The sequence below is a fragment of the Enterobacter cloacae complex sp. I2 genome, assembly GCF_014896205.1.
Lineage (GTDB): Bacteria > Pseudomonadota > Gammaproteobacteria > Enterobacterales > Enterobacteriaceae > Enterobacter > Enterobacter quasihormaechei.
The window spans coordinates 1-103882 of sequence record NZ_JADBRA010000021.1; the positions used below are offsets into that span (position 1 = coordinate 1).

Annotated in this window: 106 protein-coding genes, 3 pseudogenes and 1 other annotated feature; of the genes and pseudogenes, 49 read left to right on the forward strand and 60 right to left on the reverse strand. The window is 55.4% G+C overall.

The window, feature by feature from the left end; translation table 11 throughout:
- Together IM300_RS17590 and IM300_RS17595 are read left to right on the forward strand one after the other, a co-directional pair.
- Positions 1-575 (forward strand): annotated as a pseudogene (locus tag IM300_RS17590) (SIR2 family protein); the annotation flags it as partial.
- Positions 575-1603: a DUF262 domain-containing protein gene (locus IM300_RS17595; RefSeq protein ID WP_193037605.1), complete on the forward strand. Its 1029-nt coding sequence runs from the start codon at positions 575-577 to the stop codon at positions 1601-1603. The pseudogene IM300_RS17590 and the gene IM300_RS17595, both read left to right, overlap by 1 nt.
- Position 1604: 1 nt before the next feature.
- On the opposite strand, the gene IM300_RS17600 is transcribed toward IM300_RS17595, so the two are convergent.
- Positions 1605-1796, reverse strand: coding sequence for a toxin-antitoxin system HicB family antitoxin (locus IM300_RS17600; protein ID WP_064489764.1), 192 nt, complete (start codon positions 1794-1796; stop codon positions 1605-1607).
- Between the two features lie 125 nt (positions 1797-1921).
- Here IM300_RS17600 and IM300_RS17605 point away from each other — a divergent pair, with 125 nt between their 5' ends.
- Positions 1922-2263, forward strand: coding sequence for a SymE family type I addiction module toxin (locus IM300_RS17605; RefSeq protein ID WP_193037607.1), 342 nt, complete (start codon positions 1922-1924; stop codon positions 2261-2263).
- Between the two features lie 58 nt (positions 2264-2321).
- Positions 2322-3350: a virulence RhuM family protein gene (locus IM300_RS17610; protein ID WP_193037609.1), complete on the forward strand. Its 1029-nt coding sequence runs from the start codon at positions 2322-2324 to the stop codon at positions 3348-3350.
- Here the strand turns inward: IM300_RS17610 and IM300_RS17615 are convergent.
- From IM300_RS17615 to IM300_RS17630, 4 genes are all read right to left on the reverse strand, one after another.
- Entirely contained in the window at positions 3340-3795 is a 456-nt protein-coding gene (locus tag IM300_RS17615) for a GNAT family N-acetyltransferase (RefSeq protein WP_193037611.1), read from the reverse strand. The genes IM300_RS17610 and IM300_RS17615 overlap by 11 nt on opposite strands.
- A 48-nt stretch (positions 3796-3843) precedes the next feature.
- Positions 3844-4614, reverse strand: a complete 771-nt coding sequence (locus IM300_RS17620; protein WP_226842352.1) for a GlxA family transcriptional regulator — start codon at positions 4612-4614, stop codon at positions 3844-3846.
- Between the two features lie 353 nt (positions 4615-4967).
- Positions 4968-5447: a hypothetical protein gene (locus IM300_RS17625; RefSeq protein WP_064910040.1), complete on the reverse strand. Its 480-nt coding sequence runs from the start codon at positions 5445-5447 to the stop codon at positions 4968-4970.
- Between the two features lies 1 nt (position 5448).
- Positions 5449-6237 (reverse strand): winged helix-turn-helix domain-containing protein, encoded by a 789-nt coding sequence (locus tag IM300_RS17630; protein ID WP_107534385.1) that lies wholly within the window; start codon positions 6235-6237, stop codon positions 5449-5451.
- An 835-nt stretch (positions 6238-7072) separates the two neighbouring features.
- Between IM300_RS17630 and IM300_RS17635 the strand changes: the two genes are divergently transcribed.
- Genes IM300_RS17635 through IM300_RS17660 form a run of 6 tightly spaced genes read left to right on the forward strand, consistent with a single transcriptional unit; the run spans position 7073 to position 13109 of the window.
- On the forward strand, positions 7073-7675 hold the full coding sequence (locus IM300_RS17635) for a LuxR C-terminal-related transcriptional regulator (RefSeq protein ID WP_063868730.1): 603 nt from the start codon (positions 7073-7075) through the stop codon (positions 7673-7675).
- 54 nt (positions 7676-7729) lie between these two features.
- Positions 7730-8314, forward strand: coding sequence for a fimbrial protein (locus IM300_RS17640; protein ID WP_112792086.1), 585 nt, complete (start codon positions 7730-7732; stop codon positions 8312-8314).
- A gap of 52 nt (positions 8315-8366) precedes the next feature.
- Positions 8367-9047: a molecular chaperone gene (locus IM300_RS17645; RefSeq protein WP_063868727.1), complete on the forward strand. Its 681-nt coding sequence runs from the start codon at positions 8367-8369 to the stop codon at positions 9045-9047.
- 20 nt (positions 9048-9067) lie between these two features.
- Complete coding sequence (locus tag IM300_RS17650) at positions 9068-11593, forward strand: fimbria/pilus outer membrane usher protein (RefSeq protein ID WP_193037613.1); 2526 nt, start codon at positions 9068-9070, stop codon at positions 11591-11593.
- On the forward strand, positions 11584-12102 hold the full coding sequence (locus IM300_RS17655; RefSeq protein WP_193037615.1) for a fimbrial protein: 519 nt from the start codon (positions 11584-11586) through the stop codon (positions 12100-12102). Before IM300_RS17650 ends, IM300_RS17655 begins: the two co-directional genes overlap by 10 nt.
- Positions 12102-13109: a fimbrial protein gene (locus IM300_RS17660; protein ID WP_193033083.1), complete on the forward strand. Its 1008-nt coding sequence runs from the start codon at positions 12102-12104 to the stop codon at positions 13107-13109. Before IM300_RS17655 ends, IM300_RS17660 begins: the two co-directional genes overlap by 1 nt.
- Before the next feature lies 1 nt (position 13110).
- Here the strand turns inward: IM300_RS17660 and IM300_RS17665 are convergent, their stop codons facing one another.
- The gene (locus IM300_RS17665; RefSeq protein WP_063452111.1) at positions 13111-13635 is read right to left on the reverse strand and encodes a lipocalin family protein; all 525 of its coding nucleotides are present in this window, start codon (positions 13633-13635) and stop codon (positions 13111-13113) included.
- Between the two features lie 117 nt (positions 13636-13752).
- On the opposite strand from IM300_RS17665, the gene IM300_RS17670 reads away from it, so the two are divergent.
- The 7 genes from IM300_RS17670 (at position 13753) to IM300_RS17700 (ending at position 18807) form a co-directional block, all read left to right on the forward strand.
- Positions 13753-14478, forward strand: coding sequence for a MerR family transcriptional regulator (locus IM300_RS17670; protein ID WP_063868720.1), 726 nt, complete (start codon positions 13753-13755; stop codon positions 14476-14478).
- Positions 14479-14577: 99 nt separating this feature from the next.
- Positions 14578-14988 (forward strand): hydroxyisourate hydrolase, encoded by a 411-nt coding sequence (gene uraH / locus IM300_RS17675; RefSeq protein WP_193037617.1) that lies wholly within the window; start codon positions 14578-14580, stop codon positions 14986-14988.
- A 102-nt stretch (positions 14989-15090) separates the two neighbouring features.
- Positions 15091-16050, forward strand: a complete 960-nt coding sequence (locus IM300_RS17680) for a DUF523 and DUF1722 domain-containing protein (protein WP_063452108.1) — start codon at positions 15091-15093, stop codon at positions 16048-16050.
- A gap of 147 nt (positions 16051-16197) precedes the next feature.
- Positions 16198-17286: an AAA family ATPase gene (locus tag IM300_RS17685; protein WP_193037619.1), complete on the forward strand. Its 1089-nt coding sequence runs from the start codon at positions 16198-16200 to the stop codon at positions 17284-17286.
- A 259-nt stretch (positions 17287-17545) separates the two neighbouring features.
- A complete protein-coding gene (locus IM300_RS17690) occupies positions 17546-18067 on the forward strand; it encodes a DUF2778 domain-containing protein (protein ID WP_193037621.1) in 522 nt (173 codons plus the stop codon).
- Positions 18042-18314 (forward strand): hypothetical protein, encoded by a 273-nt coding sequence (locus tag IM300_RS17695; RefSeq protein ID WP_193037623.1) that lies wholly within the window; start codon positions 18042-18044, stop codon positions 18312-18314. Before IM300_RS17690 ends, IM300_RS17695 begins: the two co-directional genes overlap by 26 nt.
- Position 18315: 1 nt before the next feature.
- Positions 18316-18807 carry a type VI secretion system tube protein TssD gene (locus IM300_RS17700; protein ID WP_193037624.1) on the forward strand — a complete coding sequence of 164 codons (492 nt, stop codon included), beginning with the start codon at positions 18316-18318 and terminating at the stop codon, positions 18805-18807.
- Positions 18808-18809: 2 nt separating this feature from the next.
- Here the strand turns inward: IM300_RS17700 and IM300_RS17705 are convergent.
- The 13 genes and pseudogenes from IM300_RS17705 to IM300_RS17765 all read right to left on the reverse strand — a co-directional run.
- Positions 18810-18942: pseudogene (locus IM300_RS17705) on the reverse strand (Txe/YoeB family addiction module toxin); the annotation flags it as partial.
- An 81-nt stretch (positions 18943-19023) separates the two neighbouring features.
- Positions 19024-20274: an HlyD family secretion protein gene (locus IM300_RS22865; RefSeq protein WP_023298992.1), complete on the reverse strand. Its 1251-nt coding sequence runs from the start codon at positions 20272-20274 to the stop codon at positions 19024-19026.
- Between the two features lie 6 nt (positions 20275-20280).
- The gene (locus IM300_RS17715) at positions 20281-21030 is read right to left on the reverse strand and encodes a hypothetical protein (RefSeq protein ID WP_063868711.1); all 750 of its coding nucleotides are present in this window, start codon (positions 21028-21030) and stop codon (positions 20281-20283) included.
- Positions 21027-23123: a peptidase domain-containing ABC transporter gene (locus IM300_RS17720; protein ID WP_063452105.1), complete on the reverse strand. Its 2097-nt coding sequence runs from the start codon at positions 23121-23123 to the stop codon at positions 21027-21029. The genes IM300_RS17715 and IM300_RS17720 overlap by 4 nt, the downstream gene beginning before the upstream one ends.
- A gap of 67 nt (positions 23124-23190) precedes the next feature.
- Entirely contained in the window at positions 23191-23376 is a 186-nt protein-coding gene (locus IM300_RS17725) for a hypothetical protein (protein WP_001196016.1), read from the reverse strand.
- Between the two features lie 22 nt (positions 23377-23398).
- Entirely contained in the window at positions 23399-23593 is a 195-nt protein-coding gene (locus tag IM300_RS17730) for a hypothetical protein (RefSeq protein ID WP_022646586.1), read from the reverse strand.
- A gap of 73 nt (positions 23594-23666) precedes the next feature.
- Positions 23667-24320: a hypothetical protein gene (locus tag IM300_RS17735; RefSeq protein WP_131637346.1), complete on the reverse strand. Its 654-nt coding sequence runs from the start codon at positions 24318-24320 to the stop codon at positions 23667-23669.
- 6 nt (positions 24321-24326) lie between these two features.
- Entirely contained in the window at positions 24327-25925 is a 1599-nt protein-coding gene (locus IM300_RS17740; protein WP_193037626.1) for a receptor, read from the reverse strand.
- The gene (locus tag IM300_RS17745) at positions 25903-28497 is read right to left on the reverse strand and encodes a CS1-pili formation C-terminal domain-containing protein (RefSeq protein WP_107534371.1); all 2595 of its coding nucleotides are present in this window, start codon (positions 28495-28497) and stop codon (positions 25903-25905) included. Before IM300_RS17745 ends, IM300_RS17740 begins: the two co-directional genes overlap by 23 nt.
- A 6-nt stretch (positions 28498-28503) precedes the next feature.
- Entirely contained in the window at positions 28504-29181 is a 678-nt protein-coding gene (locus tag IM300_RS17750; protein ID WP_063452099.1) for a fimbria/pilus periplasmic chaperone, read from the reverse strand.
- Between the two features lie 45 nt (positions 29182-29226).
- On the reverse strand, positions 29227-29850 hold the full coding sequence (locus IM300_RS17755) for a common pilus major fimbrillin subunit EcpA (protein WP_063452098.1): 624 nt from the start codon (positions 29848-29850) through the stop codon (positions 29227-29229).
- A gap of 227 nt (positions 29851-30077) precedes the next feature.
- Positions 30078-30548, reverse strand: a complete 471-nt coding sequence (locus IM300_RS17760; protein WP_063868698.1) for a hypothetical protein — start codon at positions 30546-30548, stop codon at positions 30078-30080.
- Between the two features lie 18 nt (positions 30549-30566).
- Positions 30567-31379, reverse strand: coding sequence for a winged helix-turn-helix domain-containing protein (locus IM300_RS17765; RefSeq protein WP_063868696.1), 813 nt, complete (start codon positions 31377-31379; stop codon positions 30567-30569).
- Positions 31380-31753: 374 nt separating this feature from the next.
- On the opposite strand from IM300_RS17765, the gene IM300_RS17770 reads away from it, so the two are divergent.
- From IM300_RS17770 to IM300_RS17785, 4 genes are read left to right on the forward strand one after another with little or no spacing between them, the layout of a single operon-like run.
- A complete protein-coding gene (locus tag IM300_RS17770) occupies positions 31754-32338 on the forward strand; it encodes a fimbrial protein (protein WP_063868693.1) in 585 nt (194 codons plus the stop codon).
- Positions 32339-32390: 52 nt separating this feature from the next.
- Positions 32391-33083 (forward strand): molecular chaperone, encoded by a 693-nt coding sequence (locus IM300_RS17775; RefSeq protein ID WP_107534367.1) that lies wholly within the window; start codon positions 32391-32393, stop codon positions 33081-33083.
- 15 nt (positions 33084-33098) lie between these two features.
- Complete coding sequence (locus IM300_RS17780; protein ID WP_193037628.1) at positions 33099-35591, forward strand: fimbria/pilus outer membrane usher protein; 2493 nt, start codon at positions 33099-33101, stop codon at positions 35589-35591.
- Positions 35592-35606: 15 nt separating this feature from the next.
- Positions 35607-36671 (forward strand): fimbrial protein, encoded by a 1065-nt coding sequence (locus IM300_RS17785; protein ID WP_193037630.1) that lies wholly within the window; start codon positions 35607-35609, stop codon positions 36669-36671.
- Positions 36672-36677: 6 nt separating this feature from the next.
- On the opposite strand, the gene IM300_RS17790 is transcribed toward IM300_RS17785, so the two are convergent.
- Positions 36678-37313, reverse strand: coding sequence for a LuxR C-terminal-related transcriptional regulator (locus IM300_RS17790; protein ID WP_193037689.1), 636 nt, complete (start codon positions 37311-37313; stop codon positions 36678-36680).
- A gap of 575 nt (positions 37314-37888) precedes the next feature.
- On the opposite strand from IM300_RS17790, the gene IM300_RS17795 reads away from it, so the two are divergent.
- On the forward strand, positions 37889-38509 hold the full coding sequence (locus IM300_RS17795) for a LuxR C-terminal-related transcriptional regulator (RefSeq protein ID WP_193037632.1): 621 nt from the start codon (positions 37889-37891) through the stop codon (positions 38507-38509).
- A 75-nt stretch (positions 38510-38584) separates the two neighbouring features.
- Positions 38585-39265, forward strand: coding sequence for an EAL domain-containing protein (locus IM300_RS17800; RefSeq protein WP_193037634.1), 681 nt, complete (start codon positions 38585-38587; stop codon positions 39263-39265).
- Between the two features lie 18 nt (positions 39266-39283).
- Here the strand turns inward: IM300_RS17800 and nlpA are convergent, their stop codons facing one another.
- The 4 genes from nlpA to IM300_RS17820 all read right to left on the reverse strand — a co-directional run bounded on the left by nlpA (position 39284) and on the right by IM300_RS17820 (position 42553).
- On the reverse strand, positions 39284-40084 hold the full coding sequence (gene nlpA / locus IM300_RS17805; protein ID WP_193037636.1) for a lipoprotein NlpA: 801 nt from the start codon (positions 40082-40084) through the stop codon (positions 39284-39286).
- A gap of 189 nt (positions 40085-40273) precedes the next feature.
- Complete coding sequence (locus IM300_RS17810) at positions 40274-40672, reverse strand: type II toxin-antitoxin system VapC family toxin (RefSeq protein ID WP_107534356.1); 399 nt, start codon at positions 40670-40672, stop codon at positions 40274-40276.
- 3 nt (positions 40673-40675) lie between these two features.
- Positions 40676-40936, reverse strand: coding sequence for an antitoxin (locus IM300_RS17815; RefSeq protein WP_193033077.1), 261 nt, complete (start codon positions 40934-40936; stop codon positions 40676-40678).
- A gap of 117 nt (positions 40937-41053) precedes the next feature.
- Positions 41054-42553, reverse strand: a complete 1500-nt coding sequence (locus tag IM300_RS17820) for an MDR family MFS transporter (protein WP_063868676.1) — start codon at positions 42551-42553, stop codon at positions 41054-41056.
- Positions 42554-42632: 79 nt separating this feature from the next.
- On the opposite strand from IM300_RS17820, the gene IM300_RS17825 reads away from it, so the two are divergent.
- Positions 42633-43280 (forward strand): TetR/AcrR family transcriptional regulator, encoded by a 648-nt coding sequence (locus tag IM300_RS17825; protein ID WP_063868675.1) that lies wholly within the window; start codon positions 42633-42635, stop codon positions 43278-43280.
- Here the strand turns inward: IM300_RS17825 and IM300_RS17830 are convergent.
- Positions 43277-43696, reverse strand: coding sequence for a GNAT family N-acetyltransferase (locus IM300_RS17830; protein ID WP_063868674.1), 420 nt, complete (start codon positions 43694-43696; stop codon positions 43277-43279). The genes IM300_RS17825 and IM300_RS17830 overlap by 4 nt on opposite strands.
- 185 nt (positions 43697-43881) lie before the next feature.
- Here IM300_RS17830 and IM300_RS17835 point away from each other — a divergent pair, with 185 nt between their 5' ends.
- The 4 genes from IM300_RS17835 to IM300_RS17850 all read left to right on the forward strand — a co-directional run bounded on the left by IM300_RS17835 (position 43882) and on the right by IM300_RS17850 (position 50194).
- Entirely contained in the window at positions 43882-44451 is a 570-nt protein-coding gene (locus IM300_RS17835; protein WP_022646570.1) for a TetR/AcrR family transcriptional regulator, read from the forward strand.
- Between the two features lie 147 nt (positions 44452-44598).
- Complete coding sequence (locus tag IM300_RS17840; protein ID WP_193037638.1) at positions 44599-45720, forward strand: efflux RND transporter periplasmic adaptor subunit; 1122 nt, start codon at positions 44599-44601, stop codon at positions 45718-45720.
- Complete coding sequence (locus IM300_RS17845; protein WP_193037640.1) at positions 45720-48830, forward strand: efflux RND transporter permease subunit; 3111 nt, start codon at positions 45720-45722, stop codon at positions 48828-48830. The genes IM300_RS17840 and IM300_RS17845 overlap by 1 nt, the downstream gene beginning before the upstream one ends.
- Positions 48830-50194 carry an efflux transporter outer membrane subunit gene (locus IM300_RS17850; RefSeq protein WP_193037642.1) on the forward strand — a complete coding sequence of 455 codons (1365 nt, stop codon included), beginning with the start codon at positions 48830-48832 and terminating at the stop codon, positions 50192-50194. The genes IM300_RS17845 and IM300_RS17850 overlap by 1 nt, the downstream gene beginning before the upstream one ends.
- Before the next feature lie 99 nt (positions 50195-50293).
- Here IM300_RS17850 and IM300_RS17855 read toward each other — a convergent pair whose 3' ends face one another.
- Positions 50294-51244 carry a LacI family DNA-binding transcriptional regulator gene (locus tag IM300_RS17855; RefSeq protein WP_063452081.1) on the reverse strand — a complete coding sequence of 317 codons (951 nt, stop codon included), beginning with the start codon at positions 51242-51244 and terminating at the stop codon, positions 50294-50296.
- A 293-nt stretch (positions 51245-51537) separates the two neighbouring features.
- On the opposite strand from IM300_RS17855, the gene IM300_RS17860 reads away from it, so the two are divergent.
- The 6 genes from IM300_RS17860 to IM300_RS17885 all read left to right on the forward strand — a co-directional run bounded on the left by IM300_RS17860 (position 51538) and on the right by IM300_RS17885 (position 57450).
- Positions 51538-51852, forward strand: coding sequence for a PTS sugar transporter subunit IIB (locus IM300_RS17860; protein ID WP_045336018.1), 315 nt, complete (start codon positions 51538-51540; stop codon positions 51850-51852).
- An 11-nt stretch (positions 51853-51863) separates the two neighbouring features.
- Positions 51864-53192 carry a PTS sugar transporter subunit IIC gene (locus tag IM300_RS17865; protein WP_193037643.1) on the forward strand — a complete coding sequence of 443 codons (1329 nt, stop codon included), beginning with the start codon at positions 51864-51866 and terminating at the stop codon, positions 53190-53192.
- A 17-nt stretch (positions 53193-53209) separates the two neighbouring features.
- Positions 53210-54586, forward strand: coding sequence for a glycoside hydrolase family 1 protein (locus tag IM300_RS17870; RefSeq protein WP_193037645.1), 1377 nt, complete (start codon positions 53210-53212; stop codon positions 54584-54586).
- 5 nt (positions 54587-54591) lie between these two features.
- Complete coding sequence (locus tag IM300_RS17875; RefSeq protein WP_014168006.1) at positions 54592-54894, forward strand: PTS lactose/cellobiose transporter subunit IIA; 303 nt, start codon at positions 54592-54594, stop codon at positions 54892-54894.
- Positions 54895-55030: 136 nt separating this feature from the next.
- Positions 55031-56410, forward strand: a complete 1380-nt coding sequence (locus tag IM300_RS17880) for a carbohydrate porin (protein ID WP_193037647.1) — start codon at positions 55031-55033, stop codon at positions 56408-56410.
- 134 nt (positions 56411-56544) lie between these two features.
- A complete protein-coding gene (locus tag IM300_RS17885; protein WP_063452078.1) occupies positions 56545-57450 on the forward strand; it encodes an EamA family transporter in 906 nt (301 codons plus the stop codon).
- Between the two features lies 1 nt (position 57451).
- On the opposite strand, the gene IM300_RS17890 is transcribed toward IM300_RS17885, so the two are convergent.
- From IM300_RS17890 to IM300_RS17910, 5 genes are all read right to left on the reverse strand, one after another.
- Positions 57452-57718, reverse strand: a complete 267-nt coding sequence (locus IM300_RS17890; RefSeq protein ID WP_041911701.1) for a Txe/YoeB family addiction module toxin — start codon at positions 57716-57718, stop codon at positions 57452-57454.
- The gene (locus IM300_RS17895; RefSeq protein WP_080329782.1) at positions 57693-57965 is read right to left on the reverse strand and encodes a type II toxin-antitoxin system Phd/YefM family antitoxin; all 273 of its coding nucleotides are present in this window, start codon (positions 57963-57965) and stop codon (positions 57693-57695) included. Before IM300_RS17895 ends, IM300_RS17890 begins: the two co-directional genes overlap by 26 nt.
- A 56-nt stretch (positions 57966-58021) precedes the next feature.
- Positions 58022-59212 (reverse strand): purine ribonucleoside efflux pump NepI, encoded by a 1191-nt coding sequence (gene nepI / locus IM300_RS17900; protein WP_193037649.1) that lies wholly within the window; start codon positions 59210-59212, stop codon positions 58022-58024.
- Positions 59213-59277: 65 nt separating this feature from the next.
- The gene (locus IM300_RS17905; protein WP_193037651.1) at positions 59278-59805 is read right to left on the reverse strand and encodes an SRPBCC domain-containing protein; all 528 of its coding nucleotides are present in this window, start codon (positions 59803-59805) and stop codon (positions 59278-59280) included.
- A gap of 97 nt (positions 59806-59902) precedes the next feature.
- Positions 59903-60355, reverse strand: a complete 453-nt coding sequence (locus tag IM300_RS17910) for a DUF1198 domain-containing protein (protein WP_131637326.1) — start codon at positions 60353-60355, stop codon at positions 59903-59905.
- Positions 60356-60454: 99 nt separating this feature from the next.
- On the opposite strand from IM300_RS17910, the gene IM300_RS17915 reads away from it, so the two are divergent.
- Positions 60455-61357, forward strand: coding sequence for a LysR family transcriptional regulator (locus tag IM300_RS17915; protein WP_193037653.1), 903 nt, complete (start codon positions 60455-60457; stop codon positions 61355-61357).
- Here IM300_RS17915 and IM300_RS17920 read toward each other — a convergent pair.
- The 10 genes from IM300_RS17920 to IM300_RS17965 form a co-directional block, all read right to left on the reverse strand.
- A complete protein-coding gene (locus IM300_RS17920; protein WP_193037655.1) occupies positions 61345-62349 on the reverse strand; it encodes an alpha/beta fold hydrolase in 1005 nt (334 codons plus the stop codon). The genes IM300_RS17915 and IM300_RS17920 overlap by 13 nt on opposite strands.
- A gap of 163 nt (positions 62350-62512) precedes the next feature.
- Positions 62513-63904, reverse strand: coding sequence for a hexose-6-phosphate:phosphate antiporter (uhpT, locus tag IM300_RS17925; protein WP_107534337.1), 1392 nt, complete (start codon positions 63902-63904; stop codon positions 62513-62515).
- A 132-nt stretch (positions 63905-64036) separates the two neighbouring features.
- Complete coding sequence (locus tag IM300_RS17930; RefSeq protein ID WP_112792466.1) at positions 64037-65347, reverse strand: MFS transporter; 1311 nt, start codon at positions 65345-65347, stop codon at positions 64037-64039.
- Positions 65340-66845, reverse strand: coding sequence for a signal transduction histidine-protein kinase/phosphatase UhpB (gene uhpB / locus IM300_RS17935; RefSeq protein WP_193037657.1), 1506 nt, complete (start codon positions 66843-66845; stop codon positions 65340-65342). The genes IM300_RS17930 and uhpB overlap by 8 nt, the downstream gene beginning before the upstream one ends.
- Positions 66842-67435, reverse strand: coding sequence for a transcriptional regulator UhpA (uhpA, locus tag IM300_RS17940; RefSeq protein ID WP_003861054.1), 594 nt, complete (start codon positions 67433-67435; stop codon positions 66842-66844). Before uhpA ends, uhpB begins: the two co-directional genes overlap by 4 nt.
- Before the next feature lie 123 nt (positions 67436-67558).
- Complete coding sequence (gene ilvN, locus IM300_RS17945) at positions 67559-67846, reverse strand: acetolactate synthase small subunit (RefSeq protein WP_010426528.1); 288 nt, start codon at positions 67844-67846, stop codon at positions 67559-67561.
- 3 nt (positions 67847-67849) lie between these two features.
- Positions 67850-69538: an acetolactate synthase large subunit gene (ilvB, locus tag IM300_RS17950; RefSeq protein ID WP_193037659.1), complete on the reverse strand. Its 1689-nt coding sequence runs from the start codon at positions 69536-69538 to the stop codon at positions 67850-67852.
- Between the two features lie 106 nt (positions 69539-69644).
- On the reverse strand, positions 69645-69743 hold the full coding sequence (gene ivbL / locus IM300_RS17955; RefSeq protein WP_057979964.1) for an ilvB operon leader peptide IvbL: 99 nt from the start codon (positions 69741-69743) through the stop codon (positions 69645-69647).
- 146 nt (positions 69744-69889) lie between these two features.
- The gene (locus IM300_RS17960; protein ID WP_305047257.1) at positions 69890-70306 is read right to left on the reverse strand and encodes a type II toxin-antitoxin system HigA family antitoxin; all 417 of its coding nucleotides are present in this window, start codon (positions 70304-70306) and stop codon (positions 69890-69892) included.
- Entirely contained in the window at positions 70306-70620 is a 315-nt protein-coding gene (locus tag IM300_RS17965) for a type II toxin-antitoxin system HigB family toxin (RefSeq protein ID WP_193037663.1), read from the reverse strand. The genes IM300_RS17960 and IM300_RS17965 overlap by 1 nt, the downstream gene beginning before the upstream one ends.
- Positions 70621-71106: 486 nt before the next feature.
- Between IM300_RS17965 and tisB the strand changes: the two genes are divergently transcribed.
- The 4 genes from tisB (at position 71107) to emrD (ending at position 73963) form a co-directional block, all read left to right on the forward strand.
- A complete protein-coding gene (gene tisB, locus IM300_RS17970; protein ID WP_017383683.1) occupies positions 71107-71196 on the forward strand; it encodes a type I toxin-antitoxin system toxin TisB in 90 nt (29 codons plus the stop codon).
- Positions 71197-71260: 64 nt separating this feature from the next.
- On the forward strand, positions 71261-71707 hold the full coding sequence (locus tag IM300_RS17975; RefSeq protein WP_063868644.1) for a GNAT family N-acetyltransferase: 447 nt from the start codon (positions 71261-71263) through the stop codon (positions 71705-71707).
- A 62-nt stretch (positions 71708-71769) separates the two neighbouring features.
- Positions 71770-72603 carry a DMT family transporter gene (locus tag IM300_RS17980; RefSeq protein WP_063868642.1) on the forward strand — a complete coding sequence of 278 codons (834 nt, stop codon included), beginning with the start codon at positions 71770-71772 and terminating at the stop codon, positions 72601-72603.
- A 175-nt stretch (positions 72604-72778) separates the two neighbouring features.
- Positions 72779-73963, forward strand: a complete 1185-nt coding sequence (emrD, locus tag IM300_RS17985; protein WP_193037665.1) for a multidrug efflux MFS transporter EmrD — start codon at positions 72779-72781, stop codon at positions 73961-73963.
- On the opposite strand, the gene IM300_RS17990 is transcribed toward emrD, so the two are convergent.
- Both IM300_RS17990 and dsdC read right to left on the reverse strand, forming a co-directional pair.
- Complete coding sequence (locus IM300_RS17990; RefSeq protein WP_193037667.1) at positions 73866-74954, reverse strand: cellulase family glycosylhydrolase; 1089 nt, start codon at positions 74952-74954, stop codon at positions 73866-73868. The genes emrD and IM300_RS17990 overlap by 98 nt on opposite strands.
- 84 nt (positions 74955-75038) lie before the next feature.
- Positions 75039-75953 carry a DNA-binding transcriptional regulator DsdC gene (dsdC, locus tag IM300_RS17995; protein WP_226842354.1) on the reverse strand — a complete coding sequence of 305 codons (915 nt, stop codon included), beginning with the start codon at positions 75951-75953 and terminating at the stop codon, positions 75039-75041.
- Between the two features lie 121 nt (positions 75954-76074).
- On the opposite strand from dsdC, the gene dsdA reads away from it, so the two are divergent.
- Positions 76075-77361 carry a D-serine ammonia-lyase gene (gene dsdA, locus IM300_RS18000; RefSeq protein ID WP_193037671.1) on the forward strand — a complete coding sequence of 429 codons (1287 nt, stop codon included), beginning with the start codon at positions 76075-76077 and terminating at the stop codon, positions 77359-77361.
- Between the two features lie 29 nt (positions 77362-77390).
- On the opposite strand, the gene IM300_RS18005 is transcribed toward dsdA, so the two are convergent.
- From IM300_RS18005 to ibpA, 5 genes are all read right to left on the reverse strand, one after another.
- Positions 77391-77738 (reverse strand): DUF202 domain-containing protein, encoded by a 348-nt coding sequence (locus IM300_RS18005; RefSeq protein WP_112792460.1) that lies wholly within the window; start codon positions 77736-77738, stop codon positions 77391-77393.
- On the reverse strand, positions 77728-78075 hold the full coding sequence (locus tag IM300_RS18010; protein WP_063452060.1) for a YidH family protein: 348 nt from the start codon (positions 78073-78075) through the stop codon (positions 77728-77730). Before IM300_RS18010 ends, IM300_RS18005 begins: the two co-directional genes overlap by 11 nt.
- A 92-nt stretch (positions 78076-78167) precedes the next feature.
- Positions 78168-79829, reverse strand: coding sequence for a putative transporter (locus IM300_RS18015; protein ID WP_193037673.1), 1662 nt, complete (start codon positions 79827-79829; stop codon positions 78168-78170).
- 200 nt (positions 79830-80029) lie between these two features.
- Positions 80030-80458, reverse strand: a complete 429-nt coding sequence (gene ibpB, locus IM300_RS18020; RefSeq protein ID WP_006808781.1) for a small heat shock chaperone IbpB — start codon at positions 80456-80458, stop codon at positions 80030-80032.
- A gap of 136 nt (positions 80459-80594) precedes the next feature.
- Positions 80595-81005 carry a small heat shock chaperone IbpA gene (gene ibpA / locus IM300_RS18025; RefSeq protein ID WP_003861094.1) on the reverse strand — a complete coding sequence of 137 codons (411 nt, stop codon included), beginning with the start codon at positions 81003-81005 and terminating at the stop codon, positions 80595-80597.
- Positions 80999-81072 (reverse strand) — a sequence feature (ROSE (Repression Of Heat Shock gene Expression) occurs in the 5'-region of heat shock genes and acts as an RNA thermometer to modulate expression.). It overlaps the preceding gene by 7 nt.
- Positions 81073-81320: 248 nt before the next feature.
- Between ibpA and IM300_RS18030 the strand changes: the two genes are divergently transcribed.
- Positions 81321-81653 carry a YceK/YidQ family lipoprotein gene (locus IM300_RS18030; RefSeq protein ID WP_193037675.1) on the forward strand — a complete coding sequence of 111 codons (333 nt, stop codon included), beginning with the start codon at positions 81321-81323 and terminating at the stop codon, positions 81651-81653.
- On the opposite strand, the gene IM300_RS18035 is transcribed toward IM300_RS18030, so the two are convergent.
- The 8 genes from IM300_RS18035 to IM300_RS18070 all read right to left on the reverse strand — a co-directional run bounded on the left by IM300_RS18035 (position 81650) and on the right by IM300_RS18070 (position 89869).
- Positions 81650-82879 carry a DUF3748 domain-containing protein gene (locus IM300_RS18035; protein WP_193037677.1) on the reverse strand — a complete coding sequence of 410 codons (1230 nt, stop codon included), beginning with the start codon at positions 82877-82879 and terminating at the stop codon, positions 81650-81652. The genes IM300_RS18030 and IM300_RS18035 overlap by 4 nt on opposite strands.
- A 51-nt stretch (positions 82880-82930) precedes the next feature.
- Positions 82931-84268, reverse strand: a complete 1338-nt coding sequence (locus IM300_RS18040; RefSeq protein WP_112792457.1) for an MFS transporter — start codon at positions 84266-84268, stop codon at positions 82931-82933.
- A 113-nt stretch (positions 84269-84381) separates the two neighbouring features.
- Positions 84382-85530, reverse strand: coding sequence for a galactonate dehydratase (gene dgoD / locus IM300_RS18045; RefSeq protein WP_063868621.1), 1149 nt, complete (start codon positions 85528-85530; stop codon positions 84382-84384).
- Complete coding sequence (locus IM300_RS18050) at positions 85527-86144, reverse strand: 2-dehydro-3-deoxy-6-phosphogalactonate aldolase (protein ID WP_107534319.1); 618 nt, start codon at positions 86142-86144, stop codon at positions 85527-85529. The genes dgoD and IM300_RS18050 overlap by 4 nt, the downstream gene beginning before the upstream one ends.
- On the reverse strand, positions 86128-87006 hold the full coding sequence (locus IM300_RS18055) for a 2-dehydro-3-deoxygalactonokinase (protein WP_193037679.1): 879 nt from the start codon (positions 87004-87006) through the stop codon (positions 86128-86130). The genes IM300_RS18050 and IM300_RS18055 overlap by 17 nt, the downstream gene beginning before the upstream one ends.
- The gene (gene dgoR, locus IM300_RS18060; protein WP_003861109.1) at positions 87003-87692 is read right to left on the reverse strand and encodes a D-galactonate utilization transcriptional regulator DgoR; all 690 of its coding nucleotides are present in this window, start codon (positions 87690-87692) and stop codon (positions 87003-87005) included. The genes IM300_RS18055 and dgoR overlap by 4 nt, the downstream gene beginning before the upstream one ends.
- A gap of 225 nt (positions 87693-87917) precedes the next feature.
- Positions 87918-88730, reverse strand: coding sequence for a sugar-phosphatase (gene yidA, locus IM300_RS18065; protein ID WP_045308263.1), 813 nt, complete (start codon positions 88728-88730; stop codon positions 87918-87920).
- Between the two features lie 113 nt (positions 88731-88843).
- On the reverse strand, positions 88844-89869 hold the full coding sequence (locus tag IM300_RS18070) for an NAD(P)-dependent alcohol dehydrogenase (protein WP_193037681.1): 1026 nt from the start codon (positions 89867-89869) through the stop codon (positions 88844-88846).
- Positions 89870-89982: 113 nt separating this feature from the next.
- Here IM300_RS18070 and IM300_RS18075 point away from each other — a divergent pair, with 113 nt between their 5' ends.
- Positions 89983-90918, forward strand: coding sequence for a LysR family transcriptional regulator (locus IM300_RS18075; RefSeq protein ID WP_193037683.1), 936 nt, complete (start codon positions 89983-89985; stop codon positions 90916-90918).
- 33 nt (positions 90919-90951) lie between these two features.
- On the opposite strand, the gene gyrB is transcribed toward IM300_RS18075, so the two are convergent.
- Genes gyrB through dnaA form a run of 4 tightly spaced genes read right to left on the reverse strand, consistent with a single transcriptional unit; the run spans position 90952 to position 96964 of the window.
- Positions 90952-93363, reverse strand: coding sequence for a DNA topoisomerase (ATP-hydrolyzing) subunit B (gene gyrB, locus IM300_RS18080; protein ID WP_063452049.1), 2412 nt, complete (start codon positions 93361-93363; stop codon positions 90952-90954).
- A 28-nt stretch (positions 93364-93391) separates the two neighbouring features.
- Complete coding sequence (recF, locus tag IM300_RS18085; RefSeq protein WP_059294145.1) at positions 93392-94465, reverse strand: DNA replication/repair protein RecF; 1074 nt, start codon at positions 94463-94465, stop codon at positions 93392-93394.
- Positions 94465-95565 (reverse strand): DNA polymerase III subunit beta, encoded by a 1101-nt coding sequence (dnaN, locus tag IM300_RS18090; RefSeq protein WP_003861122.1) that lies wholly within the window; start codon positions 95563-95565, stop codon positions 94465-94467. The genes recF and dnaN overlap by 1 nt, the downstream gene beginning before the upstream one ends.
- A 4-nt stretch (positions 95566-95569) precedes the next feature.
- A complete protein-coding gene (gene dnaA / locus IM300_RS18095) occupies positions 95570-96964 on the reverse strand; it encodes a chromosomal replication initiator protein DnaA (protein WP_003861124.1) in 1395 nt (464 codons plus the stop codon).
- Positions 96965-97601: 637 nt separating this feature from the next.
- On the opposite strand from dnaA, the gene rpmH reads away from it, so the two are divergent.
- From rpmH to IM300_RS18130, 7 genes and pseudogenes are all read left to right on the forward strand, one after another.
- Positions 97602-97742 carry a 50S ribosomal protein L34 gene (gene rpmH / locus IM300_RS18100; protein WP_000831330.1) on the forward strand — a complete coding sequence of 47 codons (141 nt, stop codon included), beginning with the start codon at positions 97602-97604 and terminating at the stop codon, positions 97740-97742.
- A gap of 16 nt (positions 97743-97758) precedes the next feature.
- Entirely contained in the window at positions 97759-98118 is a 360-nt protein-coding gene (gene rnpA / locus IM300_RS18105) for a ribonuclease P protein component (protein ID WP_006808764.1), read from the forward strand.
- Positions 98082-98339: a membrane protein insertion efficiency factor YidD gene (gene yidD / locus IM300_RS18110; protein ID WP_001307474.1), complete on the forward strand. Its 258-nt coding sequence runs from the start codon at positions 98082-98084 to the stop codon at positions 98337-98339. Before rnpA ends, yidD begins: the two co-directional genes overlap by 37 nt.
- Positions 98340-98341: 2 nt before the next feature.
- Entirely contained in the window at positions 98342-99985 is a 1644-nt protein-coding gene (yidC, locus tag IM300_RS18115; RefSeq protein ID WP_003861138.1) for a membrane protein insertase YidC, read from the forward strand.
- Positions 99986-100057: 72 nt separating this feature from the next.
- On the forward strand, positions 100058-101422 hold the full coding sequence (gene mnmE / locus IM300_RS18120; RefSeq protein ID WP_193037685.1) for a tRNA uridine-5-carboxymethylaminomethyl(34) synthesis GTPase MnmE: 1365 nt from the start codon (positions 100058-100060) through the stop codon (positions 101420-101422).
- 255 nt (positions 101423-101677) lie between these two features.
- Positions 101678-102899, forward strand: a pseudogene (locus IM300_RS18125) (tyrosine-type recombinase/integrase).
- Between the two features lie 325 nt (positions 102900-103224).
- On the forward strand, positions 103225-103882 hold a 658-nt coding region (locus IM300_RS18130; RefSeq protein WP_193037687.1), incomplete at its 3' end, for a retron St85 family effector protein.

Below are 103882 nucleotides of genomic sequence, written 5' to 3' on the forward strand. Positions count from 1 at the left end.
CCATAGAATCAGTCGAGATCATAACTTATAATTATGATATTTTTCTCGAAAGAATTTTAGATCAACTTAACATCCGATTCTCAATACCTGGAATTCAAGAAAATGATGCGAAGTTTAAAATTTATAAACCACATGGTTCAATTAGCTTTATCTATGAAGGCTACATGCCTAAAGATAACTATAATATTCAGACAGAACTTTCATTGAACAACGGTGATATATCAAAGTTTCAAATTAAATATGATAACTTAAGCTTATACATGCCTCTAATCCCGATAATACCCCCAGCAGGTGAAGCCCATCGATATGCTCAAAACTGGGCTAACTCAATAAAATCCCACTTAAAAGGCTCCATAAGCAAATTTAAAGAAAAAGATGATTTCTTCATATGCGGGATATCATACTGGCATGTTGATCGGGCTGAAATTGATGAAATAATCCGAGAGTTAAATAGCGATGTAAATGTAAGAATGATTAACCCGGGTAATGTTGAAGGGTTAAGCGCTATTTTAGGTATGGTTTTTAATAGTTATATACATCACTCATCCTCCGATATTTTGAAGGAGTTAGTCTAATGGATATTTTGAAGCGAGATTCCAATAGCATAAATATTGCCTCTTTCTGGGAAGGTTATTCTCTTAATAAATTCAACTTTGACCCTCCATATCAAAGAGATAGCGTTTGGGATGAAGAGAAACAATCTTTCTTCATTGATTCAATTCTTAGAAATTATCCTATACCACCCATATTTTTGCATCAGAAAATTGATGATGATACTGGAAGAATAACATTCGAAGTTGTAGATGGTAAACAGCGTTTAACTGCAATTGTTAACTTTATCAAAGGAATTATTATTTCTGCAAGTGAGGAAAATGATGATGAGTTAACTGGAGTATCATTTGAAGATCTTGGCAATGAGAAATATGCTGAAATCAAGAAACTATTTTGGCGCTATCAAATGCCGATAGAATATATTGATACTGAAGATGAAAAAATAATTGACAGCATTTTTGATCGTTTAAATCGAAATGGAGAACGTTTAAATGGTCAAGAGCTTAGAAACGCCAAATATCACCAAACAAATTTCTATCAAAGCGTTGTCGAATTGTCTCAAATACCTTTTTGGCAGAAAACATTAAACCATGTAGATAAAAAAAGGATGGAAGATAAAGAATTTATCTCTGAACTTGTTTTTACCCTTCTTGAAAACCAGGTATTTGGAGCAACACAAGATATCATAGATGAACTATATGAGAAATATTGCCCTCAGGATCAGGATTTATATATTCCGGCCTTACAGGAATTTATAAATGTTACTTCCTATTTGCAAGAAATGAATATCGACTTCAAGGCTTATAAAGCTAATGGCGTAAGCCATCTTTATGGGTTCTTTAATTACGTAATTCACTGTCATCAAAATGGTATACCTGTTGAATACGCTTCAGATGTTCTTAAAAGATTTCTTGATAGTCTGTGGGACAAAGGTAATAATGATAATGAAGAATTGCGAAAAGAATACCGCAAAACAATGAGTTCAAGTACAAAAAGCAAATCACAAAGGAACAAACGAATAGAGGTGCTAATCAGTCTTTTAGATAATTAGTTTACCCCTGAGGTTCAATGTTTTTTGCTCTTAACGCCTCCCTCGCCAGTTCCTTCAACCAACTGGCGAGGCTCACCCCTTCTTCAGCCGCCACAGCATCCAACTGCTCCTTCAGTGCCGGATCAATACGCATCTTAAACTGCGGAGACTGCCCGCCGCCTTTTGGTTTTTTTTCGCGCGATATGATTGACATGAGGCCACCTATCCATCTACTCTGACACACATAGGAGGCCACCTAATCCTCCTGTATTAGCAACGCTCCGAAGTGCGGGAACACAACCGGAGCGTCTAACCACACCAACTATCAAGGAGTTGATTATGGCTGATTCGCATTCTACCCCAGACACCGACCAATCCGGAACCGAGCGTTCGTTAATTGTGGGATACCGCCCGAATGTTTACGACAAATCTACGCCAAAAATCATCCTTTCCGGAAAGTGGCTGCGCGCGGCGGGGTTTGATACCGGACAGCAGGTTACGGTAAAGGTCATGAAAGGGTGCATCGTTCTGGTGGCGTATAATGAGCAGGAGCAGAGGTTGCAGGATGATTATAAACGGACGAAGGTAAAGCTCACTGAGATAGAGGACGCACTTGCAGCGATTCAAACGCAGCTTCCTGGAAAGCACCTCGCAAAATCAAATACAAACCACCTGGCGTAGCGGCTGTTTCTGGCATACTACGAGCTTACAGGCATCAACCTTATGACGCGGAGGCAGCATGACATATGAAGAATTAATTAATTCACCAGCCGGTGAGTTTGTCATGTTTGCCAGCAAGGATGGAAAAGTTCGCATTGAATGCCGCTTCGAAAGCGATACGTTGTGGCTCTCACAGGCCACGATCTGTGAGTTATACGGCAAAGCCAAAGCTACGATCAGCGGGCATATCAAGAATATTTTTGATGAGGGTGAGCTGGTCGAAAATTCAGTTGTTCGGTTTTACCGAACAACTGCCAGCGATGGTAAAGTATATAACGTTCAATACTTTAGCCTGCCCGTCATTCTCGCCATCGGCTATCGAGTCCGGTCCACGCGAGGCACACAGTTCCGCCAGTGGGCCACCCAAACGCTCCAGGAATACCTGGTTAAAGGCTTCGTTATGGACGACGAGCGCCTGAAAAATCCACCTGTGGGATCTTCCGCAGTCCCTGACTATTTCGATGAAATGCTGGAACGCATTCGCGATATACGAGCCAGCGAACGCCGGGTCTATCTTCGCGTGAGGGAGATTTTCGCATTAGCCGCGGATTATCAGCCGTCACTCAAAGAAACCACGCAATTCTTTCAGACCATCCAGAATAAACTGCATTTTGCCTGCACGGGACTCACCGCTGCTGAGTTGATTCACAAACGTGCGGACGCCACTCAACCGCATATGGGGCTGACCAGCTATAAAGGCGAAGAGGTCCGTAAAAGCGATGTCACCACCGCAAAAAATTATCTGTCTCAGGATGAGGTGAGCGAACTCAATCGCGTCGTTAATATGTGGCTCGATTTTGCTGAAGATCAGGCCAAACGCCGCAAGCAGGTATTTTTACGGGACTGGCAAACCAAGCTCGATCAGTTCCTGCAATTTAATGACCGGGACGTTTTAGAGGGCGCAGGAAAAATCAGCAAGAAAGCGGCTGATGAAAAGGCGTGCTCAGAATACATTGAGTTTGAAAAAAAGCAGCGCCTGCTGAAAGAAGCCGAAGGTGAGAAAGATATCGTCGGCTTATTAAAATGGGATAAACAGGCTAAGCGCTAATCCCGGTATCTCTGCTCAACTTCATATGCAGCAGCGGAAACGGATTTCCCTGTCCGTCCCGTTCCGAACGCCCGACCTGCTCAAACCCCATATGTCTATAAAACGCGACGCCCTGCGGATTCTGCTCGTTCACATCCACTTCATTTACGCCAAATTCTGCGATGGCATATTGCAGCAGCATTTTCCCGACGCCCTTCCCCCGGCTTGCATCATCCACAAACAGCATTTCAATACGATTTTCATCTACGCCTAAAAAGCCGTGAATAACACCAACTTCATCACGTGCAACCACAACCGTGAGATTAGGCAAATAGGCATTAAGCAATAGCGGACGCAGCGCCGCGATATCGCTTTCCAGCAAAAAGAGATGCGTGGCGCGAACGGACGACTCCCAGACGGCGACGAGGCGTTCAAATTGTGCGGGGTGTGCAGCTTCTATTTTCATGTTCAAATTCCGGTTGAGTAGAGTTTCGGAGCGGCAACGTAATAAAAATCAGCTCTGCGACGTGCGCCACACGCCAGGCGTACAGCCATACTCCATCTGAAAATGACGAATAAAATGCGCGCAGTCGCTGAACCCCATCCGCTGCGCAATATCCGTCACGCTTTGCTGTGAGTTCTTCAGCAGCCAGCAAGCATAGCGCAGCCTGGCGCTGCGGATAAACTCGCGGGCCGTTTTGCCAAACTCGGCGGTGAACAGCCGGTTAAGCTGGCGTTCACTTAGTGCCACTTCTCGCGCAAGCCCGGCGGTTGTGAGCGGCCGGGTCAGGAACTGTTCTATCAGCATGACGGCGCGACGCAGCCGGCAGTCGGGGATCAGCGCCAGATTCGCCGGGCGGGGGGTGGCAATTTCATGCGGGACGAGCGACAAACGCTGGCAGGTGGTGCTGGCGATATCATCCCCGGCATGGGCGCGGATAAGCTCAGTTGCCAGCGTCAGGGTGGAAATGCCGCCCGGGCAGGTCAGCACATCGCCATCATCAATAAAGTCATACCCTTGCTCAGCGTAGACCAGCGGGAATGCCTGTCGAAACGCGTCCAGGTGGAAAGGATGTATAGAGGCTCTTCGTTCATTCAGCAATCCTTCCTGCGCGAGGACAAAACTGCCGGTGCCAATGCCAATAAGCGGAACGCCGACATGGTGGGCATACGCCAGATATGCTTTATCTCCCCGATACCCTAAATCCAGATACTGCAATTCGCCGCCGATAACCGCAAGGTAGTTAAAACTTTCCGGCGGGGCATGGGGGGAATCCGGTCTCATGATTATTCCCGCATTGCTGATAATCGGGATATCAGGAAACTCACTTATCAGGCTGATTTTAAATGCTAATTTATCCTGCGCTTTCGCTGCATAACGCAGCGCTTCCAGCAATCCAGATACCGCCAGAAGTGAATAACGGGGCCATAATAACAACCCAATATGCAGACACTTTGCCGGTACTGATTTCCCCCCATCGGGAGAGTCAAATACAGTTTTCATTTACTTGCCAAATTTAAAATTAATTACATTATCGCAACATGAGATGTCGCACTTTATATTTCTAAGGTAATCCTGATATTTTAAATCAAGCATAAATGAGACGGGAGGAAAATATACTGTTTTTCTCGTTTATATCATTCTTTTTTTGTTCCCCGGCACACATATGTCGGTAATGTTCCTAACGTAAAGATATAGTTACCATTATGTTGTTCATTGATACGCATATAAATACTTTTTCCTGGATACACAAAAAATTGTGGTTCGTATTTTTCCAGCCAGCGGTCTTCGACATTATCGTCCGGGAAGGTCATGTTTTTTTCTGACGTCAGCAAATACAGGTGATCCTTTCGCTCCACCCGGAAGGAAATTTTTCTGTCGATGGTTTTACCCGGATCGCTCTGCGCGCGGGCATTCATGCTCAGGGTGCCGAATTTCCCGTCAAAGTTATAATTCAGCCAGACCGTCAGCGTCTCATCCGGATGGTGCTGTACCAGATTAGCCTGGCATGAGAAAGGCTGAACATAGGAACGGTGCCACAGGTAATAGCCCATCAGCACGCCTGCCGTGACGAGGCACGTCGCAATGAGGTACAGCATCTGCCGAAAACGAGTCATGCTAGCTATCCTTCAGGAAATAATCAGATATACAGCGGTTCGGTTCTTTCATCGGCCGATCGCAGCGAATAACCGACGCACGGGGCAGCAGAGCGTACCAGCTGATGTAAACCCAGGGGTATTGCGCGCATTCAGCCTTGAATTGCTCCACATAGGTCAGCGCGGAGGCACGTTCAGCGTGGGTCTGGATGTCGTTCGCAAGATAAACGCGACAGGCGCCGATGGATGCCGCGAAGCGGTAGTCCTCAACAAAACGATTTTCCCTGGCGTTCAGATACGCCGTCACGCCTGCCACCGCCAGCACGAGCAATAACCCTATGACCACAGCCATCCAGCGCGTGTGCTTTTTAGCAACAGGGGCTGCTGGCGCGGGAGTTATTGACGCCTCCTCGAACGCCGGTGCCTCCACGCACTGTTCATCAACGGGTTGAGCCGCGGCAGGCGAAGGCTCTCTGACGGTTATTTGCGTATCGCTTGCCAGCGTCAATCCAATGCGAGGAATGGTAACGATAGGATCAGTTTCAAAACCAATCTTTTTGAGCCCTTTACGCAGGATTGAGATGTTCTGGTAATAGGTATTGGAGGAGACAAGCATGCCACGGCTTTGCCAGACAATATCCAGGAACTCTTGCTGAGTGACAATCGACCCTGCTCTGTCGATTAATAGCAACAGGCATCGGCCTGCTGGCGAATTTAACACAACCACGCGGTCAGGATTGTTGATATCACGTAACGTGCTGGCCGCAGGATGAAATTCGACGATATTATTTATTATGTAATGCTTATGCATAGGGGCAGTATGAATTCTCCGGTTAACATATGTTGAACCTGAGTCACCGCATGTATGTGATGACAGTCGCGTCGGGATCAATGTGACTGATTAACGGCACGCTGTATATCTCAGCAATTGGCGAAAAATCCTATTTTATATTGCTTCTCTTAAGCTTCACTGAACCTGCATAAGTACTCAACCCTTGCAGAATGCGGCTTGCAGAGCCGCCGCATCAGCATCCTCTCCCGTTATGATCTTTTATGAAGTGAATTTTCGCTCACGAGAATTATCTGACTACCGGCAGCATCTCAATATTCAGAACCTCGCCTTTTGGTGCACGGCTCGCCTCTTGACATTGACGAATCCCTACATAAAAAAAGATTGTACGCCACGGACATCTGTGTCCGAAATATTCAGCACCCTGAAGGCTTAACTTTTCTTAACCTGTGTGATATCAATAACTTTCAACCTTTTCGTATACTATCCAACCACCTTTTCATCAGTTTTTATCGATGATAACACTCGTAAATTGTTATTCCCCGTCAGCAACTTCACACCCGCACTGACACCAGAAGACAAACTCCTTACAAAACATTTATCAAAGCTAAATTTTCATGAAAAATTGCGGTTATCATAATTTACAGAAAGCGAAGCGGAATAAGACCAATCAGAGGGAAACGTCGTAACCGGTCTCGATCTTAGTAATTAATACAATTTTAGATTAATTCAGATTACCTCTTTATTGGCCGACGTATAGTAGGCCTACACTATGCAATACGTCATTGCTTCGAGAATACTGGCGATAACGCTGTATATAATTCGCCTGATTACTATTATAAATCGAGGGGATAACATGACGCACACTACCCAAATAACACAGCATATTACAGTTGCACTGATGGGCGGCGATCATTATGCAAGAAATGGCATTAAAACGTTATTAAGCAGCATTCGCGATGACCTTCAGATCAATATCGTAGAAGGAGGTTATCACGAACTGGATAAGGTACTGTCGTCGATTCGTATCGATATCTTATTTATATCAGGCGCAGAGAAATATCATACAGGGTATGACTCCCTGAAATATTTAAAAAAAATCAAGGCCGCACATCCCGAGGTGATTATCTGCCTGTACTCCACCTCTGCCCATTGTCTGTTATGGGTCCGGGAAAATATTGATGCCTATATCTCGCTACAGAACACGGTTTATCAGTGGCGGATGAAGCTAGCAAAAATGGTTGATAGCCATTATCGGCCCCAAAAGCAGCCAGCGGCGTTATCGCTGACGCCAGGAGAAAGGAGGGTATTAAAGGAACTCAGGAACGGACTGGATATACGTTACATCGCAGAACTGGAGAAACTTTCTTATCGCCGCGTGAGCGCCTTAAAAAGCTCAGCAATAAGAAAACTCGGGCTCAGGAATAAGACAGATTTGCTGGTCTTTTTAACCAGTTAGACCTGCCGCTTTCAGAGCAAATCTCGTAATAAAAAAAAACCAAGGAACTATGAAATGAAAGCACGCCTTACTTGCCATTCTCTGCTGGCATTAAGCATTGCCGCCCTGCTGCCAGCGGGCTCAGCACTGGCCGCCACCACCAGCGGCGGCACGGTCAACTTCAGCGGTAAAGTGGTGACCTCCGCCTGCGCCATCAGCGCCGGCAGCGCCAATATTGACGTCGACATGGGTGAAGTGCGTACCGCAACGCTTGCCGCCGCAGGCAGTGAAGCCAGTACCGCAAAAACCTTCGCCATCACGCTGGAGGATTGCGAAATCGCCGATACCTCCGCTTCCACGGAACAGAACCCCATTGCCGCAACGACCGTGGCTATCACCTTCACCGGTACGCCGGACAGCACCGATGTGAATAGCCTGGCCGCGGGCGTAAACGGCGGTGCCGGCTCGGCGCAGCATGTCGCTATCCGTCTTTATGACGAACAGGGCAACGTCGTTAGGCTGGGTGAACCGGCAGCAGCCATCCCTCTGCGTAAAGGGGAAAACACCCTCAACTTCAGCGCGAAATATTACTCACCGCAGGGCAATGCCACGGCGGGTGATGCCAGCGCGGTCGCTACCTACACCGTGACCTATTCGTGATCTTCAGGCCCGGCCTGTTGGTCGGGTCTGACTCAGCTTCAGGAGATGCACAATGCGCGTAAACACATGGATTTGTCTGGCTGGCACGTTATGTTCATCCGCCGTGTATGCAGGCGGCGTGGGGTTGGGCGCAACGCGGCTGGTCTACGCAGGCGCGACGACGCAGACGATGATGCAGGTAAGAAATACCCATCCTGATGCCACTTTCCTGATCCAGTCCTGGATGGAAGACGAGAAAGGGAGCCGTACGCACGACTTCGTCATCACGCCGCCGCTGTACGTTATGAAGCCCGCCAGCGAAAGCGCGGTGAAAATCATGTTCAGCGGCAAAACCCTGCCAGACGATCGCGAAACGCTGTACTGGATGACGGTCAAAGCCATCCCACAGCAGGTTAAAAACGGTTCCGGCAATTCACTGCAATTTGCCTCAGCCAACCGCATCAAGGTCTTTTATCGCCCTGAGTCGCTCCGGGAAGGCGCAGGAGAGGCATGGAAAAACCTTGCTGGCGCATACCGCGCGGGGAAAGTCACGCTGACCAACCCAACGCCGTATTACCTCACCACCATTAACCTGAAAATTGATGGCAGGCCGGTGTCGCCCGTCATGGTGCCGCCGAAAGCCAGCGTGACGCTGGCAGACACCTTCAGCCAGGCGAGCAGCCTGAGCTACCAGACCATTAACGATTATGGGGCCTGGACGCCCGTCACCCGCACGTCGTTGTCCCAATACTAAAAACGGTAAGGCGTGACCACATGAAAATAAAAATCCTGTGCGCCACGGCGATCGCCCTGGTGATTCGGCAAGCCGTGGCTGCCGAAAGCGAGCTGCACTTTAATCCTGCGTTTCTTAACGGCGAACAGGCAAACAGCGCCGACCTCGCCTGGGTCAACGCCGGGAGCGCGTTGCCGCCGGGCGAGTACAACCTTAACGTGTACATCAACACCCAGTTCGCGTTCACAGGTAACGTCACGTTTCGCGCCGCTGAAAATACCTCCGGTGAAGCCCTGCCGTGCCTGACGCCTGCGCAATTCGCCGCACTTGGCATCGATAGCCGTCAGGCGAAAGGGGGGGAGCTGTCGCCTGCGCAGCGCTGCATTTTTTTAACCCAGTCGTTCGCCGATACCCGGTTTGATTTTGACCAGAGGACGCTTACCCTCAACTTCACCGTACCCCAAAGCGCGATGCGCACTCTGCCGCGCGGGTACGTCAACCCGGCGAGCTGGGAATCCGGCATCACTGCCGCGTGGCTGAACTACGTGGTCAATGGGGCGAATAATGCGTATCGGGGCGAGACGCGCACGCGGGAACAACAGCTGTTCGTGAGCCTCAACAGCGGCGCCAACCTGGGCGCATGGCGGCTGCGTGACTTCACCACGTGGACCAAAGGGAGACACGAGCTTACCCACGTGCAGACCTGGCTACAGCGGGATATTCGCGCCCTGCGTGCTCAGGCTTATGCCGGTGAAACGTTCACGTCATCTCAGGTGTTTGACGCCGTTGGCCTGCGTGGCATCGCCCTGAAGACCGATGACAACATGTTGCCCGCCAGCCTGAGCGGTTACGCGCCTGAAGTGCGTGGCATCGCGCGCAGCAACGCCACGGTGACGGTTCGCCAGAACGGTAACATCATCTATCAAACCTCCGTTCCGCCGGGCGCGTTTGTGCTGAAAGATCTCTATCCGACCTCTTCAGGGGGCGATCTTGCAGTCACCCTTCAGGAGAGCGACGGCAGCCAGACGCAATACACCCTGCCCTTTGCCAGCGTGCCGAATCTGGTGCGTAACGGCCAGATGAAATATGCCCTGGAGGCGGGGAAATACCGTCCGACGAGCAATCAGCAGTCGCCCTCCTTCGCGCAGGGTGAGCTGTTCCTCGGCTGGCGATATGGCCTCACGTTTTATGGCGGGGCGCAGTTTTCCGATCGCTACAACGGCCTGGCCTTCGGCATCGGGCAGAATCTCGGCCGCTTTGGCGCGTACTCCCTCGACCTGACCCATGCCCGGAGCCAGCTGGCCGATAATCAGCGCTACACCGGTGACTCGGTGCGCCTGCGGTATAGCAAGCTGCTGAACGATACCGGTACGCGGGTTAATTTCTTCTCGCTGCGTTATTCAACGGAAGGGTTTTATACCCTCAGCGATACCGCTTACAAAGGCATGACGGGCGGAGCGCCAGAACAGACCGTGGAAGACGATGGCACCGTCACCACCCGCTACGACACGGTTTACAACCTGCATATGTCGCGTAAGGCAAAAAATCAGCTGCTACTGTCACAGCCGATGGGCGAATACGGGGCGCTGTCGCTGTCATGGGATCAACAAACCTACTGGAATACGTCAAAAACCACGCAGAGCTTGCAGTTCGCGTGGAACGCAACGTTTCGTAACCTGTCGCTTGGCATCAGCGCCCAGCGTAGCGCAAGCCTGTACGACAACAAGAAAGACAACATCCTGGCGTTATCCCTGTCGGTACCGCTGGGTAACCCGGCGCTGTCGACCCGCCTTCGTTTTACCACCACCCATGCGGATCCCGCCGGCACCACCGCCAGTACGGGCATAAGCGGCTATCTGCCGGGACAGGAAGATCTTTTCTATAGCGTCAACCAGCGCTACAGCGCGCAGCAGCACTACGGCGGCGATGCCGCGCTGCAATACGAGGGCGCGTGGGGAGACTACAACCTGGGCTACAGCTATTCCGGCGACGCCCGCAACCTCAGCTACGGAATGAGCGGCGCTGCGGTGCTGCATGAGGATGGCCTGACGCTGAGCCAGCCGCTCGGCAACACCAATATTCTGGTGAAAGCCCCGGGCGCCAGCAACGTCGCTGTGCTCAACCAAAAGGGCATCAAAACCGACAGCCGGGGCTATGCGGTGATCCCGTACGCCACGCCGTATCGCGTCAATCAGGTTGCGCTGGATGTCACCACCGTGGGCAATGACGTGGAGCTTGAGAACGCCATCGCCAATAAAATACCCACCGACGGGGCGCTGGTTCGCGCCACCCTCACCACGCGTCAGGGGGCAAAAGCGATGTTTATCGTGCGTCACGCCAGGGACGTGCTCCCCTTCGGCACGCTGGTCTCGTCAGAGGATGACAACGCCAGCGGTATCGTCGGCGATGGCGGCAGCGTGTATCTGACCGGCCTGTCCGCGAAGGGAACGTTACGTGCCGTGTGGGGGCGCAACAGCACCCAGCGCTGCACGATCCACTATGCGTTGAACCCGCAGAATTATCACGCCCGCACCGGGCTTTATTCCCAGGAGGTTCTATGTCAGTAACCCTTCGGTTCCTCCCGTTGATCCTGCTGCTGTTCATCACCGTCCCCGTGCGCGGCTATGACGTGCTGGTTTCCGTGACCGGCAGTGTGATCGGCAATACCTGCATTGTCGCGGAAGATTCAAAGGAACAAGACGTGCCGCTCGGAACCGTCGGCATGAAACAGTTTAGCGAGGCGGGTGCGGTCAGCCCTGTTAAAACGCCCTTCACGCTCACCCTGGAAGCGTGCGGTCCCACCTTTGCTGGCGTGAAAATCCGCTTCAGCGGCATGCCGGATGACGAAAACCCGCAGCTTCTGAAAGTTGCTGACGGTGGCGCGACCGGCGTGGCGGTGCAGATTCTGGATAAAGACGGCGAGCTCATCCCGCTGGACACGCAGACCACCGCCTACGGTGCGGCGGGGGATGACAGCGTAAAAATGACCTTCTATGCGCGACTGGCCGCCACGGGTGCGCCGGTCAATGCCGGAGACGTTTCGGCAGTGGCGACCTGGACGACGGAGTACCAATAATGCGTTTACTGTTTTTAGCCCTGTTATTCATGACGTCTCAGGCGTTTGCCCTCTCCTGGACATCGGATATCACACTTTCCCCCACGCCCATGGCCTGGTCAGGCCCGGCAGATTCCATCGTGCCCGGAAAGACGATCGGCTCTGAATGGAGTGCAAGCGCGAGCGTATCGGAAGTGTTCTGGTGCGGCCTGGTATTTACCTGCTCCAAAGGAACGCTGGAGCCGAGCAGCAGCGTAACGGCCACCGGCATCACGGTGATTCTCGATGGCGCCAGTTACATGGTATTTGAAACGGGCGTGCCCGGCATCGGCTTCATTCTTGGGCTTAAAGATTATAACGGGACGACCTATGTCCCGATGCAGGCGGGCATTACGCAGAGCTATCCGGCCGAGGGGACAAACGGGTACGCCACCACACTGGGCTGGTCGGCAAAAGTGACGTTTATCAAGACCGGCGTTCCGCTGAAATCCGGCGTATACCAGACCCCAACCATTAACGCGGCGATCCTGACGGCCTATAACAACGAAGTGAAAACCGCACAGGTAATCATCAACCCGACCACCATCACGGTGACGGCAAGCGGCTGCACGGTGGGAACGAAAAGCGCCAACGTCGAACTGGGCACCATTGACGTTCACACGCTGCCCACCGTAGGCAGCACCTCGCCGTCGGGCGAATTTAACGTCAGCCTGACCTGCGATGAGAACGTGGCGGTTAACGCCGTGATGACCGATCAGACCACGCCGTCAAATACCTCGTCGGTCGTGACGCTGACCGGGGACTCCACGGCCTCCGGCATTGGCGTGCAGTTCTTCTATAACGGCACCGGGCCGCTGATGATGGGGCCGGACAGCTCGGCCGCAGGCACGACGGGACAGTTTTTCATCCAGACCACCAGCGCAGCACAAACGCTGTCGCTGCCGTTCCAGGCGCAGTACATCCGAACCGGAGAGCTGGTCCCCGGCTCGGCTAACGCCCTGGCGAGCATTACATTTTCGTACCAGTAGGTCAGTGTTTAACCCACACCAGCTGATCGACACGGAAGCCCAGACCGCGTGCGGTGTTCAGGTAGTCCTGTTTTACCGCATCCGGGATGGTCGGCGTACGCGATAAAATCCACAGGTAGTCGCGGTTCGGACCGCTGACCAGCGCGTACTGGTACTTATCGTCCAGCTTGATCACGTTATAGCCGCCGTAGAACGGGCCGAAGAACGACACCTTCAGCGCGGCCGTGGTGGGTTCGCCGGTAAAGTACGCCTTACCTTCGCTCTCATTCCACTTGTTCTTCACCGGATCGTAGCCGCGGTTAAGCACGCTGATCCCGCCGTCGCTGCGCGTGCCGTAGGTCGCGGTAACCTGTTCCAGACCGCGCTCGAAGCGGTTTTCCAGTCGGGCGACTTCATACCATTTGCCGAGATAGCGGCTGGCATCAAAGCCGGTTATGGGCTGCACGCCTTTCGGCGGCGTGGGAGATTTACAGGCAACCAGCGTCAGCGCAATGGCGACACCAGTGACAACAGGCCATAGCCTCATGAGAGCTCCTTTCATTTACGCGGTTGGATGTTAAGTGTAGTGCACCAATGCGGCGCTTCATCCCGTCGGGAAATATTCGTAGTATATTGAGATTATTCCTCCTCTTCGGATGCAGACATGGCTTACTCCATCGGCGAATTCGCCAGACTCAGCGGCATTACCGCCACCACGCTCCGGGCGTGGCAGCGACGCTATGGCTTGCTCAAGCCCGAGCGTACGGACGGCGGCCACCGCCTGTACAGCGATGAGGACGTTCAGCAGGCGCTGAAAATCCTCGACTGGGTAAAAAAAGGCGTTCCCATCGGCCAGGTAAAATCCCTGCTGGAACGCCCTGCTCCGCGCCGCGCCAATAACTGGCAAACCCTGCAACAGGCCATGCTGCAAAAATTGCAGGAGGGAAAAATCGAATCCCTGCGTCAGATGGTTTACGACGCCGGGCGCGAATACCCGCGGCCAGAGCTGGTGGCTAACGTGCTGCGTCCGCTACGCGGCCAGATGTCAGCCAACGTTGCCGCCGCCATGACCCTGCGTGAGATCCTCGACGGCATCCTCATCGCCTACACCTCGTTTTGCCTTGAAGGCGATAAAAAAGCGCCGGGCGATAACATTCTCATCAGCGGCTGGTATCTGAACGACCCGTGTGAGATCTGGCTTGAAGCCTTAACGCGCACCGGCCAGGGCCACCGCATCGACATACTGCCGGTTCCCCCTGCCGCGCTGGCCCCGGAAATTTTCCCGGACCGCAAATGGCTTTTGGTCACCAGCGGCAAGCTTAACGCCGCACGGAAAAAGCAGGTTGCGCAGTGGCAGCAGCAGGTTTCCCTTGAGGTCATTATCCTCTGATTATTTTCTGCTGTGGCAATCTTCACGAAAAGTTGAATATTTTTTCGCGCAGCGAGTGCTAACGTTTTCCTGTCAACCACAACTTAACAGGAAAACACGATGAAAAAGACACTCCCTCTGATGATGCTGGCTTCAATGGCTTTTGCTCCTGCCGCGTTCAGCGCCCCGGCAGGCACCCTGAGCGTGCACGTTCTGGACCAGCAAACCGGTATGCCGCCTGCGGATGTAACCGTCACGCTGGAGAAGCAGGAGCAGAACAAGTGGATCCAGATTGCCAGCGGTAAAACCGACCACGACGGGCGCATCAAATCGCTCTATCCGCAGGATGAGGATATGGCGCCTGGCGTGTATAAAGTGACCTTCAAAACCGCAGATTACTTCCACGGTAAAAAGCTGGAATCCTTCTTCCCGGAAGTGCCAGTGCTGTTCACCGTCACCCGCACCAACGAAAAACTGCACATCCCGCTTTTGCTCAGCCAGTACGGTTACTCGACCTACAAGGGCAGCTGATTGCCCTTGATTTTAAAGCAGATTAAAAAATAATCTCGCCAATACTTGGACAAACTCGCATTGTTGTGTAACTTTTAGATATGAGATCGGGAGGTGCACACCATGACAACGAAACCTGTGCTGGGTATTAGCGGATGTTTGACCGGTTCCGCCGTTCGCTTTGACGGCGGGCATAAGCGTATGGGCTTTGTGATGGATGAGCTGGCTCAGTGGGTCACTTTCCGTCCGGTATGCCCGGAAATGGCGATTGGCCTGCCAACGCCTCGTCCGGCGCTGCGTCTGGTGATGACCACCCGCGGCGAGACAGAAATGCGTTTTAGCAAAGCGCCGCATGATGACGTCACGCAGAAGATGGCCGCATTCACAGCGGATTATCTGCCGAAAATCGGCGATCTGTCGGGCTTTATCGTCTGTGCAAAATCCCCAAGCTGCGGCATGGAGCGCGTGCGGCTGTATGATGAAAACGGCAACCGGGGCCGCAAGGAGGGTGTCGGGCTGTTCACCGCCGCCCTCCTTGACACTTTCCCCTGGCTGCCCGTCGAAGAAGATGGTCGCCTGCACGATCCGGTGCTGCGGGAAAACTTTGTAGAGCGCGTTTTCGCCCTGCATGAACTGAACATATTGCGTAAAAATGGCGTGACGCGCCGGGCCCTGCTCGACTTCCACAGCCGCTATAAGCTTCAGCTTCTGGCGCACCATCAGGCGGGCTACCGTGAAATTGGCCCGTTCGTGGCATCGCTGCATGAGTGGGACGATCTGGACGCGTTTTTCGTGGCGTATCGCGACAAGCTGATGACGATCCTGAAAAAACCCGCTTCGCGGAAGAACCACACCAACGTGCTGATGCACATTCAGGGCTATTTCCGTAACCAGCTGAACAGCCGCCAGCGCGGAGAACTGCGTGATGTGATCCTGCATTACCGTGACGGCCTGCTGCCGATCCTCGCGCCGCTGACGCTGCTGAAGCATTACCTGGCTGAATACCCTGACCGGTATCTGATGACGCAAAACTACTTTGATCCCTATCCTGATGATTTGGGTCTGCGTCTGGCCGTTACCTGATGAGAAAGAAGCGAAGGCCCCATTGACCCACAGAGGCCCAAAGCTGTACCCCGTTTAGACGACACCCTCACTGTCGTCTTTTTTTTTGCGCTCAACGCAAAATACTGTAATTCTGTACAGGTTAAGATTGCACAGCGGAGTACCCCGATGATCAAAAACCTGCATATTCAGAACTACCGCTCGATTCGCGATATGTCGCTTGAGCTGGAGCAGCTCAACATCGTGTTCGGCCCCAACGGCACGGGAAAATCCAATATTTATAAAGCGATTTACCTGATGCACAGCGCGGCGCAGGGGCAATTCTCTCAGGCGCTGGCGAACGAGGGCGGCATTTTGAAGGTATTCTGGGCGGGAAAAACCCGAAGCGATCAGCTGCGACGCATGAACCTGGCGGTGGAAACGGAAACGTATGAATATGAGCTCCAGGTCGGGTTCGTGGAAAAGCTGCCCTATCCGTCACAGTTTCAGCTCGACCCGGTGATCAAAGAGGAGTCCATCTGGCTGAGCGGGCAGCACCGTCGTCCGTCGTCACAGCTGATGAAGCGTAAGAATCAGGCGGTCTTCCTGAACAACGTGCATCACGAAAAAGTGACCCACAGCGGTACGCTGTATGAGAACGAGTCGGTGTTCGGGCAGCTCGGCGAGCCGCACCTCTACCCCGAAGTGTCGCAGATGCGCGAGTCCCTGCGTAACTGGCGCTTTTATCATGAATTTTCCGTTTCGTCCGGCTCGGCTATACGTGCGCCGCAGGTGGGCTTCCGCTCGCCGGTGCTGGCCAGCGACGGCGCGAACCTTGCCGCCGCGTTTCAGACCATTGTCGAAATCGGCGACGAGCTGCTGCTGATGCGCATTCTCGACCAGGCCTTCCCCGGCTGCGTGTTTTACAGCGACAACACCGGCGGACGCTTTCGCATGATGATGCAGCGCGAGGGCCTGAGCCGACCGCTGGAACCGGCTGAATTTTCCGACGGCACGCTGCGTTTTCTGTGCCTGGCGGTGGCATTGCTCAGCCCGCGCCCACCAACCTTTATCGCCCTTAACGAACCGGAAAACAGCCTGCACCCGCAGATGCTGCCCGCCCTGGCGAGCCTGATTGCCGAAGCCAGTCGCTACTCGCAGATCTGGCTCACCAGCCACTCGCCGGAGCTGGCGCAGTTGATTGAGAAGCACCGTTCGTTTTCGCTGTATCAGCTGTCGATGGTGGAGGGGGAGACGAGGATGGAGCGGCTGGGGTAATTGCCATCCTCAACGGTAGTGCTGAGAGAATTGGTTTTAACGCGATGCTTTTCTAAAAGCTTCATGGGTTTACTCTTTCTTGTGGTTAAAATTTGCCTGGTCAATGTCTTAAAAGGACATCGATTGAGCCTAAACATGATCCAGTTTCACCTTCCATGCGGGCAGCGGGCATACGCTGGAGCGAATTGACATACTTGATGGAAGGATGTGACCCAATGCCGAACATCGAATCGAAAGGTGAGAGGAAAGGCTGGTAAATATGGCTTTGAATGGAACGTTGATACTTAACGGAGCAGACTATGCGCCATTTAACCTCTATGGGGTGGGTGTGTTTATGGCCCACTCCGGGCAGGGCACCTATAGAAATAATGCCAGTTGCGCAGCCATCCCCACCCTAGGCCCATTGCCACCCGGCAAATACTGGATTATTGAGCGTGGAAGCGGCGGACTTTTCTCATGGGTGAAAGCGAAATCACAAGACATCGTCAATCGTTATTTTTACGGTGCAGAGTTTAACCGCGATGAGTGGTTTGCTTTATACAAGGATGACTTCGGTATAGACGATGGAACATGGGTCGATCACGTTCATCGAGGTCTATTCAGGCTTCACCCGGGAACAATCTCCGAGGGCTGCATCACAATCGCTCATAACTCTGATTACGGGATAATCAGAGATGCTTTGATGAACACAACGCCAATGCAAGTCCCCTGCATGCGTTCTCTTATGGCCAGGGGATGGATCGAGGTGATTGACGGTGGCTTTACAAAAACTTGTACGTAGAGTTGTGAAGACGATTTACTTCGTCGCGTTGTCCTTCCCCGTCGGTCGCACTTTGGGCCCAGCTGAATTTTGGTTTGACTATGAAACAGCACATCGGATTGGTGAAGTGTTTTATGGCCCGGGCGAGATAGGTCAGGACGCTCTTTATGAGGTTTATACCTTTATTGGGCTGATAGCCATCCTTTTTATTACAACGATGCTCTACCAATTAACAATGAAGTTATTCAATAAAATAAGGAACAAATAATATGCCCATCCCTCCCTATATGTGGCTTAAAGACGACGGCGGCGCGGATATCAAAGGCTCAGTAGATGTCCAGGACCGCGAAGGAAGCATTGAGATAATCGGTTTAAGTCACGGTATCAATCTTCCGGTAAACAGCGCAAACGGAGCGATTACCGGCACACGTCAGCACTCTTCTATGAGGATCGAAAAGGAGGTGGATAGCTCTACCCCTTATCTTTATAAAGCAGCCGCCACTGGCCAGGCGCTGAAAAGCGCAGAAATAAAGTTTTATCATATTAACGATGCTGGTCAGGAGGTCTGCTATTACACCGTCTTTATGGAGAACGTGAAAGTGACCGGGGTTAACTGTAGCGTGCCTAACGTGAAAATCGCGGCGAACGATAAAATTAACCACGTCGAAAGCGTCAGCTTACAGTATGAGAAGATCACCTGGCGCATTGTTGATGGGAACATCCAGCACAGTGATGCGTGGAACGAGCGTGCGACAGCGTAAATCTAATAATGATAACGGCACATAACTTTTAGGATTGCTTCTTCCGTGGTGGCCTAAAAAGACCATGCGATGCTCAGAAGTGATTCGGCGAGACCAGAAGCCAGCAAGGCTATGCTTTAATGGCTCTGGTTTGCCGATTCACTCGAACGACGCTTTGCTTTAACTCATAACGCCGTTAAGAATGTGGGCTAAAGGGCGATAATCGATGAAATCGGGTCAATCGATAAACCGCTTGCGCACCCTTTCCAGCGGTGCAATCAGCAGATTGATAAGCGGCTTACGATCGATAACGATATCGGCGTTCACCGTCATCCCGCCCATCAGCATGCGCTTTTTCTTGTCCGGGTCAGTAAACCAGGAGGGGACGCGCACCTTGGCCAGGTAGTAGTTCTGCCCTTCCTGTAGCGGGATCAGCGCCGAATGGGCATCAATATTGACCTCATAGAAATCGGACAGCGTTGCCTCCACCGAACCGTATTTGTCCACGGGCCAGGAGTCAAAGCGCAGCTTAACCTTATCGCCTTTCGCCACGCGCCCCACTCCCGTTGCCGGAACATACAGATACCCCTCCATCGTCGCCGCGGTATTTTTACGGATCACCACCACCACCTCACTGTTTTGCGTAATGGCCCGGCCTGGCGGGAAGTTAATCGCCACCACGTAGCCATCCGAAGGGGCGAGCATAGCCATGGTGGAACTTCCCCGGCTGGACAGGTTGCGATCGATTTCGCTGATGCGGTTTTTCACGTACAGCTGCTCTTCGCTCAGCGAGTCAATTTGCGACTGGGTGCTGTCGGTCAGGCTGGTTTTGCGTGCCTCAAGCTCAAGAATAGTGCTCTCCTCCAGCGTCAGGTTGAGCTGGGCGTTGAGCACATCGTTATGGCTTTTATCGAGATCCACTTTGGAGACATAGCCCTTCCCGGAGACGGATTTCCACGCCTCGTAGGTGTCGGTGCTGTTTTTAAGCAGCGCGCGCAGCTTCTTCACCTTATCGCGAGAAACGGCTATCTGCTTGTCGGTAAGAGCCAGCTGCTGCGCCAGGTTTTTGCGGTACGACGCAATAGAATCCTCAATGGCCTGAATGCGCTGCTCGCTGCGCTTTTTCTCCGCTTCCATCTGCTGGCGGTCAAACTGCACCACCGACCCCTGCTTGCCGCCATAGTCCTGCGACACGGTGAACAGCGGATCGTTTTCCTTCACGTACTGGCCGGGCCGGACGGCAAAATCAACAAGGGTTCCGGACTCTCTGGCGCGCACTTCCACATCGCCCTGCGCCGGGATCAGCACCCCGCGTGCCAGCGTGGTTTCCGAAAAGTTGAAAGCAATCGCAAAGACCAGCAGGCAGAGAAAAAAGGCGATGAACAGCGTCAGCACGGTTTTCAGCCGCGGCGCGTTGATTTGATAGCTTTTTGAGAAGTGGTGCGGGATTAGCGCCCGACGCTGTCGGCTTCGGTTTTTTAATTTCACGATATGTCATCCATGATAAATCACTGAAAGATCGTCCCATCCACTCCAGAGCGTGGGGGTTTTGCGCAGCGCGTTCAGCGTGTCGGCGGCGGCCAGACGGTAATCCTCTGGCACATACGCCTGGCTCTCCAGCCCAAACTCTACCGCGTGCAGCGAACAGACCGGCAGCAGCGTTCGGACGCTGTAGCCATAGCGCGATAAAAACCGCGTGGAGACGTCCGTTAACCACGCCTTGCGATCGCCTGCCTGAATTGGGAACAGCGGCGCATCCGGCAGGCGTTCATCCATCAGCAGCACCGTCACCAGGCGCTGAGGGGCGAAAAACGAGCCGGCGCGCCGTCCGTCGTGCGCGGCCATCAGCTTGTGCAGCGCAGGGTGACGGGTAATAAACTGAAAGCGCACGTCGTCTGGCGCGGTGGCGAGCAACGCATCCATAATCAGGCCAAAGCCCGCCCAGCGCATGCCCAGAAGCAGGGTGCGAGGCGAACTGTAAAACCCCTGCTCCTGCGTCCACTGCGCCACGTACGCATGCAGATCGAAGCGAACGTTGCGCGCCCACAGCGCGGGCGGGAAAATCTGCTCCACGAAGTTAAACCCGCTCAGCTCATGGGCGTTCTGATGCAGAAAATCAGCCGGCACATCGGTCTCCGGGCACGGCATAAACTGGCTATAGTTTTGCGCAATCCGGTTTGCCATTAAGGTGCGTCCGGCCTGGCGTGCGCAAAGTCGGGCATAGAGACGCGGCAGAAACATCATGGCGCACTCTCCCGCAGGGTTCCGTTTTCCATGGTATAGAGACGACCATGGCAGCCCACCACGTCCGGCGAGTGGGTGACAAACACCAGCCCAATCCCCAGGCTACGCAGGTTCGCCAGCACCTTTTGCGCGGTGGTCTTATCCAGGTTCGCCGTCACTTCGTCGCAGAGCAGTAGCTTAGGCTGGCTGTACAGGGCGCGCGCCAGGACCAGACGCTGCATCTCCCCGGCCGAGAAAAAGGTGTTCCCCGGCAGCATCTCCGTTTCGTAACCGTGCGGCAGACGGGCGACGACGTGGTCCACTTCCGCCAGCCGACACGCGGCGATGACCTGCTCTTTATCCGGCGCGCTGTCAAAGCAGGCGATGTTGTCCAGTATCGAGCCGGTGAAGAGAATATCGTCCGCATGAACGATGCGGATGTGCTGGCGCAGCGAGGAGAGATCGCACTCCTCAATGGGGATCTTATTGATCCGCAGCGTGCCTGACGATGCCAGCAGCATACCGGAGATCAGACGCAGCAGCGTGGTTTTCCCGGACCCGCTCTGGCCAACGATCACCGCCTCTTCGCCCTGCTTCAGGGTCATGTTGATATGCTGTAGCGTGGCCTCCCGGCCTGGATAAGCAAATGAGACATCCTCAAATTGCAGACAGACCGGCGAGGTGACAATCCGCTTCCCAAACTGGCTGGTTTCAGAGGGGGCATACAGCAGATCGCCCACGCGATCCAGCGGTCCCTTGAGGGCATTTTTGTCGAGCAGCTTCTGCGCCACCTGTACCATGGCATCGGAAAAATAGCGCTTGTAGCTGATGTAGGCGTACAGCATCCCGATGCTCATCTGCCCTTCCAGGATCAGCCACGCGCCAAAGCAGACCACCAGCAGCTGCTCGGCATTGATCACCAGCAGCGAAGCCACGTCAAAACGGGCCAGCAGCCGCTCTTTACGCATCAGCCCGGCGATGTGTTCGCGCTGGGATTTGTCCATCACCGCGTCCCGGGCCTGCTCCATATTGTTCGCCTTGAGCGTAATGATCCCTTTCTGCGTCTCTACCAGCAGAGATTCATACTGGGCGGTACGCTCGATGGAGTCATCCACGGCGCGTTGATAGGGGCCGATCAGCGAAAAGCGGATCAGGAAGAACACGCCCATCAGCAGCATCGTCAGCACCGCAATTTTGACGTTATACAGCAGCATAAACAGCAGGCTGGTCACGGCGATCAGGCTGGAAAAAAGAATTTGTACGTAGCCATTGCTGATGAACTCCGCGCAGGCGTGGAGCGATTTTTCAATAGCCAGCACGATGCCCGGCGGGCGCGAGCGGAACCAGCTGGTCTGGGTGCGCAGCATGTAGTGCCGCACGGACTGGCTTAGATCGTCATAGGCAATGTTGCGCATCAGGATCTCAAGCAGCTGCTTGAGGAATTTACCGATGACTTCAAAGATAAAGACGATAGCGAAGATCGCGGTGAGCAGGATCACCAGATCGCTGTCGCTGCGGGAAATGGCCTCATCCATTATCAGCTGCACGTAGGTGGGGCTCGCCAGCATGGTGATAAGGGTAAAAATACAGAGCACAAACAGCAGCAGCTGGCGCTGGAACAGGCTCGGAGATTTATTGGCTAACCGGCCAAGCGTGAGCTTTTCATCCGGAGATTTCTTTTCGAAGCTCGGCGTGGGCTTAAGCTCAAGCACATAGCCGGAAAAGAGTTTTTCCGCCTCTTTCAGGCGGTAACGACGCACGCCGCTGGCGGGATCGTGGACGGTCACGCTGCGGCTGTCGATCTTCACGATGACCACGAAATGGTTACCGCGCCAGAAGGCGATGAGCGGCAGCTCAGACGTTTCTATTTCAGTGATTTCGCCTTTAAGCACCCGGCCAGACATATTTTTATCGCTGGCAAGGGTCAACAATTCCGCCATTGAGGTTCCCGAATCGGCGGAAACGGAAATCTCCCGGCGCAGCTGACTGACGGAGACATGGTGTTCGTAGTGCCCCAACACCATCGCCAGGCAGGCCAGGCCACATTCGGTAAATTCATGCTGGCGAATAACAGGGGTCTTACCCTGTTTTTTATACTGAAAGAGCGAAAACATAGTGATCCGTGGCTGAAATAAAAAAATGGCCCGGCAATGCGGGCCATGCGTACAACGTTCTTCTCGCTTATGCGCTGAAGAAACCGCCGATGAAGCCGCCCACCAGGCCGAATACGCCGCCAATGGTGCCGCCCAGCGCGCCTAACATCTGGCTGCCCGCGTTATAGCCTGCGCTTGCGCCCTGAATAGCGGCAGCAAACGGATCCCAACCACCGATGATGGCCTGTGCTTTTTTGAAATCGATAACTTGCATGATATTTTCCTGTTAACGTGAATTAGTTGTAGCTACCAACCAGCGCGCCCAGGAAGCCCATTGCGCCACCCAGAACTCCGCCAACCACACCGCCAACCATGCCCATGATGCTGGCACCGGTGTCGTAACCCAGCTGTGCACCCTTAACCAGACCAGCGAACGGGTTTAACGCGCCGCCAATAATGTCTTTCGCTTCTACGAATGAAATCGCTTTCATTTTTTTCTCCTGTAGTTATGGATCTTTAGCGTATTGCTAAAGGCTAATTTCCTTTTATGAAGGAAAGCGGTTGCTACGGGCAGGTGGTCAGCGGAATGATTTTATTGCCATAAATAATCATCCGCCTTGCAGCCTGCCCGGCATTATCTATTTCCAGCCGTTGTCCCGGCGGAATATATTTTGAATTGTTGTATTGCGTACTGCACCCTACCGAGGATACATATTTAAAATAGGTATTCCCGGTATTACTCACCACCCCGTTGCGAAACGCATAATCAAAATGTCGCGTCCATGGACGGACGATCAAAATCGCCTCAAGCGAGACCACCACATCCGACTGGATGCGCTGGCCTTTGCGCGTGATAACCTTTGCCTGGAGCGGCGTCTCGGTGAATTTCACGCGATAATATCGCTCTTTGTTGTCGCGCGGGCCGGTATAATAAAATTTAAAACCCGCGCGCTCGCCGCTCCCCAGCGTTAATTGCTTAGGCGAATACATGACTTCGCCATCTTTTATTTCGGTTTCTTTTCCCTTCTCTTTGGGAACGTCTACCTGAATAAGCGATACGGTATAATTCTGACGTTCGCTGGTATCGTTTTTTATGGGCTGAAAAACAACTTCTTTTTCGGGCAGAAAATCAATATTCAGACTTTCGATAATTAAAGCATTTGCCCCTGTGGAAATGAAGCAATTTATTGCAAAAATAGCCAGGAATTTTCCAGTCATGATTGATTAATTCCAGGATGCACTAACGTCTATTCTTCCCTGCGCGCTAACTTCGCCAAACCAGCTATTTCCGTCATAGGTGGTTTTCGAGACTGGATTATCCATAACGAACTGTAGGACCAGCGGCGTTTTCCAGAGCCACATGTCCGTCACGCCGGAGCTCATTTTGTCCCATTCCTCCGCATGGGTGGCAGGTGCAGGGATCGCCAGCACTTCGCCTTTACAGTTATGCGCCATTCGCGTCTGGCTTTTCCCCACCAGCACGTTGCCCGGAATGGGAACCGTAAAGCCGTTGCCGCTGAAGGCGCAGTAGTCCACCCCATTCAGGCTTTGGGTTGGTCCGGTAACTTTTACCGTGACCGCAATCGCCGCATCTTTCTGTGCCCCGCTGTAGGTAATGGTGTAGGGGATCTCAATCGGCGTTTCGCCGATGATGCCTTTTCCGGAACCGCCCAGACCGTCAGGATCGAGGGTGTAATCCGGGTTATCGGGAGCAATCTCCAGTCCGGGCTCGATAGGGTTAATCACCAGTCCACCACCCGGCTGGAAGCAGAAATCCGCCGCCAGCGAGCTGTTACCGGGCGTCAGGCACAGGCTAACGATATTGCCAATGTTGCTGCCGTCCCCCGCCTGCGCCACGCTCAGAATTAACGCTTTCGGCAAGAAGATTTTAAGGTACGCTTTGCCGCCGTTTTTCTGCGGCGCCGCGAGGAACGTGTTCGCCAGCACGCGCGTATCGCTCAGGATACCGCCGGAGATGCTGTACCAGGTGTTTTCATCGAAGGTCAGCTCGGCGGCGAGCCCGGTGCCGCCGTTCATGTGCGATTGCAACACGCTGTTGACGCGGGAGGAGGTGAGCGCCAGCCCGCCGTTGTAACCGGAAACATCTTCACCAACAAACGTATATTCGAGCAGGTCGCACAGCACGCCAGAGATCGTGTTGCGGGTGTATTTGGTGCAGGTGGCCCCGGTTGATCCATCCACAATCGTTACCTCGCCGCTGATCGGGTCAATCCCGAGGTTAAGCGCCCTGGAGTTGGTCATTGTCAGCGTGCCCACCTTGTGAAGCGTATTGGTGGTGGTCACCTTGTTGATGGAGTTGCTTTGCGGCGTGGAGGTGATGGTCACTTCATCCCCTGGCGCGGCGTTGAGCAGATAGTTAAAGAACGGATCGCCCAATACCCAGCGGCCGTATGACGTGCCAGGCTCCATCACCGGCGGCTTGACCACCATCGACGTGTCGCTATAGCTGGTCGTCGGGGTGTACCCCGTGTTGCCGCAGGACGATGAACACGCCGTCCCTTTAAAGAACGGAGAGGCGCTGGAACCTGTTACCGAAAAGTCGATGGTCAGGGCGCTGCCTGCCGGACCGCTATAGCTGTTGTCCGGAATATAGGTGGCGACACCGTTATTCGTTTTCGCACTCAGGGTCGGCCACTCGCGCGAACCGTGTAAAAACGCGGTCGACGTGCTGTTCAGACTAAACAGCCCCGCACTGTTTCCGGTCCCATTATTGTCCGGGTTATTGATGGCGAAATAGGGCAACTCCTGTGCATGGGCCGCCGCGCTCATCAGCAGCAAATTAAGAGCGAATATCTTTTTCATCGTCACGTTCCTGCGTTCCTTTTGCTTCCTGCCAGACGTAATCGCCTTTTCCGCAGGAGATGTCCCCGAGCCACAGCGCACCGCGGTTAGACTCAATGTCCAGACGCACTTCGCAGACGCTGTCGTCCGGCGTGGCGATGCTCAGGACAGGGTTGTTCTTATCAACGTCGATCACGAAGCGTCCGTCGTTTTCCGTCCGGGTCAGCCCGACGTGGTTTTTGATCTGCGTGGCGCCAATCGGATTGCCGTTTGCATCCACAAGACGGCCAAACAGGGTGACGATTTTCTTCACCTGCGGCTTCATCACCACGGTGTTGCCCGGATAAACGGTGATATGGCGACGCGCGTTCGCGCCAATCTCATAGCTTTCCGTACCGGTTTCACTGTTCATCACCTCCAGGTCGTAAGCCTGATATGCCGGCAGCGACAGCCAGGTTTTATCCCCTTTGATGCGTTCCGCCCGGCCGTTAAGCTTCAGGGTCAGTGCTTCATCAGGTTTGAGACCGGTGCTGACAATCACCCCTGCGCTTTCGGTGCCTTTCCCGGCAGCGATGGCCTCTTTGGACCAGCCCACGCTCCCGTCGCTGGTCAGCGTGGAGTTCCAGCCTTTGCTCATGCCGCTCTGAACGCTAAGGATGTTGCTGTTCCACGGCGTATCGAAGTTCACGCTGCCGCCGCCGCTTACGCTGCGATCCTGGCGGCTGTTGAAGGCTTTCGACACGTTGGCGGTGGCCGATTTCAGGTAATCGCCTTCAAACTGGCGGCTGGCGCTGACGTTCAATGCCGTGCCGGTATCGCGGTTGTGGGAAACGCCAACCGACACGGTATTGCCGAGCGGTATGGCGAAATCGAGCATCACGTAACGATCTTTCTCTTCGTAATACCCGTCGTATTTGTTGCGCGACATCCCCACGCGCAGGCGCGCCGTGCCGTAGCGGCCAGCGTACAATCCCTGCGAGTAGTCCAGCTGATAGCGTTTATAGCGGTAAAGATCGTCCTCCTGGCGCATCAGGCTCAGGTTGCCCGCCGAGGGCAGGCCGAACGACGGCAGGCTAAACGAGGCGCCCCAGGTGTTGCCCTTGCTCTCATAGATGTCCAGGAACTTGCCGCTGGAGAGCTGTTCATGGGAGTACCAGACCGAACCGATCTGCCACGGCAGGCTAAGATTCATGCCATAGTTGGCGCGGTACGTTCCGTCGGAGGCCGCCATGGTCTGGGTGTTCACCGAGAAATAGCCCGTCAGGTTCAGGGAGGCCCACAGCTCGCTGACGATGTGTTCGCGCATCATGTAGGTGGAAGCATTCCAGTCGACCATCCCGCTGCGCTTGCTGAACGAGGCCCCCACCAGCGACATGGTGTCTTTATGTTTGGTGTCGTAATCGTAGTAGTACGTGTCGTCCTGCTCGTTTTTGCGCTTCGCGTATTTTTTATAATTGACGACGGACTTATCGCGGCTATACATCCCGCCCCACATCTGCCAGCGCAGCGTTTCCGACACGTTGCTGGAGAACGGCTTATTGACGGTGTACATGCTGCGCGACACGGTGCGGCTTCCGCTTACCACTTCGACTTCGATGCTGTAGATCCCGTAGGGCAGGCCGCTGGTGTCAATTTCATGGTTACCGACGTCAAAGCGCTGAATGCCGATAAGCTGCCCGTCACGACGAATACGGGCCTCGCCCGCCGTCGGGAAATAGACCACCACCGGCGTCAGGGAGAGCGTGTTATCGCGCTTGCGCGAGTTGGCCTGGTTGCCCATGGAAACGCCGTAAACTTCACCGCCGGAAATGCCGCTGACGCTCGCCAGAGACTGCATTGCCCAGCCGTTCAGCATGCCTGCGGCGTAGCGCATACCCTGATAGTCGCGCTCCCACATGACCGCGTTCATCTGAGTGTCGCTGCTGCTCTCGTTAACGTAGCCAGAGCCGTCGATCAGCACATGATCAACGCCCATTGAGATCCAGTTTCTCGCATTCAGATAACCCGACGACCAGCTGTCGCCGTAGCCGCTCTCGGTGTGATACGCCCCAAGGTTGTAGGAAAAGGTGCCGCTCAGGTCGTCAGACTCCGGCGCATCAATGTCCACCTCACGCGGGCGAATATTCACCCCGTAATCGCTCTGCGACAGATTCAGCAACAGGCGCATTTTTTTCTGGTCCAGCTCGAACGCGGACCCCGCACTGACCGGAATGCGCATCTTATCGTCGAACTGCTTGTCGTTAATGCTCTTCAATAACGTTCGCATCTCTTTTGACAGACGAATGCCGTTATCAGACTCCTGGACCTGAACATCCCTCAGCCCCAGCTTCATATCCTTCGCAAAGAGCGTCACGTCACCCAGACGAACATATTCGCTCGCCGTGCCTTCGTGGTTCCCTTGTTGTGCTGAATGTGGCCGCGTATTGACCAGATAGACGGGAATTTTGATCCCCTGCTCCAGCAGTGCATAAAGCGAGTCGGGAAAACGGTAATTAGCGATAACCACGGAGCTTGAGGCTGCATGCGCAAGCGCGGGCAGCGTGCCGGATGCGCAAGCCATCATCACCGGCAACACTAATTTATTTTTCACCATGCATCCTTACTTAACAGGTATGAACTGTTTCAGGTCCCATATTCCAAGATGAAAATGGTTATCCGTAACGTTGATATCCTCGATAGCGCGCGAGGTATCCGGCATCAGGTAGAAGTTTTTGGTACACGGCGTAGTCGGTGATTCCGGATTCGGCTTCAGGCAGGTCCCGGTCGCATTGACGCGAAACGAGGTGTTCCCTTTATTGGTTATTTTTCCCGCCACATAGACGAAGTCGATCTTCTTATCACGAGGCTGAACCACCAGAATGGTGCTCACCACCGCGCGCGTCATCCCGGTGCCGTTTTTTGGCGAACCGCTGTCCACCTCTTCGCTCACCCCTTCGTCCGTGAAGGTAATGCGGTAGTAACGCTCTTTGTTATCGGCATTACCGTGATAGTAAAATTTGACAATGTTGCTGGTGCCGGCGGGCATCACCATGCGCGTGGGCGTCAGCAACAGCTCGTCCACTTTCTCCGGATTAATGACGATCCCTTCATCCATCGGGCTGCTGATCCGCTGTGCGCGAACAGAAACAATACGCACGCTGTCTGCTTCGTTTTTTATTTCCTTGGCGGTGGAATCAGCGTCCGCTGGAATAATGGTGGTGACTTTTCCCACATTAATGGCCAGCGCGGAGGAAGAAATAAATAATAAAAATAAGAAGGCGGATTTGAGGTTAAACATGCTATTTCCCTAAACAGGGGCTTGCGCCCCTGGATCGATCAGGCCTTAGCCCCAGGTTGCGCGGAACGCAACGGCAACGGTACCTTCCCACAGGCTGTTGGTCAGGTCTTTGAACTCTTTCGTCGCGCCTGCGTTGTCCTGAGCGGAGTCAACGTAGAAGACGAATTTGTCCTGGCCGGTAATTTCGGTATCAGCCACCGCACCAGCGCTGGTGGTCAGGTTCCACAGGCCAGAAGAAACGCCGGTGTTAGAAGAAGAATCAACCAGCGTGGTCCATGCGGTAGATTTTGCACCTACGGTGCCACCGATAGAGCCCAGATCGTTACCGCCCCAGCGCGCGCCTACCTTCAGTTTGGTCGCTTCACCACCCACGCTGAACAGCGTGTTGTTGGAATCGTCGAGGATGGCTTCAAGCTTGAAGCTGGTCGCCGTCGAGTGATCGCCACGGATAGCCACATCAAACAGACCGGTATCGGTGTTGAAAGATTTCGTGTTGGCGCTGTAAACGAAGTTCAGAGCACGCGTTGGCGTTACAACCAGGTCAGATTCGCTGTCTTTGGTCGCAGTTGCCTGCCAGGTAGCAGACGCCGTAGTTTCTGCGGCATTAACTGCGCTCAGAGCAGAAACAGACAGCAGGGAGCCCAGAACGATAGCGTTCAGTTTGTTCATTTATTTAGTCCTTCAAAAAAGAATCCACGTGTATAAAAAGGGGAGCCCCTTTTTCGAGGCGGAGTATAGACAGCCGCAAAATAACGAGGCAATACAGAAAAATTCACTCAGCGGTGCGCAACAATAAAAACATAAATAAATCTCCCGTATCTTATTGTTACGTATTGAGTAAATTACTCAACTTCTCGAGCGATAGATAAATATCGATTTTTCAGTAAAGAGAAATATCAGGACGTTGGAACAGCCACACACATCATTACAGGTAAAACCAGCCCCTTAATTAACCAGGCGTGCGGTTTAACGCTGGTAATATAGAAGAAGTTGATATTATCAAGTAACATTTCGTTTACAACACCATCCGGCGCTACATCATCTTCAGATTTATTCAGCTTTTTATCCTTAATATAAAAGATATTGCTTCCGTCGACTTTTTCTACGCTGAGCGTGTAATTCCTGTCAATCAGGTAGCTTTTGCCCTCTTTCTTTAGCACGCCTTTGTGAATAACCGTCACAACATCTTTGTTGTTAAACAGGAATAGCGTGGTTAACGACATATCGGTTAAATCACCCGTGGAATAGGTTTTCCAGGAAATGGTATCTGACTGGCAGCCAAACCCCTCATCCTGCGTTCTGGTAAAATAGACCCACACTAAGGCGATAACAGAAAGTACCAGTACGATACCGAACATGACACTCATTTTAGTCCTTGACATATTTTAACTCCCGGTCAGGCTTCTGTAAGAAATGCAGTTCTTATAATCGTCGATACTGTCCTGCTGATAACAGATAGCCAAAAAATAATTTTCTATCTGTGACTTTTTAAACCTGGAATAGTAAGCGTCGGCAACCTGGTGTTGACAGTCGATATGTTGTTTTGCAAGGACCTCTTTTACGTGATTAAAGTAGTGTTGCCGCGGTTGAAACATATTCTTATCGATAAGGTATACCGTACACCTGTCCACTTTACCGAGCAGATGCATATCAGAATCTTTCAGGCTCTCGGCATAGGACACTCTCTGGTGCAACAGTAAAATAACGGTGCCAATAACGATAACCAGTAACAACGTGCACAGTGAAAGAAAGAGCGTATGCATCGATATTATTCGTTTAGGCGGATCGGCGTCTTTCTTATGCAGTAATGTATCAGCCTCTTCAGAAGCAGATTGTTCGCTAAGCGCTGACACAACCGGCGGCCTGACCGTGTGATGCTCAATATGCGCGGCAAGGCTGAAGCCCTTGCCGCGTATGGTTTTTATCAGCAACGGGTCGCACCCTAATGTTCGAAATGCTTTTCTGATTTCACTGACGGCAACGTTCAGACTCACCGAGGAGCCGGAGAAGCCATGGTCCTCCCAGACCTTCTTTATCAGGTCATCTCTGTCGAGTGTTTTACCATTGTTGATGATAAGTTCATAAAGCAGACGTCCCGCCTGGTTAGATAACTTAATGGATGACTCTTCCTCTCCATTAATCATGATCATACCGGCATCCACTTCATAAAGCATTGTAAGATCAATGAGATACTTCATATAATTATTACGCCATTGTTAAAATTTTGTGCATTTGCCAGGCAATAATAAGTCTAAAGTTTGTGTGGTCAAGTCGCGTGATATTAATTAAGAGAGGAATTCATAAAGCTTCATTAATTAACGATTATTAATTCATTAATAAAAATCTTCGAACTTACGCATTTAGGTTAAAACATTAAAAAAAACGTCCAGACAAGATTATAATCTTAAACTTTCGAAGTTGTTGGAATAATGTTTTGTTGTGTACATTTTTAGTGCAACATAATATCGTCAAAGCACTTTCCCGCGTCGCCATGCGTCTAGCCGGTACATCAGGGACATGTGTAGCCGATTAACATTCATTCTAAATAACACAAATCTTTATGGAGTTTATCATGTTCAAATCGATCATGACCGTTTCACTTCTGGCCGCAGCTATTGCTTCTACCAGCGCAGTGGCCGCAGACAATTCGGCGGGTGGTATCATTAACTTTACCGGCGCAATTACCGATACAACCTGTACCATTAACGGCGGTAAAAGCGCGGACTTTACCGTTGCGCTTTCCCCTATTTCGGTAAAAGATGCAGGCACCACGGTTGGCCTGATCACCAAGAATAAAAAATCAATTGCGCTGACCTTCTCAGGCTGTACGCCGGCAGCAGGAACGACCGGTACTCCGCTGAAAGTTTATTTCTCCAGCGCGGATAATATCTCCACTGACGGTAAATACCTGCTGAATAACAGCGTGAACGAAAACGATGCCAGCGTGGCGCGTAATGTCGGCTTTGCGCTGGTAGAGCCAGGCTCGTCTACGCCTATTACCCTGAACCAGGCTTACACGACGGATATTATGGGTACAGCAACCTCACCAGACTCCGAAACGCTGACGCTGGATGTTTATTACTATAAAACAAACGCCGCTGCCGCAACGGTGGGCGAGTTAAGCTCCAACGTAACGTATACCATTTCCTACCTGTAATAATGATTATTCAGGCTCTGCTTTCGCAGAGCCTGCATTTAAGGTTGCAATCATGCGCAAGGCAATTTTGCTGGCAGGCTTACTGCTAAGCACGGGTCACTCATGGGCCAATATTGTCATTAATGGCACCCGTGTCCTTTATCCTGAAAATAACAAAGAGGTGATCGTCCAGTTAATGAATACGGGCGATGCGCCCGCTCTGGTGCAATCCTGGATAGATGACGGTGATATTAATTCCACGCCGGAAACCGCAAATGTGCCGTTTCTGCTGTCGCCACCGGTGATAAAGGTCGATGAACATAATGGCCAACAGCTTCGTATTAAAAAGCTGCCATCCAGTTTACCTGCGGATCGCGAATCCGTCTTTTTCCTGAATGTCCTCGACATTCCGCCCAAGCCTGAAAATTTGCAAAACCAGAATACCGTTCAGCTGGCGATTAAATCCCGTATCAAGCTTTTTTATCGGCCCGCTGCACTTAAAGGCACGCTGGATGATGCGGTGGCGAAACTGACGCTCGCCGCCGACGGCGATCGCCTTCGCATCACCAATAACAGCCCGTTCCATATTACTGTGGCCAATATTTCGCTGGGTAAAACGAAATTACTCCAGGAATCCCCGATGGTTTCCCCGTTTGGGCAGCTGACGGTTACCACAAAAAATACGGTTAAGCGCGGACAGACCCTCGAGCTGATGTATGTGGACGATCTTGGCGCGTATAAAACCCGGACTTTCACCAGTCAGTGATCGGAAAGACTCACCATGAAAATGAAACAAAACAGACTCTGTCTGCTGGCAGTCTGCACGCTTCTGCTTTCGCATAAATCAGGGGCCGTCTCGTTTGATCCCTCCCTGCTTGCTGGCGCATCCGGTGAGTCCGATCTGTCTCGCTTTTCCGAAAACAACGTCATGCCTGCCGGCAGTCAGGAGATGGATATCTACGTAAACGGCAGCTGGAGGGGGCGTTATACCGTCATCTACGGCGAGCAGCGTGACGACATCCGTCTTGCCTGGAAAGATGCCCAGTCGCTTGGCATTAATACCGCGTCCGTTCCTGCGCCTGCCATTGCGCATGGGCAGGTCCAGCTGCGCGATCTGGTTCAGGGCGGTGAAGTCAAAACCGATACCAGTACCCTGAGCCTGGCGCTCACCGTTCCGCAGGCGGCCGTGCTGCGTACAGAAGAAGGTTACATTGCCCCCCAGTTCTGGAGCGAAGGGATCCCGGCGCTGATGCTCTCGTGGAACACGACCTGGTATAACACCCGTACTAAGGGCACGGCGAAAGACACGAACGATGATTTTTATGCCGGGCTGGATTCCGGCCTTAACCTGTTCGGCTGGCAGTTTCGCGACAGCAGCGCCTGGCGGAAATCGGCCAGCGGGGAGAGCCAGTGGCAGAATAATACCCGCTACCTGCGCCGCCCCCTGGCCTCGCTGACCTCCAACCTGACGCTGGGTGACTTTTACATGCCGGGCGATCTGTTTGATTCGATGCGCGTGCGCGGCGTGTCGCTGGCGTCGGACATGAAAATGCGCCCAAATTCGCAGCAGGGTTTTTCACCGGTGGTTCACGGCGTGGCGCGGACGAACGCCCTGGTGAAAGTTATCCAGAACGGCAACGTAATCTACCAGGAGAACGTGCCGCCAGGCCAGTTTACGCTCGACAGCATTCAGCCTACCGGCTCTGCGGGCGATCTGCTGGTCGTTGTGCGTGAGGCAGACGGATCGCAGCAGTCCTTCACGGTGCCGTTTTCCGCCGTGCCCGGCATGTTAAAAGAGGGAGTAAGCCAGTACAGCGTGGTGGCGGGTAAAGTGCACCAGAACACGCTCGACGCCGAACCCGCATTTATGCAGGCCACGCTACGCTACGGGTTCAACAACCTTATCACCGGGTATACCGGGACGATTATTAGCGATGACTACCAGGCCGGGCTTGTCGGTACCGGGTGGAACCTTCCCTTTGGCGCGGTCTCGTTTGATGTCACCCACGCTAAAACCACCCTACAGGATCGCACCAGCAGCGGTCAGAGCTATCGCGTGTCGTACAGCAAATTTATCGATACCACCGCCACCAACTTCACCCTGGCGGCCTATCGCTATTCCACTAAAGGCTATTACAGCTTTAGCGACGCACTCTATTCACGTGAAGGGTATCAGCGCCTCAGAGCGCAATACGACGAATACGAAGATCGGTTTGGCGTGGCGCCCGACATGTCCCTGAGCACCTGGGATGCCCTGCGCGCCGCACAGCCCAAAAACACCTTCACGCTTAACCTTAATCAGCGCCTGCTCGATAACTGGGGCACGGTATTTATCTCCGGCACACAGCGCGATTACTGGAATTCGCAGCAAACCACGCGCGAGTATCAGATGGGCTATTCCAACGCCATTGGCCGCGCCAGCTATACCCTGTCGGCCAGCCGGGTGCGTAATAAAGACAGCGAAGAAGAGACGCGCCTTTATCTCTCCCTCAGCCTGCCGTTCTCGCTGTTTGATAATAATGCCTGGATCACCTCCAGCCTGACGGCCAGCGATTCACATTATGAGCAGAGCAACATCAGCATGAGCGGAAATGCGCTGGCGTCGAACCGCCTGAGCTACACCCTTTCCGGCAGTAATGCGCGTGGGGGTAAAAATGCGGCAAGCGTTAACGCGGCGTACCGTTCGAACTTTGCGACACTCGGCGGCTCTTACAGCGAATCCTCTGACTACCGCCAGACCGGGCTCAGCGGACGGGGAAGCCTGGTGGCCTACCCGTGGCACGTTCTCGCCTCAAACGAAACCGGCAGCACCATGACTATCGTCGATGCGCCTGAGGCGGAGGGGCTGATGGTGAACGGCGATGAAAGCATTGTGACTAACCACGATGGCGTGGCGCTGGTGCCTTACGCTACCCCGTACCGCAAAAACGCCATTACGTTATCGCAAACGGAAAACAGCGCGGGGGCGGAAGTGATCGGCAACATGGCTAACGTGGCCCCTTACGACGGGGCGGTGAGCTATATCCGCTTTGAAACCGACAAACGCCAGTCGTGGGTGCTGCATGCGACGCGTGCCGACGGCAAACCGCTGCCCTTCGGGACCGAAGTGCTTGATGAAAACGGTGAGTCTGTCGGGTATGTCGGCCAGGCCAGCGTACTGTATATCCGCGCTGAACAGCCGCCACGCGCGCTCAACGTGCATCTCCGCGGCGGGAAGTGCGAAATCTCTGCCCCGGCCTGGGGGCTGAACAGCCCCTCATCGGTTTGCCATTAATTACGGATTATCATTATGTTACGATCATTCATGTTCCTGCTCCTCACCAGCATTAGCGGGATGAGCTATGCCACCTGCTCCGGCAGCAGCATCGTTTATGGCACGCCCATTACCGTGGATTTATCGGATAAGCTGAGCCCCGCCACGCCGACCTGGACAGGCAGCTTCTCCACCCAGTACAGCGGCTCGTTCAACTGCACGACGGGCAACAGCGAGTTTTCATACACGCCGATCCTGTCGACCGACAGTAAATACGCCACCATCCTCGGGTTCAGCAACAATAAGTATATGGTGCGGGCGGAGATCACCAATCCCCCGGCCAACAAAACCCTATCCGCCAGCGGAAACCATACGGCGGCTGAACTGAACACGCCGTTTACGGTTCGCTTCACCCTCGTTAGCCAGAGCGGCACCACGCTGACGGGTGATACGGCGAACATGAGCGACGTTCTGTTCGTGAGTGACATGAGCGGATTGTCGTTTTTGGAAATCATCCTCTGGCCAATCAATCAGGTCATCAAAATCGCCCAGTGGTTATTCAGCGGGTTCAAGTGGCCTTACGACAACCGCGATATGTTTGGTCAGCCGATGATCATCAAATACGCGCCGAAGCTGACTACCTGCTCCTTTGACAACGCGGGGCTGACCGTGGCGCTTCCGACGCTCGGCATTCCCCAGCTCAGCGCGTCCTCACAGCCGGGGCTGACGCCTTTTTCACTGAACATGAGTTGTCAGAACGTCGGGGTTAACGGAAATTCCGATCGAACAATCGAGATGTTTCTTTCCAGCACGCAGCTGCTGTCAACCGACAGCTCGGTGCTGATCGACGGCAGCAGCAGCGCGGCGCAGGGCGTGGGGCTACGGCTGATAAAGCGCGATGCCCCGCAGACGCCGGTAACCTTTTCGACCTCAACCACCAGCCGCGGCAACGCCACGATGATTTTCAGTGTGGCGGCTGGCGCGGCGCTGAACGACCATTTCACCGTTCCTATGGCCGCGTACTATTACGTGTGGGCACCCGCCCGGTTAAGCCAGGGCAAGATCAATACCTCGGCTACGCTGAATATTATCTATCCCTGATGTGAACTATTCCTCCATCTTTCCAACCATTTGCACATACTTAATCAGTTCGCTATGGTTGGAAAGATTCAGCTTTTTCATCGCATTGTGTTTCTGTGTGGCAATGGTGCTTACCGAGCGGTTTCGATGACGGGCAATCTCGGTCGTTGAAAATCCTTCCACGATAAGATGAAGCACCTCCCACTCTCTGGCCGACAGGATAGATCGCGATCGGGAACCTGACCGCACTACCCGCCTGAGCCACGAAGAGAGCGACGGTTTTTGTGCATCCGTCATGAGCAACGCGGGTAATTCTTTTTTTAGTTCAGTTAATTCATCCTGCTGGCTGATGGTTAATTCAAATTTCATCTCCAGAACTTTTTTTAACAGCCCGTACGGCAGTTCGGGTACCAAAAGCACACGGCTGACGTGATGTGATTTACATAAAGATGTGAAACGGCTGCTGATCTCTGCACTCCACTCTTTATGATTAAGCAGATAATTAAATTCAGTGAAGAAAACATCCACATCATTATCTGCCACCGCCGCCAGAACCTGTTCTATGGAATCGACCTGAGTAATCTTCAGTACGTAATCGGGTAAAAGGTCCTGGAGCGCCCGGCATATTATCTCTTTAAATATATTTATTTTGTAAAACACCATTACCCTTACGACACGCTCAGTATTATCCATATCTTTTCTAAATTCTCGTGACCGGAGGAAAACGATAATAGTTTATGTATTCACCACTCACAACCTCTTCGCGCCAGGATTTTATCCTCCTCAGACTTAAAATTCTGAACAAGGACATTAAATTTATAGAAAAAATTCTATTTTATTCTGAAAACGCTTTTCTCTCGCAGAGAAAGGTCTGTAGATAATCCTGAAACGATCGTAACCTTTCTGACATAAACACCAGTAAGCCACTGAAAAAACGGGGCATAAACCCCATTAAACAACCGCCAAATGCTTATTATCCACGCTTTTGCAGAATAAAAATCTGGAATGAATATTATTAGAAGATTAAAAAGATTGCATTTATCATTAAAACCATTTTTCAATTTTATCTTCCGCTAATAATTGGCAGCAGCTTTACTCGACAGATTGTATTGGCTTACATTGATGTCATCGCATCGCGTTATTTGAAAAAAGTGTTCGCTATTCTTTGTGAAATAAGAGAGTGCGAGTCCACCAGTATCTCTTATATGGACTGTTTACTCAGCGAAAGGAGAATGCCAATGCAAAATAAAAAAACAATTCAGGTTGCCGTTGTTGACAGCTGCGAATTCACGATGATTGGCCTGCAATCGCTTGGAAAGCGTGAGCCTGACGAAAAACAGGATGTTATTTTCCATGGATTTACCCATATCGAAGAACTCGCTAAGAGTGAACAACTCTTTGATATCATCATTTATGATCCATTGAATACGCGTCATTTCCGGGTGACAACAAATGACGACATCCTTTGTATTAAACAGAAGCAAGTGACGGCGAAGATCTATATCTATTCGTTATCCGCAGGCTATTTGAAATTCAAACATGTTGATGGGGTAATCAGTAAAAGAGTCTCACTGGGGGATATCAAAGCGCTGTGGCAAATACTGATGAGCCAGACGCCGCAAGGATCTGGCCGTTACAACGTGGGCATGACCACCCGCTTACGCACCCCGGCAAGGCTGTCCAGCGAGGAGGCCAGCGTACTGCGCGGCTATTCCTGTAACCTCAAAACCAAGCAAATCGCCCGCCAGCTGGGGTGTAACGTCAGGCTGGTGTATTTCTATAAAAACAATGCCATGAACAAGCTGAAAGCCGTGCGTGGCCCCTCGTTTTACCAGAGCATTCGCTGGATCCTGAATTAAGAATTTGACCGTGTGTCGTTTGCCTTTTGTTCCCGTGTCCGCGGGAACCTTTTTTCATTTTCTTAAGGCTGTAGCATGTATACCGTTCTTCCCTCTCCCCTGCTGCAACGTATCTCAGGGCTGCGATTTCAGCCGCTTGTCGATCTTCATTCGGGCCAGGTTTTCGCGCATGAAGTTCTCGTGGAGATCCATAACGTCAATCTGGACATATTGTTTGCCTCTCTGCCTTCGCGCAGCGCGCTGCAAATCTTCTTCTGGCAGGCCAACACCCTTTTACAGATACCTGCCCGGGACGCTTACTGGCTAAACCTTCCCGCAGAACACCTTCTTAATGAACACGCTATCGGGCTGTTGCTGGCGTTGCGCCATCAGCACCGTCTAACGATTGAAATTCAGGATCCCCTCACCATTACGCAGCTGAGTGATGCTGAGCAAGGCCGTCTTCATACCACGCTTGTTCGGCTTAAAGAGGCCGGATGGCAAATCTGGCTGGACGATTTAACCCGGGAGCTGGCTGAGGCGTACGCGCGGCTTGCGCTGCCGCTGGACGGGGTAAAAATCGATCGCTCAGCGCTGCGGGAGCGCGCGCCGCTTGCCCCGTTTGTGCAGGAGATCAGGGCAGGCATCGCGCAATCAATTCTTATCGAAGGCATCGAGAATTCGCGGGATCTGGAGCGGGCCCGCGCATCCGGCGCACAGTCTGGTCAGGGTTTTCTGTGGCCCGAAAGCCGCACCGATGCCCGCGTTACGCTGTGAGGGCCAGCTTACCGTGGCCTACCAGCCCGGCACCGCGCCACCGTTAAAAAGGGTCTCTGCCGCTTTCGCCACTTCCGGCGACTGATAGGACTGAATAAATTCCTTCACGTTTTCGGCGTCTTTGTTGTCTTCACGCGTGACCACTATATTCACGTAAGGCGAGTTTTTGTCCTCAATAAAGACGCTGTCATGTACCGGCGACAGCCCCGTTTGCTGAAGATAAGTGGTACTGATGATGGCCACATCGACTTTCGGATCGTCCAGCACGCGCGGCAGCTGCGCCCCTTCCAGCTCCATAATCTGTACGTGTTTGGGATTCGCGGTAATATCCAGTGCCGTCGGCAGCAGGCCAACATCCGGCTTAAGGGTAATCAGCTTCTCTTTTTGCAGCAGCAACAGCGCGCGCCCCAGGTTGGTCGGATCGTTTGGAATCGCAATGGTGGCGCCGTCCTTCAGCTCAACAATCGATTTTATCTTTCGGGAGTAGCCCGCCATCGGAAAGACGAAGGTATTGGCGACGGCGACCAGCGTGTAATTGTGCGCCTTGTTATCTTCCGCGAGAAACGGGCGGTGCTGGAAAACGTTAGCATCCAGCTCGCCCTGGTTGGTGGCATCGTTGGGTAGCAGCGAGCCGCTAAAGCCCACCAGCTCCACGTCCAGACCGTATTTCTCCTTTGCCACCTTTTTGGCGACTTCCGCCACGTCCTGCTCAGCGCCATTAATCACGCCGACTTTAATGTGTTTGGCATCATTGCCGCCTTGATCGCAACCCGCCAGCAGCAGGCCCGCGAGCACCAGAGCACTCAACTGAAATTTCACGAGACAGTTCCTTTCGACAGTGGTTTTGAAGACTATATCGACAACGAGACGGCAGGCTAAAAAACGAAAAGGCATCAGTAAGACGGATAGGTTATATGCGGCCTGTTGCCGGATGGCGCTGCGCTTACCCGGCCTACGTGACGGGGGACGTGTAGGCCCGGTAAGCGTAGCGCCACCGGGCGATGGGGTTCAGGCTGCGGTAGTCCAGTCCTCAACAGTAAGATCCTGCACCATCCCGAACGCACGATCGTTCGTGACAATCGTCGTTCCCCGGCTGATGGCGTGTGCGGCAATCAACTGATCGAGATCGCCCATCACCTTCCCTTTCTTTTCCATTGCCGCACGCAGTTCACCGTAGGTGGCTGCGGCTTCGCTATCCCAGGCGCAGATGGTTATGGTCTTAAGAAATTCCATTATGGTTTCGTGCAGCTTGTTGTTTTGCTTTTTGGCTACGCCGTAAAGCAACTCCGCCTCCGTTACGCTTGAAATACACATCTTTTCAGGCGTGATTTGCGAATATCGGTTTACAACCTCAGGATGCTGCCTCACCAGATGGCTTACTATGTTAGTGTCCAGCATATGCAGCATCGTCTACAGCCCTTCCAGAGGATCTCTTGTCGTATAGCTTTGATTGCGCTCCTCTTTACTTAGAAAAGAATCAGGCACATGCGTTTGTTTGAGCATGCGCAAAAAGTTATCCCTGTGCCGTTCTTTCTCAGACCTTGCCGTCAAAACCACATTCCCCTCCTCATCCCGGCGGATATAAACACTCTCCGTTTCAAACGCAAATTCCTCAGGCAAGACCACGGCCTGGTGTCGTCCTTTTTTGAATAGTTTCGCTGTGCGCTCCATGGCAACCTCTGTCGGTTTATTGACCAGCCCACAGCATGCGCTCGCGCCCCGGAAAGCGACAAGAGAGACATTTAAAATTCAGAAAGCGACTCGCAATAAATAACAGAACCGCTAACCTCACGCCTGCCGACGCAGCGGCGCTTCGCGCAAAAACCACGACAGCACAAACGCCAGCACCATAATCCCTGCCGCAAGCATAAACACCGCATGGATAGCCGAGCCGAACGCATCCAGATAGTCCAGACGCAGTGCATCAGGCAGATGGTGAATGGCAACGGGATTGAGTTCACGCGGCAGTTCAGCCCCTTCCGGCAGTCTTTCTGTCAGGCCTGATTGCAGAATATGGGTGAACACCGCGCCAAACAGCGCAACGCCAATAGCCCCGCCGATGGAGCGGAACAGCGTTACCCCAGAGGTCGCTACGCCGTATTGATCGGCAGACACGCTGTTCTGCACCGCCAGCACCAGCACCTGCATCACCAGCCCAAGCCCCATGCCGAGCACGCTGGTAAACAGGTACAACTGCCAGGTGGGGGACGTGACTGAAATACGCGTCAGTAAAACCATTCCCACCACGCCGAGCAGCGTGCCGAGGATCGGAAACAGGCGGTATTTCCCGGTGCGGCTGATGATGCGCCCGCTGATGATGGAGGTGAGCAACAGCCCGCCCATCAGGGGGATCAGCTGCAAACCGGCCTGCGTCGGCGTGGCATCTTTTACCACCTGTAAATAGAGCGGCAGGAAAGTGACGGAGCCAAACAGCGACATGCCGATAATAAAACCGATCAGGCTACAGAGCAGAAAGCTGCGGTCGCGGAACAGCGACAGCGGAATGATCGGCTCCCACGCCAGCCGCTCTTCGTAGATAAACCCGGCGATCCCCGTCAGGCCGAAGGCCAGAATGCACCACAACTGCGGGTCGCTCCACTGGCGAAGCGTCCCCCCTTCGGTGGTAAACAGAATGATGCACAGCAACGCCATACTGAGGTAAATCGCCCCCAGGTAATCAATCTCATGCTTGCTGCGCCGCGCGCTGCCGTGGAAGACCGCGCCAATAACAAGCAGCGCAAACAGCCCCAGCGGCAGATTTATGTAGAAAATCCAGCGCCAGGAGGCGTGCTGAACGAGAAACCCGCCGATAAGCGGGCCTATCACCGTCGCCAGGCCAAACACGCCGCCAAACAGCCCCTGATAGCGACCACGCTCGGCAGGCGGGATCACATCCGCCACGGCCGCCATACTGATCACCATCAGACCGCCGCCCCCCAGCCCTTGCAGAGCGCGCATCAGCACCAGCTGGGTCATGTTCTGCGCCAGACCGCACAGTGCCGACCCCACAAGGAAAAGCACAATCGCGATTTGCAGGACGATTTTACGCCCAAACAGATCGCCGAATTTGCCGTACAGCGGTACCACGATGGTCGAGCTGAGGATATAGGCCGTCACCACCCAGGAGAGCTTATCCAGCCCGCCCAGTTCGCCGACGATGGTCGGCAACGCGGTGGAGACAATGGTCTGATCCAGCGCCGAGAGCAGCATCACCAGCAGAAGTGCGCTGAACAGCAGCTTGATCGACGGCGCGTTTTTCGCAGGTTGAGTCATGACGTCAGACTCCATAAGAGAATCGCTTGAAATTAATTAATCGAATAATTAATATTCAGGTAAGTTATGGATAAGATCAAGAGACAGCGCGACCGTGCCAGCACTAAAAGACAATTCTGAACCCCGCCGTCCCGGTCGTCCGCGCGGCGGCAAACGCGTTACCGCCAGCCGCGAGCAGCTGCTGGATATCGCCCTGAACCTCTTCTCCCGCCAGGGGATTGCCAATACCTCGCTGAACGCCATCGCCCGCGAAGCTGGCGTGACGCCCGCCATGCTGCACTATTACTTCAACTCCAGAGAGCAGTTGCTGGATGCGATGATCGAGGAGCGCTTTCTGCCGTTACGCGAGCGGATCGGGACCATTTTCGCCGACAATCGGGAGTCTCCGGTCAATGCCCTTACGGAAATGGTTAAGGTGCTGGCCGAACTGGCGGAAGAGCACCACTGGTTTGCACCGCTGTGGATGCAGGAGGTGATTGGCGAGATGCCAGTACTGCGTACGCATTTGCAGGAACGTTTTGGCGATGAGAAATATCAGACCACGCTGACAACCATTAAAGGCTGGCAGCAGGAAGGAAAGCTGAATCCGGCCCTGGCCCCCGAACTGCTGTTCACGACGCTACTGAGCCTGGTGCTGGTGCCGTTCTCACGCATGCGCAACGACGAGAGGCTTAGCGCCCTCTCGCCGGAGAAAGTTGTGCGCCACGTGTTAGCCGTGATCGGCAACGGGATCGGCGGTTAAAGATGTTTGGTCAGATAGTGTCTCTGCATTCCCTGATAAGGGTAATCCTGCAAGGACATCTGCACCTGATAACCCTGCTTTTCATAGAACGGACGCGCCTGGAAGCTGACCGTATCCACCAGCGCGTGACGACAGCCTTTGCGGCGGGCCTCTTCTTCGGCCGTTTTGATGAGCTGGCTGCCAACGCCCGTTCCGCGCACGCTGTCGCTAACCCACAGAAAGTCGATGTTCAGCCAGTCGCCTTTACGTACGCCGATTAATCCGCCCAGCATGACGCCGTTGTCGTCTCGCACATATACGCCAATATCGCCGCTAAACGTCGCAAGATCTAAATACTGCGCGTTATAGGCTCTTAGCCCCGTTAATAATTCTTCTTTTTCTTCAGCCGTGACATTATCTGTAATGCTCAGGTGCATAATTTTCTCCTTATTTTCAGCGCAATCTGAATATCTCACAGCTTAACCTTCATAAAAACTCCTTATTTCCTCCATTGTTTAAACAAGGAAATATTCATTCAATATGTAAATAAAAAAAGCCTTTCCAATAGGCTCCGAAAACGTATAATGAGAACGATCATTCTCACTTTTTACGGTAGCCAACGATGAGTACAAAGCTGGAAGAACGACAAAAACTGCGACAGGACGAAATCATCACCGCCGCGCGCCGCTGCTTTCGCGCCAGTGGATTTCACGCTGCCAGCATGTCGCAGATTGCCAGCGAAGCCAGGCTCAGCGTCGGACAAATCTATCGCTATTTCAGCAACAAAGACGCGATCATTGAAGAGATGATCCGTCGCATTATCGACTCACGTATCGAGGAGATGCAGGGTAAAACCCTGGTTGAAGGGATGCCGCAGGCGCTTGCCTGGCGCCAGACGCTTAACGAAGATGATGACGCGCTCATGCTTGAAATGTCCGCAGAGGCCACGCGCAATCCGCTGGTGGCAAACATGCTGATCGAAGCCGAAGCCCGCATGTTCGCCAACGCCTGTGAGCACCTGAAAAAGCAGTTCCCCCACCTGAGCGATGAGCATATTCGCTGCTGCGTGGAGATTACCGCCGTGATGATCGAAGGCACGATTTACCGTCGACTCACGCCATTAAAAGTGCCGTCAGAACAATTAGAGCCCATTTATCAGAATATTTTAAATATGCTTTTCTCTGCGAAGTAATCGCATGTGAATAATTAGCGGAAATAAGTAATTTCCTTTTTTTCATTTCTGGCTCTGCCAGAGATGTGGTATCGCTGTGCTTTTAATTAGTCCTCCTCCCTGTTAAGCGATTAACAGGGCAGGCTTCGCTCACCCTGGAAAAAGATTATGAAAACCATAACAACCTCCATCGCGGCATTACTCCTCCTGACAGGGTGCGATAATGCGCAAACATCTGCTCCCCAGCGTCCTCTTCCGGAAGTGGGGATTGTCACACTCATGAGCCAGCCGGTGTCCGTCGTCAGCGAGCTGACCGGTCGCACCACCGCCGCGATGAGCGCCGAAGTGCGCCCCCAGGTGGGCGGCATTATCCAGAAACGGCTCTTCACCGAAGGCGATACGGTCAAGGCCGGGCAGGCGCTGTATCAGATCGATCCTTCCAGCTACCGCGCCGCGTACAATGAAGCTGCCGCCGCACTAAAACAGGCGCAGGCGCTGGTGCAGGCCGACTGCCAGAAAGCCCGGCGCTATGCGCAGCTGGTGAAAGACGACGGCGTATCACGACAGGATGCGGAAGACGCGAAATCGACCTGCGCGCAGGACAAGGCCAGCGTCGAGTCAAAGAAGGCCGCGCTGGAGAGCGCCCGCATTAACCTTAACTGGACCACCGTCACCGCGCCGATTGCAGGACGTATCGGTATCTCCTCGGTGACCCCCGGCGCGCTGGTCACCGCCCAGCAGGATACGGCACTGGCCACCATTCGCGGGCTGGACAGTATGTACGTCGATTTAACCCGTTCCAGTGCCGATCTGCTGCGATTGCGCAAGCAAACCCTCGCCAGCAACAGCGATACGTTGAGCGTGTCGTTGACGCTCGAAGACGGCAGCACCTACAGCGAAAAAGGCCGCCTGGCGCTGACCGAAGTGGCAGTAGATGAGTCTACCGGCTCTGTCACCCTGCGCGCCGTCTTCCCGAACCCGCAGCATCAGCTTCTGCCGGGCATGTTCGTCCGCGCCAGAGTGGATGAGGGCATCAAGAATGACGCGATCCTCGCGCCGCAGCAGGGCATCACCCGCGACGCCAAAGGTACCGCCACCGCGCTGGTGGTGAACGCCAGCAACAGGGTCGAGCAGCGTCAGCTGGAGACGGGCGACACCTACGGCGACAAATGGCTGGTGCTGAGTGGCCTGAAGGCGGGCGATAAGCTGATAGTGGAAGGTACCGACAAAGTCACCGCCGGGCAGGAAGTTAAGGCTGAAGCGATGAAAGCCAGCGGAGGAAACGCCTGATGTTTTCCCGTTTCTTCGTGCGCCGCCCGGTCTTTGCCTGGGTTATCGCTATTCTTATCATGCTCGCCGGGATGCTGGCCATCCGCACGCTGCCGGTCGCGCAGTACCCGGACGTTGCGCCGCCGTCGATCAAAATCTCCGCCACCTATACCGGTGCCTCCGCGCAGACGCTGGAAAACAGCGTGACGCAGGTGATCGAGCAGCAGCTGACCGGGCTGGATAACCTGCTCTACTTCACCTCCACCAGCAGCTCGGACGGATCGGTGAGCATTACCGTCACCTTCGAGCAGGGCACTGACCCGGACACCGCTCAGGTGCAGGTGCAGAACAAAGTCCAGCAAGCGGAATCGCGCCTGCCGACCGAGGTGCAGCAGTCCGGGATCACCGTCGAAAAATCCCAAAGCAACTTCCTGCTGATCATGGGCGTGTATGACAAAACGGATACCGCCAGCAGCTCGGATATCGCCGACTGGCTGGTGAGTAATATGCAGGATCCGCTGGCGCGCGTGGATGGCGTCGGTAGCCTACAGGTGTTCGGTGCGGAATACGCCATGCGCATCTGGCTCGATCCGGCGAAGCTGGCGTCGTACTCGCTGATGCCCTCCGACGTACAGAGCGCGATTGAAGCGCAAAACGTGCAGGTCTCTGCCGGTAAAATCGGCGCGCTGCCGTCGTCGAACGCCCAACAGCTGACCGCGACCGTCCGCGCTCAGTCGCGCCTGCAAACGGTCGACGAGTTCAAAAAGATCATCGTCAAGAGCCAGTCTAACGGCGCGGTGGTGCGCATCAGCGACGTCGCGCGCGTGGAGATGGGCAGCGAAGATTACACCGCCACCGCGAAGCTGAACGGCCACCCGGCAGCGGGTATGGCGGTGATGCTCTCGCCGGGCGCGAACGCGCTTAACACCGCCACGGCGGTAAAAGACAAGATCGCCGAGTTCAAAAAGTCGATGCCGGAAGGCTACGACGTGGCCTATCCGAAAGACAGCACCGAGTTCATCAAGATCTCCGTTGAGGACGTGATACAGACCCTGTTCGAAGCCATTATCCTCGTGGTGGTGGTGATGTACCTGTTCCTGCAAAACATCCGCGCAACGCTGATCCCCGCGCTGGCGGTACCTGTGGTGCTGCTGGGCACCTTCGGCGTGCTGGCGCTGTTCGGTTACTCCATCAACACCCTGACGCTGTTTGCCATGGTGCTGGCGATAGGGCTTTTGGTGGATGACGCCATCGTGGTGGTGGAAAACGTCGAGCGTATTATGCGCGACGAAGGGTTGCCCGCCCGGGAAGCGACCGAAAAATCAATGGGCGAAATTTCCGGCGCGCTGATCGCCATTGCGCTGGTGCTCTCTGCGGTATTCCTGCCGATGGCCTTTTTCGGCGGCTCGACCGGGGTGATTTACCGTCAGTTCTCGGTCACCATTATTTCGGCGATGTTCCTTTCCGTGGTGGTGGCGTTGACCCTGACGCCCGCGCTGTGCGGCTCGATTCTGAACCACACGACGCCGCACAAGAAAGGTTTCTTCGGCGCGTTTAACCGCTTCTACAGCAGGACCGAGCACGGCTATCAGAACAAGGTCCTGCGCGCCCTGCGACGCTCCGGCGGCATGCTGGCGATCTACGCCCTGCTCTGTGGCGCGATGGGCTTCGCCATGCTGAAACTGCCGGGCAGCTTCCTGCCAACGGAAGACCAGGGAGAAATCATGGTGCAGTACACCCTGCCTGCCGGCGCAACCGCGGTGCGTACCGCCGAGGTTAGCCGCCAGGTACGCGAGTGGTTCCTCACCAAAGAGAAAGCCAATACCGACGTCATCTTTACCGTTGAGGGCTTCAGCTTCAGCGGCAGCGGCCAGAACGCCGGGATGGCGTTCGTCTCCCTGAAGAACTGGTCAGAGCGTAAAGGCGAGGAAAACACCGCGCAGGCCATTGCTCTGCGCGCCACGCAGGAGCTGAGCACCATTCGCGATGCGACCATCTTTGCGATGACGCCGCCGGCGGTGGACGGTCTGGGCCAGAGCAACGGCTTTACCTTTGAGCTGATGGCAAGCGGCGGCACCGACCGCGACGCGCTGCTGAAACTGCGTAACCAGCTGATTGGCGAAGCGAATCAGGACAGCTCGCTGCACGCCGTGCGCGCCAACGATCTGCCGCAGATGCCGCAGCTTCAGGTGGATATCGATAACAACAAAGCCGTGTCGCTGGGGCTGTCCCTGAGCGACGTTACCGACACCCTCTCCAGCGCCTGGGGCGGCACCTACGTGAACGACTTCATCGATCGCGGTCGCGTGAAAAAGGTCTACATTCAGGGCGACAGCGACACCCGCGCGGTACCGTCGGACCTTAACAAATGGTATGTGCGCGGCAGCGACAGCACCATGACCCCCTTCTCCGCCTTCGCCACCACGCGCTGGGAGTATGGCCCGGAAAGCCTGGTGCGCTACAACGGCTCGGCGGCGTATGAAATTCAGGGTGAAAACGCCAGTGGCGCCAGCTCCGGTACGGCGATGAGCAAAATGGAGCAGCTGGCGAACAGCCTGCCGTCCGGCAGCACCTGGGCGTGGAGCGGTTTATCCTTGCAGGAAAAACTGGCGAGCGGCCAGGCGATGAGCCTGTATGCCCTTTCCATCCTCGTGGTGTTCCTGTGCCTGGCGGCGCTGTATGAGAGCTGGTCGGTGCCGATTTCGGTCATTCTGGTGATCCCGCTTGGGGTGCTGGGCGCGGCCGTTGCCGCCTCTCTGCGCGGCCTGAACAACGACGTCTATTTCCAGGTGGCGCTGCTGACCACCATCGGTCTGTCGTCGAAGAACGCCATTCTGATTGTCGAATTTGCCGAAGCCAAAGTTGCCGCAGGCTACTCCCTGACGCGTGCCGCCCTGCGGGCCGCCCAGACGCGTCTGCGTCCGATCATCATGACCTCGCTGGCGTTTATCGCCGGCGTGACGCCGCTGGCCATCGCTACCGGCGCCGGGGCCAACAGCCGCGTGGCGATCGGTACCGGCATCATCGGCGGGACGCTGGCCGCGACGCTGCTGGCAATCTTCTTTGTTCCCTTATTCTTTGTACTGGTGAAACGTCTGTTCTCCGGTAAGCACGCAAACCGGAGGTCATAATGTTTCGTGTCACTGTTTTAGCGTTAGCCCTGCTGAGCGCAGGCTGTGTGTCGTTAGACCCAACCTACCAACGCCCGGACGCCCCCGTCCCGGCAACCTTACCCGGCGCGCACGGCGAGGCCAACGCCGTGGTGAGCCAGTGGCAGCAGGTGATGAACGATGCGCGGCTGAAAAGCGTGGTGACGATGGCGCTCAACAGCAACCGCGACGTGCAAAAAGCGATTGCGGATATCGACGCCGCTCGCGCCCAGTATGGCGAAACGCGGTCGTCCCTGTTCCCGACGGTGGATGCAGAACTGAGCCACACCCGCAGCCGCACGCTGGCGAACGGCGTGACGACGAGCGACGAAGCCCGCGGCGCGGTCTCCAGCTTCGAGCTGGATCTGTTTGGCCGCAATCAGAGCCTGTCCCGCGCCGCGCGTGAAACCTGGCTTGCCAGCGAATTCACCGCGCAGAACACGCGCCTGACGATGGTCAGCGAGCTGACCACGGCCTGGGTGACGCTGGCGGCGGATAACAGCAATCTGGCGCTGGCAAAATCCACTCTCGAGAGCGCCGCGAACTCGCTCAAGATCGTCAAACGTCAGCAGGAAGTGGGCGTGGCCGCCGCCACGGACGTCAGTGAGGCGATGGCGGTATACCAGCAGGCGCGCGCCAGCGTGGCGAGCTACCGGACGCTGGTCATGCAGGACAAAAACGCCCTTAACCTGCTGGCGGGCGATACGGTGCCCGATAACCTGCTGCCCGGCACGCTGGAGAGCCTGAGCGACAACGCCATCACGCTGGTTCCGGCGGGCGTCAGCTCCAGCGCGTTGCTGCGCCGCCCGGACATTCAGGAGGCGGAACATAATCTGCTGAGCGCCAACGCCAGTATCGGCGCAGCGCGCGCCAATTTCTTCCCGACCATTTCGCTGACCGCCAGCGCGGGGGTCGGCAGCGATTCGCTCTCATCCCTGTTCAGTCACGGCATGAAGGTCTGGTCGTTCGCGCCGTCCATCACCCTGCCGCTGTTCAGCGGGGGCAACAATATGGCGCAGCTGCGCTATGCGGAAGCGGAGAAAAAAGGGTTAATTGCGACCTACGAGAAAACCATCCAGAGCGCGTTTAAGGACGTGGCCGACGCGCTGGCGCGGCGCGAAACGCTGAGCGAGCAGCTCGATGCCCAGCGTGAATACGTGGCGGCGGAGCAAAAAACACTGGATGTGGCGACGCGCAGCTACAGGGCCGGCGCGGGCGATTATCTGACGGTGCTTACCGCGCAGCGGTCGCTGTGGTCGGCGCAGGAATCGCTGATTGCCTTGCAGCAAACCGACCTGGAAAACCGCATCACGCTGTGGCAATCGCTGGGCGGTGGGATTCAGTAGCCTTCTGAATCGGGGGGTTTGATCGGGTCTGGTGCGCAGCATGCTTACCCGGCCTGTATATTTAGCTGGCCGGGTATGACATGAAAGGGGGTTCGCTTTTTAACGCTTGCGCACATCCGGAATAATTAAATCCCCACGCAGCACGTACGACCCCAGCATCTGCGTTTTTTCATTCAGCCAGGTCACGATGCGCGCCGCCATGGCGTCCATGGAATACTCAATAGCCGGGATCACCGGGATACCCGGCAGATGCAGCGAACCGGCCAGGCTAAAGACCATGATGTCTTCCGGTACCGATTTATTAAACGCCTGAAGCTGCGGGATCACCCGCTGGGCTTCCTGCTCGTCCGCCACCAGCAGCGCGTTGAAGTTCAGCGTGGACGCGTTGTTGAGTAATTCCTGAAGCGCAACGGACGACGAGGTCGCGTCCATAAACACGAGGTTGCGATTAAAGGGCAGGAAGTTTTTCTCAAGCGCGTGCTTGTAGCCCAGCAGCACCTGGTCAGCGAATCCGCTGCCGTGCGGGTGGATCAGGGCAATCTGGCGACGCCCCTGGCTGGTGAGGTAGTTACACGCCGTTTCAGCCGCGAACGCGTGATCAAACTGAATGCTGTTGGCGTTATCGGCCTCCATGCAGTCGACCAGAATCACGTTGTCCATGTCGACATCCAGCGGGAAACGCGCGCCAATCACCAGAATGTCATCACATAAGCCGCAGGAGAGTTCTTCAAGGGCGTTCATCACTTCTGTTTTGGTGTGCGCGAAACGCAGCAGCAGGTGTTTCTGATGCTGGCTGAGGTGCTTTTCCAGCGCGTACAGGTAACCGGTGGTCTGGTTAATGTTCTCCTGCGCGCAAATCACCCCAATGCAGCCCGTCGACTGGCTGAGCAGCGACTGGGCAATCACGTTAGGACGATAGTTCAGCTCATCCACCGCTTTCAGCACAGCCTGACGGCTGGCTTCCTTAACGCCACGCGACCCGCTCAACACCCGTGATACCGTGGCTTTGGACACCCCGGCCAGACGTGATACATCGTTGATTGTAGACATCTTTCTCCCCTGTCAGACGCAACTGGCGCCTGTAATTTCCATCACCGCTACGGCTCACATTATAGCCAGAACGGAGTATATCCGTTTCCGTTTTCCATGGAAACCGATTTTCCGTTTCCACTCAAATTGATGTCAAAACAGCCAAATTATGTGACCCACATCCAGTTAATAAGCCCCATAAGCAGGGGATATTGATGGTTGTCACACTTCTGTCTTTTATGAATGGAAACCGGTTTCCGTATCATGTCCAATCATCCTCGCAATAACTTTTTACATTTTGAGGATGGTTGTCGATGTTCAAGATTATGCTGTGCTGCTCTGCCGGGATGTCCACCAGCCTGCTGGTCAGCAAAATGGTCGATGTTGCAAAAGAACGGGGCTTGCCCGTGAAGATAGATGCGTACGGCGTATCCGAATTTGATACGCAGTTTCCGCACTATCAGGTGGTACTTCTCGGACCGCAAGTGAAATACATGTTAAAGACGCTTTCAGACAAGGCAGCGACGCAAGGCATTCCGGTGCAGCCCATCGACATGATGGACTATGGCATGCAGCGTGGCGATAAAGTACTGGACTATGCTCTGTCGCTCATCGAAGCGGCACACTAAAAGGTGTTCACATGAGTTCGTTATATCAATCTATGGTCGCGGTCATTGAGCAATCAATTACCCCGCTGGCCGCGAAGCTGGGTCAGCAAAAGTATGTGATTGCCATCCGCGACGGCTTTACCGCCGCGCTGCCGTTCATGATCATCGGCTCGTTTATGCTGGTGTTTATCTTCCCGCCGTTCTCAGCGGATACCACCAACAGCTTCGCCCGCGGCTGGCTGGACTTTTCCGAGACCTACCGCGAACAGCTGATGCTGCCGTTTAACCTCAGCATGGGGGTGATGACGTTCTTTATCTCGGTGGGGATTGGCGCGAGCCTGGGACGTCAGTTCAACCTCGACCCGGTGATGTCCGGCCTGCTGGCCTTTATGGCTTTCCTGCTGGTCGCCGCGCCGTATGCCGACGGGAAGATCTCCACGCAGTACCTCTCTGGTCAGGGCATTTTCAACGCGCTGATCACCGCGATTTACTCTACCCGCGTCTATGCGTGGCTGAAGCAGAACAACGTCACCATCCGTCTGCCGAAGGAAGTGCCGACCGGCGTGGCGCGTTCGTTTGAGATCCTGATCCCGGTGATGGTGGTGATCGGTACCCTGCACCCGCTGAACCTGTTCATTGAAGCGCAGACCGGCATGATCATCCCGCAGGCGATCATGCACCTGCTGGAGCCGCTGGTATCCGCGTCTGACTCCCTGCCCGCGATTCTGCTCTCCGTGCTGCTGTGCCAGATCTTCTGGTTTGCCGGTATTCACGGGTCGCTGATTGTCACTGGCATCATGAACCCGTTCTGGATGGCGAACCTCTCGGCAAACCAGGCGGCACTGGCGGCGGGCGCAGCGCTGCCGCACGTTTATCTGCAAGGCTTCTGGGACCACTACCTGCTGATTGGCGGCGTAGGCTCAACCCTACCGCTGGCGTTCCTGCTGCTGCGCAGCCGCGTTACGCACCTGCGCACCATCGGCAAAATGGGCGTTGTGCCAAGCTTCTTTAACATCAACGAACCGATTCTGTTCGGCGCGCCGATCATCATGAACCCGATGCTGTTTATCCCGTTTGTGTTTGTTCCGCTGGTCAACGCCTGCCTGGCGTACGGCGCGACGAAGCTCGGCTGGCTGGCGCAGGTGGTGTCATTAACCCCGTGGACCACCCCCGCGCCGATTGGCGCCTCGTGGGCGGCGAACTGGGCGCTCAGCCCGGTGGTGATGTGCCTCGTCTGCATGGTGATGTCGGCGCTGATGTACCTGCCGTTCCTGCGCGCCTACGAGCGTACGCTCATCAAAAACGAAGAGCAGAAAGCGCAGGCTGCAACCGTGGGTGCCGCTGAAGCCACAAGCAATTAAGTCAAAGAGGAAGAATCATGAAATACGCATTTCCCGATAACTTCTGGTGGGGCAGCGCCAGCTCCGCTCTCCAGACCGAAGGGGCAAGAGTGGGGGAAACCACGTGGGATTACTGGTTTGCCCGCGAGCCGAACCGTTTTCACAACGGCGTGGGGCCGCAGCAGACCTCCACGTTTTATCAGCACTGGAAAACGGATATTCAGCTGTTAAAACAGCTGAACCACAACAGCTTTCGCACCTCGATTAGCTGGGCGCGCCTGATCCCCGACGGTATCGGTGAAGTGAACCCGGAAGCGGTCGATTTTTACAATCAGGTCATTGATGAGCTGAATGAACAGGGCATCACGCCGTTTATGACCCTGTTCCATTTCGACATGCCGATGGCGATGCAGGAGACCGGCGGCTGGGAAAACCGTGACGTGGTGGACGCTTACGCCCGCTATGCGCAGATTTGCTTCGAGCTGTTTGGCGATCGCGTGCTGCACTGGTTTACCTTCAACGAGCCGATTGTGCCGGTAGAAGGCGGTTATCTGTACGACTTCCACTACCCGAACGTGGTGGATTTTCGTCGGGCAGCGATCGTGGCCTATCACACCGTACTGGCCCACGCGAAGGCGGTTCAGGCCTACCGCGCCGGGCATTACGCGGGGGAGATCGGCATCGTGCTGAACCTGACGCCGTCCTACCCGCGCTCGCAGAACCCGGCGGACGTGAAGGCCGCGCACATCGCAGACCTGATGTTTAACCGCAGCTTCCTTGACCCGGTCCTGCGCGGGGAATATCCGGCGGACCTGGTGGCGCTGCTGAAAGCGTATGATCAGCTGCCTGCCTGCAAGCCGGAAGACAGCGCGCTAATTGCGGAAGGAAAAATCGACCTGCTCGGCGTGAACTACTATCAGCCGCGTCGCGTGAAGTGTCGCGACAGCGCGGTGAACCCGCAGGCGCCGTTTATGCCGGAGTGGTTCTTTGATAACTACGAGTTGCCGGGCCGCAAGATGAATCCGTACCGCGGCTGGGAAATCTACGCGCCGGGTATTTACGATATTCTGGTTAACCTGCGCGACAATTACGGTAACCCTCGCTGCTTTATTTCGGAAAACGGCATGGGCGTCGAAAATGAACAGCGCTTTATTGAAAATGGTCAGATTAACGATCAATACCGCATCGAGTTTATTTCAGAGCATTTATCGTGGCTGCACAAAGGGATTAGCGAAGGGTGCAATTGCCTTGGCTACCATATGTGGACGTTTATTGATAACTGGTCGTGGTGTAATGCGTATAAAAACCGCTACGGTTTTATTCAGCTCGATTTAAAGACGCAGCAGCGCACCATGAAGAAAAGCGGCGAGTGGTTTGCCGCCACCGCCTTAAATAATCGCTTTGATAAAGAGTAAAGATGATGATCGCATTAGAAGAAGCCGTAATGGAAATTATCGTCAACGCCGGACAGTCCCGCAGCCTGTGCTTTGAAGCGCTGCACGCGGCGCGTCAGGGTAACCTTGATGAAGCCAAAAGCCTGCTGCGCGAAGCCGACGGCTACGCGCGCCAGGCGCACAAGATGCAGACCAAACTGATCGAGCAGGATGCGGGCGAAGCCCGCCAGCCGATGACGTTAATTATGGTGCACGCCCAGGATCATTTAATGAATTCCTTATTAGCGCGTGAATTGTCTGAAGAAATCATTCATTTATATCAGAGATAGTCTATGGCGAAATAAGTACTGTAATACCTCTGTACCCTAAATAGAGATCCACTTGTTCTGATGATAGCGACATACTCTGTCAGATCGGAGCGGGATGGTTATTGTCTGAATAAAATTAAACTATATTGAGATAACCATGAATACGATTAAAAAACTTCCATTAACCATGGCGGTTATCGCCGCGCTGTGCCCAATTTCCGTCCTCGCACAAGAATTTACCCAGGAGCAAATCGACGCCATTGTGGCCAAAGCGGTGGATAAAGCCCTGGCCGAGCGTCAGGCCAAAATGGATGCGGCGGTCGCGAAAAAAGCGGACGTCATCACCGAGCCGCAGAGCGCGGCGCAGTCTCCGGATATGGCGATCCCGTTCGGGGTGAAATTTACCGGCTACGCCCGCTACGGCGCGCACTTCCAGGCCGCCGATCAGAAATACGTGGCGGTGGACGGCTCCTACAACGGCGCATCCGCGATTGGTCGTCTGGGTAACGAAGGCAACGGCGGTGAATTCCAGCTCTCCAAGGCCTTCAAAGGGGACAACGGTGCCATCTGGGACATCAACGTGATGATCGACCACTGGGGCGACGAAGTTAACCTGAAGAAAGCCTACGCGGGCGTGACCAACATTATGGCCTCCAACCCGAACGCCTACTTCTGGGCCGGTCGTGACTTCCACCAGCGTCCGCAGCAGGGCATTAACGATTACTTCTGGATGAACCACGACGGCCAGGGCGCCGGGGTGAAGAACTTCGACATTGGCGGCGTGCAGTTTGACGTGGCCGCCGTGGCGGCGGTCGAATCCTGTAGCCCGGAAGTGATGGAAGACGAAGCCAACCCGTCGCGCATCACCTGTACCGGCGGTTCCGGCACGGGCGATAAGGGCAACTACGCCGCGACCTCCAAAATTCACGGCATGAAGCTCGGCCCGATCGACATGGAGCTGTACGCCAACTACGGCTTCGACTCTAAAGCCGTTGAGAGCGACGAACGCCTGAACGCCTGGCAGGGCGGCGTGGTGCTGAGCCACACCAACGAAAGCGGCGTGAACAAGGTGATCGCCCGCTACTCCGATAACGCGGACAACAGCGTGTTCAACAAAACCGAAGATCTGACCACGGTCTACGCCAGCTTCGAAGGGCTGTATAAATTCACCCAGGCCACGCAGGTGGAGTACATCCTCGCCTTCCACGACTATGACAACAGCCGCGATGACGCCGACAACCGCAAGAACTACAACGCCATCGTGCGCCCGATGCACTGGTGGAACGACGTTCACTCCACCTGGCTGGAAGCGGGCTGGCAGCACGTTGATTACGACAACGGCGGCGACAACAAGGGCTGGAAGCTGACCCTGTCGCAGAACATGTCTATCGCCATGGGGCCGGAGTTCCGTCCGATGCTGCGCTTCTACGTCACCGGCGGCAAGGTGGATAACGAACGCACCGCGCGCATAAATAATACCAAAGACGAAACGCTCGACGACTTCAACGTCGGCGCGATGTGGGAGGCGTGGTTCTAATACAGTGCCGTTTGTTTCGCCCGGCGGCGCTGCGCTTGCACGGGCCTACAAGGTTTTGTAGGCCGGATAAGCGTAGCGCCATCCGGCAAGATCCCATGTTATGCTACAAAAAAACCAACATAACAGGGGAGAACATGGGTTCCACACGCAAAGGGATGCTCAACGTCCTGATCGCCGCCGTTTTATGGGGCAGTTCCGGCGTTTGTGCGCAGTACATCATGGAGAAAAGCCACATTTCTTCGCCTTACCTGACCATGGTTCGCCTGCTGTTTACCGGCGTGATCCTGCTGACGCTCTCCTTCGTTCACGGCGACAAAATTTTCTCGGTCATCAAAAACCGCAAGGACGCCCTCAGCCTGCTGTTTTTCTCGCTGGTCGGCGCGCTCACCGTGCAGCTCACCTTCCTGCTGACGATTGAAAAATCCAACGCTGCTACGGCGACCGTGCTCCAGTTCCTGTCGCCGACCATTATCGTGGCGTGGTTCGCCCTGGCGCGGAAAACGCGTCCCGGCGTGTTTGTCCTGTCCGCGATTTTCACGTCGCTTGTGGGCACCTTCCTGCTGGTGACCCACGGCGACCCGACCTCGCTCTCCATCTCCCCTGCCGCGCTGTTCTTCGGCATCGCCTCGGCGTTTGCCGCCGCGTTTTACACCACCTATCCGTCGACGCTGATCGCCCGCTACGGCACGCTGCCCATTGTCGGCTGGAGTATGTTGATTGCGGGACTGATGCTGACGCCGTTCTACGCCGGACGCGGAACAACCTTCGCCATCGACGGCGGCCTGCTGCTGGCGTTTTTCTACCTGGTGGTGATTGGCACGGCGCTGACGTTCAGCCTGTATCTGAAGGGCGCGCAGATGATCGGCGGGCCGAAGGCGAGCATTCTGAGCTGCGCCGAGCCGCTGAGCAGCGCGCTGCTGTCGGTGGTGTTGCTGGGCGTGGCGTTCACCCTGCCGGACTGGCTGGGGACGCTGTTGATTGTGTCGTCGGTGGTGCTGATTTCGATGGATTCGAGAAGACGGGTGAAGGCATCGGCATGATCTACGAATAATAATGATAGCGGCACATTAAAATAGTGAGAGCGCTATCCGACACCCCGTAAACCAGACGGTCAGTATCATTGATTCGGCGGGACCAGTATCCGGAAAGGTTACCTTTAAGCGGTTCCGGCTTACCCAGGCCATCGAAGGGTTGACGCTTCGCATCTTCAATCAATTTATTGATTCTGCGAAGCGTTTTCTTATCCTGCTCCTGCCACCACAGGTAATCATCCCAGCCGTTATCAGTCCAAATCAGTAGCCTGGTCATCTATCAAATCCCTCTGCGTGGTTTTTCCGGTGTTGACCTGTGCGATTGACTCCATCAGTCGACTGGCGTTGGCAGGCGAACTCATCAGATGGATGGTTTCCATCATCGAGTTGTAGTGCTGTAAAGACATCACCACCGCATCCCCCCCGTTTCGGCGGCTGATGATGGTGGTCTCCACGTTGTCATTCACGTCGTCCAACACATCTTTGAGTCGGCTTCGTGCTTCGGTAAACGTCACAACCTGCATATTTCCTCCTGTACAAGTTACGGTACAAGTATATCGATAGGGTGACTATTAATCAATCAGCGCGCCTTAACCTTCCCCGCCACCAGCAGCGCGGTCAGCAGCATCAGCGTGCCGGAAATCACCAGCGGTGACGTCAGCCCCAGATGGTCGAGCGCCACGCCGCCCACCGCCGCGCCGCAGGTGTTCGCCAGCTGGATCACTGCCACCTGAATCGACCCGGCTTTTTCCGCCTGATCGGCAAGCGAGCGGGTGATCCACGTCGACCAGCCCACCGGCACCAGCGCAAACGCAAAGCCCCAGACGATCGCAATCGCCGACGCAACCCACTTATCGCTGCCCCACAGCACCAGCACCGCAGCACTGATCGCCAGCACCAGCGGCGCACCCGCCAGCGCCACCTTCAGGGAGCGCTTCAGGAACGGGGACGACAGCGAGGTGCCGACGAAGCTGGCGATACCAAAGCTCAGCAGCACCAGCGTCAGGCCGTCCACGTCAAAGCCCGCCATGGTCATATAGACCGGGCGAATATAGGTGAAGAAGGCAAACTGCCCGGCAAAGGCCATGAAGATGGCGGTCATCCCCGCCAGCACGCCCGGACGCTTGAGCAGCGCGAACATGTTCTGTTTGTGGTGCGCCGCTTCGCCCGGCAGGGACGGCAGCGCTTTCCACACCCAGATAATGCACAGCACGCCCATCACCGCCGCCGCGTTAAAGACGTTACGCCAGCCGATAATCCCGCCGAGGAAGCTGCCCAGCGGCGCGGCGATCACCAGCGCGATGGAGACCGCGCCGAAGATAACGGACAGCGCTTTTGGCACGGTGCGCGCGGGCACCAGGCGCATGGTCAGCGAGGCCGACATCGCCCAGAAGCCGCCTAATCCCAGCCCCAGGCAGGCGCGACCCAGCAGCAGCAGGGTGAAGCTTTCAGCGAAAGAGACCAGCAGGCAGGAGAGCGTCAGCAGCACGCTGAACAGGATGACCACTTTACGACGGTCAATGGTGCCAATCGCCTGGGTGATAAACAGGCTGGCGAACATCGCCACAAAGGCGGTAACGGTGACGGATTGCCCCGCCACGCCTTCGGAAATGCCCAGATCCTGCGCCATCGGCGTCAGCAGGCTGACCGGCAGAAACTCAACGGTGATCAGGCAGGCGACGCAGAACGCCACGGAGAAAACCGCCGACCAGTTGGGGCGTGAAACCTCGCTGGTCTGCGGTCTGGTCGAGGGCTGGATATGTTCTGTCATGGCATCACCTGAAGATAAAAACGTGCGGAAAAGTCGCGCAGTTTATCATCAAAAGTGTGACGGATTTAACGATTTGACAACTTTTCTTGCATCGCCGCATTCGCCAGCCCGACGATCCACTCCTGGTGCCCGTTAATCATCGGGTTCGGCACGGTGCGAGCAAGCTCCTGTGCAGGCACGCCTTTCTGCGATTCCTGCGTCAGAATGCGCACGCGGTTTCCCGGAAGATCTTCAAACAGCCAGGCGTGGATCACGTCCAGACGAGAATTCGCATCCCCTTCCACCCAGCCGTGCCAGGCAATGCGCGCAGCTTCACCGTCCGTCGGCGGAACATACTCCGTCACCTGCGCTTCAACCGGGAAGCCGAAGGTGGTGAAGCGAAAGCGGGCGTTAGCGCTCAGCGCCGGGCCGCTGCCGTCGTGAAAACGAATGTCTTCCGCATTGCTGTAGTAGCCCGGCCAGAGGAAGGTGTCGTTGAGCTGCGCCCAGACTTCTTTCGCGCTCAGCCCGGCAACAATGATTTCGTTAGATGCAAAGTTATCGGTGGTACCCGGCAGGTAGTCGTTCGGCCAGATAATGGCGGATTGTTTCATGGTTCACCTCATCAGTTAGTTGATGAGGTGATGGTGCCCCCGCGAGTGGTATAAATCTAATGACGATGCTTTATACTCTTCATCACGATTCGTGATATCAGTGCAGATAGAATACTCCCTCTTCCGGCAGGAAGAGCTGGTTGTAGCGCAGCTGGAAGGCGTTAAGCTCCTGCGGATCGGGCTCTATTTCGCGCATAAAGCCGAGCGCGAGGCGAATCTGCGCATCGGTAATGGGTGCGACCAGACGGGCTTTACGCAGCATACGGTGCCAGGTATGCAGATTTTCTTCGCTGCCATCGACGATGCAGACCTGCCAGATCAGTAGCACCTGCGCGGCATTTTGCAGATGCGCCTCGTCGGGGCGTTCAAGGTAGCGGATAAACTCATTGCCCGGCGTTTTACCGAACTGGTCAATCATCGACTCGACCGGCATCGGGGTGATCCCCAGCCGCTCGCTTAAACGTTTGATGGCGCGGCGGGAGTCTGAGGTCAGGACACGAAATCCAACCACAAACACCACGGCAAGCGTTGCCAGCATTATCCAGACCATGCGTTCTCCTTAGACTAGCCGCTCATCATAGCGGGAAACGCAGCGCGTCGACAGCGGGCAGCGCCATAATAGTGAACGGAAAAGAGGTGGAAAAACGTCATGAAAGCGGATCTGCGCACGCTGGATCTTAACCTGCTGAAAACGCTGGATGCCCTGCTGGACGAGCGCAGCGTCACCCGCGCGGCGGGGCGTCTTGCCCTGACCCAGCCTGCGGTGAGCGGCATGCTCAACCGCCTGCGGGATTACTTTGACGATCCGCTGTTTATTCGTGCGCCGCACGGGATGGTGCCAACCACGCGCGCCGAAGCATTAGCCGCTCCGGTAAAGCGCATTCTCGCTGATATCGACATGCTGCTTCAGCCCGTGGCGTTTGACCCTATCACCGCAGCGCTCACCTTCACCCTCGCCGCGACTGACTACGCCCTGCGTGCGGTCGTCGTACCCTTTATCGCCGCCCTTAAGGTGCAGGCTCCCTCTGTCCGCGTGCGCGTCGTGCCCGTGGAACCGGGTCGCCTGGTCAGCCAGCTTGAACAGGGCAGCGTTGACGTGGCGCTGATCACTCCGCACACCACGCCAGATGAGCTTCACAGCCGTGCGCTTTATGATGAACGGTATGTTTGCATGATGCGTGCCGACCATCCGGATGCCGGAAAACCAATCACGTTAGACCGTTTTTGCGCCCTGGAGCATGTACTCGTCTCTTACGAGGGCGATGGTTTTCGTGGCGTAACGGATAGCGCGCTGGAGAAAATTGGCCGCATGCGGAACGTGGGGTTATCGGTGAGCAACTTTTTGGTGCTGCCGGACGTGCTGGCCCTCAGCGATATGATTGCCGTCGTGCCGTCACGCATCGCGGAAAACCAGACGGGGATGTTCGTCTGCGAGACACCGATTCCCGTACCCGGCTTTACCAAAAGCATGGCCTGGCACGGCAGAACGCACCGTAACCCCGCGCAGGCGTGGCTGCGCGGGCTATTGCTGGAAACCAGTCAGCGCGCCTGAAGCCCTTTCAGCAGCGCCTCGTGGAAGCGCTCAGGATCCTGCATCTGCGGCGCGTGGCCCATGTCGTTAAACTCGACCAGCGTCGCGTGCGGAATGCGCTTCGCCGTCTCTTTCCCCAGCACCGCATAGTTGCCGAGCGTCTTGCGGATCTCCGGCGGGGCGAGGTCTTTCCCGATGGCGGTGTTGTCCTTAGTGCCGATCATCAATAATACCGGCATCTTCAGGTTGCTAAATTCGTAGATAACCGGCTGGGTGTAGATCATGTCGTAGAGCAGCGCCGAGTTCCACGCCACGCGCGCTTTACCCGGCCCGTTGTTCAGCCCGGCAAGCATGGTGACCCAGCGTTCGTATTCCGGCTTCCACTCCCCGGCGTAGTAGGTATTTTTCTCGTACTGACGAATGCCGTCGGCGCTGACCTTCAGCTCGCGCTGGTACCACTGGTCAACCGTGATATGCGGCACGCCGCGGGCTTTCCAGTCTTCCAGGCCTATCGGATTCACCATCACCAGCTGCTCTACCTGCTGCGGCCACATTAGCGCGTAGCGGGTTGCCAGCATGCCGCCGGTCGAGTGGCCGATAACCGTCGCGCGATCGACGCCAAGCGATGTGAGCAGCGCGTGGGTGTTGTCCGCCAGCTGCTGGAAGGTGTACTGATAATGGTCCGGCTTGGTGGATTTACAGAAGCCGATCTGGTCGGGTGCGATCACGCGATACCCGCTGGCCGACAGCGCGCGGATCGTGCCGTCCCAGGTGCCGGCACAGAAATTTTTGCCGTGCATCAGCACCACGGTACGTCCGTTGGGTTTTTCCGGCTTCACGTCCAGGTAAGCCATATCCAGAGGCTGGTTTTGCGAGGTAAAGGTAAAGTGTTTTACCGGCCAGCCGTAGTCGAAACCTTCCAGCTTCTCGCCGTAGGTGGGGGCATCCGCGGCCATTGCGGGGGACGCCAGCGCCATCAGCAGCGCCAGGCAGGACAATCGTCGGGTTAACATGCAAGCTCTCCGTTAGCAAAAGGGGCTAAGGCTGCACGAAAGGCGGCAGCAAAAAACACTGTAGAGCATGGAGAGGTGCGAGTGTGTAAAGCGGAGTAAAGGTAGGACGCGCAAATAAAAAAAGCCCGGCATCACACACCGGGCAAAGAAGTTACCTGCACACTCAGGCCGCTTTTAATTTCTGCGCGCGGTTCTCGCGGCGAATTTTACGTTCTTCCAGCACCGCGACCATCGCCATCAGGACGATACAGCCAATCGCTGCCGCATCCAGCGCCGCGAAGGTGCCCGCCCAACCGGTGAGGCCGAAAATCGGCGTACCGTCGGCGATCATCCCCAGGCCAAGCTTGGCGAAGCTGTCGCCGATCAGGTAGGCGAAGGTGCCTTTAATCCCATCGGCGGCGCCGATCGCTTTTTTCGGCACGAAACCTACGGCCGCCACGCCAATCAGCAGCTGAGGGCCAAACACCAGGAAGCCGAGCGCAAACAGGGACGCCAGATAAACGTACTGGTTGCTGGCGTGCTGGTAGACGCCCAGCGTGGCGATAATCAGCGCCAGCGCGACGCAGGCTACCAGCGCACGGCGGCCGTTGGCGAGATCCGAAAGCCAGCCCCACAGCAGCGTGCCGACCAGCGCGCCCACTTCGAACAGGGTGAAGCCCTGAATCGCCACCTCTTTCGAGAGCTTCAGCTCCTGGAAGGCGTATACCGTTGACCACTGGTCGATGCCGATGCGCACCACGTACAGGAAGATGTTCGAGAAGCACAGCAGCCAGATCACTTTGTTTTTCAGCACGTACTCAACAAAGATCTGCCATTTGGACATTTCGTTCTCTTCGGTCTCTTTGTCCTCTTCACTGATCTCCTCGCCGAACAGCTCTTCAGCTTTGCCGAGGCCGTACGATTCCGGGGAGTCGCTGCCGAAGCGCAGGCCGATAAAGCCGACGATCAGGGCGATAATCGACGGGAAGATAAACATGCCGATCACGTGGCCGTCGAACAGGTAGTTCGCGCCAAACAGCGCCACGCCTGCCGCACCCGCCCCGCCGAGGTTGTGGGAGATGTTCCACATGCCGAGGTACGAACCCCGCTTGCGGCGCGGCGTCCATTTGGTAATGGTGGAGTAGCTGCACGACCCGCCGGTGCTCTGGAAGAAACCGCTCAGGGCGTAGAAAGTAATCATCAGGAACAGGCTGACGGAGCCCGCGCCCATGCTGGCGCTGAAGCCGAGCATACAGATGGCGGAGAGGATCAGCATAAACGGCAGGAACTGCTTGGTGTTTTTGCCGTCCGCGTAGTAGGACACCACCGTTTTCCCCACCCCGTAAGTGATGGAGAAGCCCAGGCCAATCATCCCCAGCTGCGTCATGCTCAGCCCGTAGGTGGAGATCATGTCGTTCTGCGCGATGTTAAAGTTTTTGCGGATCAGGTACATGGTCAGGTAGCCGATGAAGACCACCAGATAAGACTGCATGAACGGTTTGAACCACATCTTGCGCCGCACGTCGAGCGGCAGATCCAGGGTCGGCTTGCGCACCTGGTTTAAGAAGGCCAGCATGGTTGGTTTACTCCTGAGCTGATTTTTGCAGCATTGTAAAAATCAGCCGGGAGAGATGCCTGAGACAGCGTCCAGGTGAAACCGGGAAAATTTCTTAGTTTTGCGCCATTCGGCAACAAAAGGTGAAGCGCGTCACGCTTCGCGCGGCGCCTGGGCGTGCAAAAACGGCAGCAGCAGCAGGGCCGAGATGCCCGCCGCGATGGCGATCGCCGCGAAGAAACCGCTCCAGTGCCAGATGTCGATCACCCGCGCCAGCGGCCAGCCGGAGAGCGACGCGCCGAGGTAGGCAAACAGCCCGACAAAGCCCGTCGCCGCGCCTGCCGCCTCTTTGTGCGAGCACTCCGCCGCCGCCATGCCGATCAGCATCTGCGGGCCAAAGACAAAAAAGCCGATGGTGAAGAAGCACGCCGCCTGCATGACGTAGCTGGCGAACGGCATCAGCCACAGCGAGCCCACGGAGAGTAAAATCCCGGCGGCAAAAATCAGGTTCATCGGGCCGCGGTTGCCGTTGAACAGCTTATCCGATCCCCAGCCCGCTACCAGCGCGCCGATAAACCCGCCCAGCTCGAACATGGTGACCGCCGAATTAGCGGTGACCAGATCCACACCCAGCGTCTCAGACATGTACAGGTTGCCCCAGTCGTTGATGGCCGCGCGCACCACGTAGACCAGCACGTAGCAGAGGGACAGCAGCCAGATGTACGGGTTTTTCAGCACGTACTTGGTGAGGATTTCCTGGCGGGACAGCCCGGCGCCCTCCTGCTGCTGGGCGATCTCCATCTCGTCGTGCCGCCAGTCGCCTACCGCAGGCAGGCCGACAGTTTGCGGCCTGTCGCGCAGGCGCCAGCAGAGGAACAGCCCGGCGACAATCGCGAGGGCACCGGCAATCATCATCCCCGTGCGCCAGCCGTAGTGCAGCGCGGCAGCCCCCACCACCATCGGGATCAGCGCCCCGCCGACGTTATGCGCGGTGTTCCATATCGCCCACCAGCCGCCGCGCTCGTTGCGCGAGTACCAGGCGGTGAGCAGGCGGGCGCAGACCGGCGCGCCCCAGCCCTGGAAAAAGGCGTTCAGCGCCCACAGCAGAGCAAAGGCCCACAGCGAGGTGGAAAAGCCGAACAGGATGTTCACCACGCCGGTGGCGATCAGCCCAACGCCCATAAAATAGCGCGCGTTGGAGCGGTCGCTGACGATGCCGGAGAAGAACTTCGACAGGCCGTAGGTGATGTAAAACAGCGTCGCCAGCAGGCCGATATCGGTGCGTGTCATCACGCCGCTGGCGAGGATTTCCGGCGCGGCGGCGTTGAAGCTTTTGCGGGTGAAGTAGAACAGGGCGTAGCCGAGCCAGAGGGTGATCAGGATATGGCGACGCCAGTAGCGGTAGCGGGCGTCGATTTCCGCTTTGTTGCTTAACGGGGCTATGCTGGCGGGCGTTTTAAACATGATGCGTCCTTAACGGCAGGCTGACGCTGACGCGCGTCCCGTGGGTGCAGGAAAGGTTCAGCGTGCCGCCCAGCGCCTTGACGCGCTCGCGCATCCCCGCCAGGCCAAACCCCTGCTGGCCGGAGCCCGGCGGCAGGCCGCAGCCGTCGTCGTCAATCACCAGCATCAGTCGCTCGTCCTGCTGCCAGCCCTGGATCGTCACCCCGCTGGCATTGGCGTGTTTGACGATGTTGTTCAGCCCTTCCTGACAGACGCGGAACAGCGTCACGCGCTGGCCTTCGCTCAGCGCAGGTTCGTTAATACGCCAGTCGAGATGGCTGACAATGCCGCGGCTTTCGAGCTCCATCTCACGCATCAGGGAGCGTATCGCCTGCTCCAGCGACAGGTCATCAAGCTGGCGCGGACGCAGCCGTCCCAGCAAGCGCCGAACGGCGTCATAGACGCCCAGCGAAAGCTGTTCGATATGCGCCCCGCCCTGCTTCACGCTCGCGTTATCCGTCGCCAGACGCTGGACGATGCCCGCCTGCGTGCGGATGGCGGTAATGGTCTGGCCGATATCGTCGTGCAGCTCGCGAGCCACTTCCTGACGCACGCTCTCCTCGGTTTCCAGCAGACGCTCCGCCAGACGACGGTTGCGCGCCAGCTCGGCTTGCAGGGACTGGTTCAGCTCACGCAGACGCTGAATGCCCGCCCCGAGCAGCAGCCCGGTCAGGCTCTGGGCCAGCAGCGAGAGCAGCAGATCCACCGGATGATCGTGCCAGGTCTGGCTGGCGATCAGCGCGATGGCATTCATCAGCGTGGCGATCAATGCGCCCTGCCAGCCGTAGTGCCAGGCCAGAGCGATAATCGGCAGCGCCAGACAAAACGGCGTGAAGCGCGATAATTCAGCGGGCAGACCCAGCTGTAGCCACAGGCTCACGACAAACAGCAGCAGATACCAGATCAGGTGCCGGGCGCGCCAGTTCACCGGCTGGGAGACCAGCGCCGGGCCGAGGGGCTGCCAGACGGTGCTGGTAAGGTAGTGCCAGATCACAAGGCAGGTCGGGGCCAGCGTCAGTCCGCCGGTCAGGGTCAGCAGCAGGGCGTTGAGCACCTCCTTTTCGCCCATCCACGGCAGAGACTGCAACAGCGCGGCGGCAATCAGCGCCGCCCCCTGACGCAGCAGCGTGCGCCAGTCGCGCTGGTGGCGGTAGCGGGAAATCAGGGCAACGGGGAGAAGCGTGAGCAGGCTTCCGGTCATCAATAAGGGAAGATGCGCGAGGGCCACCTCCTGCGCCAGCCAGACCAGCATCAGCCACTCCGCGCCCAGCAAAACGGGCCAGTATCCGCGCGGGCACTGGAGCATTAATCCCAGACGCAGGCCGAAGGGAAACAGCAGCACCGCCAGCTCCGGACGTTCCACCAGGTGCAGACTGATGCTCCACAGGCAAAACCACGCGGCGGAGAAGATAAAAAAGCTGGCAGCGACGGCGATCAGCCTTGAAAACAGGGAGTTCATTGCCAGCTGTCGAACATGCGGCGCGCCAGTTCAACGTCGTTGCTGACGTTGAGTTTTTCCATCAGGTTGGCGCGATGAACGTGTACGGTTTTGGGCGACAGGCCCAGCTCTACGGCAATCTCTTTTACCGACATGCCCTGGGCAAGCTTCTCCGCGACCTGGCGTTCGCGTCTGGTGAGCGGATCCTGCCGTCCGGCCGCCAGCTTGATGGCGATATCCGGCGTCAGGTAGCAGCCGCCGGTAGAGACGGTACGCACGGCGGCAATCAGCTCGTCCGGGCTACAGCGTTTGGAGAGGAAGCCGCGCGCCCCCGCGTTGAGCGCCTGCTCGACCAGCGCCGGGCTGTCGTGGACCGAGAGCATGATCGTCGCCATCCCTTTCGGCAGCTGGCTCAACAGCTCCAGCCCGGAGAGATCCGGCATCGAGATGTCGCAGATACAGACCTGCACCCCGCGTCCCGGCAGGCCCGCCAGCGCCTCGCGCCCGGAGCCAAACTCGGCCACAACCTGAAAATCCGGTTCGAGGTTGAGGAGCTGGGCAAAGCCGGAGCGGACGATAAGGTGGTCGTCGATGAGAGCGATGGTGGTCATGTGTGTTCCTGCGGTCTGAAATGCCGGATGGCGGCGTAAACGCCTTATCCGGCCTACGCGTAACGTCCTTGTAGGCCGGAAAAGCGCAGCGTCATCCGGCAAAAGCCTCTTACCTTAAGTGATTTACTCGAAAAACACCGCAATTTTGTTAAACATGGTGGGATCGGACTGGTTGCGCGCCACTTTGGTGACGTCTTCCAGCTTGTCGATCTGCGCCATCATTTGCTCCAGACGCTGGTCGTCGTTGACCAGTAGCCAGATGCGGCTGTGCTCGCTGCCCTGAATCGGCAGACACAGAATGCCTTCTACGTTAAACGCTCGGCGGGCAAACAGCCCGCAGACGTGGGTCATGACGCCAGGGTGGTTGCGGACGGTGAGTTCCAGAATGACGTTATCATGTTGTTTCTGCATTGCTTATTCCCCCACCATCTCAGTATTTGCCGCACCCGGCGGCACCATCGGATACACTTTTTGCTGCGCGTCGATACGCACGTGGATCAGCGCCGGGCCCGGACGAGCAATCGCCTCCTGCAACGCCGCGTGGGCATCGTCTTCGGCGTTCAGATCGCAGGTGTGCAGGCCAAAACCGGCGGCAATTTGCATAAAGTTAATCATCCCCGGATAGGTCGCCGCAAACACGCCCTGCTTGTAGAACAGGCTCTGCTGCTGGTGCACCAGACCCAGCGCCTCGTTGTTCATCAGGATGATTTTGACGTCCAGCTGGTTTTCGGCCGCGGTGGCCATTTCCTGAATGTTCATCATCAGGCTGCCGTCGCCGGAGAAGCAGATAACCTTGCGGTCCGGGTTGGCGAGCGCCGCGCCTACTGCCGCCGGCAGGCCGAAGCCCATGGTGCCGAGGCCGCCGGAGGTCAGCCACTGGCGCGGACGGTTCAGCGGATAGGCCTGCGCGGTCCACATCTGGTGCTGGCCGACATCTGTGGTGATGATCGCGCTGTCGTCCACGCAGGCGGCCACGGCGTTGATCAGCCCGTAGTGGCTCAGCGGGTCGCCCTCGGTTGGGATGGCGCCCGGGAACTCGCGCTGCAGATCGGCCACCAGCTGGCGCCAGTCGGCGCGGTCAGCTGCGTCCGTCTGCGGGATCAGCTGCGCCAGCACGTCGGCCACGTCGCCCTGAATCGCCACGTGCGGCTGCTTGATTTTACCCAGCTCGGCGCGGTCGATATCCACATGAATAATTTTGGCGTTCGGGCAGAACTCCTCGGTTTTGCCAATCGCCCGGTCATCAAAACGTGCACCCATAACAATCAGCAAATCCGCCTCTTGCAGGATGTAGTTGGTGCTGCGCGCGCCGTGCATGCCCAGCATCCCTAATGACAACGGGTGCGCTTTAGGCAGCATGCCCAGCGCCATCAGGGTCATCGTGGTTGGCAGGCTGGCTTTTTCCGCGAACGCACGGATTTCATCCGCAGCGTTAATCGCCCCGCCGCCCAGATAGAGCACCGGGCGTTTCGCCGCGTTAATCATGGCGGCGGCGTCGCGCACGCTCTCAGCGCTGAATTCCGGCGCGGGGGCACGCTCGCCCGGCGCAGGCAGCACGTCGATCTCGATCTCTGCGGTCTGTACGTCCTTAGGAATGTCTATCCACACCGGACCCGGGCGGCCAGACTGCGCAATGCGGAACGCATCGCTGATCACCTGAGGCAGCTCGCTGATATCGCGAACTAAATAGTTATGTTTGGTGATGGGGATAGAGATGCCGTAGGTGTCCACTTCCTGAAACGCATCGGTGCCGATCATCGAGGACGGGACCTGGCCGGTAATGCAGATGAGCGGAATGGAGTCGAGACGCGCGTCGGCGATGGCGGTCACCAGATTAGTGGCGCCCGGCCCGCTACAGGCCATACACACCGCAGGTTTGCCCTGGGTACGGGCCATGCCCTGAGCGATAAAACCGGCTCCCTGCTCGTGACGCGCCAGCACGTGGCGGATCTGTGTACTTTGGCTTAACGCATCATACAGCGGCAGCACGGTTCCACCCGGGATACCCGCAACCGTGGTGATGCCCTGTCGTTCCAGTAAATGAACAATCAGCTGCGCGCCTGTAAAACGCGTCTTTGTGGATGTTGTGCCCGAACTTGCCATGCTCCAGTCCTTTTCTTCTGAGCCAGCCTTCCGGGGAGGGTCCTAAACGAAAAACCCCGCCCGGTTTGCGCCGGCGGGGTTTTGGATTCGTGTGTTGATCCAGTCCCTACGGCGCATTGCCGACGACCACCACCACACGCACGACGACCACTGCGGCTGGTTGCGCAGTTTTTAGTAGGGTCGAAGTGAAAATGGATGAAGTCATTGGGGACCTGTGTTTGGAATCATTGATTGAATTTATACAAACACAGGTTTTCGGGCGTGACAATGGAAATATTTTCATCTGCGCAAAAATGCGTCAGGGATCACGTTTCGTTTGTTGGGTGATGAAACCATAAAAAGGCTTTTATCTCACTCAATAAACAGCGCAGGCGAAACGCCAAAGCGGGCCGCCAGTTTTTTTATATGGTTCAGTGTGAGCTGACGCTGCCCATTGAGTACCCTTGAAACCATTGATTTACTGCCTATTTCATCCTGAAAATCCGAAATAGTGAGTTTGTGCTGATCCATAAGCGTTCTTAACACCGCAATCCCCACGGGAACAGATTCCATCTCCTGGCGTAGCGCGACAATTTCAGGCTGGTTTGCTTCGTAGCGGCTGATTCTCGCACATACAATATCCAGTAAAGGGCTGCCAGGTTCATGCACGAGCAGATACTCAACCAGCTCAAGTGCGTCCTGGTAATCCTTCTCGTTAGGATGTTCACCCAGTAGAGGAACAGCCGCAACAAGGTCATGCGTAGCTTTTAGTGCATCAGCAACGATCATCATTTCTTCCCCTTAGTGCGATGTTTCTCCGTAAAACGGTCATATTCCTTATGAGTAAAAACATGGCGCACATAAAACTTTTGGCTTTCAAAGAAAATGAGAGCCACTACTCTGAGATTGTTATTTGCAATATCAATAACATAATGCTTATCGAGATACTTGAAGTTATCCAGCGTTGGAAACAGTTTTCTTAGCGCAGCAGGCGTCGGGCAATGGCTTTTTTCGATAACTCTTCCCAAAATGAGAAGTTCATCCCTGTATTGTGGAAACTGGCTTACCGCCTCACAAACTGCCTTCATTGAGATTAAATGCATACTGCATGCCTGCCGCGTCCGTTGCCATAATGGCAACAATAACATGCATTGCCAATATGTCAACGCCCGTCAATTTTTGTCTAATCTCATAAAACAAAAAACCCCGCCTAAGCGAGGTTTTTTTCAGGATTTTGCGGTTGGTCGCCGCAGAACACACTGTGTTACGTCAACGCGAAAAGTATACGCGATCGAAGACGAACGCGCAATTCCGGCACGGATTTTGACGTTTTTGAGTATGGATCGCCTTCCAAATTTTGTCCATAAAATACTGTTCATGCATACAGTATTTATCTATACTGAGGGTGTTCGCAGTGAGCGAGGGGGCCGCAGTTTACCGGCGCAACGAAGTCCTGGCTGAAACGGGTGGTGCCGTCAGTGCCTTAACCCCTGAAGTGAGCACACTGTGTTACGTCAATCCAGGTGCTGGCCACAGGCGGCGGAAAGGTACGCCAGCATCGTGCTCCTTTTAACCAAAAGGAGACGCGTATGAGCGTCGTGGATATGGTCATACTTGTCCTCAAACTCATTGTTGCTGTATTGCAACTGCTTGATGCTGTCCTGAAATACGTTCGGTGATTCAGGTTCAAGTCGCACCTGAGAGGGGCGGGCAACCGCCCCTCTTTAATAACGAGGGAATGCTATGTCGCGTCTGTTAATTGAGCCTGTTACGCCTGATGAGCCGGGCTATATCGCCCTGAAGGCCGAGAGTATCGCGTTGAATTTCAACATGCTGCGCCGGCTGGAAGAGAACTGGCAGCGGGGTGAAAACCGCTTTAATGCCCCGGGTGAAAAGCTGCTGGGGGCGTTTCTTAACGGCAAGCTGGTGGGCGTGTGTGGTCTTAATCGCGATCCGTTCAGCCAGCAGCCGCGCGCCGGACGTATTCGTCATCTCTATGTCAGCGAAAAGTGCCGCGGGCTGGGCATTGGAAAGCAGCTTTTGACCGTGGTGATGGCGGATGCCAGCATCTGGTTTGATTTTCTTAATACCCATGCGCCGGAAACTGCGTACGGATTTTATCATCGGGCAGGCTTCAGGCTGGTGTCAGACGAACCCCGGGTCACGCACCGCCTTTTTTGCGCAGTGTAAGCGTCTGGCAGCATCAAAGGGTGAATGTTACAGTTAGATGACATTTCACCATTTGAAACGCCATGACCATCACCGTTTTCTGCATTTTACTGTTCGCCGCACTGCTGCATGCCAGCTGGAACGCCATCGTTAAGGCCGGAACGGACAAGCTCTACTCTGCGATCGGCGTCAGCGGTTCAGCCGCGCTTATTGCCCTGATTTTACTGCCTTTCTCTCCCCAGCCGACGGCTGCAAGCTGGCCTTATTTGTTCGTCTCCTGCGCGTTACAGGTGGTGTATACGGTACTGGTGGCAAAAACCTATCAGGTCTCCGACATGAGCCAGACCTATCCGCTGATGCGCGGTACCGCCCCGCTGCTGGTGGCGCTGATCAGCGTGCTGGCGCTTGGCGACCACCTCTCCTGGCTCGCCTGGTCCGGTATCGGCGTCATTTGCCTGTCAATTCTGGCGATGGCGATGAATGGCCGCATGCAGTCGCGCAAGGGGATCTGGCTGGCACTGCTTAACGCCTGTTTTATCGCCGGGTATACGCTGGTGGACGGCACCGGCGTGCGGTTATCAGACTCGGCGCTGGGCTACACGCTCTGGACCTTCTTCATGAACGGCTTCTGCCTGCTGAGCTGGGCGATGGTAGCCCGCCGCCGTGAAGCGTCAGCCTATCTGCGCCTGCACTGGAAAAAGGGGCTACTCGGCGGCGTCGGGACGATGGGATCTTACGGTCTGGCGCTTTGGGCGATGACGCAGGCGCCGCTGGCGGTGGTCGCGGCGCTGCGTGAAACCTCGATTCTCTTCGGCGCATTAATCGCATTTGTGCTTTTAAAAGAGAAAGTTGCCGGCCTGCGCATCGCAGCGGCGCTGGGTATTGCCGCCGGTGCGGTCCTGCTGCGCCTGGCTTAATTCGCTGGCAACATTAGTTGCCGATCTTGTTTACAAATCCTGCCTTCACGCCCTCTGTCATTCATCACAGTAATGCTTAAATTGTCATCTCACTGTGGTAGATTCCTCGCGCATTTATGGTAATGCGTAGTCACTTATTCTTTATTTCTCTCTTTTGGCAAAAGTATTCAGCGACATGAAAAAGCAACGGAACGTGAACTTATTGTTGATGCTGGTGTTACTGGTGGCCGTCGGGCAGATGGCGCAAACCATCTATATTCCGGCGATTGCCGATATGGCAAAAGATCTGAACGTCCGAGAAGGGGCGGTACAGAGCGTGATGGCAGCCTACCTGCTGACCTATGGCGTTTCACAGCTTGTTTATGGTCCCCTGTCCGATCGCGTCGGGCGTCGCCCGGTCATTCTGGTGGGCATGAGCATTTTCATGGTGGCGACGGTCATTGCCATTACCACCCATAGCCTGACCGTACTGATTGCCGCCAGCGCTCTCCAGGGTGTTGGCACCGGCGTCGGCGGGGTTATGGCGCGTACCCTGCCGCGAGATATGTATCAAGGCACCCAGCTCCGTCACGCCAACAGCCTGTTAAACATGGGTATTCTGGTGAGCCCTCTGCTCGCGCCGCTGATCGGTGGCCTGCTGGATACCGTGTGGTCCTGGTGCGCCTGTTACGCCTTCCTGCTGGTGCTGTGCGCGATCGTCACCTTCAGCATGGCGCGCTGGATGCCGGAAACACGTCCGCAGGACGCGCCGCGCACGAAGCTTATCGCCAGCTATAAAACGCTTTTCGGCAACGGGTCGTTTACCTGTTATTTATTGATGCTGATCGGCGGCCTGGCGGGCATTGCCGTGTTCGAAGCCTGTTCCGGCGTGCTGCTGGGCGCAGGCCTTGGCCTGAGCAGCATGGTGGTGAGTATCCTGTTTATTCTGCCGATCCCGGCGGCGTTCTTCGGCGCATGGTTCGCCGGACGTCCGAACAAACGCTTCTCCACGCTGATGTGGCAGGCCGTGATCAGCTGTCTGCTGGCCGGGCTGATGATGTGGATCCCGGGGCTGTTTGACGTGATGTCGGTCTGGACGTTGCTCGTCCCGGCGGCGCTGTTCTTCTTCGGCGCGGGCATGCTGTTCCCGCTCGCCACCAGCGGCGCAATGGAGCCGTTCCCGTTCCTCGCGGGTACCGCTGGTGCCCTGGTGGGCGGTTTACAGAATATCGGTTCCGGCGCGCTCGCCTGGCTCTCCGCGATGATGCCGCAGACCGGGCAGGCTAGTTTAGGCTTGCTGATGACTCTGATGGGGCTGCTGATTTTGCTGTGCTGGCTGCCGCTGGCGTCGCGTGTCTCGCATCACGAACAGCCTGTTTAACCGCATGATGGCCCGGCTTCTCGCCGGGCTTTTCACACCCGGGCGCAATCATCGCCTGCAATAGCCGCTCTGGCGCAGGACGCCACGCCCCCTCTTCCCCGTCATAAAACTGAACATCGGCGTTTATCGCATACGGGATAGCAGCCTTTTGCAGCTCGCACGCCATAAACGTGGCAAACGCCATCTGCGAGGCGGTTGGCGTCAGGGTTTTCGACTCGCCCACACCCCAGCCACCTACCCAGCTCACGTGCCCGGTTTTTTGTTGCCAGCGCAGGGCGGCGTTGATTCGGTTGCGAATAGCCGTTTTCTCCGCCGCGGTTCCGGACGTCCACGGGTATTTGCCGTTCGTTTTCAGCGGACCCCACGGGAAAATATGCCACTCTGCCAGCAGGTAATTCTGGCTGTGCGCGGGCAGCTTCAGGCTGGATAAATCCTCCGGCGCGGCGCGCAGGCGAGGTGCGATAAAAATCATGCGGCTGGCATCAATGGCGTGAATGCCTTTGATCGCTTTCTCATACACCCGGTTGAGGGAAACCATGTTGTGGTTGAGCTTGTCCGCCGGTTCGTAGATCAGGTCAAAGCCCAGCAACGGCGAACGCTGACCAAAATAATGCGCCACGGCAATCCACCAATCAATCACCGCTTTTTCGGTATCCGCTTTCGGGTCGTTTTTATATTCATCTGCCTGATAAGCGACGATGGGGATGATGCCGTATTGCTCGCAGGCCTCCACCAGCTTGCGCAGGTGAATCAGTCGCGCTTCCGTGGGTTCGCCCGCCACCCGAATGCGGACATGACGTATGCCTTTCGCCCGAAAATCACGGACCACCAGCGGATCAAACTCTCGGATACCGCGCTCGGTGCGGGCCCAGTCGACGTCCATCCCGACACCCAGCATCTGCGCGTAACGGGCGGCCGTCAGCGGCGGCTCAGCGGCACAGGCCCAGCCGGAAGCGATCGCTAACACGGTGACAATGAAAGGCTTCAGCACGTCGCACCTTGCGAAAATCAAATCGTTAGCCTGTATTTAGCACGCTTTTTCGCATTTGGTGTAGAGCCAAAGCGTAATAATTCTTCAGTTCGCTCGCTCTTTCAGCCAGCCGATAAAGGCGTCAATTTTTGGCCATTGCCGGCCCGAAAGCGTTGAGACGTAGTAGTGCTGATGACATTTAAGCGTCTTTTCGCCGAAAGGGGCAATCAGCTCGCCGCACGCGAGATGCTTTTGCACCAGCCTTTTTCGCCCCATCGCAACGCCGGCGTGGTGCGTCGCGGCAATAATCGCCAGATCCGCACGGTCGAACCCAATCCCGGATGAGGGCGGCATATTCACGCCAAAATGCGTCGCCCAGCTTGACCATTCATCCGTGGCGGAATCGTGGCTCCAGGCCTGACGGTCATGGAGCAGCGTGCAGCGGTGAAGGTTATCGGGATTTTGCGCCAGCGCGTGCTGCCTGGCATATTCCGGTGAGCAGACCGGCAGGATCGCTTCATCCATCAGGAAGTGATAACCGAGCCGCTTCGGCGGTGAATCATCGAAATAGAGCGCCAGATCGACGCCCGTTCGCTGCATATTCACGTCTTCATTGCCCGTCAGCACGTTCAGCGAAATAGACGGATAGCGTTGGGTAAAGTCGCCAAGCATCGGCACCAGCCAGCATTGGGCGATCGACGGACGGGAATAAACCGTCAGCGTGCCCGACAGCGCCTGGTTTTTAATGTCCAGTACCTCCTGGTTCAGCGCGTCAAGCGAGGATTTTAGCGTCCAGTACACGCGCTTCCCCTCCTGCGTCAGCTCAACTTTGCGGTGCGAGCGTGTAAACAGCTGAATGCCCAGCTCGTCTTCCAGCAGGCTGATGCGGTGGCTTACCGCGCTGGGGGTCAGGGACAGCTCAGCGGCTGCCAGCGCAAAAGATTCATACCGGGCAGCCGCTTCAAAGGTATGCATTTTGGACAGCTGCCAGCCGTTTAGCCGTCGCTTATCTTCCACCATCGCCCTCATCTCTTCGTGGTTGGTTCAATCTGGTTCACCTGAAACGCAATTTATATCATTTGTCAGTATGCCTCTTTTTTATGCTTAATATCGGATGAATCCCCTTGCGAAGAGATGGACGATGAAAAGCGCAACGATCAACGCGTTAACCGCACGGTTTCCTCTGGTTGAGGATCTGATTGCCCTGAAAGAAACCACCTGGCTCAACCCGCGTACCACGACGCTGGCTGAAGGGTTGCCCTATGTCGGGCTGACCAAAGCCGACGTTGACGACGCCCACGCGCGCCTGGAGCGCTTCGCGCCGTATCTGGCGAAAGCCTTCCCGGAAACGGCGGCAGCGGGCGGAATTATTGAATCTGAACTGGTCCCCATTCCGGCAATGAAAACGCGTCTGGAGCAGGAATGTGGCGTAACGATACCCGGCACGCTGCTGCTGAAAAAAGACAGCCATCTGCCGATCTCCGGCTCCATTAAAGCGCGCGGCGGCATTTATGAAGTGCTGGCTCACGCGGAAAAACTGGCGCTGGCCTCAGGCTTGCTCAAGCGGGATGACGATTACAGCATTCTGCTGGAGCCGCGCTTCAAGGACTTCTTCAGCCAGTACAGCATCGCCGTGGGCTCAACCGGCAACCTTGGGCTGTCCATCGGCATCATTAGCGCGCGCATCGGCTTTAAGGTCACGGTGCATATGTCTGCCGACGCCCGTGAATGGAAAAAAGCCAGGCTGCGCAGCCACGGCGTGACCGTCGTGGAATACGAGCAGGATTACGGCGTGGCGGTGGAGCAAGGGCGCAAAGCAGCGGAAAGCGATCCGAACTGCTTCTTTATTGACGACGAGAACTCCCGCACGCTGTTCCTGGGCTATGCGGTGGCGGGCGAGCGCCTGAAAGCGCAGTTTGCCGCACAGGGGCGCGTGGTGGACGCTGAACATCCCCTAAACGTCTATCTGCCGTGCGGCGTCGGCGGCGGGCCCGGCGGCGTGGCGTTTGGCCTGAAGCTGGCCTTTGGCGACAGCGTGCACTGTTTCTTCGCCGAGCCTACGCACTCGCCATGCATGCTGCTGGGTGTCCACACCGGTCTGCACGATGAGATCGCCGTACAGGATCTGGGTATTGATAACGTGACGGCGGCGGACGGGCTGGCGGTAGGCCGCGCGTCCGGCTTCGTGGGTCGCGCGATGGAGCGTCTGCTTGACGGGTTCTTTACCCTCTCCGATCAGAGCATGTATAACCTGCTCGGCTGGCTGGCACAGGAGGAAGGCATTCGCCTGGAGCCGTCGGCGCTGGCGGGGATGGTGGGGCCGGTACGGATAAAGTCAGATGCCAACACGACGCACCTGGTCTGGGCAACCGGCGGCGGCATGGTGCCGGATGACGAGATGGCGAATTATCTGGCGAAAGGGAAGTAATTATGCCGGGCGGCGGCGCCTTACCCGGCCTACAGATGCAAAATTTGTCGAATATGGGTTACCGCAAACAGCAGCGACAGGGACAACACGGCCAGGGCGATCAGGAACTTATCCCGCACCGCCCCTGGCTGTGCGAAATCACTGTGCGCGACGTCCATCAGGTTCCGGCTGCGGGTATAGCGCCATAAAATAATGGCTACCAGCGCCAGCACAACGATGGAGATCCAGAATGGCATCCCCGTGCGGTGCCAGTTGTGCTTAATGGCAAGCGCAATCAGCGCGCCATACCCCAGCAGCGTGCGTAGCCAGGCCAGCGAGGTACGCTCCGGCTGAAGCCCGGGGTCTGCTTCCCGCCGCGCTTTGCGGCTATCCGGCATAGAACACCAGTAACATCACGATGCCAGCCACCAGCAGCAAAATCGTACTGATGATAAGCAAACCGCGCGTGTAAGGGAGATCCTGCTTCAGACGCATCGCCTTTTCGTTGCGCAGCCACCGCAGGTAGCCGTAGATCGCCAGCACGCCGGCTAACAGACACAGCAGCAGGGACAGCGCTTCGCGGATCAGCGGGGTGGCAAAATCAGGGGCGAGCTGATCAAGGCCAACGCCTGCGGCCAGAAAGCCCAGGGCAGTACGGATCCACGCTAAAAATGTACGCTCGTTAGCCAGTGAGAAGCGGTAATCCGGTGCTTCACCGAGGCGGGAAATGTTCATGAAGGTTCCTTGTCGTACCAGAAGCAGGCTTCAGCATAGCGTAAATTAACGGGGACAAGGAGACCGGCATCGGGTGATGCCGGTCAGCGAGGCTAGCCCATCCCCCAGAACAGCACCGCCAGTAGCTGTGGGGTAATGATGCGCAGAAACATCACCAGCGGATAAACCGTGGCGTAAGACAGCGCCGCCGCACCGCTGGTGGCGTGCAGGTTATTGGCGAACGCCAGCGCGGGCGGATCGGTCATAGAGCCAGCCAGCATGCCGCACAGCGTGAGATAGTTCATTTTAGCGAACATACGCGCCAGTAATCCGACCGTTATCAGCGGGATGGCGGTAATAAATATGCCGTATCCTACCCAGCTCATCCCTTCGCCGTTCACCAGGGTATCGACAAAATCGCCGCCGGATTTCAGCCCCACCACCGCCAGAAACAGCACAATGCCTAACTCCCGCAGCGCCAGGTTAGCGCTCGGGGGCATAAACCAGTAGAGCTTACCGATGGAGCCGATACGCCCGAGGATCAGCGCCATAATGAGCGGCCCGCCAGCCAGACCCAGCTTCAGCGCTACCGGGAAGCCGGGCACGTACAGGGGGATGGAGCCAAGCATCACCCCAAGCCCGACACCGATAAAGACCGGCAGCATCTGCACCTGCTGGAGTTTTTGCTGCGCGTTTCCCACCATGTCCGCTACGGCATCAATGGATGACGGACGCCCGACCAGGTTGAGAATATCACCGAATTGCAGGCTCGCATCCTGGCTGGCCACCAGCTCCACGCCGGCGCGATTAAGACGGGAGATCACCACGTCATAGCGCTCTTTAACCTGCAAATCGCGTATTTTCTTGCCCAGCACCTTCTCATTGGTCACCACCACGCGCTCCACGCGCATATCCGTTCCACGGGTCGAGAGCGAGGTATCTACCTCCTGACCAATCACCAGCCGGGCATTGTTTAAATCCGCCGGTTGCCCTACCAGATGCAGAAGATCGCCGTGTTGAATAAGGGTATAGGGCGAAGGCACCATCAGCGTGTCATCGCGTTTCAGGCGTGAACAGATAATGGTCGCGCTGTTCAGAATGGGAACATCCTGTATCGCCATATTGTTCAGATTGGGGTTTTCGACACGAATGTTGATGGTTTTAATGAGCGCATGGCCGTTGGTCAGGGTGCTTTCATGCTCCTTCGCTTCCTGTTCAACGTTAACGCGGAACAGCACGCGCACCAGCCACATCGAGAGCAAAATACCGCAAATGCCAAACGGATAGGCCATGGCGTAGCTCATTCCCATCTGATCGACGACATCAGCCGGGATACCCAAATCGCGCAGAATTTGCTGACCCGCCCCGAGCGCAGGCGTGTTAGTGACGGCCCCGGAGAAAATACCCAGCACGACAGGCAACGGAATAGCGAAGAGTTTATGCAGGATCGCGGTGACCAGCCCACCCATCACAACAATGGCGAAAGCAAAGAGATTAAGGCGTAAGCCGGAGACGCGCAGCGAAGCGAAGAAACCCGGACCCACCTGAATACCGATGGTATACACAAAGAGGATCAGGCCAAATTCCTGAATGAAATGCAGCATATCGGCGCTGAGCACCCACCCAAGCTGGTCGGCAAAATGGCCGACAAAAATCCCGCCGAACAGCACCCCGCCGATACCAAACCCGACGCCGCGGATTTTGATATTCCCCAGCCACAACCCGACTACCGCGACAAGGGCCAACACGCTCACGGTTAACGCGATATCACTCATGATCCACATCCTGTGTATAACCATAGTTATACTAAGGATTCTCTCAGAGCCAGCGGCGGCTGTATGGGGGATGGCGCACAAAAAAGCCCTGCCGGGGCAGGGCTTCGTGCAGTCTGTGGGTAGTGTCGGTTGGCGGCTGCGCCTTACCCGACCTTCAGGATCGGCAGGTTTTGCGCAGCCTCTACCCGACAAAAAATGTATTAGCTATTCAACGCCGGACGTTCGCTAATGGCGATGCGCTGCGGCGCAATGGCTTCCGGCACGTTACGGGTGAGGTCAATATTCAGCAGCCCGTTGGTAAACGTCGCGCCAGACACTTCCATATGGTCTGCCAGCGTAAAGCTCAGGCTGAACGGCTGAGTGACAAGCCCCTGATGCAGCCATTTGGTCTCGGTGTCTGGTTTTTCCGGCGACCCTTTCACGGTCAGGCGCGTGCCCTCAAGCTGGATGTCGAGATCTTCCTGACGGAACCCGGCCAGCGCGAGCGTGATGCGGTAGTGATTATCATCGCTTTTTTCGATGTTGTACGGCGGAAACGTCTGCTGTTCGGTCGCGCTTTGCAGCGCGTTAGCCAGTTTATCAAAACCGATCCACTGACGCAGCAGAGGGGAAAAATCATAGTTACGCATACTAAATCTCCTTCTGAGAAGCGAGTTCGGCACAGTTTAATTTTGTGCGCAGTTGTACCTGCAAACCCTTACGGATTCGCATATGCTCCCTTTACGGCAAGCAATTTCAGGTGGGCCGCGTTAGCGACCCGCATAATTAGTTGATTTCGATACGGCGTGGTTTTTTCTCTTCCGGAATCACACGTTCCAGTTCGATAAACAGCAGGCCGTTCACCAGGTTCGCGCCCTTGACGTGGATGTTCTCAGCCAGCTGGAACTTGCGCTCAAAGTTGCGCTCTGCGATGCCCTGGTAGAGGTAGGTTCGTTCTTTCTGCTCGCCCGCATGGGAGCCTTTCACCACCAGCAGATTGTCCTGGGCGGTGATCTCCAGTTCGCTCTCTGCGAAACCGGCGACAGCAATCGCAATGCGGTAGTGGTTTTCGTCAACCAGTTCAACGTTGTAAGGAGGATAGCCGTTGCTCTGGCTCTGGTTGTTTTCTAAGTGGTTGAACAGACGATCAAAACCAATGGCAGAACGGTATAGCGGAGAGAGATCGAAGTTACGCATAGATAAAAGCTCCTGAAATCAGCGAGAAAATGTAGCCTTCCACCATGGACAGGCTTCCGTTCCCCCGAACACCCATCAGGCGTGTCCGTTATCGGGGTACATCCTTAAAATGGGTCTGGAAACGGGCTTTTCAAGCGTATTAATGCGAGATTTTTTTGCACTTTGCTGGATGTCGCATAGACTCAGGGGCACAGCACAAAGGGTTAAATTGCGATGGCGACCACAGTGCAGATGTTTTGGACTGTCCATTTTGGACGCGCCTCGCTATAACCCTGAGATGCAGGTCAATGCCGTGCTACTAAAGATGACTGAGTGATGATGAGAAATGTTCTGATTAAGCTGGCAACGTTCAGCGGGGCTGTTTTACTTTGCGGGTGTTCGAGCGTTATGTCGCACACCGGCGGTAAAGAAGGAACATATCCGGGGACGCGCGCCAGTGCCGCCATGATCTCTGATGATGAGACAAACTGGGGTACCAAATCTCTGGCGATTCTTGATATGCCGTTTACGGCGGTTGCCGATACGCTTCTGCTGCCGTGGGATATGTTCCGCACCGACAGCTCAGTGCGCTCGCGCGTTGAGAAAAGCGAGCAGGAGACGCTGGCAACCAACTCCGTCATCCCGCCCGCAGAGATGCCCCCGCGCTAATTCCGTGCGGTTTCCGTTAGCCACAGCTGGCGGAAACCGTCCTTCTCTTCCATCCACGCGATATAACGCCCGTCCGGGGAAAAAACCACTGCGTCAGCAGACGGCGGATTGCCATGACGGGACGTCAAAAACGTCACCTTTCCGGTCTGCGCATCGCAGCAGACAATGCGGCTTTCGAGCACAAACCCAAGTGTGCGGCCAGAAGGATGCCAGTTAAAGGCCGACTGGATATCACTCTCACTGCGGGTCAACTGGCGCGGCTCGCCGCCCTCAGGTGAGATAAGCCACAGCTGCACCACGCCGTTATCGTCCCGCATTAAAAACGCAATCTGCGTCCCCTGCGGATTGCTGCGCACCCAGTGGCGCGGCACGTTCACCAGCCCCGGATACGCCTTCTGATGGGTGAAGGTTAAGCGGCGTTGCGTGATGCCCGCAGGAGGCGCGGGCATCGTCTCAGGCGTTCCCTGCAACGGCGCCTCGCCCGCCCGTTTCCAGCCCTGCTCATCTTTGGGGAGGTCCACAATAAACAGTTCAGGCACCTTTTCGCCTTTCGCAGACACCGTATCGCCGATAAACGCCAGCCTGTCGTTGCCCACCCAGCCCTCTTCATAGGCGCGGTTAATCTCATCGCTGCCCGGTTGCGGGTTCGGCGTTGTACGGCTTACCAGCACGCTCCAGAAGGTGCCAGCATATTCCCGCGGATGGTTCCCCTGTGGGTTTACCGGGCCGAAAGGCGCAGCTACCCCGACGTTACGCAAATCCAGCTTCGGATCGCGCTCGTGCAGCACATGGTCGTTGTAGGTAAAGCTGACGAACTGCCCGTTCGGGCTAAAAACGTGGACGTGGCTGCCGCCACGCAGCGCACCAGCCGTGTAAGGCGCGGTGATATCCATCGCATCGAGATTGCTCACCTCGCCGTTGTGCACAATCACTCCCTGACGATGGTGAAAATCATACTGCCAGTCTGCATCGGGGTTTTTCGGGCCGTGGATAAATACATATTTATCCTCAGCAGGATGAACGGTTACCACGCCGACATGCGCGCCGTCAGCGGCACGGTAGATCACCTCAACCTCGCCCGTACTGACATTGACCCGCTCAATGGTTTTACCGGTAAACGACGCGCCGGATGGCCGCACGTCATAGACAAGCCACTGGCTGTCTGGGGTCCAGGTGTTGATATTGGTGAGCTGGTGGTGGCGGGAAGCGAAGGTGATTTGTTTCATAAGGATACCCTGATGCGCGGTTATCGCATCAGGGTAAAACATCCTAAGGCGTTAGCCTACTCGTTTCACGTCGCCCACCAGCAGGATGTAGGAGAGCGCGCCGATCAGCGCCACGGCAGAGATATACACCAGAGCCGGACCAAAGCCGTAGTCCTGCGCAAGGTAGCCGATAACCAGCGGCACGGTGATCCCGCCCAGCCCGCCAACGAAGTTAAACACGCCACCGGTCAGGCCGATAAGACGCATCGGCGCCAGGGACGACACCAGAGACCAGGTGATGGAGGCAAAGCCGTTCCCGAAGAACGCTATCGCCATCAGGGTCATGATCCACACCGGATCGTTGGTGTAGTTCGCCCCCATGATGCAGGTAGAGATCAGCAGCCCGCAGATAATCGGTGTTTTACGCGCCACGCCCAGCGAGAAGCCTTTTTTCACCAGCTTGTCCGCCAGCCAGCCCGAGAGCAGTACGCCGAAGAAGGCCGCCAGGAACGGTACGGTGGTCATAAAGCCCGCCTTCAGCGCGGTGATCCCTTTTTCCTGCGTCAGGTAGTTCGGGAACCAGGTGAGGAAGAACCACAGCGTGGAGGTCACCGCGAACTGTCCCAGATACACGCCCACCAGCTTACGGTGGAAGACCAGCTTCCAGTCCGCTTTGGTTAACGGCTGGCGCGCCTCTTTTTTCACCGGAGCATCGCCATCTACCAGACCGCCACCGTCGCGGATGTAGTCCAGCTCGGCTTTGGTGATGCTTTTGGTCAGACGCGGCGGCTGATACACCTTGAACCAGATGAGCGACCAGATAATGCCGATCCCGCCGGTGACGATAAACACCCAGTGCCAGCTCAGCAGCTCCTGGATCCAGATTAACAGCGGTGTCAGAAATGCCAGGCCCACAAACTGCCCGGAGGTGTAAAAGCCTACGGCAGAGGCACGCTCATGTTCCGGGAACCAGCTGGTCACCATGCGGTTGTTGGTCGGGAACGCGGGCGCTTCAAACACCCCGGTGATGGCGCGCAGGCCAATCAGCGACATCAGCCCGGTGGCGAAGCCCTGGAACAGGGTCGCCACGGACCAGCCCAAAATAGCGATAAAGTAGGTCAGACGCGATCCCACGCGGTCAAGGAACCAGCCGCCGGGGATCTGACAGAGCGTATACAGCCAGGCAAACGCCGAGAAGACATAGCCCATTTCCGCTTTGGTGATGCCGAACTCTTCCTGGATATGAGCCGATGCCACGGCGAGGTTGGCGCGGTCGACATAGCAAATGACCACGGTAATAAAGATCATCATCAGCGTCAGGTAACGGCGACGCCCGGTTTTTGCAGCAGTAACTGGAATATCCATCGCAATCTGTCTCCAGATTTTGGGCATAGCGAAGCCGCTCACCATGCCCTGTAATTTACAGAGGGTTATATTTTTGTATGTATGTTTTTTTGCCCGGTGGCGCTTCGCTTACCGGGCCTACGGGAGAGTAGGCCGGATAAGCGTAGCGCCATCCGGCTTTACCACTCGGCTACGGAACCGTCCTCATGACGCCACAGTGGGTTACGCCAGTCCGGCGTATTTTTACTCAGCTCAATGACTTTGGCTTCGTCAATTTCCACGCCAAGGCCCGGCTTCGTTAACGGTTTAAAGAAACCGCCTTCCATGCTGAAGTCTTCTTTGTTTTTCACAAAGTCGAGCAGCTCCGCGCCCTTGTTATAGTGAATGCCCATGCTTTGTTCCTGGAACACCGCATTGCGGGAGACGAAGTCCACGTGCAGACAGGCTGCCAGCGCAATCGGTCCAAGCGGACAGTGCGGCGCCAGCGCCACATCGTAGGCTTCTGCCATGCCGGCAATTTTGTAGCATTCGGTGATGCCGCCCGCGTGGGAGAGGTCCGGTTGCAGGATCGCAATGCCGCCCGCTTCCAGCACGCGTTTAAACTCGAAGCGCGAGAACATGCGTTCACCCGCCGCGATGGGAATGTGTGTCTGTTCTGCCAGTTTTGGATAGTATTCCGCCTGCTCGGCCAGTACAGGCTCTTCGATAAACAGCGGGCGATACGGCTCCAGCTCTTTAATCAGCACTTTGGCCATCGGCGCGCTGACGCGGCCGTGGAAGTCCAGGCCAAACTCAATCTCGTTGCCGAAAGCCTCACGGATTTGCGCCACGGTGTTCACCGCCCGGTCTACCGCGCGCGAGTTGTCGATAACGCCCATCTCTTCGCAGCCGTTGAGTTTGAAGGTGTCAAAACCAATGTTGCGCAGCTGGCGGATACCGTCGATGACTTCCGCAGGGCGGTCGCCACCCACCCAGCTGTAGGCTTTGATTTTATCACGTACCAGGCCGCCCATTAATTGCCAGACCGGGGCATTCAGCACTTTGCCCTTGATATCCCACAGCGCCTGGTCGATACCGGCGATGGCGCTCATCAGGATCGGACCGCCACGGTAAAATCCCGCCCGATACATGACCTGCCACAGGTCGTTGATGCGCGCCGGATCCTGGCCAATCAGGTATTCACCCAGCTCGTGAACCGCGGCTTCCACCGTACGCGCACGGCCCTCAATCACCGGCTCGCCCCAGCCGACCACGCCTTCGTCGGTTTCAATTTTCAGGAACATCCAGCGCGGGGGTAAACGGTACGTGGTGAGTTTGGTTATTTTCATTGCACTGCCTCTCGATACGCTTTCACAAATGCTGTCGCCTGCCGGGCGGTACGCTCAACGGACTGGCCTGCACGATAGAGATCGCTGCCCAGCCCCGCGCCCACACAGCCCGCGTTTATCCACTGCACCAGGTTTTCCGGCGTGACGCCGCCCACGGCAAAGACCGGCACGCTGGCGGGTAAGACCGCCTTCAGCGCTTTGATGTAATCCGGGCCAAAAGCCGACGACGGGAAAATTTTGAGCGACTGTGCGCCCGCATCGAGAGCGGCAAAGGCTTCTGTGGCCGTGGCGCACCCCGGGCAAACGGTCATGCCGTAATCCACCGCCCGGCGGATGACCTCGGGGTTGATATTGGGTGTGACGATAAGCTTGCAGCCCATTTTCGCCAGGTCATCCACCTGCTCCGGCTGCAACACGGTTCCTGCGCCAATCAGCGCCTTATCACCAAACGCCGCCACCACTGCCGGAATGCTTTTTTCCCACGCCGGTGAGTTGAGCGGGATTTCCACCGCGTCGAACCCGGCGTCGATAACCGCGCCAACGTGCGCTAACGCCTCGTCGGGCGTGATGCCGCGCAAAATCGCGATAAGGGGAAGATCAGTTTGCCACTGCATGAGCGATGCTCCTTATGCCTGCCTGAAATGCCGTGTCGCCCTCCACCGCGGCAACATCCCGTCCGATAGCGTGGAACGCCTGGCGGTAACGTGACGTCAGCGATGAACCCGCGACGAGCGTGATGGTCTGCTGCCCGGCGAACGCGTCGCTCAGGGTGACGACTTCGGCGCCAATCAGCAGGCCGGACAGAAATTCGCTAACCTGCTCGCGCGGAAGATTTCCCAGCACGTGCGAGGCGCGAACCTCAAAAAGTTGCGGCAAAACGGCAGGAGATGTGATCCCGCGCTCAAGCCCGGCGGCAAACGCCTCCGGGGAAGGGTTCTGCTCCGGCAAACCGGCCCCTACCAGCGAATGCGTAAGCAGCAAATGATGCAATTCGCCAGTCATCACGGTGCGAAAATCATGAATTTGCTCAGCATCCGCCTGGACCCATTTGCAGTGCGTCCCGGGCATGACGTAGACAGAAGAAGGAGAAAGGGTGCGCGCCCCGAGCAGTTGCGTCTCTTCGCCGCGCATCACGTTTTGGTTATCGTCGCGAGAGACGCATAAACCGGGAATAATCCAGACATTGTCGCCAACGGACGTTAACTGCTCACCAACGGAGGCGAAATGAACCGGAACCGACAGGTAAGGTGCGACCTTCCAGCCCACGTTACTGCCGACCATTCCGGCCATCACCACCGGCGTATTACCGTCGCGCCAGCTTTGTGTTACCTCTGCTAACACCGCTTCAGGGGATTTACCGTTCAGGCGCGTGACGCCTGCTTCTGATTGCCTGCTTTCCAGGCACTGCTCGCCCTGGTAGAGCCAGGCGCGCAGATTGGTCGATCCCCAGTCAATTGCGATGTAGCGTGATGTCATGTGATTTCCTTCAACCTTCGTGTCGAGCTGGCGATCATGGTTAGCGCCGCCTGCTCTGCCGCATCGCCGTCCTGATGCCGTATCGCATCGAACAGCGCTTTATGTTCCTGAAGCGTTTTCGGCATGTTGGCCTCATCGCCCATCCAGGTACGTTCAAATACTGCTCGCTGTAGCGAGCTGATCGCCACGCTAAGCTGCTGTAAAACCGGGTTATGCACCGACTGCAATACCGCCTCGTGATAGCGAATGTCCGCTTCGTTGAACGCCTCCCGATTCTGGTTATTGGCGATCATGTCGTTCAACGCTGACTCAATCTGTGCCAGGTCACCAGACGTTGCGCGCTCTGCTGCCCAGCGGGCGATGGCCGGTTCCACCAGATTTCGGACTTCGCTCATCGCGCCGATAAGCCGTGGGTCGTAGTCGTTTTCCAGTACCCATTGCAGAACATCGGTATCGAGGTAGTTCCACTGGTTACGCGGCGCAACAAACGCCCCGCGATAGCGCTTCATTTCAATCAGCCGCTTCGCCATTAGCGAGCGGAACACTTCCCGGATGATGTTGCGCGAGGTTTCAAACTCTTCGCACAGTTCGGCCTCTGCTGGCAGCGGCGAACCGGGAACGTATTTGCCACCCACAATCTGGGTGCCCAGCGTGATGACAATGCGATCGGTTTTATTGAGTGTCATGGAGAGTCCTTGTGCTCTGTAAGTCCATCACTACTTTACCGCGACCGCTGAATTTCGCCTCACTTTTGCAGTACAAACGTGAGGCCATTCGTCTTTGCCGTGGTGACAATGTAGTACAATCAGTTAATGTTGTACTACAATCCAGATCACAAAAAGAACAATTGGGTAAATTCAGGGCAAAAAAAAGCCCCGGTTGATAACCAGGGCTGATGATTTGAGCGTTTGTTACGACAGAACGAATTTCTCGATCGCCCAGGCAACGCCGTCTTCCAGGTTAGATTTGGTAACGAAGTTCGCCACGTCTTTTACCGACGGGATCGCGTTATCCATCGCCACGCCCATGCCTGCATACTCGATCATCGCAATATCATTTTCCTGGTCGCCCAGCGCCATGATCTCCTCAGGCTTAATGCCCAGCGCATCGGCAAGCGATTTCACGCCCGTGCCTTTATTGACGCGTTTATCAAGGATTTCGAGGAAGTACGGCGCGCTTTTCAGCACGGTGTATTTCTCTTTTACCTCAGCCGGAATGCGTGAGATGGCTTTGTCGAGGATCGCGGGTTCGTCGATCATCATCACTTTCAGGAACTGGGTTGCCGGATCCATGTTTTCCGCTTCGCAGAACACCAGTGGAATGGTTGCAACGTAGGACTCGTGCACCGTGTAGTAGCTGATATCGCGGTTGGCGGTGTAAAGCGTATTACGATCGAGCGCGTGGAAGTGGGAGCCTACTTCGCGGGACAGTTTTTCCAGGAACAGGTAGTCATCATAGCTCAGTGCAGTTTGCGCCACCGTGCTGCCATCGGCTGCCTTTTGCACCAGCGCGCCGTTATAGGTGATGCAGTAATCGCCAGGCTGGTTCATGTGCAGCTCTTTCAGGTAGCTGTGCACCCCGGCATACGGGCGTCCGGTGGTGAGCACCACGTTCACGCCTTTTTCGCGTGCAGCGGCGATCGCGTTTTTAACGGCTGGAGAGATGGTGTGGTCCGGCAGCAGCAGCGTGCCGTCCATATCGATTGCAATGAGTTTGATGGCCATGAGGTCCCCGGGATAAATGAGTGCTACCTCATGCTAACGCGATTAAGCCCACAAAAATAGAGCTACTTTGCGCAACAAAAAGCCCCTTTTACGTTTATCCCGGGAACGGGAACTCACTCGCGGGTGAGAACAATTTTGCCAAACGCGCCGCGATCCAGATGTTCAAGCGCCTGTTCCAGCTCGTCAAAGCGGTAGCGATGCTCAATCACCGGTTTTAAGCCAGTGATGTCAACCGCACGGACAAAATCTTCCAGCGCCCGACGGTGTCCAACCCCAATCCCCTGAATGACGGGGGATTTCAGCAACAGTTCGCTCGCGGGCAGCGAAATGTCAGTCCCGGCCAGCACGCCAATCACTGAGATACGCCCGTGAACGGCAACGGCGCGCAGGGAATGCTTCAGGTTCTCGCCTCCCACGGTTTCAATGATATGGTCAATGCCGCGATCCTGCGTGAGTACCAACGCATTTTCAGCCCAGTCGCCTTTCAGCCGGTTAATGCCCTGGCTGGCGCCCAGTTTTTTGGCCAGCGCCAGTTTTTCATCACTCCCCGACGTGACAATCACCTCGGCGCCGTGCGCTTTTGCTATCTGCAAAGCGAATAGCGCCACGCCGCCCGTCCCCTGTACCAGCACCGATTGCCCGGCGCGTAAATGACCGCGCTCCACCAGCGCGAACCATGCGGTAAGCCCCGCGCAAGGAAGCGTGCTGGCCTCAGCGTCATCCAGGCTTTCCGGGGAGGCCACCAGCGCGTTTTCACTCACAATCACATATTCAGCCAGCATGCCCTGGAAGTATCCACCGGACGTTTTGTAGGGCAAATCGCGCGCGTCTGCCTGCGGCTTGCCGTCGATCCACTCCGGGAAAAAGGTTGAGATGACGCGTGCGCCGGGTTTGAAGCGTGTCACCCCGTCGCCAATGCTGTCCACCACGCCCGCCATGTCAGACGCCGGAGTAAACGGGAAAGAAAGCGGAATTGGCATCGTGCCTTCGATAACCATTTTATCCCGGTAGTTGAGCGCAACGGCATTTACCCGTACGCGGACCTCACCCGGGCCTGGCTGTGGAACAGGCTCCTGAACAAGCTGAAGGCTCTCGCGCCCAAGGGCGTTCATTGACCAGCGCTGCATTGTTTCTGTCATTTTTTTCTCCTGTCATCAGATGATTTTCAGTTCTGACAGTCTACCGTTGACTCTGCGTCGCCAGTGGCGATAAGTTTTCCCGCTATTGATGACTAAAAAGATACAATCAGTTCATGACCGATACGCTGAAAGATATTCCCGTTTTCGTTGCCTCTGTAGAAGCAGGAAGTTTTGCGCAGGCCGCCGTGCGTCTGCATTTGTCGCGCTCGGCGGTAGGAAAAAGTATTGCTCGTCTTGAAGAGAGGCTGGGGGTTCGTCTGTTTCATCGGACCACGCGCAGTCAGAGGCTGACCGATAACGGCGCGCTTTTTTATGAACGCTGCCTGCGCGCGCTGGAGGAGATTCGTGGCGCTGAATCGCTGCTTGAAACCGGAAAACATCAGGTCAGCGGCCGCCTGCGGGTTGCCATGCCGGTGCTGTTTGGTCGTCAGTGTATCGCCCCGCTGCTCACAGAGCTGACGCAGGAACACCCCGGACTTGAGCTTGAAATGTCCTTCAGCGACCGCATCGTGGATCTCGTGGAAGAAGGGTTTGATATGGCGGTGCGCAATGGCACCCTGGCTGACAGCGCCGTGCTGGTCGCCAGAAGGCTGGGTGAGCACCGAATGGTTCTGTGTGCCGCGCCGGATTATCTGCTTAAGAATGGCCAGCCGCAGGCCGTTGATGATTTACGCCAGCATACGGCCATTAACTACACGCGTGCGGGCAGAGTCTTACCCTGGCAGCTGATGGATTATGATGGCACGTCGCGCACGTTTATTCCCCGCTCATCACTCAATATGGATGATTTACAGGCGATCTGCGACGCGGCGCTGGCCGGCCACGGCCTTGCGTGGTTACCCTGCTGGATGGTCATCAAAGAAATTCAGCAGGGGAACCTTGTCCCGCTCTTAAATCAGGCCCCGGATGTACGCTTCGACGTTCATGCCGTCTGGCAGCAGACGCCGCACCTGCCGCTAAGGGTAAGAATTGCCATAGATAAGCTGGCGAGCCGTTTACCGGCAGTGATGTCGCTGGACCTTCCTGCGTCCATAACAAAGCCGCGCTAAAGCGCGGCCAGTTATGTTGCCGTAAAGCGACGATTAAATATCGATATTCGCCGCCTTCAGGGCGTTCTCTTCGATGAACGCACGACGTGGTTCAACCGCATCGCCCATCAGGGTGGTGAACAGCTGATCCGCTGCAATCGCGTCTTTAACGGTGACGCGCAGCATGCGACGGCTTTCCGGATCCATGGTGGTTTCCCACAGCTGATCCGGGTTCATTTCGCCCAGACCTTTATAACGCTGAATAGAGAGGCCACGACGGGACTCTTTCACCAGCCACTCCAGCGCCTGCTCGAAGCTGGCTACCGGCTGACGACGCTCGCCACGTTCGATAAACGCATCTTCTTCGATCAGACCACGCAGCTTCTCGCCGAGGGTGCAGATACGGCGGTATTCCGGACCGGTCACAAATTCGTGCTCCAGCGGGTAGTCGGTATCGACGCCGTGGGTACGCACGCGCACGATCGGCTCGAACTGCTGCTCAGCGTTCTGCTGAACGTCGAACTTCCACTGGCTGCCGTGCTGCTCTTTCTCGTTCAGCTCGCTCACCAGGGTATTTACCCAGCGGGTTACGGCCTGCTCGCTGCTCAGATCGGCTTCGGTCAGGGTTGGCTGATAAATCAGCTCCTTCAGCAGCGCTTTTGGATAGCGGCGCTCCATGCGGCCAATCATTTTCTGCGTGGCGTTGAACTCGGAGACCAGACGCTCCAGCGGCTCGCCGGCCAGCGCTGGCGCGCTGGAGTTCGCGTGCAGGGTCGCACCGTCAAGGGCGATCGCGATTTGGTACTGATCCATCGCCTCGTCATCCTTAATGTACTGTTCCTGCTTGCCTTTTTTCACCTTGTACAGCGGTGGCTGCGCAATGTAGACGTGGCCGCGCTCAACGATTTCCGGCATCTGACGATAGAAGAAGGTCAACAGCAGCGTACGAATGTGCGAGCCGTCGACGTCCGCATCGGTCATGATGATGATGCTGTGATAGCGCAGCTTGTCCGGGTTGTACTCGTCGCGCCCAATACCGCAGCCGAGCGCGGTGATGAGCGTCGCCACTTCCTGAGAAGAGAGCATCTTGTCGAAGCGCGCTTTCTCAACGTTAAGGATTTTACCCTTCAGCGGCAGGATCGCCTGGTTCTTACGGTTACGGCCCTGCTTCGCAGAACCGCCCGCGGAGTCCCCTTCCACGAGGTACAGTTCAGACAGCGCTGGGTCGCGTTCCTGGCAGTCAGCCAGCTTGCCCGGCAGGCCTGCCAGGTCCAGCGCGCCTTTACGACGGGTCATTTCACGGGCTTTACGCGCCGCTTCACGGGCACGTGCCGCATCAATAATTTTGCCCACCACGATTTTCGCGTCGGACGGGTTTTCCAGCAGGTATTCGCTCAGCAGTTCGTTCATCTGCTGCTCAACCGCCGATTTCACCTCAGAAGAGACCAGCTTGTCTTTGGTCTGAGAGGAGAACTTCGGATCCGGCACCTTCACGGAGACCACGGCAATCAGGCCTTCACGGGCGTCGTCGCCGGTGGCGCTGACTTTCGCTTTTTTGCTGTAGCCTTCTTTGTCCATGTAGGCGTTCAGGGTACGGGTCATCGCCGCGCGGAAGCCCGCAAGGTGAGTACCGCCGTCGCGCTGCGGAATGTTGTTGGTAAAGCAGTAGATGTTTTCCTGGAAACCGTCGTTCCACTGCAATGCCACTTCGACGCCGATACCGTCTTTTTCGGTAGAGAAGTAGAAGATATTCGGGTGAATTGGCGTTTTGTTCTTGTTCAGATACTCAACGAACGCCTTGATACCGCCTTCGTAGTGGAAGTGGTCTTCTTTGTTGTCGCGTTTGTCGCGCAGACGAATCGACACGCCGGAGTTCAGGAACGACAGTTCGCGCAGGCGTTTCGCCAGGATGTCGTACTCAAACTCGGTAACGTTGGTGAAGGTTTCGAGGCTCGGCCAGAAACGCACCATGGTACCGGTTTTATCGGTATCACCCGTTACGGCCAGCGGAGCGTCAGGCACGCCGTGCTGGTAGATCTGACGGTGAATTTTGCCTTCGCGCTGGATAACCAGCTCCAGCTTCTGCGACAGGGCGTTTACCACGGAAACGCCTACGCCGTGCAGACCGCCGGAAACCTTATAGGAGTTATCATCGAACTTACCGCCTGCGTGCAGCACGGTCATGATCACTTCCGCAGCCGATACGCCCTCTTCCGGGTGAATACCGGTTGGGATGCCACGACCATCATCGGTAACGGAGACGGAGTTGTCCGCATGGATCGTGACCACGATGTCTTTACAGTGACCCGCGAGCGCTTCGTCGATAGCGTTATCTACCACCTCGAATACCATGTGGTGCAGACCGGTGCCGTCATCCGTGTCGCCGATATACATACCCGGGCGCTTACGCACCGCATCCAGCCCTTTCAGGACTTTGATACTGGAGGAGTCATAAGAATTCGACATCAACGTTTCTCGCTCATTTCAACTTGGGTTAATCCGTTATTTTACCCTTTTCCACGGTAAACATCTTCGAATTTTCGTCCGACATGTCCATAACGTGTTCAGCGCTAATGGCGCTGACGAAAACCTGCGACTGCGTGGCTTTTAAGCGGCTGGCAAGCAGCCCGCGCCGCGCGTCGTCAAGTTCCGAGGCAAAATCATCTATCAGGTACAGGCAGCGTCGCCCGCTTTCGCGGGTGAGGAACTCCCCCTGCGCCAGGCGCAGCGCGCACATCAGGAGCTTCAGCTGCCCGCGCGACAGCGTATCTTCCACCGGCGCACCGTCAGCACGAATGCGGAAATCCGCCTTGTGCGGGCCGTGCGCGGTGTAGGTCAACATGCGGTCGCGCTCGAAGCTTCTCTCTAACACCTCGGCATAATCCGTCTCTTTCTCCCAGCCGCGCTGGAAGGAGAAGGTGAGAGAGAACTCGGGTAAAAACTGTTTGCAGGTATCGGCCATGTCTTCAGCGATACCGGCGCTGTATTCGGCACGCCAACGGCTGATCTGCTCCGCGAGAGGGATGAGTTCCATGTCCCACGGACGCAGCTGGGCGTAGCGCGTGACCTGGCGCAACGCGGCGTTACGCTGTTTAAGCAGACGCTTCAGGTTGCTCCAGGCGTTAAAGAAACCGGCTTCATTGTGAAAGCATCCCCAGTCGAGGAACGCTCTTCTGTATTTGGGGCCGCCGTTGAGTAAAGTAAACCCCTCGGGCGTAATCAGCTGCATTGGCATCAGTAGCGCCAGCTCCGCTACCTTGTGGCCATCGGTGCCGTCGATGCGCACCTTGCTGTCGCCCTGCTTGTCTTTGGTCAGACCGATGGCGGTTTCCCGCTCTGCGCCCTGCAAACGCCCGTGCAGAACAAAAGAGTCCTGCTCGTGGCGAATCACGCGACCAATCTGCAAACTGCGAAACGCCCGGCCATGGCCGAGCGTATAGATGGCTTCCAGCACGCTGGTTTTGCCGCTGCCGTTCGCGCCAACCAGGAAGTTAAAGCCGGGGGATAAAGCGAGATCCGCGCTTTCGATATTGCGAAAGTCGCGGATCAACAGACGGGTGAGCGACATTACAGTCTCATTGGCATGACAACATAAGCCGCGCTTTGGCTGGCCGCATCTTCAATCTGTACGCTCGAAACGGAGTCGGTCAGCAGAATGCGCACATTCTCGCATTTCAGTGCATTGAGCACATCCAGCACGTAGCTGACGTTGAAGCCGATTTCCATCTCAGCCCCGGCGTAGGTGACGTCCAGAATCTCTTCTGCCTCTTCCTGCTCCGGGTTGTTGGCGGTGATTTTGATCTGGTTTTCACTCACGTACAGACGTACGCCGCGGAATTTCTCGTTCGAGAGAATGGCCGCGCGGGCAAACGCCTGCTTGAGGATATCGCAGCCTGCTTCCAGCGTTTTGTCCGGGTTCTTCGGCAATACGCGGCGATAATCCGGGAAACGACCGTCAACCAGCTTCGACGTAAAGACAAAATCACCCACGTGGGCACGGATGTTATTGCTGCCAATCTGCACCCGCAGCGGCGTGTCACCGCCGTCGAGCATACGCATCAATTCAATCACGCCTTTACGCGGCACGATCACCGAATGGTTCGGCAGCGAGTCGCCAATCGGCATGGAACAGACCGCCAGACGGTGGCCATCGGTGGCCACGGTACGCAGCTCTTCACCTTCGGTTTCGAACAGCATGCCGTTTAAGTAGTAACGAACGTCCTGATGCGCCATGGAGAACTGCGTGGCTTCAATCAGACGCTTCATCGTCGCCTGCGGCAGGGTAAATTCAACTTCGCTCTGCCAGTCGTCCAGGTTCGGGAAATCCGCAGCGGGCAGCGTGGAAAGGGAGAAACGGCTGCGGCCAGAGCGCACCAGCATGCGGTCGCCCTCCAGCTGCACGGCGATTTCAGCGCCTTCCGGCAACCCACGGCAGATATCAAAGAATTTACGTGCCGGAACCGTGGTCGCGCCCGCGTCGTGCGGCTGAGTCAGCGTAACGCGCGCGATCATTTCCATTTCCAGATCTGTGCCGGTCAGCGACAGCGTACCGTCCGCGACCTGAAGCAGCAGGTTTCCAAGAATAGGCAGCGTTGGGCGGCCGCCTAACGGGCCACTCACCTGTTGCAGCGGTTTTAATAAATGTTCACGTTCAACGGTAAATTTCATAGCGTCACGATGATAATGTTCTGATTAAATTGGAAAAATCTTCTTTTATGTCGTGGCTTTCTTCGCGTAACTGCTCAATCTTGCGACAAGCGTGCAGCACGGTCGTATGGTCACGGCCACCAAACGCATCGCCGATTTCCGGCAGGCTGTGGTTGGTTAGCTCTTTTGCCAGCGCCATCGCCATCTGACGCGGACGCGCCACCGAGCGGGAACGACGTTTAGACAGTAAATCTGCCACTTTGATCTTGTAGTACTCAGCCACCGTCTTTTGAATATTGTCGATAGTGACCAGTTTTTCCTGCAATGCCAACAAATCGCGCAGCGCTTCACGCACAAAATCGATGGTGATCGCACGACCGGTGAAATTGGCGTTAGCGATAACGCGGTTCAGCGCCCCCTCCAGCTCACGAACGTTGGAGCGCAGGCGCTTGGCAATAAAGAACGCCACTTCGCCCGGCAGGCGAATGTCGTTCTCGTCGGCTTTTTTCATCAGGATCGCGACGCGGGTTTCCAGCTCCGGTGGCTCGATCGCCACGGTCAGGCCCCAGCCGAAGCGGGATTTCAGACGATCTTCAACGCCGTTGATCTCTTTAGGATAACGATCCGAGGTCAAAATGATCTGCTGATTGCCTTCCAGCAGGGCGTTAAAGGTGTGGAAAAACTCTTCCTGCGATCGTTCTTTATTGGCAAAGAACTGAATGTCATCGATCAGCAGCGCATCAACGGAACGGTAGTAGCGTTTAAACTCTTCGATCGCATTGTTTTGCAGGGCTTTTACCATGTCCTGAACGAAGCGCTCGGAGTGCATATACACCACTTTCGCATTCGGCTTACGCGCCATAATGCCGTTACCCACCGCGTGCAGAAGGTGCGTTTTACCGAGACCCGTGCCGCCATACAGGAACAGCGGGTTATACGCGCCACCGGGGTTGTCAGCAACCTGGCGAGCCGCCGCGCGCGCCAGCTGGTTCGACTTACCTTCAACGAAGTTATCGAACGTGTGCTTCACGTTCACGTTAGAGCGGTAGGTAGGCTCAGCGGGGGCAGGAACGTTATCCCAGCCCTGACGAGCCGGTGCAACGCGAGGCGCTGGAGCGGGCGCCGCCTGTGCAGGGGCTGCCACATTGACAACTTCACGAACGGTTTGGGTGACCGGCTTTGTGCCCACTTCAAAACGCAGCTGTGGGGCATCTGACCCGCAAAAATCGTTCAGCAGTCCATTGATGTTATTAAGGTATTTATCCCTTACCCAATCGAGCACGAAACGGTTTGGCGCATACAAAGCCAGCGTGTTATCGCTCAGTTCCGCCTGCAACGGGCGGATCCACATACTGAATTCTGTGGCTGGTAACTCATCCTGCAATCGGGCAAGACACTGCTGCCAAAGCGAAAGTGACACGGCGGACTCCACTCGAACAATAAAAGAAAACTATTGAATATTCATGATTGTTGGCGCACATCGACATGACCCCATTAGGGTGATGTGCGAACCGCTATCTGCGGTTATACACGCTATCGTTGATACAACCTGAACGATGTTGTGTTTATGCCCGACCAGGATCGCTGGATCCCGATCGGGACCGCGGATCATAGCCTAAACTGAGCCAGAGATCTTCTGTTTCTCACAGATTCTTCCCGATTTATCCACAGGATGATCCGGAATCGGGTAAGTGTAAACGATCCTGACGCGAGTGCCCCGCGATTTAGCCCGCATATTGGAAAATTTAATGAGCACAGACGATTTTTGGCTTAAATGATCTAACGAAGATCCGGGACGATCCTTGCGCTTTGTGGATGACTCCGTATAATCCTCGACCCGGCGCGTGATGCTCATCTTCCTGCGTCGTCCGTTGCTCATTTTCCACGCGAAATCGTGCGGAAATACGCGGGAAATAAGGAAAGAGAATTGACTCCGGAGTGTACAATTATTACAATCCGGCCTCTTTAATCACCCACGGCTTCGGCGTCCGTCATTCGAAACTCGGTCGGGCATCCGCAAAAGTCATGAATTTTTTCAAGTTTAGGTAGAAATCGCCATGAAACGCACTTTTCAACCGTCTGTACTGAAGCGCAACCGTTCTCACGGCTTCCGTGCTCGTATGGCTACTAAAAATGGTCGTCAGGTTCTGGCACGTCGTCGTGCTAAAGGCCGCGCTCGTCTGACCGTTTCCAAGTAATAAAGCTAACCCCTGAGTGGTTAAGCTCGCATTTCCCAGGGAGTTACGTTTGTTAACTCCCACTCATTTCACTTTCGTCTTCCAGCAGCCATTACGGGCTGGCACGCCGCAAATCACCATCCTCGGCCGCCAAAATTCGCTGGGGCATCCCCGTATCGGTCTCACAGTCGCCAAGAAAAACGTTAAGCGTGCGCATGAACGCAACCGGATTAAACGTCTGACGCGTGAAAGCTTCCGTTTACGTCAGCACGAACTGCCTTCTATGGATTTCGTGGTGGTGGCTAAAAAAGGGGTTGCCGACCTCGATAACCGTGCTCTCTCGGAAGCGTTGGAAAAATTATGGCGCCGCCACTGTCGCCTGGCTCGCGGGTCCTGATAGCCCTTATCAGGGTCTATCAACGCCTGATTAGTCCGCTACTCGGGCCACATTGTCGTTTCACCCCTACGTGCTCAAGCTACGGAATTGAGGCATTGCGCAGGTTTGGAGTGATAAAAGGCAGTTGGTTGACGGTGAAACGCGTATTAAAATGCCACCCTTTACACCCAGGTGGAGACGACCCCGTCCCTCCAGGACCCTTTGATACCAGAGAACACTAACGATGGATTCGCAACGCAATCTTCTTATCATCGCTTTGTTGTTCGTGTCTTTCATGATCTGGCAGGCATGGGAGCAGGATAAAAATCCTCAACCCCAGCAGCAGACCACGCAGACCACGACCACCGCAGCGGGTAGCGCCGCCGACCAGGGCGTACCGGCCAGTGGCCAGGGGAAACAGATTACGGTTAAGACCGATGTGCTTGAGCTGACTATCAACACCCGTGGTGGTGATGTTGAGCAGGCGCTGCTGTTGACCTACCCGAAAGAGCTGAAGTCTACCGAACCGTTCCAGTTACTGGAAACCACGCCTGAATTTATCTACCAGGCACAGAGCGGCCTGACCGGTCGTGATGGCCCGGATAACCCGGCTAACGGTGCGCGTCCACTGTATAACGTCGAAAACGACACGTTTGTGCTGGCTGATGGTCAGAACGAACTGGTTATTCCGATGACCTACACCGACGCGGCAGGCAACACCTTCACCAAAACCTTCACCCTGAAACGCGGTGAGTATGCGGTGAACGTGGGCTACAGCGTACAGAACGCCGGTGCGAAACCGCTGGAAATCTCTACCTTTGGTCAGCTGAAGCAGTCCATCAATCTGCCGTCTCACCGTGACACCGGAAGCAGCAACTTTGCGCTGCATACCTTCCGTGGCGCGGCATACTCCACGCCAGATACCAAGTACGAGAAATACAAATTCGACACCATTGCCGATAACGAAAACCTGAACGTCAGCTCTAAAGGCGGCTGGGTCGCAATGCTGCAACAGTATTTCGCGACGGCATGGGTACCGAACAACGACGGTACGAATAATTTCTACACCGCGAACCTCGGCAACGGTATTGCAGCCATCGGCTACAAATCTCAGCCGGTTCTGGTACAGCCGGGTCAAACTGGTAAGCTGGCAAGCACCCTGTGGGTCGGTCCGGAAATCCAGGACAAAATGGCTGCCGTTGCGCCGCACCTGGATCTGACCGTTGATTACGGTTGGTTGTGGTTCATCTCTCAGCCGCTGTTTAAGCTGCTGAAGTTCATCCACAGCTTCCTGGGTAACTGGGGCTTCTCCATCATCGTTATCACCTTTATCGTTCGTGGCATCATGTACCCGCTGACGAAAGCGCAGTACACCTCCATGGCGAAGATGCGTATGCTACAGCCGAAGATTCAGGCTATGCGTGAGCGTCTGGGCGATGACAAACAGCGTCAAAGCCAGGAGATGATGGCCCTGTATAAAGCAGAGAAAGTAAACCCACTGGGTGGTTGCTTCCCGCTGCTGATTCAGATGCCAATCTTCCTTGCGCTGTACTACATGCTGATGGGTTCCGTTGAGCTGCGCCACGCGCCGTTCGCCCTGTGGATCCATGACCTGTCCGCACAGGACCCGTACTACATCCTGCCGATCCTGATGGGCGTGACGATGTTCTTCATCCAGAAGATGTCTCCGACCACCGTGACCGACCCGATGCAGCAGAAGATCATGACCTTTATGCCGGTCATCTTCACCGTGTTCTTCCTGTGGTTCCCGTCAGGTCTGGTGCTGTACTATATCGTCAGCAACCTGGTGACCATCATCCAGCAGCAGCTGATTTACCGTGGTCTGGAAAAACGTGGCCTGCATAGCCGCGAAAAGAAAAAGTCCTGATTCGGTAAGTTAACGCTAAAATAAGGGCGGTCGATTGACCGCCTTTTTTATTTGTATTGAACGAGAGTAACCATGAGCCATAACGACACTATCGTCGCCCAGGCAACCCCACCGGGACGCGGTGGTGTAGGCATTCTGCGTATCTCCGGCCTGAAGGCGCGTGAGGTGGCCGAAGCGGTGCTGGGTAAACTGCCAAAGCCGCGCTACGCTGATTATCTGCCGTTTAAAGATGCCGACGGCACCCCGCTGGACCAGGGCATCGCGCTGTGGTTCCCCGGCCCGAACTCCTTTACCGGCGAAGACGTGCTGGAACTTCAGGGCCACGGCGGTCCGGTGATCCTCGACCTGCTGTTAAAACGTATTCTGACCCTGCCTGGCCTGCGCATTGCGAAGCCGGGCGAATTCTCCGAGCGTGCGTTCCTGAACGACAAGCTCGACCTGGCGCAGGCCGAAGCGATTGCTGACCTGATCGACGCCAGCTCCGAACAGGCGGCCCGCTCCGCGCTGAACTCGTTGCAGGGCGCGTTTTCTGCACGCGTAAATCATCTTGTGGAAGCACTTACTCACCTGCGAATCTATGTCGAAGCGGCTATCGACTTCCCGGACGAGGAGATCGACTTCCTTTCTGACGGCAAAATCGAAGCCCAGCTGAACCAGGTGATGAACGATCTGGATGCCGTCCGCGCCGAAGCGCGTCAGGGCAGCCTGCTGCGTGAAGGGATGAAGGTGGTCATTGCCGGACGCCCGAACGCCGGGAAATCGAGCCTGCTGAACGCCCTGGCGGGCCGTGAAGCGGCAATCGTAACCGACATAGCCGGGACCACCCGCGACGTGCTGCGCGAGCATATCCATATCGACGGCATGCCGCTGCACATCATCGATACCGCCGGCCTTCGCGATGCGAGCGATGAAGTCGAGCGTATCGGCATCGAACGCGCCTGGCAGGAGATTGAGCAGGCCGATCGCGTGCTGTTTATGGTAGACGGCACCACGACCGACGCCGTAGACCCGGCGGAGATTTGGCCTGACTTTATCGCCCGTCTACCTGCCAAACTGCCGATCACCGTAGTGCGCAACAAGGCAGACGTGACTGGCGAAACGCTGGGCCTCAGCGATGTGAATGGTCACTCACTTATTCGCCTGTCGGCCCGTACCGGGGAAGGCGTAGAAGACCTGCGTAACCATCTCAAACAGAGCATGGGCTTCGACACCAGCATGGAGGGTGGCTTCCTGGCGCGTCGTCGTCACTTGCAGGCGCTGGAAGAGGCGGCACGCCATCTTGACCAGGGCAAAGCGCAGCTGATTGGCGCGTGGGCGGGTGAACTGCTGGCGGAAGAGCTACGTCTGGCGCAGCAGAATCTGAGCGAGATTACCGGAGAGTTTACGTCGGACGATTTGTTGGGAAGGATCTTTTCGAGCTTCTGTATTGGCAAGTAAGTTTTAGTCCATCCTCGTCCGTGAACGTTCACTAACCCGCATTAACTACCTGTTAATGCGGGTTTTTACTTTCCGTACTCGTCCATAGTCGTACGGATTCATCCGCAATTCTTGTGTCCATCGTTGTGCCCATAGCAAAAAAACCGCTGTGCCATTGTTCATTTTTTGCGTTAAAAATCACACCTCATGGGCACAAAAAACGGTATAAAAAAGCATCAAAATCGATATCCCATGGGCACAGCAAAGAGGTGAAAAATGGCGCTTTCAGATACTAAACTCCGCTCATTAGCTCCAAAAGATCATCCCTGGCAAATAGCTGATAGAGATGGTCTGATGATTGAAATACTTCCAACAGGAAGAAAAGTATGGAGATTTCGCTTTCGCCTTAACAATAAACTTCAAAAAGTCACACTGGGGGGAATACCCATCCTTCTCCCTCGCTGAGGCTCGTATGTGGTGTGAGAAATGCCGCTCAATGGTTGCCCATGGCATTAACCCGGCACAAAAGAAGCAGGAAGAAAAACTTAAACAAAATGACCCGACAACAGTAAAAGCGTTCGCCAAACGCTGGCTGACCGATATCGTTGAAAAAAGTAACCGCAATCCACGCAACGTCACTCGTATTATCGAGAAGGACATCATTCCCATCATCGGGAAACTGGAACTGGAAGAACTCACAACTGCCCATATTCAGGTCGTGCTCGACCGCATCAAACAACGAGGTTCCGATCACGTCGCGCTGCTGACGCGAAACGTGCTTAAACGCATGCTGGCCTACGCGATTTCGAGGGGAATCATCTTCAACAACCCGGCAGCCGCTATCGAGGCCCGTTATATCGCACAAGCAACAAGTCGCGACGTGGCGCTAACGGCAGAAGAGATCGGTATCCTGCTACGGGGGATCTACACCTCTAACATGAACCGACGCCACAAGCTGGCTTTGCACCTGCTGATCATCTGCATGGTGCGTAAATCGGAGATGATTGAAGCGACATGGAGCGAAGTTAACTTCAACGCGCTGGAATGGCGTATACCCGGCGAAAGAATGAAGATGGATAACCCGCATATTGTTCCGCTGTCAAAGCAGGCGCTGGCGATGTTCGAAGAGTTAAAATTTCTGGCCGGGGATTCTCCATACGTCTTCCCCAGCCGAAACGACTACCGACGTCCGATCTCCAAAACAACGCTGAACTGTGCGGTGCGTACGCTGGATCTTAACGTCAGGGATTTTGTTATTCATAACTTCCGGCGTACTGCCAGCACATTGCTCCATGAGCAAGGCTACAACTCAGACTGGGTGGAGAAATGCCTGGCGCATAAAATCGGCGGCGTTCGCGGTGTCTACAACCGTGCGGAGTACCTGAATCAGCGCCGGGAGATGCTTCAGTCCTGGGCGGACTTTGTTGATGCGCAGATTGAGACTGGAAGGAAGGTTATCATTGGAGAATTCGGGAAGGCTTACAATGTAACCGACTGAATAATATAAAAAATATAACAATAGTAGTTACTGATTAGAATATACTATCTAACCGGTTGAAAAAGATGCACTTCTCAACCATAATAACATCACTCTTTAGCGTTAGGCTTTGATTTATAGCCTTGTCGAGCGTTTCGCCAGACACTAACTTATTGAGTACTTTTAGGGTTGCGCTAGAAAGTTTTCTACCGATCCTAGAAGTCTCTAGGATCGGTAGAAAACTTTCTAGCGCCTCCTCTAGTAAAGAGTAAAAAACGAGCAAAGCTACATTGCTCGTTTTTTTCATCAACGGAAGACAAATCAAAAACACATAACGTTTAAATCAATGTTTGAAGAAACTATTAAAAAACAATTTCAATTGTTAGACATAAGTAACTTCAATGTTGATATATCTCATCGTCTCCTTTTCGTATGTGGTGGCAAAGTCGATGTACGTGCACCAATTCCACCCAGTTTTAGGGATAGACTACTTACTTACACAGCAAAACATGCCCCTGAACTTCACGAACATTTCATTCTAGCTGAGACATTCAAGGATTATTTTAAAGAGAATGCCTATCCGGACCTTCTAGTGTTTGAAGATGATATAGCCAGTATTTCATCTCTTATTATCATTTTTTTAGAAAGTCCAGGATCATTAGTTGAGCTAGGTATATTTTGCAACAAATCAGAACTATTTAAAAAAATACTGATCGTTGCTTCAGAGGAAGAAGTATCCGGTGAGGACTCATTCATTTATTTAGGCCCACTTGAGTATATTAAGAAGAAAGTTTCATCCTCTGTTGTAATCTATCCTTGGCCGGATCCTGAAGTTTTAAAATACGATGATGATTTTCTTGATGATTTATGTGTAAATATAAAAGAAAAACTTTCATCAATCCCAAAAACAGAACAATTCAGTAAGGATAATTCTGGGCATATAGCACTTCTAATTACTGAAATTATATCTCTTTGCTTCCCAATACAACTTAGTGAAATAGAAC

Bases quoted from the DNA above. Each gene is read 5' to 3' on its own strand.
- IM300_RS17775 (WP_107534367.1), top strand. From the start codon at position 32,391: ATGCGCAAGGCAATTTTGCTGGCAGGCTTACTGCTAAGCACGGGTCAC.
- IM300_RS17910 (WP_131637326.1), bottom strand. From the start codon at position 60,355: ATGGTCTGGATAATGCTGGCAACGCTTGCCGTGGTGTTTGTGGTTGGA.
- tisB (WP_017383683.1), top strand. From the start codon at position 71,107: ATGAGCGTCGTGGATATGGTCATACTTGTCCTCAAACTCATTGTTGCT.
- ilvN (WP_010426528.1), bottom strand. From the start codon at position 67,846: ATGCAGAAACAACATGATAACGTCATTCTGGAACTCACCGTCCGCAAC.
- IM300_RS17965 (WP_193037663.1), bottom strand. From the start codon at position 70,620: ATGCATTTAATCTCAATGAAGGCAGTTTGTGAGGCGGTAAGCCAGTTT.
- IM300_RS18075 (WP_193037683.1), top strand. From the start codon at position 89,983: ATGACCGATACGCTGAAAGATATTCCCGTTTTCGTTGCCTCTGTAGAA.
- IM300_RS17665 (WP_063452111.1), bottom strand. From the start codon at position 13,635: ATGAGGCTATGGCCTGTTGTCACTGGTGTCGCCATTGCGCTGACGCTG.
- IM300_RS17685 (WP_193037619.1), top strand. From the start codon at position 16,198: ATGATCAAAAACCTGCATATTCAGAACTACCGCTCGATTCGCGATATG.
- IM300_RS17840 (WP_193037638.1), top strand. From the start codon at position 44,599: ATGAAAACCATAACAACCTCCATCGCGGCATTACTCCTCCTGACAGGG.
- IM300_RS18055 (WP_193037679.1), bottom strand. From the start codon at position 87,006: ATGACATCACGCTACATCGCAATTGACTGGGGATCGACCAATCTGCGC.
- IM300_RS17795 (WP_193037632.1), top strand. From the start codon at position 37,889: ATGCAAAATAAAAAAACAATTCAGGTTGCCGTTGTTGACAGCTGCGAA.
- IM300_RS17960 (WP_305047257.1), bottom strand. From the start codon at position 70,306: ATGATCGTTGCTGATGCACTAAAAGCTACGCATGACCTTGTTGCGGCT.
- IM300_RS17830 (WP_063868674.1), bottom strand. From the start codon at position 43,696: ATGCACCTGAGCATTACAGATAATGTCACGGCTGAAGAAAAAGAAGAA.
- IM300_RS18040 (WP_112792457.1), bottom strand. From the start codon at position 84,268: ATGGTGAGCGGCTTCGCTATGCCCAAAATCTGGAGACAGATTGCGATG.
- rpmH (WP_000831330.1), top strand. From the start codon at position 97,602: ATGAAACGCACTTTTCAACCGTCTGTACTGAAGCGCAACCGTTCTCAC.
- IM300_RS17885 (WP_063452078.1), top strand. From the start codon at position 56,545: ATGGGTTCCACACGCAAAGGGATGCTCAACGTCCTGATCGCCGCCGTT.
- dsdA (WP_193037671.1), top strand. From the start codon at position 76,075: ATGAAAAGCGCAACGATCAACGCGTTAACCGCACGGTTTCCTCTGGTT.
- IM300_RS17780 (WP_193037628.1), top strand. From the start codon at position 33,099: ATGAAAATGAAACAAAACAGACTCTGTCTGCTGGCAGTCTGCACGCTT.
- IM300_RS17625 (WP_064910040.1), bottom strand. From the start codon at position 5,447: ATGACTCGTTTTCGGCAGATGCTGTACCTCATTGCGACGTGCCTCGTC.
- IM300_RS17905 (WP_193037651.1), bottom strand. From the start codon at position 59,805: ATGAAACAATCCGCCATTATCTGGCCGAACGACTACCTGCCGGGTACC.
- nepI (WP_193037649.1), bottom strand. From the start codon at position 59,212: ATGACAGAACATATCCAGCCCTCGACCAGACCGCAGACCAGCGAGGTT.
- IM300_RS17790 (WP_193037689.1), bottom strand. From the start codon at position 37,313: ATGGTGTTTTACAAAATAAATATATTTAAAGAGATAATATGCCGGGCG.
- IM300_RS17750 (WP_063452099.1), bottom strand. From the start codon at position 29,181: ATGTTTAACCTCAAATCCGCCTTCTTATTTTTATTATTTATTTCTTCC.
- IM300_RS17975 (WP_063868644.1), top strand. From the start codon at position 71,261: ATGTCGCGTCTGTTAATTGAGCCTGTTACGCCTGATGAGCCGGGCTAT.
- IM300_RS17650 (WP_193037613.1), top strand. From the start codon at position 9,068: ATGAAAATAAAAATCCTGTGCGCCACGGCGATCGCCCTGGTGATTCGG.
- IM300_RS17760 (WP_063868698.1), bottom strand. From the start codon at position 30,548: ATGAGTGTCATGTTCGGTATCGTACTGGTACTTTCTGTTATCGCCTTA.
- IM300_RS17785 (WP_193037630.1), top strand. From the start codon at position 35,607: ATGTTACGATCATTCATGTTCCTGCTCCTCACCAGCATTAGCGGGATG.
- IM300_RS17635 (WP_063868730.1), top strand. From the start codon at position 7,073: ATGACGCACACTACCCAAATAACACAGCATATTACAGTTGCACTGATG.
- ilvB (WP_193037659.1), bottom strand. From the start codon at position 69,538: ATGGCAAGTTCGGGCACAACATCCACAAAGACGCGTTTTACAGGCGCG.
- IM300_RS17865 (WP_193037643.1), top strand. From the start codon at position 51,864: ATGAGTTCGTTATATCAATCTATGGTCGCGGTCATTGAGCAATCAATT.
- ivbL (WP_057979964.1), bottom strand. From the start codon at position 69,743: ATGACTTCATCCATTTTCACTTCGACCCTACTAAAAACTGCGCAACCA.
- IM300_RS17645 (WP_063868727.1), top strand. From the start codon at position 8,367: ATGCGCGTAAACACATGGATTTGTCTGGCTGGCACGTTATGTTCATCC.
- emrD (WP_193037665.1), top strand. From the start codon at position 72,779: ATGAAAAAGCAACGGAACGTGAACTTATTGTTGATGCTGGTGTTACTG.
- IM300_RS17875 (WP_014168006.1), top strand. From the start codon at position 54,592: ATGATCGCATTAGAAGAAGCCGTAATGGAAATTATCGTCAACGCCGGA.
- IM300_RS17660 (WP_193033083.1), top strand. From the start codon at position 12,102: ATGCGTTTACTGTTTTTAGCCCTGTTATTCATGACGTCTCAGGCGTTT.
- IM300_RS17845 (WP_193037640.1), top strand. From the start codon at position 45,720: ATGTTTTCCCGTTTCTTCGTGCGCCGCCCGGTCTTTGCCTGGGTTATC.
- IM300_RS17930 (WP_112792466.1), bottom strand. From the start codon at position 65,347: ATGTTTAAAACGCCCGCCAGCATAGCCCCGTTAAGCAACAAAGCGGAA.
- ibpB (WP_006808781.1), bottom strand. From the start codon at position 80,458: ATGCGTAACTATGATTTTTCCCCTCTGCTGCGTCAGTGGATCGGTTTT.
- IM300_RS18005 (WP_112792460.1), bottom strand. From the start codon at position 77,738: ATGCCGGATAGCCGCAAAGCGCGGCGGGAAGCAGACCCCGGGCTTCAG.
- IM300_RS17800 (WP_193037634.1), top strand. From the start codon at position 38,585: ATGTATACCGTTCTTCCCTCTCCCCTGCTGCAACGTATCTCAGGGCTG.
- IM300_RS18070 (WP_193037681.1), bottom strand. From the start codon at position 89,869: ATGACAGAAACAATGCAGCGCTGGTCAATGAACGCCCTTGGGCGCGAG.
- IM300_RS17770 (WP_063868693.1), top strand. From the start codon at position 31,754: ATGTTCAAATCGATCATGACCGTTTCACTTCTGGCCGCAGCTATTGCT.
- IM300_RS17745 (WP_107534371.1), bottom strand. From the start codon at position 28,497: ATGGTGAAAAATAAATTAGTGTTGCCGGTGATGATGGCTTGCGCATCC.
- IM300_RS17680 (WP_063452108.1), top strand. From the start codon at position 15,091: ATGACAACGAAACCTGTGCTGGGTATTAGCGGATGTTTGACCGGTTCC.
- IM300_RS17860 (WP_045336018.1), top strand. From the start codon at position 51,538: ATGTTCAAGATTATGCTGTGCTGCTCTGCCGGGATGTCCACCAGCCTG.
- IM300_RS17630 (WP_107534385.1), bottom strand. From the start codon at position 6,237: ATGCATAAGCATTACATAATAAATAATATCGTCGAATTTCATCCTGCG.
- dgoD (WP_063868621.1), bottom strand. From the start codon at position 85,530: ATGAAAATAACCAAACTCACCACGTACCGTTTACCCCCGCGCTGGATG.
- IM300_RS17725 (WP_001196016.1), bottom strand. From the start codon at position 23,376: ATGCAAGTTATCGATTTCAAAAAAGCACAGGCCATCATCGGTGGTTGG.
- dgoR (WP_003861109.1), bottom strand. From the start codon at position 87,692: ATGACACTCAATAAAACCGATCGCATTGTCATCACGCTGGGCACCCAG.
- IM300_RS17765 (WP_063868696.1), bottom strand. From the start codon at position 31,379: ATGAAGTATCTCATTGATCTTACAATGCTTTATGAAGTGGATGCCGGT.
- dsdC (WP_226842354.1), bottom strand. From the start codon at position 75,953: ATGGTGGAAGATAAGCGACGGCTAAACGGCTGGCAGCTGTCCAAAATG.
- IM300_RS18010 (WP_063452060.1), bottom strand. From the start codon at position 78,075: ATGAACATTTCCCGCCTCGGTGAAGCACCGGATTACCGCTTCTCACTG.
- IM300_RS17605 (WP_193037607.1), top strand. From the start codon at position 1,922: ATGGCTGATTCGCATTCTACCCCAGACACCGACCAATCCGGAACCGAG.
- IM300_RS17835 (WP_022646570.1), top strand. From the start codon at position 43,882: ATGAGTACAAAGCTGGAAGAACGACAAAAACTGCGACAGGACGAAATC.
- IM300_RS17920 (WP_193037655.1), bottom strand. From the start codon at position 62,349: ATGTTAACCCGACGATTGTCCTGCCTGGCGCTGCTGATGGCGCTGGCG.
- IM300_RS17595 (WP_193037605.1), top strand. From the start codon at position 575: ATGGATATTTTGAAGCGAGATTCCAATAGCATAAATATTGCCTCTTTC.
- IM300_RS17640 (WP_112792086.1), top strand. From the start codon at position 7,730: ATGAAAGCACGCCTTACTTGCCATTCTCTGCTGGCATTAAGCATTGCC.
- IM300_RS17850 (WP_193037642.1), top strand. From the start codon at position 48,830: ATGTTTCGTGTCACTGTTTTAGCGTTAGCCCTGCTGAGCGCAGGCTGT.
- IM300_RS17855 (WP_063452081.1), bottom strand. From the start codon at position 51,244: ATGTCTACAATCAACGATGTATCACGTCTGGCCGGGGTGTCCAAAGCC.
- IM300_RS17670 (WP_063868720.1), top strand. From the start codon at position 13,753: ATGGCTTACTCCATCGGCGAATTCGCCAGACTCAGCGGCATTACCGCC.
- IM300_RS17620 (WP_226842352.1), bottom strand. From the start codon at position 4,614: ATGAGACCGGATTCCCCCCATGCCCCGCCGGAAAGTTTTAACTACCTT.
- recF (WP_059294145.1), bottom strand. From the start codon at position 94,465: ATGTCGCTCACCCGTCTGTTGATCCGCGACTTTCGCAATATCGAAAGC.
- IM300_RS17720 (WP_063452105.1), bottom strand. From the start codon at position 23,123: ATGTTTTCGCTCTTTCAGTATAAAAAACAGGGTAAGACCCCTGTTATT.
- mnmE (WP_193037685.1), top strand. From the start codon at position 100,058: ATGAGCCATAACGACACTATCGTCGCCCAGGCAACCCCACCGGGACGC.
- IM300_RS17815 (WP_193033077.1), bottom strand. From the start codon at position 40,936: ATGGAGCGCACAGCGAAACTATTCAAAAAAGGACGACACCAGGCCGTG.
- uraH (WP_193037617.1), top strand. From the start codon at position 14,578: ATGAAAAAGACACTCCCTCTGATGATGCTGGCTTCAATGGCTTTTGCT.
- IM300_RS17615 (WP_193037611.1), bottom strand. From the start codon at position 3,795: ATGAAAATAGAAGCTGCACACCCCGCACAATTTGAACGCCTCGTCGCC.
- IM300_RS17735 (WP_131637346.1), bottom strand. From the start codon at position 24,320: ATGACTGGAAAATTCCTGGCTATTTTTGCAATAAATTGCTTCATTTCC.
- yidC (WP_003861138.1), top strand. From the start codon at position 98,342: ATGGATTCGCAACGCAATCTTCTTATCATCGCTTTGTTGTTCGTGTCT.
- uhpT (WP_107534337.1), bottom strand. From the start codon at position 63,904: ATGCTGGCCTTCTTAAACCAGGTGCGCAAGCCGACCCTGGATCTGCCG.
- IM300_RS17600 (WP_064489764.1), bottom strand. From the start codon at position 1,796: ATGTCAATCATATCGCGCGAAAAAAAACCAAAAGGCGGCGGGCAGTCT.
- uhpB (WP_193037657.1), bottom strand. From the start codon at position 66,845: ATGAACTCCCTGTTTTCAAGGCTGATCGCCGTCGCTGCCAGCTTTTTT.
- IM300_RS17820 (WP_063868676.1), bottom strand. From the start codon at position 42,553: ATGGAGTCTGACGTCATGACTCAACCTGCGAAAAACGCGCCGTCGATC.
- IM300_RS17740 (WP_193037626.1), bottom strand. From the start codon at position 25,925: ATGAAAAAGATATTCGCTCTTAATTTGCTGCTGATGAGCGCGGCGGCC.
- IM300_RS17655 (WP_193037615.1), top strand. From the start codon at position 11,584: ATGTCAGTAACCCTTCGGTTCCTCCCGTTGATCCTGCTGCTGTTCATC.
- uhpA (WP_003861054.1), bottom strand. From the start codon at position 67,435: ATGACCACCATCGCTCTCATCGACGACCACCTTATCGTCCGCTCCGGC.
- ibpA (WP_003861094.1), bottom strand. From the start codon at position 81,005: ATGCGTAACTTCGATCTCTCTCCGCTATACCGTTCTGCCATTGGTTTT.
- IM300_RS18015 (WP_193037673.1), bottom strand. From the start codon at position 79,829: ATGAGTGATATCGCGTTAACCGTGAGCGTGTTGGCCCTTGTCGCGGTA.
- IM300_RS17895 (WP_080329782.1), bottom strand. From the start codon at position 57,965: ATGCAGGTTGTGACGTTTACCGAAGCACGAAGCCGACTCAAAGATGTG.
- IM300_RS18030 (WP_193037675.1), top strand. From the start codon at position 81,321: ATGATGAGAAATGTTCTGATTAAGCTGGCAACGTTCAGCGGGGCTGTT.
- IM300_RS18050 (WP_107534319.1), bottom strand. From the start codon at position 86,144: ATGCAGTGGCAAACTGATCTTCCCCTTATCGCGATTTTGCGCGGCATC.
- gyrB (WP_063452049.1), bottom strand. From the start codon at position 93,363: ATGTCGAATTCTTATGACTCCTCCAGTATCAAAGTCCTGAAAGGGCTG.
- IM300_RS17730 (WP_022646586.1), bottom strand. From the start codon at position 23,593: ATGAAAGCGATTTCATTCGTAGAAGCGAAAGACATTATTGGCGGCGCG.
- IM300_RS17715 (WP_063868711.1), bottom strand. From the start codon at position 21,030: ATGATGTTTCTGCCGCGTCTCTATGCCCGACTTTGCGCACGCCAGGCC.
- yidA (WP_045308263.1), bottom strand. From the start codon at position 88,730: ATGGCCATCAAACTCATTGCAATCGATATGGACGGCACGCTGCTGCTG.
- IM300_RS17915 (WP_193037653.1), top strand. From the start codon at position 60,455: ATGAAAGCGGATCTGCGCACGCTGGATCTTAACCTGCTGAAAACGCTG.
- IM300_RS17690 (WP_193037621.1), top strand. From the start codon at position 17,546: ATGGCTTTGAATGGAACGTTGATACTTAACGGAGCAGACTATGCGCCA.
- IM300_RS17700 (WP_193037624.1), top strand. From the start codon at position 18,316: ATGCCCATCCCTCCCTATATGTGGCTTAAAGACGACGGCGGCGCGGAT.
- IM300_RS17755 (WP_063452098.1), bottom strand. From the start codon at position 29,850: ATGAACAAACTGAACGCTATCGTTCTGGGCTCCCTGCTGTCTGTTTCT.
- IM300_RS17870 (WP_193037645.1), top strand. From the start codon at position 53,210: ATGAAATACGCATTTCCCGATAACTTCTGGTGGGGCAGCGCCAGCTCC.
- yidD (WP_001307474.1), top strand. From the start codon at position 98,082: ATGGCGCCGCCACTGTCGCCTGGCTCGCGGGTCCTGATAGCCCTTATC.
- dnaN (WP_003861122.1), bottom strand. From the start codon at position 95,565: ATGAAATTTACCGTTGAACGTGAACATTTATTAAAACCGCTGCAACAG.
- IM300_RS17810 (WP_107534356.1), bottom strand. From the start codon at position 40,672: ATGCTGCATATGCTGGACACTAACATAGTAAGCCATCTGGTGAGGCAG.
- IM300_RS17880 (WP_193037647.1), top strand. From the start codon at position 55,031: ATGAATACGATTAAAAAACTTCCATTAACCATGGCGGTTATCGCCGCG.
- IM300_RS18035 (WP_193037677.1), bottom strand. From the start codon at position 82,879: ATGAAACAAATCACCTTCGCTTCCCGCCACCACCAGCTCACCAATATC.
- IM300_RS17980 (WP_063868642.1), top strand. From the start codon at position 71,770: ATGACCATCACCGTTTTCTGCATTTTACTGTTCGCCGCACTGCTGCAT.
- IM300_RS17890 (WP_041911701.1), bottom strand. From the start codon at position 57,718: ATGACCAGGCTACTGATTTGGACTGATAACGGCTGGGATGATTACCTG.
- IM300_RS17610 (WP_193037609.1), top strand. From the start codon at position 2,322: ATGACATATGAAGAATTAATTAATTCACCAGCCGGTGAGTTTGTCATG.